This is a genomic window from Leucobacter komagatae, assembly GCF_000834055.1.
In the GTDB taxonomy this organism is placed as follows: Bacteria; Actinomycetota; Actinomycetes; order Actinomycetales; family Microbacteriaceae; genus Leucobacter; species Leucobacter komagatae_A.
The window spans coordinates 172,669-288,011 of sequence record NZ_JXSQ01000002.1; the positions used below are offsets into that span (position 1 = coordinate 172,669).

Consider the following 115,343-nt stretch of genomic DNA (forward strand, 5'->3'; position numbering starts at 1 on the left):
TAGCTCAACACCGAGGTCGGATTCGAGCGCCGCGATCTGGCGGCTGAGGGAGGGCTGCGTGACGTGCAGCCGCTCGGCTGCGCGGGTGAAATGGCTGGTCTGCGCGATTTCTGCGAAACCGCGAAGCTGTTCGAGGTTCATGTTCATAGCCTAACTGCATCGTGATGATGATAACTATTCATTGGAACGATCATTCTCTTTTATCTAACGTAGCTCTCATGACCGCAACAGGCACCCACGAACGTCTCATATCCACCTCCGCACTCGTCATCGGAACCGGTGGCGCAGGCCTCCGGGCAGCCATCGAACTCGCCGAACGCGGCGTGCAGGTACTCGCCGTAGGCAAACGGCGAAAGCACGACGCCCACACAACCCTCGCCGCCGGCGGAATCAACGCCGCGCTCGGCACCATGGACCCGGAGGACAGCTGGCAGCAACACGCAGCAGACACGCTCCGCGAATCGTACTTCCTCGCCGATCCACACATCGTCGAGATCGTCGCGAAGAACGCAGCCCGCGGCATCGAGGACCTCGATCGCTGGGGCATGCCATTCGCGCGGGAAGCCGACGGCAGGATCAGCCAGCGATTCTTCGGCGCCCACCTCTACCGCCGCACCGCCTACGCCGGCGACTACACGGGCCTTGAGATCCAGCGCACGCTGCTGCGGCGCGCTCAGGAGCTGCAGGTTCCCATCAACGACTCGGTCTACATCACACGGCTCCTCGTCGGCGACGGGAAGATCTTCGGAGCATACGGCTTCGACATCGTTGACGGAACCCCGGTCGTGATCCATGCCGACGCCGTCATTCTCGCGGCGGGTGGCCACACCCGAATCTGGCGCAACACCTCGTCCAGGCGCGACGAGAACACCGGCGACTCCTTCCGGCTCGCGGCACTCGCAGGCGCCCGCATCCGCGACGCCGAGCTCGTGCAGTTCCACCCCTCGGGGATCCTCGAACCAGCCGACGCAGCCGGCCTGCTCGTCTCGGAGGCTGCCCGCGGCGAGGGCGGGATCCTGCGCAACGCGCTCGGCGAACGCTTCATGGAGAAGTACGATCCGGAGCGCATGGAACTGTCGACCCGCGACAGGGTCGCGCTCGCGAGCTACACCGAGATCATCGAGGGGCGCGGCACCACGAACGGCGGCGTGTACCTCGACGTCTCCCACCTGCCGCGCGAGCAGATCCTCGAGAAGCTGCCACGGGTCTACCGCAACCTCATTGACCTGCAGATGCTCGACATCACCACAACCCCCATCGAGATCGCGCCGACCGCGCACTACTCGATGGGCGGCGTCTGGGTGAGCGCGGAGGAGCACGCAACGGGCGTCGACGGACTCTACGCCATCGGAGAGGCTGCGAGCGGACTGCACGGGGCGAACCGCCTCGGAGGCAACTCGCTCATCGAGCTGCTCGTGTACGGCCGCCTCACGGGCGGCGACGCTGCCGAGTACATCACCGGCCTCACCACCGTCAACCGCGACCCCGCGGCCGTCGCAGAAGCGCGCGGCGAGATGCAGCAGCTCCTCACGGGCACGGGCGAGGAGAGCCCGCGCCTGCTCCAGCGCCAGCTGCGCAACATCATGACCGAGCACGTCGGCGTCGTGCGCAGCGAGGAGGGCCTCACCGCCGGGCTCGTGAAGCTCAACGAACTTGAGGCGCGCGTGAAGAACCTCACCGCGCATCCCGATATCGCTGGCTTTGACGACCTCGCGCACGCGTTCGATCTCTACGGTTCGATGCTCGCCGCACGCGCAACGATCGAGAGCGCGCTCGCCCGAAAGGAGACCCGCGGCGCACACAACCGCTCCGACTTCCCGGAGCAGAGCGACGAGTACCGCGGCAACATGGTCTGGTCGCCGGGTCTTGGCGTCACGTTCGAGCCGGCCTCTGAAGCGCCGGATTCGTTCCGTGCGCTCGCCGAGCAGCAGATCGACGACTCCCCCGTTGGGAAGCTCGCGGAGTAGCCGGCAGGCGAACGAGCGACAACCGACACTGCTACCGAGCCTGGCGTCGCACCGCCTGGTGCAACGCCAGGCTCGGCGGCGTAACAGCAGCCTTCCGTGATGAACCCGTGTTACGATTTTCTGCATGGAGATGATTGAGGTGGATGGCATCTAGCCACCGCGCTACACCCGACGCTCGCACGCAACGGCCACGCCTGCGTGCTTGGAGCACTTTCCGGTAGCGCACTTCCACTGTTCACCAACGCCCGCACGGCGATCATTGTTGTGCGCGCGCAACAATTTCGGCGCTCTCCGAGCCGCCGATGAAGGAACTCGCTCAATCATGTCTATTTCCCCCTCCATCACGCTCCGCGCACTCAGCTTCGAGTGGCCGGACGGCACCGTCGCGCTCAACAACGTCTCTGGCACGTTCGCGCAGGGCCGCACCGGTCTCGTCGGGCGCAACGGCGCCGGCAAGTCGACGCTCCTGAAACTCATTGCTGGCCAGCTCACACCGACCGCCGGGCGCATCGAAACCCTTGGAGACGTCGGATATCTCCCCCAAACGCTCACCCTCAGCAGCAGCACAACGGTTGCGCAGCTGCTTGGGATCGATACGATCCTCGGCGCGCTGCGCGCGATCGAGGCTGGCGACGTTGACCAGCGCCACTTCGACGCTGTCGGAGACGACTGGGATATCGAAGCCCGAGCGGACGAGGCACTCGGACGCATCGGATTCGGCGCCGCCGACCTTGACCGCCGCGTGAGCGACGTCTCGGGCGGCGAGGCCATGCTCATCGCGATCACCGGGTTGCGGATCCGCCGCACCGCGATCACGCTGCTCGACGAACCAACCAACAACCTTGACCGCGCGACCCGCGCGCAGCTCGCGGGGTTTATCGACGAGTGGCCGGGCACCCTCATCGTTGTGAGCCACGATGTCGAACTCCTCGAGCGCATGGACCACACCACCGAGCTCCACGCGGGCACGCTCACCACCTTTGGCGGACCATACAGCGAGTGGCAGGTGCACCAGGAACAGCAGCAGGCTGCCGCCGAACAGGCGGCTCGTGCGGCGCAGCAAACGCTGAAGGTCGAAAAACGTCAGCGCCAGGAGGCTGAGACAAAGCTAGCGGCGCGTGCGCGCACCGCGAAGAAAACGCAGCGCGACGGCGGCATCCCGAAGATCCTCGCTGGCAAACGCGCAAGCGCCGCGCAGGAATCCGCCGGGTCCATGCGTTCGACCCTCGACGATAAGGTGCAGGCGGCGCAGGCAGCCCTCGACGCCGCAGACGCACGCGTGCGTGACGAGGAACACATTCACCTGACGCTCCCCGACCCCGGGGTGCCGCGCGGCAGGCGGATCGCCGAGTTCCGCGACGGCGACACGACCGTCATCATTCAGGGGCCCGAGCGGGTCGCACTCGTTGGCCCGAACGGCAGCGGAAAGTCGACGCTCATCGCGCAGTTGCTTTCGGGGAGTGAGGCGGACGGTGGCCGTCCCTCTGGCACCCTCGCCACCGAGCTCACCGGTTTCCTGCCGCAACGCCTCGACGGGTTGCGTGAGACCGAAAGCGCGGTCGAGAATGTGCGTGAGGTCGCGCCAAGCACACCGACCGGCACGATCCGCAATCAACTCGCGCGCCTTTTGCTTCGCGGAGACAGCGTCGACAGGCCGGTACGCACGCTCTCGGGCGGCGAGCGATTCCGCGTGTCCCTCGCAAAACTGCTGCTAGCGGATCCGCCAGCACAGCTCCTCATCCTCGACGAGCCGACAAACAACCTCGACATCGCGAGCGTCGAGCAGCTCGCCGAGGCGCTAGACGCATACCGGGGCGCGCTGCTCGTCGTGAGCCACGACTTTGCGTTCCTCGAACGGCTCGGCATCGACGTGGTACTCGAGCTCGACAGTGAGGGGCGTTTGCGTCAGCTGGCAGCACTCGCTGACGTTGCACACTAGTCGGCGTGTACCCCTTGACACGCGCGGGGGTGGGTACGGAACGATGGGTGCATGACGCACACGATCGCCATCGGCTACGAGCAGAACCTCCCATCGGCAGACAGTGACAGCCTCGTCGAGCGAGAAGTCGAGGTCGCGCCGCTTGGCGAACACGATCTCCTCGTTGAGGTCGCCGCCGTCTCGGTGAACCCCGTCGACGTGAAAGTCCGCACCGGTGCGCCCTCCGGCGGGTTCCGTGTGCTCGGATTCGACGCGGCCGGCACGGTCGTTGCCGTCGGCTCGGCCGTCACTCGATTCGCCGAGGGTGACGAGGTGTTCTATGCGGGCGACATCGACCGCGCTGGCTCAAACCAGCGCTACCAGCTCGTTGACGAGCGGATCGTCGGACCAAAGCCTGCCTCGCTCGGCTTCGCCGACGCGGCATCGCTGCCCCTCACCGCGATCACCGCGTGGGAGTCGCTGTTTGATCGCCTTCGGCTCGACGCCGACTCACGGGGGACGCTCCTCGTGGTCGGCGCGACCGGAGGCGTGGGGTCGGTGCTGCTGCAGATCGCTGAGGCGCTCCTGCCAGGTGTGACCGTCATCGCTACGGCCTCCGATGCTGACCGCGCCGAATGGGTCACGGGGCTTGGCGCCGAACACGTCGTGAACCATCGCGACGAGCTCGCAGCGCAGGTGCTCGCCATCGCCCCGGGCGGCGTCGATTGGGTGTTCACTGCGCACTCGGAGGGGCAGGTGGAGGTTTATGCCGAGCTCCTTGCCCCCTTCGGGCATGTTGTCGCCATCGACGACGGGCCACGCGACATCACGCCGCTGAAGCTCAAGAGCATCGCGTGGCACTGGGAGCGGATGTTCACCCGCTCCATGTTCCAAACCGCCGATATGGGCGAGCAGCACGCGCTACTCGGCGCCGTTGCGACGCTCGTAGACGAGGGCAAACTGCGCGCAACGACGACGACGGTGCTGTCGCCCATCTCGGCTGCAACGCTCCGCGACGCACACGCTCGCATCGAGGGCGGAAGCACGGTCGGCAAGATCGTCATCGAGGGCTGGGCGTAGCCGCAGCATCCGACCGCTCGAGAAACCCGAGAAACGCCAGCGCGGCGGGCGATGGGTTGAAGGCGCTCCACGCGAGATACTCGACGCGCGTGGGTCCGTCGGCGAGCTCGACCGCGCGCACGCCAGGCTGGCCGGCGACGAGGCCGCGCGCCATGATCGTGACGACGAGGCCGTTGCGCACGAGCTCAAGCAGAAGTCCAACGTCCATCGCCTCAAACGCGGCGTCCCGACGCACTCCCGCCGCAGCGAAAGCACGGTCGGACTGCGCGCGCCCCGGGGTATCCGCTGGAAAATCAGCGAAGGTCTCCCCCGCGAGATCCGCGAGGCGCACGCCGTCGCGTGGCAGCGTAGCCACCCCCGCCGGGCCGGCAGCGTCCGCCGGCCCGGCGAGCGGATGGCCCTCTGGCACGACCGCGACGAGCCGCTCCCGCGCAAGCACCCGCGTGGCGACGCCGGTTACCCGCACGTCGTCGGGGAATCCGAGGATCGCGGCGTCCATGCGCCCGGCGATGATCTCGGAGACGAATCCGTCGGATCCGCCGCCGCGCAGTCCGATCTGTACGTGGGGGTAGGCGCGGTGGAACTCGGCGAGCGCGCGGGGTACGTCGACGGCGGTGACAGTCGGAATCAGCCCGATGGACAGCGCGCCGCGCACCTCGCCCGCCGCGGCCGCGGCGTCAACCTGTGCGCGCTCAGCAGCGGCGAGGCTTGCGCGGGCGGCGGGGAGAAAGGCCTCGCCAGCAGGGGTGAGTTCGACCCGCCGGCTCGTGCGCGCGAACAGCGAAACCCCAAGCTCGCGCTCGAGCGCCTTCACCTGATGGCTCAGCGCTGACTGCACGACCCGGCAACGCTCGGCAGCCCGGGTAAAGCTTCGCTCCTCGGCGACCGCGACAACGTAACGCATCTGCTGCATCTCCACGCATTCACGATCTCACCTCATGGATTCAATGACAACAATGTGTTGGACTCATTGACACTCGCGGGCCGACGATTGAGTCGTGAATACCTCCCCCTCAGCCCCAGCCTCCGCCACGCCCTCGGGCAGGGCCGGCCTCATCGCCCTCACCGCACTTGCGCCCGCCATCTGGGGCACGACCTACATTGTCACCACCCACCTGCTCCCCGAGGGCCACCCGCTGTTCGCGGCGCTCATGCGATCGCTCCCGGCGGGCGTCATCGCGCTGCTCATCGCGCGCACGCTGCCGCGCGGCTCGTGGTGGTGGAAGAGCCTCGTGCTCGGCACCCTGAACATGGCCGCCTTCTTCCCGCTGCTCTTCCTCTCTGCGCAGCACCTCCCGGGCGGCGTCGCGGCGACCCTCGGGGCAGGCCAACCCATCGTGGTCGCGTTTCTCGCGGTAGCGATCCTCGGAGAGCAGCTCTCGGGTTGGCGGCTCGCGTGGGGCATCGTCGGCGTCGTGGGCGTCGGGCTCGTCGTGCTCGGGCCCGGCGCCGGGTTCTCTCCCGTCGGCATTCTCGCCGGCCTCGCCGGAGCGGTGTCGATGGCATTCGGAGTCGTACTCACCAAGCGCTGGGGCAGGCCCGCTGGCGTCTCAGCGATGGCGCTCGCAGGCTGGCAGCTCACCGCGGCCGGGCTCGTGCTACTCGTGCCGACACTGCTCATTGACGGCACCCCGCAGGGCATCGATGGGAAGGCCATCGCGGGCTACGCGTGGCTCGCCCTCTTCGGCGCGCTCGCAAGCTACACGATCTGGTTCTCGGGTATTCGCCAGCTCCCCGTCACCTCGACGGCGCTACTCGGGCTGCTGTCGCCACTCGTCGCGGCCGCGCTCGGGGTGCTCGTGGTGGGCGAGGCGCTCGCGCCGATCCAGATCGCGGGCTTCGCCGTCGCGCTCGCTGCGATGCTCGCGGGCCAGCTTGCGCCACCGAGGCGGCTGACCCGGTCGGGGTCGGCTCATACTACAAGGGATGCCACTTGACTTTCGCGCCGACTTGCGAAACCCTTGTGTCATGGGATATTCGATTCGGGAGTTTGCCAATTTCCGCGGGATTTCCGAGCAGCGAGCCCGCGAGCTAGCGCGTAAGGGACTCATCCGCGCTCAGAAACAAGCGGGCACCTGGACAATAACCTTCGACGAGTCCACCCCAACGGAGATTCCCCTCAGACGCCCTTTGTCCGCTCAGTCACAAGAAGATCTGCTCCGCTATATCAACACGCTGAGTTTTGATCACGTAGCGGGCCACAGACGAAGCAGGCTCGCGCAAAGAGTTCGAGAGCTGGAGCACTCTAGCGAAAAGGCACGAACCCTGCGCGATTACTTCAGGAATTCGCCCCTCCCAGCAGGCAAGGGCGCTGCTGCGACCATTCGCGCCGCAATGCTATATCAAGACACGCACGTTGAGGGCACCCTCAACCTCAACCCACGCGTGGCGTTGACCTCAACCAGATCGGTTGCCTCCAAGCTACGTAACGCTCGAATACTCGCAGGGCTAAGCGTTACGGACGCGGCTGCATCAGCAGGGTTGCGTCTTGAGGAGTACTGCCAGCTGGAACGGGTGGGGCACATTGGCGACAATAACCTGAAAGCGATACGTGCCCTTGCTGCTGTCGGTGTTCGCCCTGCAAAGATCACGGTGGAATCGGGCTCGAGGCCTGACCTGCAAACACAACTTCAACGCAGTCAGGCTAAGGGTTCACTGCCTGGCGGATTCTCGGCCATCACTGAGAGCAACGCAAGGATTGCAGCCTCCCTCATGTCGGCCAACATGTCCGCGATCACAGACGCCATGGCGTCCTCGTCTCAGGCCACCATCAAGGCCGCCCTAGACACAGCATCACGACCGGCAGTGCAAGCAGCACTTACCTCAATCCAAAAGGTCAACAACACAGCAGACACCCTCAAAACGATTCAAAAAAAGGAAGATCTGACTAATGGCTAGAGACAACCTGCATGCATGGGTATGTGGAGAATATGTGGGTCGGTTTGAGCGCGACTTTGAGCTGGACAGACCGCGATTCATTTACGACGAGAACGCCAACCGGAGCCTGTCGATCGCGCTCCCGCAAAATGGGAACTTCGATGATACTGCCCCACGTCACTATCTCAACGGCCTCCTACCAGACCAACCACGCGCACGACGACAGATCCAAGAGCTGACTCGTGCAGCTTCTCATGAAGCCTGGGAACTATTGACGGCAATCGGAGGTGATCTCTCAGGAGGCGTAGTGCTCCATGCTGACTCGCAGGGCATCTCGCAAGAAACTGCCTTCACTTCTCTGGCCTTAGAAGACCAAGTTGCGGCGCGGATCGCGGACATTAAGCAGACGGGAGAACCTTTTTCAACAGCCGAAGGCAGCCCTCTCCCAAGGTTTTCCCTCGCCGGAGCCCAGGCCAAGTTCGCCCTATCAATTACAGATTCTGGAGAGCTGTTTTGGTCAGATTCCGCAACACCGTCTACACACATAATCAAACCCGAGAGCGCAGCACACTCCGGACTTGAGTTGGTTGAGGCCGCGACTCTCGCCTTGGCTCGTCGCGTCGGAATATTTGCACCAGCCGCGACGCAGTTTTCCTTCCTTGGGGAAACGGCTTTCATGATCCAGCGCTTTGATAGGGCGCCGTCTCCGGGCACCGAAACGGTCGCACGTCTCCATGTCGAAGACATGGCTCAAGCGCTGGGTCCCCAAGCCGCTGACAAATACCAGGTAGATGCCGCGGAAATTGTAGATTTACTTCGACGACACAACGGTGAAGATACTGAAGCGTACGCCTTCTTTGCACAGTATGTATTCAACACGCTCATCGGGAATGCTGACGCCCACGCGAAGAATTACTCCATTATGCACCAGCAAGGTGGCAATGTGACCGTCAGCCCATTGTACGACGCCATCCCAATCGGTTTTTTCCCCGGGTATGATCAGGATTTGTCTATGCCTGTCGCCGACGAGAACCGCGCCGGCGCTGTGCGGCAGGAACATTGGCTAGTAACTGCGAGGGAGATAGGACTCGACGCAGATCACGTGCTCGCGATTCTGCGGGCAACTGCTGAAGGGATTCTCGAACACTTGGATGCAACACTTGGTGAAGTAGAGCACTCACGAGTAACCGTGGAACGGTTGGACTCCCTACGTCGCAACGCTGAGCGGCAGCTTCGCGCCCAATAAGAACATGCGCTGCTTGTAGAGTTGGGGCAAGTTCATCGGTGCAGACTGCTACCCCCGTAGCACCTCTGCCCGCAGCACCTGAATGATCCGGTCGAGGGTGGCTGGCGCGAGCGGCTCGGCGAGGCTGAACCGCACCGCAGTCTGCGCGAGCTCGTCGCTCAGTCCGAGCGCGAGCAGCACGGGCGACGGCTCGGACTTGCCCGCGGCGCACGCCGACCCTGACGAGACCGCGACGCCCGCCGTGTCGAGCGCGACGAGCAGCGATTCGCCGCTCACGCCTGAGATCGTGAACGAAGCGTGGCCGGGGAGCCGCTCGCTCGCGTGGCCGGTGAGCGCGGCGCCCGGAACCTCGGCGAGCAAGCGCGCGATGAGCTCGTCGCGGCTGTCCATGAGCGCGAGCGCGGTGGATCCGATCTGCCCGGTCAAGGCCGCCACCGCTGCGGCGAAGCCCGCGATGCCCGCGACGTTTTCGGTGCCGGATCGCGCCCCGCGTTCCTGGCCGCCGCCGTGAATGATCGGCTCGATCGGCAAGTGAGCGCGCACGATGAGCGCGCCGACACCCTGCGGGCCGCCGAACTTGTGCGACGCGACGGTGAGTGCGTCGACGGAGCGGCCCGGCCACGCCGACGGGTCGGGAGCCGCACCGGGAGGCGCGCCCGATCCGAACGACACCGGCAACGCCGCCGCCGCCTGCACCGCATCCGTGTGCACCGTGACGCCGAGACCGCTGGCACGCGCCGCAAGCTCCCCCAGTGACTGGACCGTGCCGATCTCGCCGTTCGCGAGCCCGACCGAGACGAGCGTGGTGTCGGGGCGGATCGCCTGAGCGGCTGCGCCCTGGTCGACGAGCCCGTCTGCGTCAACCGGAAGCACGGTGAGCTCGAAGCCGAACACCCGCTCGAGGTAGCGGCACGATTCGAGCACCGAGGAGTGTTCGATCGCCGTCGTCACGATGTGCCTGCCGCGCGGGCGCGCGAGTGCGAGCCCGACGATCGCGAGGGAGTTCGCCTCGGTGCCGCCCGAGGTGAAGATCACCTCGCCGGGCGTCGCGCCGACCGCCCGGGCGATGCGTGCGCGTGCGCCCTCGACGAGCTCACGCGCGCGAAACCCGGGAGAGTGCACGCTCGATGCGTTCGCCTGGCCGCCCTCCAAGACCGCGAGCATCGCGGCGCGAGCCTCCGGGCGCAGCGGCGCGGTTGCCGCGGCGTCGAGGTAACCGACGGCAGGAGAGCCTGCGACGCTCATTCCGCGTCGAGCCCGAGGTCGAGCGCTCGCGCGCCGTGGGTGAGCAGGCCGACGGAGATCACGTCGACGCCGGTCTCGGCGATGCCCGCGACGGTGTCGAGGTTCACGCCGCCGCTCGCCTCTGCGATCGCGCGGTCGCCGATCATCGCGACGCCCGCGCGCAGCTCCTCGAGCGTGAAATTGTCGAGCAGCACCCCGGTGGGGTTCGCGGCGAGCACCGGCTCGATCTGATCGAGGCGATCCACCTCGACGATGATGGAGGTCGTGTGGCCCGCGCGCTCCCTGAGGGTCGCGAGCGCCGCGGTCGTCGTCGCCGCATCGACCGCGCCCAGCGCCGCGAGGTGATTATCCTTCACCATGATCGCGTCGGAGAGGCCAAAGCGGTGATTTGATCCACCGCCAGCGGCAACCGCGTGCTTCTCGAGCGCGCGCAGCCCGGGGGTGGTCTTCCGAGTGTCAGCGATGCGGGCCCCCGTGTGGGCGACGAGCGCGACGAACGTCGACGTGAGCGTCGCGATGCCGCTCATGCGTTGGCTGAAGTTCAACGCGACCCTTTCCCCCGTGAGCACGCCGCGGGCCGGGCCCGAGACTCGGGCGAGCACGTCGCCGGCGATGAACGCGGTTCCCTCTGGCACGAGCTCGGTGACGTTGATTCGCTGGTCGACCTGGCGGAACGTCTCTGCGATCAGTGGGCCGCCCGCGAACACACCGGACTCGCGCGCGACGACGCGGGTCGACACTATTGCGTCTTCGGGGATCGCGAGCGTGACGGTAAGGTCGCCCCACGGCGCGTCCTCTGCGAGAGCGCGGGCGACGACGTCGGTGATGATCTGTTGGGTCAGCATGCTGCGGGTTCCTTCGTGAGCGATTCGGCGTTGGTCGGCTGGCCGTCCTGGCGCAGACAGCCGTGGTTCGCACCGTGATCTTGTGGTGTGTGGCGGGGCGAAGGTTCCGAGACAAAGCTGCGGATCGCGAACCCGCGCCGCCTGGCTTGCTGCGCGCTGAGCTCCGGGAAGTCGGTGCGCTGGTGCGCCCCGCGCGACTCTTCGCGCGCGAGCGCCGATGCACAGACGAGTGCCGCGAGCTCGGCGCGTGGCCCGGAAGCCTTGGCGAGCACGCGCGCAGCGGCGGCGAGCCCGTCGGCATCGCGTTCGATGCCGAGGTGAGCCGTGATCGTCTGGTCGACAGGCCGGGTTCGCGAGGCTGCGGCACCTCCGCCTGCGGCACCGAAATGGTCGCCGAGACCGCCGGAGTCGACCGCTCGCATAGGAGCGACGCTTTCGGCATCGCGCGCCAGCTCGGCGAGCGCGGCACCGATCCCCCACCGAGCTGCACCTGCCGCGACGAAACTGGCGGCTGCCGTGCCGGCGCGCTCGCCGAACACGAGGCCCTCGAGCAGCGAGTTCGAGGCCAAGCGGTTCGCGCCGTGCACACCGGTCGACGCAACCTCGCCCGCAACAAACAGGCCTGGCAGTGTGCTGCGCCCGTCGAGGTCGCTCGCGACGCCGCCCATCGTGTAGTGGGCGGCCGGCGCCAACGGAATCGGTTCGTGCGCCCAGTCGAGGCCCGCAGCCGCCACGGCAGCGGAGATGCCGGGGAACATGCGGCCGAGCGCACCCGCGCCGCGATCGCGTTCGATGCCGGTGGCGTCAAGGAACGCGTTGTCGGCGCCGCCACGCAGGGCACGGTGCAGCTCGCGGGCGACGACGTCCCGCGGCGCGAGGTCGCCGAGCGGGTGGCGGCCCTCCATGATGCGCCGGCCCGCGGCGTCACGAAGCACCGCCCCGGCGCCGCGCACCGCCTCCGAGACGAGCTCCCCCGTCGACAGCGCCGTCGGATGGAACTGCACGAACTCGAGGTCCGAGACCAACGCGCCCGCGCGGGCAGCGACAAGGATCCCCTCGCCCAGCGCCCCGACGTGGTTCGTGTTACGCGCGAACATCCCGGCATACCCGCCGGTCGCGACCACGACGGCGTCGGCGCCGCGGTGTTCGAGCATCCCGCCGCCGGATCGGAGCGCCGCACCGATCACCGCCCCCGATCCGACAAGCAGCGATTCCACGCGCGCCGATTCGGTGAGCACAAGCGAGCCAGCGTCAACCGCCGCGAGCACCCGTTCGGCGAGGAAGGCGTGGAGCGCTGCTCCCGTGCGGTCACCACCCGAGTGGAGAATGCGCGGGCGGCCGTGCGCGCCCTCGAGACCGAGGAGGGGACCGCCGTCAGGGCGCCGATCCACCGGGAGCCCCGATGCGAGTAGCCCGCTCACGATCCGGGCGCCATCGGTGACGAGCACGCGGGCGGCTGCTTCGTGGACGAGCCCTGCGCCCGCGGCGAGAGTGTCAGCGAGGTGCGCAGCGACGGTGTCGCCTGGGCCAACGGCGGCGGCGACACCGCCCTGCGCCATCGCGGTGTTGCCACCGGCGAGGGCTCGCTCAGCCGCGGCCTGCGGAGTGGTACTGCCTGAGAGCGCGTCCGCCCCGTCCCGCAGCCTGCCGGGTGTCACGAGCTCGACCTCGGCGCCGCCCGCGACCGCAGCGAGCGCGCACGAGAGGCCAGCGACGCCCGCTCCGATGACGAGGATCACGGCTTCGCCGCAAGCATCCGCTCGAGCGCGATGCGCGAATCGTCTGCGACGCCCGCGTCGACGGTGATCTGGTTCGGCACCTGACCCGCGAGCAATGATTCGAGGGTCCACGCGAGGTATGCGGGGTGGATCCGGTACATCGTCGAGCACGGGCAGACGACCGGGTCGAGGCAGAAGATCGTGAGATCGGGGCGCTGCTGCTGCAGCCGGTTCACGAGGTTGATCTCGGTGCCGATCGCGAGCACCGAGCCGGGAGCTGCGGCCTCCACCTCCTTGCGAATGTACTCAGTCGACCCTGCGCCGTCCGCAGCCTCGACGACGGCAGCGGGGCACTCCGGGTGCACGATCACGCGTGCGCCAGGGAAGTCTGCGCGGGCCTTTTCGATCTGGGCGACGGTGAAGCGCTTGTGCACCGAGCAGAAGCCGTTCCAGAGGATCACCTTCGAGTCGTGAAGCTGCTCGACCGTGTTCCCGCCGAGCGGCAAATGCGGCCGCCAGAGCGGCATGACGTCTTCGGTGATGCCCATCGCCTTCGCGGTGTTGCGGCCAAGGTGCTGGTCGGGGAAAAACACGACGCGCTGGCCGCTCTCGAACGCCCACTCGAGCACCGTCTGCGCGTTCGAGGACGTGCAGACAATGCCGCCGTTGCGCCCGCAGAACGCCTTGATCGCCGCCGAAGAGTTCATGTACGTCACCGGAATGACGGGTTGCAGACCGCCGTCGGACGCCGCCATGCGGCCGCCAGTCCCCAGCACGTCCGTGAGCTCACGCCAGCACGCCTCGACCTGCTCGATCGTCGCCATGTCTGCCATCGAGCAGCCCGCAGCGAGGTTCGGGAGGATCACCGACTGCTCGGGACCCGAGAGAATGTCGGCGGTTTCGGCCATGAAGTGCACGCCGCAGAACACGAACGACACGGCCTCCGGGTGCTGCTTCGCGGCCTGCGCGAGCATAAACGAGTCGCCAACGAAGTCGGCGTACTTCACGATCTCGTCGCGCTGGTAGAAGTGGCCAAGGATCCGCACGCGCTCACCGAGCTCCTCCTTCGCAGCGGTGATCCAGGCGTCAAGCTGCTCGTCGCTCGCGTCGGTGTAGCGCGCAGGAAGGGGGGCCCTGGCGGGGTGCGGATCCGGGAATCTCGTCGCCAACCGAGGCGCCGGGGCCGTAGCCAGGGCTCGTGTCGATCGACCACGGGTCATCGGCAAGTTCGGTGCCGCAGGTCGCGAGCTCACTTCCAGGTGCCGTCGTTGCGCGCAGCGCGATCGGGCGCCGGTGCGGGGGTATCGCCGGGCGGCCAGCCGGCCGCGACGAGGCTGGGCGCGATCCCGGCGCGGCCTGACGCTCGCTGGACTCCGCCGTTTCAATGGCGTCCGCGGCCTCAATGGCCTCGCGGGCAACGGCGCCCCTGATGAGTTCGTGCACGCTGGTCATGAGTTCGTCCTCGTGTTTCGTGGAGTGGTCCCGGAAGGGGCGGAGGGTGCTGGTGAGCCTGAATGGGTGCCTGCACCGGTGCCTGGACGGGAATCTGCGCTGGCATCTGTGCTGGTGCCTGCATGTGCGTCTGTGTCGGCAAGCCGGTAGAGCCTTGCCGGGCGATGCGCGCCACCCTGCTCGAGTCTGCCCGTGTCGATGAGGCCGCCGCGGGCGAGCGCTTGGCGCCGGAAGTTTGCCGGGTCGATACGCTGGCCGAGAACCGCCTCAGTCACCGTTCGCAGCTGACCGATCGTGAACTCCTGGCCGAGGAAACGGTGAGCGACAGCGGCATATTCGGTCTTCGCACGGAGCCGTTCGACCGCGTGGTCGATGATCTCAGCGTGGTCAAAGGCGAGGGGCGGGAGATCGAGAATTGAGAACCAGGCAACGTTCTGCCCCGCTGGCTGCTCAAGCGCGGCCTCGGTCTGCCGTGCACCAACGTCGCCGCCCGTCTGCGAAGACAACGGCGGGAGAGGATCATCCCAGCGGCGCGGCCGCACGGGATCGGTTGCTGCGTGCCCGGCAGACCCTGGATCGGCCGACGCGTGATCTGTTCGCGCAGGTGCTGTTGGAGCAGCGCCAGCGCGCGCAGCATCCGTCGGCGCTGCGGACGGCTCGCCGTCGATTTCGTGCTCACCGTACATCGCCCAGTACGCGATCGTGACGAGCCGCTGGGCTTCAGCGGACCGCTCGACGCCTCCGAAAGAGTAGAGCTGTTCGAGGTGGCCAGGGTCTCGGCCTGCCGCAGCGCGCAGCGTGCGCAGTGCGGTGTCGGTGAGGGTTTCGTCCCACTCCGTTGGGCCGCCGGGCAACGCCCATGCGCCGAGGAATGGAGCGCGGGTGCGGCGCACGAGCGGCAGCCAGATCGTCGGTGCTTCGCTGTGCGAATCGGGCCCGGCCGCCGGCGCCGCCTGGCTTGCTGCGGTGGCTGGGGCTGCGGTGGCTGGGGCTGCGGTGGCTGGCGCAGCAGTGACGGTGGTCTCGCCGTTCGCGGCAGATGCGCCGCGTTCAGCATCGAACGGTGGCCGCAGCGCGAACGCAACGACCGAGACGGCGACTGCGGGCGGCAGGTAGCGCCGCTCGGCGACGCTTGCGCGCTGATAGTGCATCCTGCTCCGATTCATGGGGTGCGGCTGGGGCATGAGCCACGCGTGACCCGCACCCCTCGGGATGACTTATGGTCATGATGACTTTAACTCAGCATACGCTCCATGCCCGCCCTGTCAAATTCGGCAGGGCGGGCGAGCAGCTAGCTACTCGAACCGCGCGGCAACAGCCTCCCCGTGCGCCGGGAGGCCCTCAGCCTTCGCGAACGCGATCGCGTGGGGTGCGACCTCGCGCAGCGCGTCCTCCGAGTAGTCAATGAACTGCACGGGCCGAAGGAACGTGGAGGTGTTCAGCCCCGCAGCGAATCGCGAGGTGCCCGAGGTGGGAAGCACGTGGTTCGATCCGGCACAGTAATCACCGAGCGATACCGGCGACCACGCACCGACGAAGACGGCTCCGGCGTTGCGAACCCGCGACGCCACCTCCCGCGAATTCAGCGTCATGATTTCAAGGTGCTCGGCCCCGTAACGGTCGGAGATCCTCAGTGCGGTGTCGAGATCGTCGACGAGGACGATGCGCGAGTGGTCTGCGCCGAGCGCGACGCGGGCGCGCGCCTCGTTCTGCGTGGCACCAACGCGCGCAGCGAGCTCGGTCTGCACGGCCGCCGCGAGCTGCCCCGAATCGGTCACGAGCACGCTCGCCGCGTTCGGGTCGTGCTCGGCCTGGCTGAGCAGATCGGCCGCAACGGTGGCGGGGTTCGCGCTCGCGTCAGCGATGACCATGATCTCGGTTGGCCCGGCGACGGCATCGATGCCGACATCGCCGCGCACGAGGTTCTTCGCTGAAGCAACGAACACGTTGCCAGGGCCAGTAATCACATCGACACTCTCAAGCGCGGCCCCCGCAACACTCTCGGGCAGCCCGTAGGCGAGCGCGGCGATGGCCTGCGCGCCACCCATCGCGTACACCTCTGTCACCCCGAGAGCGGCGCACGCAGCGAGCACGGAGCTCGCTGGCAGCCCGGTGTCTCGGTTCGGAGGCGAGACCACCGCGAGCGACTCGACACCTGCGACCTGCGCCGGGACAACGTTCATAATCACGCTCGACGCGTACGCCGCGAGACCGCCAGGCGCGTAGAGTCCGACGCGCCGCACAGGGAAATACTCTTGCCGAACCACCGCGCCGGCCGCCACCTCGGTGGACACCGCGGTCGGGAGCTGCGCGCGGTGTCCAGCCGTGACACGCTCGATCGAGATTTGGATAGCCTCACACAGGGCGGCAGGGGCCTCCGCCCATGCCCGCTCGAGCTCCTCGGCCGGCACGCGAAGCGCCGATGGCCGAATGCCGTCAAACCGCTCGGTCGCGTCAAGCACCGCCTCGGTGCCGCGCGTTCGCACGTCGGCGATGATCTCGGCGACAGCCTCGGACGCGCTCGCGACGCTCATTGTTGCGCGCGGGATGGCAAACGATGCCGCCTCGGGGTTTCCGCGAAGGTCGGTGGTCTGCATGATGCTCATGGGTTTCCTTTCAGGGCTGCGCGTGCAGCCAGGTATTCGCCCCCGGCACGAGCATGCCAGGGCAGGTGGCGGGTGTGTGCTGCCCGTATGCTGGGATGAAGCACACGGCGACAGGGATCTTGGAGGCGTATGGATTCGACAGCGGACTCCGCAGGTACCGGGAAGCGTTCCGGGCTGGGAAGAGATCGGCTGCTCGCGGCCGCGTCGCGAGGTGATCTCAGAGTTCGGGGTTGAGGGGCTGCGCGTTCGCAGGCTTGCCGCTGCAGCTGGCGTGTCTCCCCCACTCGTTTCATACCACTACCCCGACCAGGCGACCCTCATCGAGAGCGTCCACAGAGAGCTCGTGCTCGACTACTTCGTGTACCGCGAGTCGGCGGCGAACGCTGCGAGCGGTCCGGTCGAGAAGCTCCGCGCCTGCGCCAGGGCTGGGCTGCCGCCCGCCGTTGACCCTGCGCTCGTCGCTCCGCTCTTCGAGCTGCACGGACTCGCCCGCCGACACAGCAAGCACGCCGAAGCGATGAGCGGTCTGTGGCACAGCGAACACGCTCTCTATCTGGGCATCATTGAGGCCGGCGTGCGCGAGGGAGTCTTTTCGCTCGTGCGATCTGCTTCCGACGTTGCCGGAACCCTCCTCGCGCTCGAAGACGGACTCGCGCTCCACCTCGTCGGAGACAACAACTCGATGAGCGGGGAATGGGCACTCGGAACGCTGTTGCACACCGCCGCGCTCGAGCTTGGCTGCCCAGAGCTCGAGCACAGCAGCCTGCTCCCCTAGCTCGCGTCGACAGTTTCGCTTGGTTCGACGGTTTCGCTGGGGATCGCGCCGACCTCGGTCGTGAGCGTTCCCGGACGGTGTGGGAGGAACATGCCCGCGACAAATGCGAGCACAAGGATCCCGCCCCAAATGAACGCCGGGACAATCCCACCAACGAGGAACGGCAGGTTCCACACGGAGATACCAAGCACGAGCAGAAGGCCGATTCCGCCGAGCACCGCGGAGAGGGTGACCCAGCTCGACGGCGCATCGCTGCCGCGGTGCGCGCGCCCGAAGGCGATCACCGCAACGCTTGTAAGCGTCATCATCCAAATCACGCCCACGGCCCCAGCACCCGAGTACCAGGCGTAGATCTGGGTTACCGGGTCGAGCTGCGCGAGGGCCGAAACGACAACCACAACCGAGGTGATGATGCTCACCCAGAGCGACGCGCGCGACGGGGCGCGGTGCCGCTCGTGCACGGTCGCGAGGCTCGCGGGGAGCACGCCACGCTGGCCGAGGGTGAAGAGGTAGCGGGTGACGATGTTGTGGAACGACAGCATGCAGGCGAACATGCTCGTCACGACGAGCACCTGCACGATATCCGCCGCGATCGGTGCCACGACGTTGCCCGCGAGCTCGATGACGACCTGGTCTGGGGCTTCGTTTGACGCCGCGACAGCGTTGTCGACGCCGAGACCGGCGATCACAAGCCACGCGGAGAAGAAGTAGAGCGCGCCAACGGAGAAGACCGCGATGTACGTTGCGCGCGGGATGGTGCGGTTCGGATCCTTCGCCTCATTGCGGAACACAGCCGTGGCCTCGAACCCGAAGAACCCGAGGAACGCGAAGAGCAGACCGAGCCCGGGTGCGCCGACGAGCGCTTCTGCGGGAATGAGCGGGGTGACCGAGAGCTCGCTACCCGAAAACAGCACGCCAAGGTCGATCGCGAGCACCGCGATCACTTCGAGCACGAGCACGACCCCGAGCACCTTTGCCGAGAGCTCGATATCGCGGTAGCCGAGCAGCCCGACGATGACGAGCATGACCGCGGAGACGATCCACCACGGCGGCGCGAACCCGAACGAGCGGTCGAGCAGGTTCACCGTTTGGACCCCGAGGTAGCAGGTCATCGAGACCGTCAGCAGTACGTAGGAGAGCATCGCGATCGAGGCGGTGCCGAGGCCAGCGCGCCTGCCAAGGCCGCGGTGCACATACGAGTAAAACGCGCCCGCGTCTGGCACGCGCGGCGTCATCCAGGCGTAGCCAACCGAGAACAGCAGCAGGATCGCCGTCGCGACGAGGATCATCGTCGGCGCACCGACCGAGCCGGAAACAGAAATGATGAGCGGGAAGTTGGCTGCGACGACGGTAATTGGTGCGGCAGCCGCAATAACCATAAAGACGATCCCGGACACTCCGAGTCGACGATTTAGCGTGGCACTCAAGGCGCCTCCTTTGTAATGACGAGAACTTGCGGGTTGATCGCGTCAGGCCAGCATCACTGCCGCCATCCGCGCCGACGATGACTGAAGGCCTGGCGAACCGACAGCCTGCCGCCATCGCAACCTATAACTCAGCGGTGAGCGTGTCCCCCGGACCTTCTCATTTCACAATAGGCTGCGGCTTTCAGCATATCCTGAACATTTGTTAAGTCGCGTCCGGGATCGCGGACTGAGCTCGGGGCTGCCGAGGGCAGACCTGGTTGCTTCGGAGGGCCTGCCTCCTCCATAGGCGTGGCTAGGCTTGAGACAGTCAGCACCATTGGAGGCGCACATGATCACCGAAGTACTTGCAAGTGCACCTGGAAGCTATGCGCTCGCGGCGATCGCCGGGGTCGGCGTTGGTCTGTCCCTCAGCGCGCGCTCGACGGCAGCGAGAGTCGGGGCAATGCTCAACATTGTGGCTTTCACGGCGATCGCCGCGACACACCTCACGCACGCGCTCTGGGCTGGCCCAATCTTCGCGCTCGCTTCAGCATTCACCCTCCTCACCCGCGACGTGCATCAGTACGCCAACAGCCCAATGCTGGCGGGCACTCCATACGCGCAGCGTCTTCTGCTGATGCTCGTGCACGGCAAGAAGATCAAGGCGAGCAGCGCGCTCGCGCTGAGTAACGGAGCAACCGCGCAGCAGAGCTAGCGCTGAGCAGCAGATGTCGCGCTGAGCAGCAGAGCAACCGCGCAGCAGAGCTAGCGCTGAGCGGCAGAGCAGCGCCCGACTGCCGAGGAGCTGCCCGCGCCCGACGATCCGCCCGGTCGATGATCCGCACTACCGACGAAAACTGCAATAACTCCGCCCGATCCGCCGCAAAACGTCCTCTCTTCGGCAGATCCAAGAGTTAACGCCGCACCGAATCGAAAGCGCGCGGAAAAGGGCAGCGCAGCGGGAAGACTCGGGCCTTGCCTAGCCCCCAGCACCGCGCAGCAGCCGCTGCAGTCCGCGCACGGCCCGATCACCCTTGCTCCCGAGCGGATTGTCGATGAGCATGTACGTCCAGGTCGACGACGGCCTGCGCACGGCCGCAGCTACTGCCGCGGCCAGGTCGTCAAGGTCGAGCCCCGCGAGGTCAGCGGCCGCGCGGGCATAGACGGCGTCGAAGAACCCGTCGAACTCCTTGAGCGCCTGCAGGTGGAACGCGTCGGTTGGGTTCTCGTCGGCGAGGGCCCGGAGGTGGATCCCGTCGCGCAACTCACTCAACGCTCCAAGGTGGTCGCTCCAGCACTCGTCAAGCCGCCAGAGCACGATGTCGCGGCACGCGCGACCAGCTACTTCCGGCCCGGCGCTCGACACGAGCCGCTCGATGAGTTCGGGATCCGCCGCAGTGACCCCTGCGAGGCTCTCCTCGCCCCCGCCGAGCACCTCCTCGCGGTGCCGGAGCACCTTGCCGCGCTGCTTGGAGAAAGCCTGGCTGTAACTCCAGGTTGCCCGGTGCTGGTCGAGGCGAATCGACTCCGCTATGTCCTGAGACGCGAACGCGATCTCCACAAGTTCGCGCTCACTCGGCTCGGAACCGGCCCGCGCAAGCTTCGCCCGCATGAACTCGGGCGCGTTTTCGGCGACGAGCGCGTCCTCCATCGAGACGTACACCCGCGTGGATCCGGGGTCCCCCTGCCGCCCTGCCCGCCCGAGGAGCTGGGCGTCGAGTCTGCGCGAGGGATACATGCCCGTTGCGAGCACGCGGAGCCCACCGAGAGCGAGCACTTCGAAGCGGCGCTCCCCCACCGGCCCGCCGAGCAGGATGTCGGTGCCACGGCCGGAGAGCTGCGTTGAGATGGTGACGGCCCCGAGGTCGCCCGCGGCCGCGACGATTTCGGCCTCGGCCTCGTCGTTGCGGGCGTTCAGCACGCGGGCGGTGACGCCGAGCTCGGCGAGCGACGCGCTCAGGCGAGCGGCCAGCGCCTCCGATTCCTCGACCGACTGCGTGCCGACGAGCACCGGTCGCCCGCTCGCACCGCACGCGAGCACCTCTGCGGCGACCGCGCGGTCGCGCTCCTCGCGGGTGCGGAACGCCGCCGGCGACTCGTCGACGCGCACGTTCGGGCGGTCGCGATCCACCCTGCCAGTGCGCACGCTGTAGAACTCCTCCAGTTCGGCGGCGACCGCTCGCAGCGTGCCGCTCATGCCGGAAAGCAGCTCGTAGCGGCCGAGGAGCTCCTGCACCGTGACCGTGTCGAGGATCACCCCTGGTCCGGTCGCGGCGAGCCCCTCCTTGGCCTCGACAGCTGCGTGTAGGCCGTCGGGCCAGCGCTGTCGCTTGGCGACGCGGCCGCGGCTCGCGCTCACGAGCTTCACCTCGCCAGCGCGCACGACGTAGTCGACGTCGCGCTCGGCGATCGCGACCGCCATCAGCGCGACGTTAATGCGCGAGAGCGCCTCGCCGTCGCCGCTGTCGTAGAGGTTTGCGATGCCGAGGGCGCGCTCGACGCGCGAGACGCCCGCGTCGGTGAGAAACGCGGTGGATCGCTGCTCGTCAAACTCGAAGTCGGCCCCGGGACGCAGGTCCGCGACGATGCTGATCTCGCGCCTGAAATCTTGTGGATCGTACGGGCTGTTGCCCGCGAGCACGAGCGGCGACACCGCCTCGTCGATCATCACGGCGTCAGCCTCGTCGACGATCGCGACGTCGAACGCCGGCTCCACCCGCCCGCTCGCGTCCGACGCGACCCCGTCGCGGAGCACGTCGTAGCCGACCTCGCTCACAGCCGCGTAGAGCACCTGCGCCCGGTACGCACTGCGGCGCTCGTCGCGGGTCGTATCCTGCCCAATGGCTGCAACCGTGATCCCGAGGGCGTCAAAGAGCGGCCCCATCCAGGCTGCATCGCGCCTGGCGAGGTAGTCGTTGACGGAGAGCACGTGCACCTGCCGGCCGCGGAGCGCGTGGCAGGCCGCGGCGATCGCGCCGACAAGCGTCTTCCCCTCACCGGTGTCCATCTCGACGCCGCGCCCGTCGAGGAGCGCGCCGGCGGCAGTGAGCTGCGGCAGCGTTGGGGTGAGGCCGAGCTCGCTGCTGCAAAGCGCCGCGACGGCGGCCAGCTCACCCGCTGGATCGTCAGCGAGTCGCGCGTACTTCGCGAACGACACCGTCCCCGGCATGCCGGCCATGCGTAGCAGCCACGGCGGGAGGCGCTTCGTGAGCGAGCGGGAGGGGTCAAAAGAAGCCATAGTGCACTGTACCGGGCGGGCATGGTGCGCCGCTCAGGTGGCGGAGCGTTGCGCGTGCGGCGCAATCTGTGGCGACAGCACCGCGACTACGGGCGGCGGCGCGAGAGGAGCACGAGGCCTGTGACGACGCCGACAAGCCCGATCGCACCAGCCATGAGGCCCCCGACCGTCCACCGCACGAACGGGCCGAAGAACCCGCGAAGATCGAAGGGAGGGGCGGTGATCACTTGGACACCCTGCGTCTCGCAGGTGATCGTCACGACGGACGCCCCCTCTGCGGTGACGCGCGCGAAGGAGTGATACCTGGAACCGGCAAAGTGGGTGTTCAGGCCTGCTACCGAGATGCTTTCCAGCCGCACCGGGGTCCCGTTCGTCGCACTCGCGCGGCACACGGAGTGGTCAAGCCGGGCAGCCTCCCGGGCGGGGGCAAGCAGATACACCTGCCCGCCGGCATCGAGCGAGACGACCGCAGAAGGCGAGAGCGGCAACGTATTCTGGATGCCCGCCACCGCCACAGGAACGGTGACTAGGGCCCCAGTGAGAACACCGAGCACTGGCCCGCAGACCGCGAGCACGGCGCCAATAATGAGCGTCGCTATCGCTATCGCACGGGACCGAGTCGCCTGTGGTGGCGCTTGCTGGGGCGAGGGAAACTGCTGAGTGGGCGGATATGGGCCGCCGGGCGGGTAGGCACCGCCTGGCGGGTATGGGCCGCCTGGCGGGTATGGACCGCCTGGCGGGTATGGACCGCCTGGCGGGTAGGAACCACCTGACGGGTAGGAACCGCCTGGCGGAGCTGGTGGCACGTGCTGCGCATACCCGCCCTCGGGCTGCTGCGGGGGCTGCTGCGCTGGCTGTTGCGGTGGCTGGGTCATCGGTGACTCCCTTGGTTCGGCACCCATCCAGAGGCCTGCCCACAGGGTAGGCGCTCCACGGCAACTGTGCAAGAACTGCGAAACAGTTATTTCGGTTGTGCCCCAACACGGACGCGGCAATTCCGACGCGCGGCGATCGCAGGCGCACCGGACTCTCAGCCGAGGATGCCCGCCCGAATCGCGAGCAGCACCGCGCTCGTCCTATCGCGAGCGCCGAGCTTCGCGAGGGTCGATGAGAGGTGATTCTTTACCGTACCCTCAGCGAGAAACAGGGCTTCAGCGATCCGCCGATTTCCGTATCCCTGCGCGACGAGCCCGAGAATCTCCCGCTCGCGCGACGTCAGCGCTGGCGGCTCAGTGGCCGACGCCTCATCAAGCAGGGCGCCTGAGCGCACCGCGCGCAGCACCCGCTCGGTGATTGCAGGCGAAAAGAGCGTCGCTCCCCCGGCGAGCACCTCGACCGCGTGGGTGAGTTGTGCGAGCGTGATGTCTTTGAGTAGGTAGCCGCGGGCGCCGAGCTGGATCGCGCGCACGAGAGCCTCGTCGTCGTCGAAGGTCGTGAGCACGAGGACGGGCACCTGCGAGCCACCCTCCTTGAGCGCGCGCAGCGCCCAGAGCCCGTCAAAACGCGGCATGCGGATGTCGATCAACGCAACGTCGGGGCGCGTGTCTTCGATGAGCGCAACCGCGCCCATGCCGTCTTCCGCCTCGCCAACGACGTCAAACCCCGCGACCGCGAGCAGGCCGCGGATACCCTCGCGCACGAGAGCCTGGTCATCAACGAGCACAACGCGCGTCATACGGCTGGCACCGTTCCGACGACCCTGAAACCGGAGGAGCCGTCGATCTCGAGACTCCCGCCGAGCTCGCCGAACCGCTCACGGAGACCGCTCAGGCCGTTGCCGAGCACCGGGAGCGCAGCACCAACGCCATCGTCGATCGCCTCGAACACCGTACCGCTCGCCTCCGCGGCGATCTCGATACGCAACTCCCTGGCTGACGAGTGCCTCACTGCATTCGTGATTACCTCCTGCGTGGCACGCACGAACGCGGCGCTCACTTGCTCGTCTGCGCGCACTCCGGCCGCGACATTGACGAGCACGCGGATCCCCGGCACAGCGTCCGCGATCCGCCTGAGCGCCCGCTCGAGGTCGGGTGCCTGCACGCGTAGCCGACTCACAGTGGCCCGCACGTCGCGCAGCAGCTCGCGCGCGATCGCGTCCGCCGTGTCGACGTGACGCTGCACGGCTGCGCCCTCGACCTGCCGCGCGGTTTCGAGCTGGAGCGTGAGCGCGGTGAGCTGGTGGCCCAACAGGTCGTGCAGGTCGCGGGAGATCCGCAACCGCTCTGCAGCGCGCGCGGACTCCGCGAGCAGCTCGTTCGACGCACGTAATTCGGTGTTCGCTACGGCGAGCTCTTCCCGGAGCCGCTGCTCCCGCAGGAGCGTCAACGTGCTGAGCAGCGTTGCGAGCTGGATCAGCAGGTAGAAGGTTGCCGCAAGTGCCACCGCCGCGGACGGTGCCAGCGCCGCCGGCACCGCTGGCGGCGCCGGCGAGCTCGGCATCCCGGACGAACTGGACCGCGTAATCTCGAGCGCTGCCGAGAGCGCGACGACGCAGGTGTTCACCATGACGACCAGCAGGCCAACCCAGATCGGCACCACATACGCGCTCATCGCTGCGGTCACGACGAGGAGGATCGGGAGCAGCCCCGGCGACGCGGTGAGCACCATCGCCCACGCTGCGGCGACGCAGACGGAGAACCCGATGAGTTGCATGCATCGCCCGGCGAGCATCACGGTAACCGTCCCAGCGCCGAAGGCAACAAACATCGCTGCCCAGGCCGCCTGCGGCACTCGGAGCCCGCCATAGCCGAGCAGCGCCGGCAGCGCGACACCGCACGCGACAGCGAGCATCACGATGTCTGCCCAGGCTTCCGTCCGTAGCCGCCGCATGCGCCCAAGGGTAGCCGAGAATCAACGGGGCCACCCGTGCCAATCGTCACGGCCCGGAACGACGACCATTGGCACACGGCGCACGCGCGCTGTTTCCGTACCGTTGACACATGCGCGAACCCGACGGAAACCAGCACACCAGGCGCGAACCGGCTATCGACGCACGCGGGCTCGCGAAACGCTTCGGCGATATCGTCGCCGTCGCTGACGTGAGCCTGCGGGTCGAGCAGGGTGAGACGTTCGGTCTCGTTGGTGCGAACGGCGCGGGAAAGACAACGACCGTAGAGCTGCTCGCCGGGCTCCGCCGGGCGGATCACGGTTCGGTTCGCGTGTTCGGCCTCGATCCCGTCGCCGACCGCAAGCGCGTACGCCATCTCCTCGGCGTGCAACAGCAGGAACCCAGGTTGCACGACTCGCTGCGGGTGCGCGAACTCGTGCGGCTCTTCCGGAGCTTCTACCCCAATCCGCGTGCCGCGAGCGAGCTCCTCGAAATGGTCGGCATGCTCGACATGGCCGCCACCCGATTCGATCGCCTGTCTGGCGGGCAGCAGCAGCGGCTGTCGATCGCGCTCGCGCTCGCTGGGCGGCCGCGCGCGCTCATCCTCGACGAGCTCACAACGGGGCTCGACCCCGCCGCCCGCAGGCACATCTGGCAGACCGTCGCCTCCCTCCAAGACGAGGGCGTAGCGATCCTGCTCGTGAGCCACGCAATGGAGGAGATCGATCGCCTGTGCGACAGGGTGGCAGTGGTCGACGAGGGCAGGATAGTCGCGCTGAGCACCCCCAAGGGCCTCGTCGAACAGGCCGGCGCTCAGACGCTTGACGAGGCGTTTCTCATCCTCACCGGAAAAGAACTGGAGCACCCCGAATGAGCACACCGGCAATGAATCCGGCAGACGCACCCAGCGCGGCGGCGCCCAAAGGCCCGGGGCTCCGGGCGCTGTGGGTACTCATGGGGTGCGAGGCCAGGATGGTCATGCGCGACACGTCTGGGCTCATTATTCCGCTCGGGATGCCGCTGCTCATCCTCGTGACAAGCGCCGCCTCGACCGTCGGCGAGACCGTGCGCGACGGCTTCACCGCATTCGACCTCTTCGTGCTCCCGATTGTGTTCGTCACGGTTGTCGCGCTCATCGGCGTGATCAACATGCCGAGCTTCCTCGCGTCCTACCGCAAGACCGGTGTGCTCCTCAGGCTCGGTGCTACACCGGCCTCGCCCATGTTCGTGCTCGTCGCGCACGCGCTCGTGAGCATCGCACAGGCGGCGATCGGCATTGCGCTCGCTTTCGGTGTTGCGCTCGTGTTCTTCGGCGCGAACCCACCGGCGAACCCCGGCGTGGCTCTCGCGATCCTGCTGCTCGTCACCGCCGCCATGTATGGCGTCGGCATGATCATCGCATCGCTCGCCCCAACGCAGAATTCTGCACTCGCAATCGGCTTCGTCGTGTTCCTCGCCTTCGCGGCGATGGGCGGGCTGTTCGGCGGCCGCCAGGCCCTCCCGCCCGCGCTCGCGCCGCTCGCTGACTGGCTCCCCGTCGGGGCAGGCACCGACGCGCTGGGGGCGGCGTGGGCTGGGTCGGCGATCCCACTCGCTGCGCTGCTCGCGCTCGCAGCGACGGTGGCTATCAGCGCGGCCGTGGCCGGACTCTTCTTCCGTTGGGAGTAGCCGAAGCGACGCGGGGGTGGCTTCCCAGCGTCGCGGCCGCGTGGACCACGTCGCGTGTGCCCGCGGCCCCGCGAGCTGTGCGCGCGTACCGGCGGCTGGCGATCGCGCCAGGAACCACAGACCCGCAACTCACAATGACACCCCACGCGATCCCAACGAGAAACGCGAAGAGCCCGAGCTTCTCGGCGCGAACGACAAACGCACTCATCGCGACGACACCCGCACCTACCGCGCCGAGCCCTGCAGCGGCTATCGTCGGCGCGAGCGCCCGGTTCACCGCAACCCAGGCATCGTGCGAGCTCAGCGTGAGCGACGTGCGGTGCCCGAGCAGCCACTGCCGCGGCAGCGTACCCCTGCGAGACGCGGCCGCCCACCAGAGCAACAGCACACCGAAGCCGATGACGCCGTAGCTCCCAGCGAGTTGTCCCCACATCTCCCTCTCCCTTCTGGGTGGCAGGCGGCCTCGGGCTGACGTGACGGGGTGGATCGCGCGGACCACCCACTCTCATTCCATTAGACCACAGCCGTGGCGTACCGTCACTGGTGCACCTCAAGCACGGCTGGCGCGGCTCTGCCGAACCAACCCTGCCGAACCAACCCTGAGACGGCTAGTGCCGGGTGGCTCCCCCAAAGGGGCCCCACCCGGCACTAGCCGTTCGTCGCTGTCAGCTACTCGGGCTGGTCAGCCCCGAGGCCCTCGCCACGCTGCTTGCGCGACCGGAGGGTGAGCAGTACTGCACCGAGGACGAGCAGGGCGCCGCCACCAAGCAGCCACCCAACGGGGAGTCCACCACCCGTGGTCGGGAGCCCCGGCTTACCCGGGACTACCGGGACCGCTGGGAACTCGTTGACCACGGTGAGCGTCGCTGCAGTGCCAGCCGCTACCGTCACCGCGCCAACCGTCGCGTCGCCGGCGTTCGGAGTGATGGACACGGTCGTGCCGCCACCGGTGCCGGTTTCTCGCAGCTCGCACGCAGCGCCGACAGGCAGCTGATCGTAGCTTGCTGAGAGGTCGGTCTGCTTGGACAGCTCCCGATCCGCACCGCCAGGGATGTCGATCTCGGTGGTCTCACCGTCGAGATCGACGGTGCAGGAGAGCTCAACCGTGAAGGTCTTGTCACCGGCAAGGCTTGCGCCAGCACCAATGATTTCCTTCTTCACAGCGATGCTTCCGATGTCGTACGTGTTGACGACCCGCAGCTCGACCGCGTCACCAGCACCAACTTCGATCGGTCCCGTGATCGGCGATCCGGCTGCATCAACAATCTCGCTTGACGTCGCACCGCCTGTCACTGTCTCAGTGAGATCACACTTAGCCCCGACAGGAAGCTCCCCGTAGGTGGCCTCGTAGCCGTTTGCTTCGCTCAGCTCGCGCTCAGCGCCGCCCGGGATCGACACAGCGTCTCCTGGCACACCCTCGGCTCCGCCGGTGGTGCAGGCGAGGCTCACCTCGAAGGTTCCCGTGCTCCACAGCTCAGCACCGGCGCCGGTGATTTCCTTGGAGACGTGCAGGCTGCCCGCATCAAAGGTGTTTACCGCGGTGAACTGCAGCGGAGCCTCAAGGGTTCCGACCTCGATCTTCTCGGCCGACGTGTCTGGGGTGAGGGTGGTGCTTGTCGCACCGCCATCACCGGTCTCAGTCACGCCACACAGTGCGCCGGCAGGAAGCGAGTCAATCCGCTGTACCGTTCCGGCGACAGCCTCGGCCTTCGTGAGTTCGACGGTGCCGTTGTAGACGGTCTGATCCTCGAATGTGCACTCTACGGCGAAGGTGAAGACCGTGCTGTCGGACACGGCTTCTGCACCGGCGCCCGTGAGCTGCTTCTCGATCTCGATCGCACCAAGAGGCATCACGTTCTCGAGCTCGAGCGCAACAGCGTCCGCACCACCTGTGACGGTGAACGTCCACGAGCCATCCTCGTTCTGGGTTGCGTCGCCGCCCGTGAGGGTTGCAACTCCGCCCTTCGCGTCGAGCTCCGTGATCGTGCACTTGGCGCCAACCGGGAGGCCCTCAACGAGCCAGGCGAGACCGCCACCTGCAAGATCCGCCGTAGCAGGGTCAAGTGGGATGTCCTCACCGAGGAACGAGCACTCAGCCGCGACTGGGAAGGTACCGTAATCGATCGCCTCGCCGGCCTCGTTGGTTGCGCCGTCGACGACCTTCGCCACCGTAAAGGAGCCGAGATCGTAGGTGTTCGTCAGTGTCACGAGCGGCACTGGGTCGCTATCGCGGCCGATGGTGACAGGGTCGGTTGCCGATGACGAGGTCTCGCCGTTCAGGCCAGCCTCCTCGAGCACCTTGCACTGTGCACCCCACGGGAACTGCTCCTCGAGGGTCACAGGCTCGCCTGCCGTGACCGTGACGGTAACGGGGTCAAGGACAACGTCCTTACCGAACCCTTCACGATCTGGCACGGTGCACTGCACCTGAACCTCGAACTCGTCCGGCGCAAACTCCGCACCGGGGCCCTCGACGATCTTCTCGATCTGCAGCGGGCCTGAAGCGAGTGCTACGCCAACGCGAAGCCCCTCGGTTGGCAGCGCGCTTGCGCGCCGCACACCATCGGAGCTCACAGTCTCCGCACCAACTGCGACCGAGTTCCAGGCAACCGTGTCCGCGGTCATCTTCGACGACTCAGCGGGGGTACGGGTCTGGAAGGTGTACGCGAGGCGCTCACCCGGCTGCAGCGGCGTCTCCGAGAACTCGAAGACCGTCTTCACGTGGCGGACGCTGGCGGGATCCACGTCGTCGGTGAGGTCCTTCCAGAAATCAACGCACTGCTCCTCGGTCGGCTTGAGGTCTGCGACACACGCTGCCCCCTCCGAGTCCGAGTAGTAGAGCTTCGGCTCAACTTCATCGCGGTAGGCTGCGCCTTCCGCGTCGGTGTCCGTCACCACAGCGAGGCTGTTGTTCACCCATTCGGGCTGCCAATCAGACTTGCGTGGCAGCAGCACGAGCGCGCCCTGATCCCCAACCTTCGGGAGGGAGTCGATCGTGACGACCTTATCCATGGGAAGCGTTCCGGTGTTCTGCAACTCTTCGCGCCAGGTCTCGATGCCGAGCGGCTTCGTGATCGGAACGCAGTTGCCAACGGAGTAACCGTTCGCGGCGTTGCCGAACTGCGGTACGCACTCGGCGCCAGCGTTCGGGTTCGGCACGTCTGCAATGCCAAGCTCCGTATCGTTCGCACGCACGTACTTCTTGCCGCGCAGCGCGCCAGCCTCGGTCGGGTAGACCTCGGTCGTCGTGCCGCACTCCTGCGTCTGGTGCGTCGCGTCGAAGTTACAGCCGTCGAACACGCGATCGTTTGCACTCTTCACCGAGAATGCGTTCGTCACCGAGTGTTCGGCTCCTGCGAGCGATCCGGGACGGAACATCATGTTCACCGTCACCGTATACACTTCCTGCGGGTAAAGGTCCGACGCGAGGAGCGGATTCTCTCCCCTGGGGAACTGGAACTCGACGCCAAACGGTTCGCCGTCGCCGGTCATAGGCTCCTGGCTCTCGTCGAGGTAGACGACCGTAACCTTGCTCGGGTCAACGGTGATCGGGAATCGGCCCTCAGCGTATGGGTTGCTCAGCTCAAAGCTGAAACGCTTCGCCGGGTCCATGTCCGGGTCGAAGACGAGCTGCGGCTTTCCGTCGGCGACGGGGAAGATGTCCCTGACCACGAGGTTCGGGATTCGCCGCTCGCGGTTCTTCTCGAGCCCAGCCTCATCAGAGGGATCCTCGCGTTCCGCCGTGTTCGTGGTCTTCAGCTTGAACGGGATCACCTTGCCTGGAGCCTGCGCTCCAAGCGGTGTCTTCTCAACTGCGACCTGGATTCCGGCAGCAAGGTACGTTACGCGAGCCGTATCCTCGGCGTCGACCTTGAGCGAAACCGGCTCATCCGAGCCTTCCTCGGGGAACTTCACAAAGCTCTCTGCCCGAGCGTCCACGGTGTTGTGGAACTGCCCGCCCGGAGCCATAACCGACTCGCCTGGAGCGCTGGCCGAGGCATCCGAATCCGGAACAGGTTCGGTCGGGTCAGATACCAGGTACGCCCGTCGCTTGACCTCGAGGGCGATCTTCGCCTCGGGGTTCGATGGGTTCTCGAAAGCTACGGAGTTGCCGCTGCCATCGACGCTCGTGTAGGTGAGGCGAATGCCACGCACCTTGTCGTAGTCGGCCGGATCGATTGCCGCGAGCAGCGTAGCCGCTGCGTTCTCGATCTTGCCACCGGTGACCGCCACAGGTGCCGGCGTGCCGAGTACCCAACCATTACCGTCGGGCGTCGTCGTGTCAGGGGCGAAGTCGAGCGCGTTCGCTGGGAGGCTGCCGGTGAAGTCACCGTAGAGCACCTCTGCCTGCACCCGGTTCGCCGGGGCCGGCACTGCGAGCGTGTCATCAGAGAAGCCGATGAACCGGAACGCGTTCCAGAAGCTCTTTGCCGAAGCCTGGCCCTCCGTGCGGTTCAACGCGGAGTCCGTGACAATGAGCTTGTCGGTGCGCGCGGTGCCCGTGGGGCGTGCGGTGAGATCCATGCGGATCGACGACCACTCCTCGTTCACATGCTGTTCCGTTCCAGGCGCCCACTTCACGAGCTGCTGGTCCGGCGTGAACTTCTTCGTTGTCTGCACAGCGAGCTCGAAGGTGTCGAGGCGGATCTGCGCGTCGCCCTCGGTCGACACCGAGTGCTCCTGCTGGAGACCAGCAAGGTCAGTGACCGTCGCTGTTGCCTCGTTCTTCACGGGAGAATCCACGACAGAAACAGGCTTGCTCGGGTCGCTGCGGTGCGTCTTACGCAACTGCAGATCCATCTGCAGCGTGGCCTTCGCGCCCGAGGCGATCCTGCCCTCGTGGCGAAGCTCGACACGCACGACGTCGGCGAGTTCGGCTGGGGTCAGCGCGGTCGCCTGCCCAGGCGTGATGCCGCCGATGCCTGCCGGATCAATGACCGTGCCGTCGCTCTTGGTGAGCACGACGAGCGTCTTGTCCGGGTTGCCCCCGGTCACCGGGTGGGGTGCCGAAACAATCTTGTAGACCGAGAAGATCTCGAATGGATCTGCTCCGCCCTCAGCTGGGTCGACGATCGAGAGCTGGTCTACCTTCTGCTGCGAGGTGTTCGTCGCAGAGATGGTGACGCGGCTCGTCGGGTACGACGACGCGGGGACATCCCCGGGCGGGACGCCGAGCGGTCCGCCGCTCCAGCCCTTCGAAACCGTGACGCCAAGCGGGCGTGGCACGATCGTGATGTCATCATCGTCCTGGTCGGCTTCGATACCGCCGCCGGGCTGCTCGCCGGTGGCGTTACCCCAGTTCTTGAGGAGCCCGTCCTTGCCGTCGACGTTGAAGATCTCGCTTGCGATGACCGCTACGCTCTCGTCGCTGCGCCGCACATCGCGGAGCTCCCACTCGAGATCAACCTTGCGGTCGCGGCCAAGGCTCTTGGTGAGGCCGCTGCCGACTGCTGGCGTGCCCGCACTCTGATCGGAACGCCCGGCCGCGTTCTCCTCGAACACGATCCGCACGGCGGTTGCGTCGCGCTGCTCGTCTGCGGTGAGCGCGATGTCGCTCATCGTCTTCGTGTACGGCAGACCCGTTGCATTCGTCGCAGGAACCCACGCTCCGTTGATCCAGAGATCGATCGCGCTGATCTGGTCCCAGCCCTTAACGAACGCGGTATCGTTCGTGACAGCTTTCACTGCGACAAGGTTGAAGGCCTCGAACGTCGTCTGTGCGACGGGGTCGGATGGCCCTGACCCTGGGGTGCTGCCGAGACGGGTCTCGCCGAGGGTCATCCGCTCGAAGGAGAGGTTCTCGGTGGACCAGTGGAGCCTGGTGGTTGCGTGGTCGCCGGTGCGCTGCACGATCTGGGCAGGGTTACCTGCGCCCTCCCAGCTCTTCCAGAAGAGGTCGTACTCGCCGGGCTTCGGTGCCTTGACCGTGACGGTCTCGCACGCTGGCGCGTCAGTCTCGTCGTTGACGGGGTCTCCGCCCGTGCCGCCGACCGCTGCCGATGAGGCGCAGTTGGCGATGTCGATGGGATCTGATCCTGGCGGCAGCGTTTCCTTGAGCGTCGCGGTGAAGCTCGGGTTCAGGTTGATCTCGCCGGGTTCGTGCGGCTCGAATCCGGGTGCTTCCTTCTCGAATACGAACTGGATGCCCCCGATCTTGTCGAGGATGTCGGCTGGCAGGTCCTTGTTGACCGTACCCTCAAGGCCACTGAAGCCGGGGATGACGAGCCACTCGTTGAGCTCGGTGTCCCAGTAGCGAACGGTGAGCGTCGCGCCGGCAGGCACAACGTCCGTGTTCGTGATTGCCTGCGGCGAGAACGCGTCCCAGAACGCGGAGTCTGCCGGAGCGCTGTCCGGGTCGGACGGGTCGCTGAGCTCGGGATCGCTGACGATGATCGTGTTCGCTGGCGTGTTCGAGCCAGGCTTCACGATGGTCGTCGGGAGCTGAACGAGGACACCCTCGCCCTCGTATCCCCAGATTTCCTCCGGGGTGAGCTTCTTCTCGGTGACAATCTCGAGCTTCTTCTTGCTGAAGCTCACATCGTCCTCTGCCTCGTCCTTCGCAGTTGCAGTGTTCGTTGAGCCCTCGACACCGACGACGTTGGTCACGGTGTCTGCCGGCGCGCCGGTTGCGGGGTCAAACGCCTTGTCGCTCGGCTCGGCAGAGAACTCGATCTCGCTTGAGCTGCCTGGCGCGATGGGCCCGGTGAAGTCGATTTCGAAGTATTTCAGCGAACCGAAGTCTGCTGGGAGTTCGGGGAACGCGCTTCCGTCGCTCAGGGCAACCGCGCTGAGCGTCTGCTCGTCACCGTTCTTGTCGACGTAGACGAGCGTGAGGGTGCCTTCTGTGGCAGCTGCGGGGAACTGCACGTTCGAGGTGAAGCCGGTGAAGTCCAGCTCGGGTGCGAAGGCCCCGGAGGCTGGTTCGCGGATCTTCAGGTTGTTCAGCGTGACCAGGCTTGTGTTGGTCCCGGTGAGCGTAACGGTCGTTTCTAGACCGGCGACGAGCTCGCTTGGGTTGAATGTCTTCTTTGCCTCAACCGTCGGCTTGTCGGTGATGATGGTGTAGTCAGCTGAGTCCTCTGCCGTGGCGCTCTGGTCGCCGAGGGCAACCTCGCTCTCGGCGGTGTTGTTGACTGTCGTCGTATCGACCAGGCCAGCGACGTCGTCGCTCTGCTCGAGGTCGAGGACGAAACCGCCGCCAGCTCCCGCTGGGATCTTGGTTCCGTCTAGTGCGGTGAAGGTGACGCGAATGCCGGTGACATCGCCGGCTGGCGGCGCGTTTGGCATGTCGCTTGCGGAGAGCACCTTGGTTACCCAAGCACCGTCGACGAAGTACTCAACCGTTGCCGAATCTTGCGCGCCCTCAGGGAAGTCGAGCGATTCGAGCGCCGTGATCTTCAGCAGGTCGAACGGGTTAGGGGAAGCCGTCGGGTCGGTGGGGTCGGTAAGCGTGAGCGTGTCTACGCCACCGTTCGACGTGTTCGTGCCGTTGACCGTGAGCTGGGTCTTCGCACCCGGGCTCGCCTCGGCCGAGGTGGGGCTGTACGACTTCTCGACAGTGGTGCTCGGTTTGAACTCCACGTTCGGCGTGACGGTGGCATTGTCGGAGACCTCAGCGGCGTTCTCCGCGTCGGCCACTGCCGTGTTCGTGATCGGCTTGCCGTTTGCCTCTGCTGGCAGATCTTCGCGCAGGCGCACCTGGATCGTGACGATCGCTTCGGTGTTTTCGAGCAAGCCAACCGTGCCGTCACCGAGAGGGTCGATGAACTCTACGGTCACCTGGTTGCCGTCAACCACTGGCGGGTTCGCCGTGGCGTTTGCCACTGAGATGCTGCCAGGGATGATTTCGAACTCTGCGGGGATGAGATCCGAGAGTGTTGCGCCGCGGCAACCGAGATCGGAGATCGATGAACAGCTCAGCTCGATGCTGTACTCCATCGTCTCGCCTGGCTGCAGGGACTCTTTCGAGGCGCTCTTGGTTACTTGCAGCAGCGCGGTATCCTCCGCTGCGACAGCGATCTGTGGTGTTGTCACCGCCATTCCGAGGGCGAGCGCTGCTCCGAGCGCTAACGCGATTCCCCGCGCACCTGACTTCTGTGTCTTGCGAAAGCTTCGCACACCAGTTCCTTACACTCAGTGAAGTGCGCTACGGAACCCCAACGATCCGCGGCGCCTTTTTAGAATATGCGATGCGTTTGCTTTGCGCACCACCGACTTGGAACCGCGTCACCTTTTGTTACACGACTGAGGCATGAGCGCCGCAAGGATATGCGGATCTAGTGGGCGAAGCTCGTGCGCGGTTTCTCGCGTGGCATCGGCGCGGCGAGGTTCTCGAGAAACGCCACTTCCTCCCGAATCGCCGCGAGCAGAAGCTCAGCGAGGTCGCGACTCAAGCCAAGGCGCACCACGATCCGCTGCACGGTGAGCGAGGTCATGCTCTCCGGCATCGGATACGCGGGGACCAGCCAGCCGCGCATCCGAAGCCGATCGGCGAGGTCGTAGAGATCCCAATTCGCGCGCGGCTTCGCGAGCTTCCACGCGAACACGGGAATGGCGTCTCCCCTGCTGATGAGTTCGAACTGACCCATCGCGGCGATGCCACTCGACAGGTAGGTCGCGACGTCGATGGAGTTTTGTTGCACCTTCCGATACCCCTCCCGCCCGAGCCGCAAGAACTGGTAGTACTGCAGCAACACCTGCGCGCCCGGCCGCGAGAAGTTCAGCGCGAGCGTCGGCATGTCTCCCCCGAGATAGCTGACGTGAAAGATCAGGGATTCCGGGCACGCAGCGCGATCGCGCCACACCACCCAGCCGACCCCGGGATACACGAGCCCATACTTATGCCCGGAAGTGCTGATGGAATTCACCCTGGAGACCCGAAAGTCCCACGCGAGGTCTGGCTGACAGAACGGGGCAACCATCGCGCCCGATGCACCGTCGACGTGAATCTTCACATCGAATCCGTGCTTCTCCTGGATCTCGTCGAGCTTCGCGGCGAGAGCGTCAACTGGATCGTAGAGGCCGGTGTAGGTGTGCCCGAGAATTGCGACAACGCCGATCGTATTCTCGTCGACGTATGTATCGAGCTCGTGACCGTCGAGCACCAGGTGGTCGGCCGACACCGGCATGTATCGGGGCTCGACGTCCCAGTAGTTGCAGAACTTCTCCCACACCACTTGCACGCCAGCCGAGAGCACGAGATTAGGGCGCTCAGTCGATAGCCCGGCAGCGCGCCGTCGCTGCTGCCAGAGCCGTTTAAGCGCGAGGCCGCCGAGCATGCACGCCTCTGAAGAACCGACCGTTGACGTGCCAATGGTGTCGCTCACGTCGGGCACGTTCCAAAGGTCCGCGAGAATCCGCCAGCACCTGTCCTCGATCGCCGCCGTCGCAGGGTACTCGTCCTTGTCGATCATGTTCTTGTCCGCGGCTTCCGCGTAGAGCTGCTTCGCGCGGTCATCCATCCAGGTGGAGACGAAGGTGGCGAGGTTGAGCCTGGAGTTACCGTCGAGCATCGCCTCATCGTGCACGAGCTGGTAGGCGGTGTCCTCCGACATCATGTCGTCGGGCAGCTTGAACCGAGGCAGCGACGTTGCCTCGCCCGGGCGAGCAAAGACCGGGTTGATCTCGCGTGTCTCCCACGCGTCCCCCGCAGAGGCGTTCCTGAAGATCTCTGACATGCGCTTCCCCGATTCTCTCTGTGGAACGCCGGCCGCAGCGCCACCATCCGCAGCGAACGTAACACAGCGCTATCGCCCGCACTAGCCTTCCGGGAAACCCGAGCGCACTGGCCCGATCGTTGGGTTGCGCTATGCGGCCGGGGCGGCGCCAGCCTCGCCGAGCAGCTCGCGCAGATCCTCCGCAGTGATGGTCTGCGCGAACAGTTCCTCGTCGTCAATGACGGCCGCAAAGAGCGCGCGCTTGCGCCGCTGCAGGTCGAGCACCTTCTCTTCGATGGTGCCGAGTGCAATCATCCGGATCACGTGCACGGGCTTGTGCTGACCGATCCGGTGCGTCCTGTCGATAGCCTGCGCCTCGCTCGCGGGGTTCCACCACGGGTCGAGAAGAAACACCGTGTCAGCCTCAGTGAGGTTCAATCCGACGCCGCCCGCTTTGAGACTGATGAGGAACACATCAGCCTCCCCAGCGCGAAACGACGCTATGACGCCGTCGCGATTCCGGGTCGAGCCGTCGAGGGTGACGGTGCGAATACCCGCATCGCTCAGTCGATCGCGCGCTCGGTCGAGGAACGATGTGAACTGGCTAAACACCAGTGTGCGTCGACCCTCCTTCGCGAGCGCTGCTGCCTGTTCGGCGAGCGCCTCAAGCTTCGCCGAGGGCAACGCGGCGTACTGTTCGTCGATGAGTGACGCGTCGAGCGCCAGCATGCGAAGGAGCGTGAGCGAGCGGAATACCGTGAAGCGGTTGCGATCCAGGTCCGCGATGAGCCCGAACAGTTTCTGGCGCTCGCGCTGCAAGAACACCTCATAAAGGTCACGGTGCCCGGCGTCGAGTTCGATCTCGAGAATCTGCTCCTGTTTTTCAGGGAGCTCGGCGGCGACGAGCGCTTTGGTGCGCCGCAGCAAGAACGGGCGCAGTCGGCGTCGCAACCGCTCCGTGCGGCGCGCCCGGAGCGCGGCCTGCATTTCAGGGCCGCTCCCGGCACCCGTGCCAACAGATATTCCCGGGGCCGGTCGCTCGATCGTTCGCACGTACTCCTCTTCGAACCGACGCGCTGACGGAAAGAGCCCTGGCGCGACGATGTTGCAGATCGCCTGCAGCTCCCGCAGCGAGTTCTCCATCGGCGTCCCGGTCACAGCGAGCTTCCATGCGACAGGGAGCCGTTCTGCGAGCTCGTTGCCCTGCGAGGCGGCGTTCTTCACAAACTGCGCCTCGTCGAGGATGAGGCCTGCGAGCCCGCGCTCCGGATCCTCCGCGAGGTCGTGATACTCGTCGTAGTCGAGCCGAAAGAGTGCGTAGCTCGTGACGATCACGTCGGCCTCGGCCGCGTCTCGCTGCACCGGTGTGCGTGATGCCCCGGTCGTTGCGGTGCGCACCACCACGCGCAGGTTCGGCGCAAATCTCGCTGCTTCCGCAGCCCAGTTGCTCATCACCGAGGTCGGCGCAACGACGAGAAACGGGCGACGCTCTGGCGCTAACCCGCCGCCCCCGGTTACCGGTTCGCCGCCGGCGCGCGCGTATTCGATGAGGGTGAGACATTGGAGGGTCTTCCCGAGCCCCATATCGTCTGCGAGGATCCCGCCAATACGATTGCGCCACAAAAACGCGAGCCAGGAGAAGCCAGCGTGTTGGTACTCCCGCAGCTCAGCGCGGATGCCCTCGGGGACGGGGACGGGCGCCGGATGCTCTTCGCGGACCTCTCGCACGAGCGTGCGCCACTCGACCGCGGCAACAGATTCGTCTGCGAGGTCTTCAAACTCTGCCCACAGCGCGACCTGGTGCCTGCTGATGCGCAGCCCGGTCTCCCACTCGGCGAGTTGTTGGGCTTCGGCGATCAGATCTGCGAGCGGTGCGAGCGAGGGGTGATCGAGCGACAGGTAAGAGTGGTCGGCGAGCAACAGTTTCTTCTTGCCCTTCGCGAGCGCGCGAAACAGCGGCACGAACGGTACTGTCTGCCCGGCGACCGTGACGAGCACACCGAGATCAAACCAGTCTTCCTTCTCGCTTGGGACGGCAGTGACCTTCAGGTGTGGCGTGCCGCTGAGCTCACGATAATCGGGTATGTCGCCGCTCAGACGCACTTCGATTCCAGGCACTCGCTTGAGCGCTGGGACCACCGCGGTGAGAAACGCTGCGGCCTCTGCGCCACGCAGCTCTGTCGGGCCGGGAAGCGGGGGCTCAAGCCACGCAACCGGGATGAGGTCATCGCCGATGAGTGCATCGGGAAGCAGATCGGCAAGCACGGGCTCCGGGGCGCTCATCGGGCCTGCCGTGTCCCACTCGAGTTCGAGCCTGTGCCCGCTACGCCACGCGGCTGAAAGCACGATGGTGCGCGGCTGCGGCGCCGGCAGCGACACCGTGCCGTCCGTGCTCGCGAGTGTGAACGCTTCCCGGAGTTCCGGTACGCCCTCAGCGAGAAACGCGCTGCGCTCTTTGGCTGGCACCCGAATTGGGGCCCCTGGCTTATCCGCCACAAGTAGCGCAGCCTCTGCTTGGCTCACGCCGGCGGCCACTGGCCCTAGGCGCACGGAGCGGTCACGCCCGCGGCCCGCGAGGTACACACCGTGATTGCCGATGACTCCGCTGCCGACGAGCGGCACTGCTTCGCCGTCGAACTCCACGCGGGGCGTGAGCTCGATGCCGCCGCCTGCGCGTTCGGCCGCGTCAAGATACAGCTCAGCGCCGTGGTGCAGCGTGACCCGCGCATTCTTTCCAGCGGCGACGAGCGCAATGTCGAGCGACTCCGCCTGCGCGAGCAGCGCCCACAACGCTGGACTGAGGAAGTCATCGAGGAACACCCAGTCGGGATCTTGCCCGAACGTGATGGCCTCAGCCGCCCGGTGGAGCGCGTAGAACTGCCTGAACCATCGTTGTTGCGCTGGGTCGAGCCCACGACGCGCACCGTGGTGGCCGATGTTTGCCCAGCTGAGCGAGCTGCGGGCCCAGCCGCGCTCGGTTCGCATCGTTGGGCGTGCGCCGAGACGAAACACGCCGCTGCCGCGTGCGGCCGGCTTCCCTTCGGCGTCGCTTGCCGCGTTCTGGGAGCGCTGGGTGAGCGCGCGCGACATCGGCCCGTTCCAGTGCTCTGCGGATCTCTGTACGAGTTCGCGCAGCTCAAGATGGAGGCCAAGTTGTGCGCCGGGGCCTGGCTCCTGGGTGGTGGCGCTCGCCTGGCTGGCAGGCGCTGCGGGCGAAGGATCGCTGCTGAGCATTGCACCAACACGCTGCCGCCAACCGCTGCCGCCCGAGCTTTCAGCCGCCCGGGGTGATGCGCCGTGAGAGGCCTCCGGCTGTGCCTGAGCACGCCGCGCCGGTGCGGGCCGCGCCAGTGCGGGCCGCGGGGTCGGGGGCAGTTCGCCCGGGGTGTCGGTGTTGCTCATGGTTCCTCTCATCGTAGGAGTTCCCGCCGACATTCGCGTTCGCAGGCGAGAAATCCGGTGGACGCAGGCGTCAAGCGCTCGCCCCCGGGCCACCGGCGCGCCGGGAGTTTGCGTGCCACCCGCGCGCGCAAGCTTGCACACATGTTTAAGCAGGTATATTTGAGGGAAGACGTCTGCGGCCTTTCGGCTACGGCGCTCGGCACCGCCAGCGTTGCAGACACGCCGCACCGCACGCGGCAAGCCAAAGCCAAACGGCGAACGGGCTTGAGAAAGGCCAGATCCGCATGCCCGCTAGTGGGTTCCCCGAAGAAAACGAAAACGTTCCGAGCGCTCCCGGGACCTCCCGGGGCGACCGAGAGACCGCTGCGCGACAGAGCGAGAGCGCACCAGAGTTCGCTGAACTCGCCGACGCGGCGGTGTTCTCTGAGCGCAGCCGGGGCACTGACGCGAAGATCGCCTCCCGCGCTGACGGGGATTCGTTCCGTGCCACCGCGGCGCGCTACTACTCCCTGACGAAGCCGGGCGTGCTCTACGGAAACGTGCTCACCGCCGCCGCCGGTTTCCTGCTCGCTGCTGGCATTGTCCGCCAGTTCGACTGGCTGCTGTTCCTCGCGACGATCCTCGGCACAACGCTGGTGATTGCGGCAGCGTGCGTGCTCAACAACGTGCTGGATCGCGATATCGACGATCGCATGGAGCGCACGAAGAAGCGCGCGACGGTCTCCGGCAGCATCGGCGTGCGCAACGCTGTGATCTTCACCGTGGTGCTCTTCGTTCTTGGCAACGCCATGCTCGTTGCCTGGACGAACTGGCTCGTCGTCGTCACCGGGCTCGCCGGTTTCTTCACTTACGTCGTGCTCTACGGCATGCTCTCAAAGCGCATGAGTGTCCACGGCACCCTCGTCGGGAGCATCTCAGGAGCGGCCCCGATCTTTGCCGGCTACGTCGCGGTCACCGGCGCGGTTGATGCTGCGGCGATCTTCGCCTTTCTCGCGATCTTCTTCTGGCAGATGCCGGAGTTCTACTCCATCGCCGTCTACCGCCGTGACGAGTACGCGCGCGCCGGCGTTCCGGTTATCACCGTGGTGCACGGCATCCCTGCCGCCAAGGTGCAGATCCTCATCTACACGATCGCCTACGTCATTTCCTCGCTCGCGCTCACGTTCCTCGGCTACACGGGCTGGGTGTACGCCATCGTGATGGGCATTGTCGGCGTCTGGTGGATCGTCATCGGCATTCAGGGCTTCCGCGCGAAGGACGACAACGCGTGGGCGCGCCGCATGTTCCGGTTCTCGCTCATCATCATCCTCGCGTACAGTCTGATGATCTCCGTTGGGCCGCTCCTGCCGTAACCCAGGCAGGAAGCGGGCACCGCGTGGTGGCTGCGTGCCCGTTCACAGAGCGGTCGGCGAGCGGTGCGCGAGCTACCCCGCGGGCGTTACACCCGAGGGCAACGTGAGAATCTCGGCGCCAGTCTCGGTGATTGCGATCGTGTGCTCGGAGTGCGCGGTGCGGCATCCGGTAGCGCTTCGCAGCGTCCAACCGTCGTCCGCATCCGTGATGAGCCGGTCGGTGTCTTCCATCACCCATGGCTCGATCGCGAGCAGCAACCCAGGCCGGAGCTTGTAGCCTCTGCCCGGCCGCCCATCGTTTGCGACATGCGGGTCCTGGTGCATCGTTGAGCCGATGCCGTGGCCGCCAAACTCGAGATTGACGAGATAGCCGGCTCCCCTCAGGATCTCACCGATGCAGTGCGAGAGATCACCGAGTTTTACCCCAGGCTTGGCGAGTGCGATTGCCGCGGCGAGAGCGCGTTCTGTCACGGCGATCATCTCCTCGTCGGCCGCGCTTCGTGGCGTACCGACGATGAAGCTGATGGCGGCATCCGCTGCGATACCGTCCTTCATCACCGCGAGATCCAGTGTGAGCAGGTCGCCGTCGGCGAGGGCGTAGTCGCGAGGCATACCGTGGAGCACGGCGTCGTTTACCGCTGTGCACACGTAGTGACCGAACGGGCCGCTGCCGAACGACGGGGCGTAATCGACGTAGCAGGACTGTGCACCGGCAGCGAGAATGAGCTCCTTCGCCCACGCGTCGATCTCCAACAGGTTCGTACCGACGCCGCAACGCCCCTTGAGCGTCTGCAGGATGGTCCCGACGATTCCTCCGGTCACGCGCGCGCGAGCGACCTCGCTTGCGTTCAGGATCTCGATCATGGTGCCCCCAAAAAAAATGCCAATAACAATACCGGTATAACTATACAGGCGTTAGAGTTGAAACCATGGTCAGACTGCCCCTTACGCAAGCAGAGGTCGCACGCGGGGAACGCCTCGGTGCGCTCCTTCGGCGGGCGCGCGGCCCGCGATCGATCCTCGAGGTCGCACTCAGCGCTGGCATCTCACCCGAGACGCTGAGAAAGATCGAATCCGGTAGGGTTGCCACCCCCGCGTTCACCACGATTGCGGCAGTTGCGAACACCCTCGAGCTCTCCCTCGACGAGCTCTGGTCGAGCATTGCGTCCGAGCATCGCCTCGCCCAACTCCACTAGGTGTAGTGTCCGTAGACGTTGTATGACCCGAACCCCGCGACACGAGGTCTCCGAATCGCACGCCTCATCATCGATGACGCCAGCTACATCCACTTCTTTCGCTTGAAGATCACGTGGAGTGTGACCGCGAGACCGACCATCGCCGCGAGTGCGAGCGGGTAGCCGAAACGCCAGTGGAGCTCGGGCATGGCGTCGAAGTTCATGCCGTAGATCGCACCGATGAGCGTAGGCGCGAACAGAATCGCCGCCCAGCCGGAGATCTTCTTCATGTCCTCGTTCTGCCGCTGCGCGACGAGGGTTGCGTTGACGCTGAGGATCTGCGCGAGCGCCTCCCGCAACTCGAGCACCCGTGTCGTCACCCGAGTGAGGTGATCGTCGACGTCTTGCAGGTAGGCGCGCAGCGACTCCTGAATCGCATAGCGCTCGAAACCCCCGCGTAGTGACGCAACGACGTCTTGTAGCGACGTTGTTGCGTGCTGCAGCTCAATGACCTCTTGGCTCAACCGATAGATCCGCTCGGTGACCGCAGAGTCGCCGCTGAACACCTGGGTCTCGATTTGCTCCTGGTCGACTCCGAGGCCGCGCAACACTGGCTGATACCCATCGACGATGGCGTCGAGCAGTCGGTAGAGCACCGCCTCCGGTCCGAGCCCAAGGAGATGGGCATCGTCCAGCAGTGTGAAGTCACCGTGGGCAACTGTGTCCCTGGAATTCTCGTAGAGGCGCCCAATCTCTTGACCGTCTATCCACCGGTCGTCTTGGCAGAGCACCGTGATCGCGTTGGGCCGCATCAGCACGTGGAACTCAGCAAAGTCGACGTCTTCGATGTCGTCGAGGTATCTCGCAGCCCTGACCACAAGAAAGACGACGTCGCCGTATCGTTCGAGCTTCGGACGCTGCCCGGCGTTGCGCAGATCCTCGACGAGCAGCGGGTGCAGCTCCCATGCTGCCGCGATGCTCTCGACGTCGTCGGCACTCGGCCGCGGGAAGACCGTTAGCACCATCCGGTTGGAATCCCCCGACGCAAATGCGAGCGAGTCGGCGACCGAAACGTGCTCCGGTGCCGGCGTGAGCTTGCCATCGATAACGTAGCGCGTCCGAGGTGACACGGTGCGCGGAGCGGAGTCACTCGCGCCTCGCTGTCGGAACATCGCTGCGCGGCGGGCGGAAGGGTGAGCACTTTGGCGATTCGTCACAGCGTTCTCCAAGCTACGGGATGGGGTTACCTCACCCTAGCGAAGGTCCGCTGCGATCAGGGGCCATGCTCGTCCGCAGCCGAAGCGCGAGCGAGTCGATCCGACCACGCTCGCATGTGCGCAACCGCGTCCGCAGGGCCGTGAACGACGAACGGAGCATCGAGCGCGCAGAGCGCAAAGGCGACCCAGTCCAGTGACTCGACAGCAATCTCTACCGTGCACTCCCCCTCGGAGCGAGGATCCACAACGCCATAGTGCGCGATCCGCGCACGCACCTGATCCGCCGGCGCCCACACGGTCGCGCGCACGCGGTAGCGCGCGGGCACAGCCCCGAGCTGGCTCCGCACGAACTCGACGGGGTCTGCAAGGGGCAGGCTCCTCGGGGCGAAGCGTTTCCCCGTTCGGCGCGGCATACTGACGCGATCGATGCGGAACGTGCGCCAGTCGCCCCGCCCGAGATCCCACGCGACGAGGTACAGGCGATGCTCGACGCTCACGACCCGGTGCGGTTGCACGGTCCGCGTCGCGCGCTGCGACCGCTCGCTCTCGTAGCCAAACTCGACAGTGTCGGAGTCGCGGCATGCGAGCGCAATCGTCGTGAGCGCCGACACGTCGGGGATGGTCGCGCCGTTGCTACTGCGTTCCCCCGCAACGTTCACGAGGCTGCCAACGCGCCCGCGGATCCGCGCCGGCAGCACCTGCACCAGCTTTGCCATCGCGCTGATCGCAGCGTCGGCGGACACCGGGTGGCTGCCGGTCGCGACGTCGGCGAGCCCGAGCACCGCGGCGGCGGCCTCGTCCTCGTTGAGCACGAGCGGCGGCAGCACGACGCCAGCGCCGAGCTGATACCCACCGCCAGTGCCGCGGGCGGTGAGCACCGGGTAGCCGAGTTCTCTGAGCGCTTCGACGTCACGGCGGAGCGTCCTGCGGCTCACGCCGAGACGGTGCGCAAGCTCCTGCCCGCCCCAGTGGCGACGGCTGTGGAGGAGTCCGAGCAACTCGAGGATTCGCGTGCTGGTCGACATGCCTCCAGCCTAAGCAGATTGCGGCCACCGAGCGGCCGCATCTGCGTGGAGCCTTGGTGCATCGGCGGAGGCCGCTGGAGTCCTCCCCGATATAACGCACACAGGCAAGCAAAAGGAGCAGGCGTGACACACGCGATCGAAGCAGAACGACTCGTGAAGCGGTTCGGCGAGCAGGTGGTGCTCGACGAGCTGAGCTTCTCCGTCGCCGAGGGGACCGTGCTCGGTGTTCTCGGCCCCAACGGTGCTGGCAAGACAACCGCGGTCAAAGCGGTGACCGGGCTCACCCGTCTCGACAGCGGCCAGGCACGAATCCTCGGCCGCTCGGTGCGCGACGAGTCGGATGCGGTGAAACAACTCACCGGCTTCTCCGGCCAGTTCGCCGCCGTTGACGAGGATCTCACCACCGCGGAAAACCTTGTCCTCGTTGGCCATCTATACGGGCTCTCCCGGCAGGGTGCGCGCAGGCGTGCGGACGAGCTGATTCAGGCATTCGACATGGGTGCGTACGCGCGCAAGCGCGTTGGGCAGCACTCCGGCGGTATGCGGCGACGGGGCTCGACCCGTCAAGCAGGGTGAGCCTGTGGGAGATGATCACGGGTCTTGTCGCAGGCGGGATGACACTGCTGCTCACCACCCAGTACCTCGAGGAGGCCGACTCCCTCGCAGATCGGGTGCTCGTGATTTCGGAGGGCAGGGAGGTCGCGCTTGGCACCCCGGCAGAGCTGAAGGGCCGCCTCGGAGGCGACCGGGTGCGGGTGGACCTCGCCGACCCGCAGCGCGACGGTCGCGCTGCCGTCGCGGCGGTGAGTGGCGCCTTCGCGCGATCCGCACCTGAACTCGACGCCGCAAGCGGCACCCTCACGTTTCGCGCACGGGATGCGGCGCGCGCCCTCGCGCCATGTGTCGGCGCGCTCGGCGACGCTGGCATCACGATCGCGGGAATATCCGTACAGCAGCCAACGCTCGACGACGTGTTCTTCACGCTCACCAGCGGTCACGGCACCACCCGCATAGCGAAGGAGGCGTAGCCATGCCCATCGCAGCAAAGCTTGCGGCGCTCACTCACCGCAACGTGCTCAAGAGCCTACGAAACCCCGACATCGTGATCTTCGCGACCGCGGCCCCGGCGGCGTTCGCACTCCTCTTCGCCTTCGTGTTCGGCAGCGCAATGGAGATGAGCGGCGGCGCGTACCGCGACTTCATCGTCGCTGGAATGCTCGTGCAGACGATCCTGCTCACCTCAACGAACACCGGCATTGGCCTCGCGCTCGACAGCAAGCACGGCATGATGGATCGCTTCCGCTCGCTCCCCGTGAGCCCCGTCTCCGTCGTCACCGCCCGCGTGAACAGCGACCTCCTCGTCAACGTCGTCGTGGTGATCATCCTTGCGCTCGTCGGCCTCGCGATGGGGTGGCGGATCCGCACCGGGCCGCTCGAGGCAGCGGCAGGGTTCGGCCTCCTGCTGCTCTTCGCCTACGCGCTGTCGTGGGTGTCCGCGTGGATCGGGCTGAAGGTCCGCTCACCGGAGGTGCTGTCGAACGTGTCGATGCTCGTCACGCTGCCGCTCGCGTTCGTCTCGACAGCGTTCGTTCCAACCGAGGGAATGCCGCGGCCGATGCGCGCGGCGGCCGAGTGGAACCCAGTCTCCGCCGTGGTCACCGGTGTGCGCAACCTCTTCGGGAACGTGCCGGAGGCCTCCCCGACGAGCGACGTGCTCCCGCTGCAGTACCCGGTGATTGCCGGTCTGCTCGCCATCCTCGCAACGCTCGCGATCTTCGTGCCGCTCGCCGCTCGGTCGTACGTGACGGCACACACCCGGTGAGGCGGCGGCCGCGCTGGGGGCGGTGACAGCCGCGCCGGACGCCCCGTGCTACGTGCTGCGTGCCGTCAACCAGTCGAGGAGCTCAGGCCAGGCCTGCTCCCCCGTGTTCCTTCGAAGCAGGCCGTGGTGGCCGATCCGCGCGACGCCAAGTTCATGCGGCGAATAGGTCTTGCGCTCGACGGGAGCGTTGACAAGGTTGTCAGTGAGCGCATCCACCTGCGCCGGCGACCCCCACGGGTCATCCGTCGCGCCGATCGCCAGCACCGGCTGGCGCACCGCCGCCGCTCGCGACCCGGCCGCCATAGTCGGATCGTCGAAAAAGTAGCGCGGCAGCCGCGTCCACCTCCCCCACTCAAGCATCGCAGCCCCAGGAATATCCTCGCCGAGGCCGAGCCGTTTGCCAGGCATGTAGCCGAGCGTGCGGCTGAGCGGTGGGCCGAGCACGTTGAGGATCACACGCACTTTCATCCGCTCGCTTGCCCGCTCGATCTGCTTCGTCGTGGCGATGTGCGAGGAGACGATGGCGAACCGTTCCAACTGTTCAGCCCCGTAGCCGAGCGTCAACGCGTGGCCGCCAACGCTGTGCCCGATCGCGGTCGCTGGGATGCCTGGAAACCGTTGCGCCACCCATTCGGCGACGGCGGGAACGTCGGTCGCCATCCAATCGCGCATGCGTGTGCGCCTGAACTCGCGCGGGGTCCCCGACTCGCACGTGCCTCGGTAGTCGTAGGTGACAGCCGCCAGTCCCCTGCCCGTGATGAACTCGGCAAGGGCCCGATAGAAGCGGCCGGGCGTCGCGGTTGCCGGGTGCACGGTGACGACGCCGGCTGGCGCCGCGTTGTGCTCCCCGCGCTGCTCCGCGTTTTGCTCACCGGCGGGAAGCCACACTGTGGCGGCGATCACGTCAGCGCCGACTGCGATCGAGACGGGCTCGCTCGTTGCCGCCCCGGCCGCGTTGCCCGCTGCGGAGGGAGTCGGTGCGGGGTTCGTTGCTGCGGAATTGCCAGTCGCGGAGTTCGTTGCTGCGGACGTCGTTGATGCGGACTTCATTGATGCGGAGTGGCTGCGCATGCGAACAATGGTAGGCGGAGCCTCGGAAATACGCGAGCGCTACCCCGCGGTGATCCTGAGGCCGCGACCGTGCGCCAGCGGACAGCCAGTGGCCGTTGAGCCGTGCAGAGTGGAGGAAGACCAAGCCGGTCGCTCCCCCGTCACACAAAGGCGCGCCACGGCCACCGCCACGGGGCGCGCGCTCGGCGATCCACCCCGCACACCTAGGAGCCACTCATGACCACAGTCCTCGTCACCGGCGCAACCGGAACCATCGGCAGGCACTTCGCGCAGCACCTCCTTGCGATGGGCGCGAGCGTACGCTGCCTGACGCGCGACCGTAATCGCGCAGACCTCCCAAGCGGTGTTGAGATCGCCGAGGGCGATCTTCGCGACCCGGGCTCGCTCGGCCCGGCATGTGAGGGTGTCGACGCCGCCCACCTCATCACCTTCGCAGGCGACGACTACGCCCCGATCGAGGACGGCGAGGCGATCGTCTCGAGTCTCGCCCAAGCTGGGGCCACGCGCGTCACGCTGCTCGTCGGCGATTCCGAGGAGTCACCTCTCGAGCGTGCCGCCAAACGCAGCGACCTCGAATGGACCGCACTCATCCCCGTCGAATTCATGGCCAACATGCTCGATTGGGCGGCGGGGGCGAGACTTGGGCGCGTCGAAGAAGGATTCGCCGACGTCCCCAGCACGGTCGTGCACGAATCCGACGTCGCCAGCGTCGCCGCCCACGTCTTGCTGCGCGGCGGCGAACACGAGCAGGCATTGTGGATCACCGGCCCGGAGGCCCTCACCGTCCGCGAGCGGGTCAGGATCATCGCGGAGGCGACGGGTAACCCCCTCACACTCATTGCGTTGAGCGAGGCGGAGGTGCAGCGCCGGTGGCGCGAATACGGGTATTCGGAAGACGACATCAGCTACATGACTGGCGTGAAGACTGAGCCGCCGCTCGCTTCCACGGTTCCGACCGACACCGTGCACCGTGTGACGGGTCGGGCGCCGCACACGTTCAGTGCGTGGGCCGAGGAGCACGTGCGCGAGTTCATGCCCGCCTCACGCGACTAACCCGTACTGCGTTTGCATCGTGCCGATCACCAGCTGGTGCGCCCCACCCTCGCCATCGTTGAGAGCGATTGCCCGTCTGGTGAGAGCTTCGGTTGCAGCCAGATCATCCGCGAGGCCGTCGACGACGAAGCTTCCGTTGGGAAGGATCCGTGATCGCGTGATGGCGAGCGCATCAAATGCCTGGCTCCCAAGCGGGTCCTTCTCGGTGCCTCGCCGGTGCGCCACAGGCATCGTTCCCTCACTCCTGTCCCCGGGCCCGAACCACCCCCCGCAGGTAGCTCGCAACCACGGGCGTAACCGGCGACGAAGTGTCCCCCGCGACCACGCGATGCGCGAGCAGGGCCTCCGCTAGCGCGAGGAGCTCCGCTGCGCGGGCACTCGCATCCTCCACGCCCAGCCCGACGAGGGCCTCTCCAACGACGCTCACGCTCTGCTGCTGCACTGGCGACCTGGAAGAGAGCAAAGCATGCAACGGGTCGCTTCTGTCCAGTTCAAGCAGCAGTGCGTACCGCGTGCGCATTTCGACAGCGCGAGAGGCAAACGTCTCTACGAGCCCCGCTATCGCAGTGGCGAAGTCGTCGACGGTCAGACCGCTCGCGCTCCCGAGCGACGAACGGACGGACCTGGCTGCCTCCTCCGACTCGGCGATTGAGCGTTCTGCGAGCGCCCGAACGATCAGCTCGATCAGCGCGCTCCTCGTCGGGACGTAGTACGAACTCGATCCCTGCGCGAGACCCGCCTCACTGTCAACCGCGCGATGTGTTAGGGCACGCAGGCCGTCGCGGGCAATAATGCGCATGCCCGCGCCGGCAATGATTGTGCGGCGCTCAGGCCCGCTCGCTTCTCGTTTTCCCACAGCACAACTTTACATCCGTAGAGGCTGCGCACATAATGGTCACTACAACTGTAGAAGGAGATGGCATGCGGGTGGGAATCATCGGGGCTGGAATCGGCGGGCTGTGCGCGGCCGTTGGGCTTCACCGGGCCGGAGCCGAGGTAACCGTATTCGAACAGGCGCCGAGCGTGCGCGCTGGCGGTTCGGGCATCTCAGTGTTCGGCAATGGTCTCCGAGCGCTTGACGCGATAGGCGTTGGTGACGTGTTCCGTGAAATCTCCTCGTCGGAGGCGGCGAGATTCACCGGCGGGCAGCGCCGACCGGATGGGGCCTGGCTCAAGACGTTCCCCGCGGATGCCATTACCGAGCTGCGCGTGGTCGATCGAGAACCTCTTCACGAGATCCTCCTCTCGCCGCTGCCAGGCAGCGCCGTACGAACCGAGGCCAAGGTCACCGCTGTCTCCCCCGCCGGCAGCGTTTCCTGGAGCGACGGGAGCGGTGCGCAGCAGAGTGAGGACTTCGACCTGGTGATCGCCGCGGACGGCATCGGCAGTCGCGTGCGGCGATCGTTCCAGAGCGATCCGGGCATCGCCTACTCAGGGTATTCCGCCTGGCGCGGGATCACCCGACACCCGATCGATCTCGACGGTGAGGCGGGCGAGACTTGGGGCACGCGGAAGCGGTTTGGCATCGTGCCACTCAAGGGTGGTTACGTGTATTGGTTTGCTGTCCTCAGCGTCGCCGAGGGGCACCGTTTCGCCGACAATCACGCCGCCCTCAGGGAGCACTTCGGCGGGTGGCATGCGCCCATCGCGGAGCTCATTGAGGCGACGGACGCAGATCGCATCGGGTACCAGCCGATCAGCGACCTTGGCGGGCGCCTTCCCAGCTACACACGTGGCCGCATCGCACTGCTCGGGGACGCGGCTCACGCAATGACGCCTAACCTCGGCCAGGGTGGCGGGCAGGCGATGGAAGACGCAGCGACCATCACAGCCCTCCTCGCGCCGATAGCGGGCTCGCAAGCTGCGCCCGAACGTGCAGTCGCTGACGCCCTCACACGCTACGACAAGCTCCGCGTGAAACGCACACAATCGATCGCGGCGCGCTCGCGCGTCGGCGGCCAGCTGGCCCACGCGCCGGGCAAGGGTCTCACTGGAGCGCGCGATTTGCTACTCAAGGCCACACCGACAGCTGCGCTCAGAAAGCAACTTACGTCGATCCAAGGTTGGCGGCCGCCCAGCTCATAGTCGAAGCGGCCAATGCGGGTCGCTAGCGCGGTCGGACGGTAAGGGTCTGCGCGACTGCACCTATTGGACCGCTCACGTCGTGCAGAATGCTCTGCGTGAGCCCAGCACCTTCGGGACCAAACGTGACCGTCGTATCGACTCCCGTCCACTCCCCCTCTGGCGCGCGGACGAGGTGGGCGGTGAGGTCAAGGTTCGGGAAGAGAACCTCATCGGAAGACACACGGGCAGCAATCCCATTTGCGGCATCAACTAGCGCGAGCGCCGCGGCAGTTGCGCTGACCTGCTCCCCTGCGATGAGGGGAACGTCCGTGCGCATCCAGGCTGTCGCCCGCCCCGGAGTGGCACTCGTTCTGCGCACCTCGAGTGAACTGACAAAGCCACCGGGCCACGCCGACCCGAAGTCCCACTCCGAAACCTCGTGCGGCGGGACGATGCTCGTGAGCGTCGTGCCTGCAATGGTGGATGTGTCGTAGGTGTGGCTCAGCCATGCCCGCGCGATCACCGCGTCGCGACCAGCGTGGGAGACCCGCGCTTCCACAAGCTCAATGGTTCGGCCCGGGCGGAGCGCCGTGATCTCTACATCTACGGCCTCGAGCGGAAGCGTGCCCAAAATATCGCAGGACAGTCGAGTGAGCTGCAGCTCATTCCGCCCTCTGCTGTCACGATCAACCTCGATCGTGTGCGCGATCAGCCCGATGACCGGAGCAATGTGCTGCTCGTTCGGATCCCAGCCGCCTCCAACCAGGTCAGTCGGCCGGAAGCACCCGGGGCCCTCACGAGTGAAGTACGCGTCATTCACTACTGCAGTCTCCTTCTCACACAGCACCCCATCAACTACGAGGCTGACATGGGCGTCGGCAGATCACCCCTCGCACCGTAACACTCCGGCAGCGCGAGAGGCAATGTTCCTCCCTTCCGCCGGTAGTCGCCGTGAATTCGGCACCGCAGCCCGGGGCGGCCGAGAGCGGGCACTCTGGCAATGCGGTCGACGTAGCAGGAGCGCCCCAAGCTGTCGCTCCACGCACTCCCGCTGGGAGCTATCAAGCGCTTGTTTCAGTCGACGACCCGTCCTTGCGGGCTCGGTATTCGCGCATCTTGTGGCGGGCACCGCACACGTTCATGTCACACCACGACCGACTGCGTGAGCGCGAAGAGTCGTAGTAGGCCCAGCGGCACTCTGGCGCCGCGCACACTTTGAGGCGCGCCCCCTCGGCCCCCGAACCCCACGTGAGTAGCGCCAGCGTCGCGGCGCCGGCCATATCTTTTGGGTCGGCTAGTGGAATGAGCTCGAGACTGCCGTCCGCTGCGATCCTTGCACCGCCGACGTGGCGCTGCGCGGCTTCGTTGAATCTTGCGAGCGTTTCGGAGCTTGCCCGGGCACTCAGAAAATCGCGAAGCACCTCACGCTCCTCCCGCAACCGAGGAAGCGCCGACGGGTCTTCGCCCAGTCGGTATCCCCTCGCGGCGAGCCAGCGCGCAGCACTCTCCGCTTCGCGCAATTCATCGGTTCCGTGGAGCAATACGGCGGAATTGCATAGCTCGACAACCACCGCAAGGCGCGATTCGCTGCCTTGGGCAACACCGCTGCCAGCGCTCGCCGCGCTCATGCGATCCGCCACTCGGTGAGCGCCACGAGCAGGGCACCCGGCTGGTCCTCCTGCACGGCATGGCCAGCATCGGGCATCAGGGTCAAACGTGTCTGCAGCGGGAGGGCCGCCAAGAGCTGCCTGGCATAGTCGACGCTGAGCCACGCATCTTCTACACCCCAGATGACGTGGACCGGGATCGTGATGTCTGCCAGCAGCGGCTGGAGTTCTTCGCTGTGCTCTTCTCCGCCCTGTGCGTATTGGCGAACGAAGGCCTCTCTTCCACCCGCTCTCGTCCACTGCGCAAGGTAGGTTCGCAGTGCATCAGCGCGAAGGCCAGTGTGGCTCGCGGAGCGCAGCTTCGCCTCGATCAGGGAGTCCATTGCCCACGGGGGAAGCATCGTGAACACGTCGGGGTGCCCTTGCACGGCCCGGAAGAACTCGCCGTCGCCCCACCCGGTGACCGATGCTGCGTTAATCAGTGTGAGTGCACTGAACTCCACCCCGTGGAGGAGCATCGCGCGCAACGCAACCACGCCGCCAACATCGTGCGCGATCACTGCCGGCGCATGCACTCCCCAATGCGCGAGAAGGGCCGCGAGAATCTCAGTCTGGCGAGTGAGGCTCGTGTCTTCTGCGCGGGACTCTGATTGCCCAAAGCCGAGCATGTCCCAGACGTAGACGGTGTGTCGTTGGGCGAGCGCTGGGACGATATCGCGCCAGATCGTTGACGAGAAGGGCGTGCCGTGCAGCAATACGAGCGGCGGCCCTGCACCGAACGATGCCCAACGAATGAAGCCGTCTCCCGTGTCCCATCGCTCTGGCAGCGCCCACTGAATCGCGTGTGTCTGGGTATCTTGCATACCTGGAGGTTACCACCTATGCAGGTTTGGCGGTAACCTCCTTTGTGTCTCTGGTGACGCCTTCGACTCAGTCCAGCTTGGAAGTGGCTCGCAACTCGTCAAACCCCGCGAACATCTCAATGAGCGGCCCGGGCGACCCCGGAGCAAAGAGCAAGTCGAGACTCTCCGCAGAGTCCGCCGCCGCCTCTGCGGCTCGCGCGAACAGCTCACCCTCGTAGGCCACCAACGCGGCCTCGGTGTCCCCGGGGTAATTCACCAGCGCAGCAGCAAGGAGCGCGCCGTCATACATGGCAAGATTGGCTCCCTCGCCAGCAAATGGGCTCATCACGTGCGCAGCGTCACCAATGAGCGTCACTCCCGGAACGCGCTCCCACGTCACCCCAACGGGCATTGCGTGAATCCTCCGCGGCGTCAGCTCGGCGTCAGCATTCGCGACGAGCCCACGAAGCCCCTCATCCCACCCGGCGAACCGCTCAAGCAGCACTTGCTTCGCCGTGGCGGTGTCAGTGAAATCGATCGAGTCGATCCACGTTTCAGGGACACGGAAGCCGAGGTAGACATGCAGCGTGCCGTCCGTCTCGAGGTGATCGAGAATTCCGGTCTCGTCCCGGAACGCAAACAGCATCCCCGCCCCCATCACGGCCGCCTCGACGGGGTGCAACTCGGCGCCGCGCTCGAGGTTCGCTTCGATAAACGAGATGCCCGTGTAGGCGGGCGCGGCATTGGTGAGCAGAGGGCGAACCTTCGACCAGGCCCCGTCTGCGCCGATGAGCAGATCAGTGGTGATGCGCTCCCCGTCAGCAAACTCCACCTCACGCCTGCCCGGAACGCCAGGGACGTCGCGCACCCGAACCGCCTTCTTGCCCCAGCGCACCGCGTCGTCTGGCAGGGAATCGAGGAGAATATCGCGAAGCTGCCCGCGCTTCACCTCAGGCCGGGACATCTCGCCACGGTCCGCCTCCTCGCGCAGCACGTGGCCGGTGTGATCGAGAATACGCATCGCCTCACCACCGTGATGTATGGCTGCCGCAAATTCATCCCAGAGCCCGGCTGCCCTGATGGCTTTTTGGCCGTTGTAGTCGTGGATGTCGAGCATGCCGCCCTGCACCCTGGCCTCAGGGCCTGATTCAAGATCAAAGACCGCGGAGGCGATGCCGTTGACGTGTAGCACCCTGGCTGCCATGAGGCCCCCGAGGCCTCCTCCGATGATGGCGATTGGAAAGTGAGTGCTCATAGTGCTGTCCTGATGTTCTGGTCGTAGTGCGAATCTCCGCCGGCGATAACCGGCGGGGTTGGTGTTGCTGCAATACCCGCAAGGAGCGCGTGAATCGCCCAGGCAACTCGCTGGGCAGGACTACCCGAGAGCACGGCTTCCATGTGGGCAGCAACATGCGGGGTCTTCTGAGGGTCAACTGACGCGAGGGCCTCGGCTAGCGCAGCCTGCTCCGCAGGCTCGTCGCGCTGGGTGTCCACTTCGGAAGGGGTTGGCGCACTGTGCTCCGCTGCGTTTGCAGTGACGTAGAGCAGGAGGAGATCAACTCCCCAGGCCGCTCGTTCAGGCGCGATCCCACCCTCGAGCAGCAGCCCGAGCACGCGATCGTACAGCCCGAAGGCGTTCGGCCCACTTGGCCTAATGACGAGCGCGGACCGCGCCAACCCCGGGTAGGTGAAAAGCACCTCAGCATAGGAGCCAAGCAACTCTTCCAATCGCTCTGCCCACGAGCCGCTTGGGCCACTCTCCGGAAGAGAGCCTATGAGCTCGTCAAGCACTGCCGAATGGAGCTCGGCGGTGTTCGCAACGTAGACATACAGTGACGCCGGGCCGGTATCCAGCTCCTGCGCGACTCGACGCATGGTCGCCTTTTCCAGCCCCTCCGTTCGCATAATGTCGATGGTTGCCGAGATGATCCACGACCTCGAAAGTGCGGGTTTGGCCGGACGCTCGCGCCGGCTCTGCGTGCCAGATTCCATACCTTCAGAGTAACGAACACGTTCGTTACGAACAAGTTCGCTGTTGTCTTTTCTGGTTTGAGCGCGCTCACCCGGGGCACATGACCACCGGGGCTACGCACAGGGCGTCACTTCCTCTGCAAAGCACCCCTGCGGGTCACACCCGCCACATTGCGGGTCCACCCCGCCGCGAGCCGGCCTCATCGCTGGCCTGGCTCAACTCAAGGATTAGATGTATCCTGCATCTATTGCAGGACGCAACCTTTGGAGGGCAACGATGCCTCACACAGAACGAGTCTCCGCGGTGCGAGCCGATTCGCGGCGGATGGTTCGCGAACTCGGCTTCCTCGACCTCAACCTCGCAGATACGCCGTACCCCCCTTCGGCGGTGCACGCCCTCATCGAGATTGACGGCTCACCCGGCATTACGGCCGCGGAACTCGCAGAGCGGCTACTGCTCGACCGCTCGACCGTCAGCCGGATGCTCCGCAAGATCGCTGATGCAGGCGAAATCCGCGTCGTCACGACCGCCGCGGATAGGCGCCACAAGGCGCTCACGCTCACGCGGGGCGGAATGCGCACGGTCGGAGCGATCCACGCGTACGGCACCACGCAGGTCGCCAACGCGCTCGCTCCGCTGAGCGACGACGAGCGGGCGACCGTGGCGCGAGGCATCACGCTCTACGCCGACGCTCTCGCGAGGAGCAGAAACGAGGGCGCGGCGCGGCCCCAGGCTGCGACCCTCACGATTGACCACTCATTGCGCCCAGGTGACGTCGGCTCGATTGTCTCGCTGCACGCGCGCGAGTACGCGAAGATCGCTAACTTTGGGATCGAGTTCGAGGCCTTGGTCGCTCGCGATATCGCGGCATTCATCGCGCGGGCTGACCCCCTGTCACACATCTGGGTCGCCCGCACTGCAGACGGGAACGTGGCCGGCTCGATCGCAATGGATCTCGCCGCTGGGGCATCCGATGCACACCTTCGGTGGTTCATTCTCTCCCCGGCCTCACGCGGCAGCGGGATCGGCCTGCGGCTGATACGCACGGCGCTCGAGCACGCCGACTCGAACGGGGTCAGCGCGACCCGACTGTGGACGTTCGCCGGCCTCGACGCCGCCCGGTCGCTCTATGAGAGACACGGGTTTACCCTCGCCGCGGAACAGGTAGGGAGCCGATGGGGAGCGACCGTCACAGAACAACAGTTCGTGCGTCACGTGCCCCGCGCCAAGCGCAGAAGCCACCTGACGCAGGCACCTGCCGCGCAGCACAGCGCCGATCGAACGCTCAGCTGCCCGTCAGCCCGCCCAAGAAGGCGTCGGTGTCGCTCGCGATCTCAGCGGACTGCGTGTAGTGAAGGTAGTGCTCACCGGGCAGCGCAACAACCTCGCCCCGATCCACGCTCGCAGCCTGGCCCTCATGCAGCTCCAACCAGCCGGCCACATCGCCATCGTCCTCCGCAACGAAGAGCAGCACGGGAAGACCGGCGGGGAACGTCGCTCCTCTCACGCTTTCGAAGTTCTCAACCGTTCGGTTCATTTCGTCAAGCATGGTGGTTTGGACAGAGTTTCGCGTCGTGAGCAAGCCCAGCTGTTGCTTCGTCTGCGCGTCGTGCGGGAGTTCGGCAAACGGGTCGCCAGCCACCGCATTCAATACCCGGAGAATGCCAAGGCTCCGTAGCTCGGCGAGCCCGCTGGTAGATGTTGGCTCATCCCAACCTGGCTGGCCCGGGACGCTGCTGTCGATGCCGACGAACGCGACGAGCTCGTCCCCGTATGCCTGGCTGTACTCGAGCGCGTAAATCCCCGCGATCGAATGCCCCATGAGCACGTACCGGTCCACCCCGAGATACTGCAGCGCTTCATGCACCTCCCGCGCAATGTTTTCTGCCGTACGCGGCACGGACGTCTGGTCGCTCAGCCCCGTACCAAACGGTTCAACCGCGATCACGCGATGCGATCCCTTGAGCTGCGCGATGAGCGGCTCAAAGTCGAGCCCGGGGGCTGCGGTGCCGAGCCCGGGAAGCAAAACGATCGTCTCTGCCCCCGACCCCGCACTCGCACTCGCCTGAGCCGGCGCGCCGGTGTCAACGACGTTCATCTCGTTCCCGGCAACGGGAATGAGCGTGCCGTACGGGGTGATCGCCGCGAGGTCGGATTTCGTTGCTACCGCGTTGACGACGGTCGTTGTGCCTAGGAGCACGACGGGGAGCGCCACGATAGCGCCGACAATCGACAGGGTGATCTTCAGGGGCTTGCGCATGATGCTCGTTTCTCGGTGGGCCTTGCCGGCCCGGTGCAGTGTTCTTCCATCAAACCGGGTTGTGGGCCACCGAGGTAGTGCCGCGATGTCACCTCGGGCGGTGACATTTGTCACACGAGCATTCGCCCTGAGATGTCGCCCGCAGTACCGCCCGCGCACCCGTGCAAACGCCGGGGCCCGGCAGCGTCTGCTGCCGGGCCCCGCGCCACAATATCTGAGGCTACAACTCCTACGACTCCTGCCGGCGCGCTGACCGCACGACCATCGTGAGGCCGAGCGCGAGCAACCCCAGCGCAAGGATGCCAGTGGTGAGCGACATCGGAGTAAACCCGGTCTCGCTCAACCAGCCGCCTGGCTTCGGATCCTTGACCACTGGCGGGGTGCCACCGTCGCCTGGCGGATCCACCTCTTCGCCCGGGTCTCCCCCGTCACCCGGTGTCTTCTTCCCGTGGTAGAAGGACACATCGGAGGCCGAGAGCTGGTCCCCGCCGAGCGGATTCGCAGCGGTGACCGTCACCGTGTTCGTGTAGTCACCGAGCACCGCCGCGCCACTCTCCGAGAGTGTCACCTCGGCCCCGGCAGCGAGCTGCGGGATCACGGCCCGGAACACCTCGTCACCATTGGGCAGTGTGTCAACGACGAGCACGTCGGCAAGGTCGACGGTGCCCGTGTTGCGCACCGTGTAATCCCACGTTACCTGCGAGCCCACTTCAAGCGTCGGCCCGGGAGCCGAGGTGACACGCTCACCATTGGTGTGCTTGATCACCGTAATCGCCGCGTTCCCCGCCCGGTACCAGGACTCCGCCGACGCGGTCACCTCGTCTGCGGCTTCACCAACGCCCTCCGTTGCTGGTCTCGCGGAGACCGTGGCGACGTTATGGTACTGCCCGACGACCGCCGGCGCCGTTGCCTGGAACTCCCTGGTGTCGCCCGGGGCGAGCTCGCCGCTGTCCTCGGACACGGGCTCGAACTGTCCCGACTCGCCCTGGCCATCTTCGAACGCATCCGACAACTCGACGTCGTCGAGGGGCACGTCACCCGTGTTCGTCACGAGATAGCTCCACGTCACGTCGTCACCGGGGTCGACGATCGCGCCGGGGGCGGCCGCGTACACCTCACCGTTGGTTCGTTTCTCGAGCGCAATCGAGGCGATGCCCTCGGTCATCACCTCGGCCTGGTTCGAGTAGAAGTTTCGCTGGCTTCCCGCATACATGCCCGTCGCAGTAGCCTCGTTGATCCCCAAGTCCCCGCCGCGAGCAGAGTCGGAGAGCGAGGTGACCAGCGTGAGCTCGAAGGCGTCGCTGCTCGCGAGCTGCGGCAGCGAGACCCGGAAGGCTGCGGCCCCCACGGCTTCGCTCGTCCACGTTCCGGTGCTCGCGCTTGTCGCGTCTGTCGAGTACTCGATAACGCCGCCCGCCGGAACGCCCTCAACGGGTGCGGCGAGCCTCGTCGTGACCTCGGAGCCGCGGCCGTCACCGGCTTCTGGGAGCCTGTCGAAGAGCACGAAGTCTGTCACGGCCTCCGGCAAGAGGTTACTTGCGTAGAGCTGCCATTCCGCAGTTGCGCCTGCGGCTACTTGGCTGAGCAGGCCCCAGTCGTCTTGCGCGTCGGCTCGGGTGAGTTTGCCGATAAACAGCCCGCCGCCGGTGATCACCTGGCTGTCGTTGAGTGCCCGTGCAATGCGGTCGCGGTGTGGATCGAAGCCAAATTCGTCCTCGCCGAATTGCGCCTGGTACCAGTTGAATGGCACGTCGGTGAGGTTCGAGTCGAGAACCGTCGCGTACGACGCGACCGGCGCGACCGGGTCTGCTGGATCGAACGCCTGCGGCAGCACGTTCACTGGGATCGTGTAGCGGAGTCCGCGGGTTGCGGCCTCGCGGTCGCTCGGCTCGCCGAGCGGGCGCATCGACGGCAGGTTGTCGAAGGCGAACTCGACGACCTGGCGGCTTCGCCCCTCCGCGTCGACCACGGTGCTCGTCGTCACCGTCACGCCCTCGCCCAGTTTCGGAACGGGGTAGCCCGTCACCGAAACGGTCTCGGTTGCCGGCGTCACCCCGACCTGAGCGTCATAGAAGACTCCCTCTGGTAGGACGACGCGCGCAATCGCGTCCGTGTAGTCGCGCTGCGTGTTCAGGTTCGAGATCCCCATCTCGTAGGATGCGGACTCTCCCACCGTCAGCGTCGCCGGGGCAACGACCTGTGTCACCACAACGATCGCGTCGTTGAACTGGAGGTGCGAGGTGGCAGTATCTCCTGGAAGCTCGGCCCCCGAATCGGTCTCACCCGACACCGTTGCCGTGTTCGGCAGGTATTCCGAGCTGGTGGTGCCGTCTCGCTGGGAAACGTGCAGTGGGACGAACTCACTGTCGATGACAAACTCTGAGCCTGGCGGCACGGGAACAGCCGGTGTTCCCGCTGTCACGCGCCAACCGATGGGCTTCTCCGTTGCCCGCAGGCTGACGACTGCGTGCTGCCCGCCGATCTCTTCCTCGGCATATCCGCTCGAACCCGCGGTCTGGTAGACAACACGGGCTGGCTCACTCGTGCTGAAAGAGGCGCCAGGGACCTTGTGCCAGGCATCGTCGAGCGAGCTGAGGTATTCCACCTCGTACGGCACCGCGGCTGCCTCGAGCACCGCGCTCACGCGAATGTCGGTGTGATAGAGCTCCGCGTGCCCGAAGAATGCTGCATTCTCCTCGCTCTGCCGCGCTGAATCCTCGACCACCATCTTCGTGAGCAGGTCCGAGTCTTCGTCGTTGAGGTACGCGGCCTTCACCTGGTAGAAGGGAATCCAATAGCCGTCGGTGTGCCCGGCGCGAGCATCTCCGCGGCCGTTTGCGTCCTTCGAAATAGCGAGAAACTTCGATTCCCCATCGGCAAGCTCGTTGAGCTTCACGGTGGTCGAAGACTGATCCTCCCAGTTGCCCGAAAAGTCGCGCGCTTCGAGCCTCACGGTGTTGTCGGGCGGCGTGGTGCCGGTGGGAAACACCTCTTTGGGGTAGCGAACGGTGACAGAGATCTTCCGGGTGCTCGGGTCAACGAGCAGACCGGATGGGCCGTACGCGGTGTTCTCTCTGGTCCAGACAACGGTCTGGCCCGTTGCTTCGTCGCCAGTAACCGCCCACTCCCCGAACCCTGGGGAGGTCGCGACGACACGCGCTCCGGCAGGCAGGGTGTCGGTCAACCTGAGCCCCCAGCTCGTGAACTCTCCGGTGACCGCGGTGGTCTCCGGCTCTGACTTCACGTTGAAGAAGAACGTGACGGTGCGGTTTCCGCTGCCAACGACCGCCTCCTGTGACTTCATGGGAAGATACGAGAGTTCGCCGGTCACGCTCGTCGACGCCTCGGCTGCTGGAACAGAACCATCGTTGTTCGGAGTTCCCGTGAGGGTCGCTCCGAATACCGTCGACGAGTCTTTCTCGCGATTGTTGGCCTGGGTGACCGAGAAATCGAATTGCGACATCTGCTCGATGAGCGGCTCGAGCACAAAGGTGACGGCATTCAGCGCTGGATCGTAACTGAACGATTCCACAGGGGACGCAGCCCCGAGCGGCACGTCGTCGAATGCGACGCCTGCCGCAAGCTGCACGGTGAGTTCGACGCCGGCGATCGGGGCCTGCGGGGTCGCTTCGCCCGGTATCTTGACGCGGTAGTTGAAGGACTCTCCCACCGGGACCGACGCGGGTGCCTCGAGGGTGACGCTGTAATCCCCCGGTGCCGCGTGCGCCGCCGAGGTCCCGAGGGCGCCCAGTGCGCTCAGCATGAGCCCCACAACCACGGTCCATGCGAGCGGGCGCCGTGCTGCCCATCGCTTCCGGCTCACCTTGACTCGACTGTCCACTGTGACCTCCCTGCGTAGCCGCCGCTGAGCACCCCGCTCAAGCGGCATGCCATGTCACGAGGTGCCATGGCATGGCAACATAGTAAGTCGCTATCTGATTGCTGGCAATAGGAAAGGTCATGGCAATCTTGCTTGCTGCGAGCCGCCCCCGACGCACCCGTTTCGACGCCCCGCCGCCGCAGTACCGTGAAGCAGCGGCAGATTCACAGCCGAAACCATACCGTACGTACGGTAAAGTTACGGGATGCGAGCCAGCTCCCGAACCGACATCCTTGACGCCGCGATGCGCGTTGTGAACGCCCCGGGTGGGCACGACCTCACCTATGACAGTGTCGCCAGGGAGTCTGGCCTCACCAAAGCCGGGCTGATGTATCACTTCGCGACAAAGGAAGCCCTGATGATCGCCGTCATCGAGCACGTGATAGCGCGGTGGCAACGCGAACTCCTCGCCGAGCTCGAGACGCCCTTCGAGCAGTCCACGCTCGCCGACCGAGTGCGAGCGTTCACAGTCTTCGCCGGATCAGGCGGGGTCACGCCAGGGGAATTCACCGTGTTTGCTGAAGCTGTACGACGCCCAGCTCTCGCAGCCCCGTGGCAGCGAACGATCACCGAGTGGTTTACCTTCGGCAGCGAACCAGCAACCGCCCCACTGATGCTCGCCGCGCTTGCAGCAAACGGGCTCTGGGTAGCCGAGTCGACGGGCATTCTCACTGTCAGCGACGCTCGCCGAGCCGAACTCCTCGAATCCCTAGCGGCGCTGTGCGCCCCCACCCCCTGACCGCCTTGCCACACCGAGGAGCACCGTGTTCACCATCACTCCAGCATCACCAGCAGACATCCCCGAGATAGCCCGTACCCTCGGGGAAGCCTTCACGGGAGACACCACCATCGGACACCTCGTGTCCCCAAGCTCACCCACCCGAGACCTGAGCCGCCTCTTCTCCGCGATGCTGCACGCCGGCGGTCTCAGCAGAGGGCGGGTCGACATCGCGAGGCGGGACGCAGACGGTCGCCTGCTCGGCGCGGCGATGTGGCAGCCACCCGGAGTGGGGGCATCACTCGCAGCCGAGCTTCGAGAACTCCCCCGCTTCCTGCGTGCGCTTGGACCGCAGCGCCTGCTCGCTGCGGCCAGGCTGCAACACGACCTCGACCACCACAGGCCAAGTGAACCGCACTGGTACCTCGCCCAGATAGGGGCCGCAGAGGAAGCTCGGGGAACGGGTGTCGGATCCGCCCTGCTGCAACACCGCCTCAGCACGATTGACGCCGCCGACGAGGCCGCCTACCTCGAATCGTCCAACCCTCGCAACCGCAGACTCTACGAGCGCTTCGGCTTCACACGGGTGATGACGCGCGACGAACACATCGACGCCGACGCCACCCGCATGTGGCGAAACCCACGCTCGAGGGCCTCGGCGTCGCACTAGGTGGCGCGACGCCACCGCTGAACCAGCTCACGGCCTGCGCAGGCGCACATGCACGGACACCAATTGGGCCCGCGCAACGCGTGCACCGCTAGACCGAATGCTCCCGCAGGAACCGCTCGAACGACACCGCTGATATCCCCGTGATGTCGTGCACGGCACCACTCACCTGCGCAAGTTCGCCACTGCGAATCGCGGTGTACGTACTCACCCAGGCATCGAGCTCCCATGCTTGCGCCCCGTAGTGGCCGCGCGAGTCGTAGGCTTCAGCGACACTCTCGTCATGGAAGGAGACAGCGTGGCCACGCACGTCGCTCAGCGTTGCGGCGATCTGCTCAAATGACAGCGCTTCCGGCCCGGTGATGTCGTAGCTCTTCGACGAGTGCTTTTCGGGATCCCCCAATACCTCGACGGCAACCCTGGCGACGTCTTCCCTCGCAACGATTGCGCACGTGCCGTCACCGGCTGGGCCGCGGATGACGCCGTCCGTCCCAACGAGGTGTTCCATGATGTCCATATAGAAGTTGTCCCTGAGGAACGTCCACCCCATGCCAGAACCTCGAATGTGTTCCTCGGTGAAGAAATGATCGCGAGCCAAAGTGAACGTCGCATCAGGCGCCGCACCAACAAACGAGGTGTACACAACATGGCGCACACCCGCGGCGGCTGCGGCGTCGATGAAGGTCCGGTGTTCGTCAAGTCGAGTCTCACTCTCGGCAGCGGAGACCATAAAGAGTGTTGCGACGCCCGAGAGCGCCGCCCGCGCCGCTTGCCCGTCTGCGTAGCTCGCCGCGTGTATCGAGGTTCCGGCGACCTCAGGGGCCTTCGCGGGCGTACGTACGAGCAGTCGATGGGAAAGACCTTTGAGTTCAAGCCCCCGCGAAACGAGACCGCCAACCACGCCGGTGACCCCCGTCACAGCGAGCGTTGCGAGTGCATCCATCATGCTCCTTCACTATCGCTTCGCGCCGAACCCGGCCGGGCCCGCCACGTAGCGCGAACTCTAGCACTGCAGCGCGAGAGGCCGCGGCTGGGCTGCCGTGTTCACGGAGGCAAACCTCGTTGCCTTCAACGCCCCGTCGCTCCCACCCCACTCCCTCAGTGCTGAACCGTCAGGGAAACTCGCGCAGCTCACAGGCGCGCGGCACGCTTGACGTCGACAGCGCCCTTCAGTGAAAGCGAGTGGCGCATGCCCACATTTGGCGCAAATGCCGAAACCCTGCTGGCGAGTCGAGTTCCGCGCCTGGGCGGATCAACTCGCGAGGCAATCCCGGGCTCGGGCGGGCAAGGAAACGCTGATACTGTTCGCAGCATCTCGGCCTAGCATCAACGCAACCATTCGTTTGGAGGCTCGACTTCATGACCCTGAACGCACCGACCGAAGTGACCTTCCAACTTGGCGCCACACAGGGCCGGATCAACCACCGGATCTCGGGACCCTTTCGATCGGGGGCGCCCGACACGAAGTCATTGATTGCATCATGGGGGCGATTGACGACCACGGAAGGCTGTATCTCGGAGCCGACATTCCCGTTCGCCGAAATACACCGGGCTGGACCTGGGTTGTCGCTCACATGATTGAGGGCCACCCGAATGCGCCAGCTGGCGCGACCGTGACGCTCAACGTTGACGCGCAACGACGCACGGCGCTCTCGGTAGGCCATACGGCGTGCGAGCTCGCAACATTCGCAATCAACCGAGCATTGGCCGAGCAGTGGCGCACGGAAGTTCCACTCGACCAGCTCGGCAGCCCGCCTTTCGAATCACTGGCGATCGCGACCTCGCGAATCTTGCCGTACGGAAGCAGAGACGAGTACCGACTCGGCAAATCGCTACGCAAACGGGGGTTTGGTGCCGGGGACCTCTGCGCGAAGCTTGAAGAGATCGAACATCGCGTCGAGACCACGCTCAACGACTGGGCGCTGGAGGATGCGCCGGTCTAGGTTGACACACCAGAACGTGCAATCTCTGCCGTGCGCACGTGGCGATGTGCGTTGAGCGAGCGAGAGCTCGGTGCACCCTGCGGTGGCACGCACGTCGGAAGTACCGGCGCACTTGGCCGCATCCGAGTCGCGCTCAGTCTGTCCCCCGACGAAGAGACCCTGGAGATGTTGGTCGATGTCGAGCAAGCCCAACGCTAAGACCGCAACCGCGCCCCACCCACTGTTCCGTCCGAGGCCTCGCGCGCGAGAAAGGTCTTGTTGGTTTGGCACACATATCGCGAAGATTGATACTCATGGAAACAATGCACCCCGAAGTCTACGAGCAGTGGATCGCGCCCTTTACGGGTGGCGACGTCGTCCGCGAGTCCGCAACATACCGTCTCGCTGTCAACGAGCAGCTCGAGGATGGTGAGCGGGTGCAGATCCTCGTGCGCCCGAACCGCACCTACGTGCTCGTGAGCCCAGAAGTGCGTGACCTGCCCGGAATTGCAGATGCCGGGAACGAGGAGGCGCTCCGAACGGCACTGTCAGCCTCTGGCATCGCGCTCAACGGCCCGGACCACCTGTTCTTCCTCGACGATGCGTCCAAGCAGCGGCTCCAGGAAACCGAGGACCCGGGCCACGTGCGGCGTCTCACCGAGGCTGATGCCGCGGCTTTCGAAGCGTTTCAAGCCGGTGTGTCGGAAGCGGACCTCGATGGCGCCTCTGTCGAGCTCGATCATTGGATGGTGTTCGGGGCCTTTTCGGGCGACACGCTCGTCGCGGCCGGAAGCTCGTACCCGTTTGAAGAGGGCGTTGCCCTCGCCGACATGGGCGTCGTCTCCCACCCTGAGCACCGGGGACACGGGCACGCTCGTAGCGTCATCTACGCACTTGCCCGCGGCGCGCTTGCCGCCCAGCATGAGCCACAGTATCGCTGCCAGATCGACAACATCTCATCAGTGAAGCTCGCCACCCGATCCGGTTTCGCCTCCATCGGCACGTAGGATCTCCCGCTGCCAGAGGCTGGGTAGTCCCTCTCTTCCGCTGGAAACCTGACCGATGGGTGGTGGGTCCGTGGCGCCTACCGCTGGGGGCTCGCCTCACTGGAGTACTCAGTTGCGTGCGTAGTCAGAGTTTCGGCGAGGCGTTCCATAGCTCCAGGCACCAGGGAGTAGTACGCCCAGACTCCGCGTTTCTCGCGGCTCAGCAGCCCGGCTTCCACGAGTACCTTCAGGTGGTGCGAAACCGTTGGTTGCCCTAGTTCCAGCGGTTCTGACAGATCGCAGACGCACGTCTCAGCCGCGGAGTTGGAAGCGACGATGGAGAGGATTCGCAGCCTGCTTGGGTCGGCGAGCGCCTTGAATCGCGCGGCGAGCTCCTCAGCCTCGTGGGCGGGGAGCGGGTTCAGACCCGTGGCCGGGACGCAGCCTGCAGTTCCATTTGCACTGGGATCAGCTCCCAGCCCTTCACCTACCGCGGTAGCCATCGGGTTAGCCATGTTCTAGGTCTCGCTTTCCATCGACCTCGTGGGCGACATTGACAAGCATCGATATCTCCGAGCATACTCAAGATATCGATGTCCGTCGATATTTAGCACTGAGAGACCCTGCGCTGTGACATTACCCACTGACCCCGCGAGTACCGCACCGCTCACGACGAAGCTCTCGACGCTCGACCGATTCCTTCCGATCTGGATCCTGAGCGCAATGGCGCTGGGACTTGGTCTCGGCAAACTCATCCCGGGACTCGACCAGGCGCTTGACACCGTGCGGATCGCAGGCGTCTCGCTCCCGATAGCTGCGGGATTGCTCATCATGATCTACCCGGTGCTTGCGAAAGTCCGCTACAACGAAACGGCCGCTGTGCTGGGCGACACGAAACTCATGATTACCTCGCTCGCCATCAATTGGCTCGTGGCACCGGCCTTCATGTTCGCGCTAGCGTGGGTCTTCCTTGCGGACCTCCCCGAATACCGGACGGGGCTCATCATCGTTGGGCTCGCGCGGTGCATTGCCATGGTGTTCGTTTGGAATGACCTTGCATGCGGGGACAGCGAGGCTGCTGCGGTGCTCGTGGCACTCAACTCGGTATTCCAGGTCATCGCCTTCGGCGCCCTTGGCTGGTTCTACTTGCAGGGCCTTCCGCGCTGGCTGGGTTTGCCGACGACCAGTGCCGAGTTCTCCGCGTGGTCAATCACGCTCTCCGTACTGGTGTTCCTCGGCATCCCCCTCATTGCAGGACTTCTCAGCCGAATCATCGGCGAGAAAGCGAAAGGTCGCACGTGGTACGAAGCGTCGTTCCTCCCGAAGATCGGGCCCGTCGCGCTCTACGGCCTACTGTTCACTATCGTGGTGCTCTTTGCTTTGCAGGGCGACGCAATCGCCGCGCGACCGCTTGACGTGGCTCGTATCGCGCTGCCACTGCTCATCTACTTCGTGGTGGTGTTTGCTGCGAGCATGCTCATCGGGCGATTCCTCAAGCTGGGCTACCCCCGAACCACCACGCTCGCGTTCACCGCGGCCGGAAACAACTTCGAGCTCGCCATCGCCGTAGCCATTGCCACGTTCGGGGTCACCAGCGGCCAGGCGTTGGCCGGCGTCGTCGGCCCACTTATCGAGGTTCCAGTGCTCATAGCCCTGGTGTATGTCGCGCTCTGGTCCCGAAAGTTCTTTACCAGCACCCCGTCCCCTACTACCGCAAAGGCCTCCGTTTGAACGCCACCGTGAAGCCCGCTGTGCTCTTTGTCTGCGTCCACAACGCCGGCCGATCGCAGATGGCGGCAGCATTCCTTTCCCACCTATCAGCTGGGAAGATCGACGTGCGTTCCGCAGGGTCGGCCCCGGCGGACACCGTGAACCCCGTTGCGGTTGCCGCAATGCACGAACTAGGCATCGACATGACGCACGAGGCCCCAAAAATACTCACCGCAGACGCGGTCGAAGAATCAGACGTGGTCATCACGATGGGGTGCGGCGACATCTGCCCCGTTTTCCGCGGCAAGCGCTACGAAGACTGGCAGCTCGACGACCCGGCAGGTTGGGGCTCGATGATGTCAGGCCGATCCGCGACGAACTCGCTACGCGCATCAGTGCGCTCATCGACGAACTGCTCCCCGCCCCATGCGACTTCGCCGCCGAACACGAGGTACCGAGGCGATAAGCCCTGCCTCCCCATCGAACTGTCGGGGCTGGCCTCGGCCGCGGTACACTGCAGGCGACAATGTATTCAGAGGCGACCCATTCCCTGGTCGTCAAAGTGTGGGGGGAATGACAGTGTCGATATCACGATCACGGCGGGCATGGCCAGCGCTTACTGCAGGCGCGGCGATTGTCGCTTCCTTGGTGTTGGCCGGATGCGGATCAGTTTCGGGCTCCCCCGCGAGCGAAACCGCCCCGGAAGCACCTGCCGAGTCTCCCTCCGCTGACGACCGCGACAGTGCGAAGGCGCAGCAAGAGTTCTTCGACAATGCGATCCTCGCGATCCCGATGGTCACAAGCCTCGACCCCACTTCGTCTTGGACGTCAGTCGAGCTCCAGGCGTGGGACGATGCTGACCCGACGGTGAGAGAGACCATCGTTGGCATGGGCCTCGACGCCTGCACCGTTGCCGACGATGCGGCCGACGTATCGGAGCTCAAGGATCCCGCGATGACGTGGCTCGCCGCAAGGTTCCTCTGCGGGGAGCACCGCGAGGCCGCGGACGAGTTCCTGTCGAACGGAGCGAGTATTTCGCCCACTCACTCGATGGCCGACCTGTTCGAATTGGCTGTGGTCAAGGACGACGCCACTGCGACCGACATTCTCGACGCAAACAACGTCTGCCTCGGCGCACTCGCGCTCGCATGGGAAGTGCATGCGGGTTTCACCCCGGATGCGACGTGTTGGCTCATCCGCGTGCAATCGGTCGAGGAAACCGGGGGTGACGCGGAGTACCTCTCGCTCTTCAAGAACGCCGGCGACGCGGAGAACGCAGCCACCGACGCCCGCTTCGGCGAACTCGCCGAAGCTTCAGGCGCGACGCCGAACGCCCTCTCGGAGCTCCTCGACGACGTCGGCTAGCTCCGCCTGATCAGAGCCGACGTTGTCTCCTCAGACGGTTGTGCTGAGCGCCTGAGCGGGAACACCCCAACCAAAGTGCGGCGCAACGCGCCGTGAGAAGAGTTCGAGCGAGCGGAGAATGAACTCGTGCGGGGCGTCAATCGAGTGCACCTGAATTGCGACCTCATCGACGTCACGCAACACGGTATCTTCCGCAAGCGATTCAGCCACTTCTTCCGGCGTGCCGACGTGTGAGTCGCTTCGACGGATGAGCTCCTCGACCGGTGCGGCGGCGTCGATCCCGAAGTGTGCCGCGACGCGACGCAGCCCCAGCTCTGCGAAGCGAAGCGCGTCGGCCCGGTCGTCAGCTACGAACACCGTGCGCGACGCCGTGATGCGGTGGGTCGCCGCAGCTGGCAGCGCGGCGCGGTAGGCATCAACAATGGGCTGCTGAATCTCAGTGAGCGATAGATCCGGCTGTTCCGCGCTTCGCGGCTGGGTTCTGCTCAGCAACAGCCCGTGCCCGTAAGCGCCAGCGCGGGTGCCGCCAGCCACGCTAAACGTCGCCTGCCACACGCGATCGGCGAGCGACCCCGCTGCCGGATAGAGGGAGTTGCCCTCGCCAAGGTCTCCCCCGGTGAGTGCGAGCTGCAAGCGTTCGAGCTTGCGCGCAAACGACTCGGCTTTGTCTGCGAGCTGCTCCCCGAACGGGCTGAAGGAGGTCGGGGTTCCTCCGCTACCAATACCGAGGTCAAAGCGACCGCCGGAGAGGAGGTCGAGCACCACAGCGTCCTCCGCCAGGCGAACGGGGTCTTCGAGCGTGAGGGTGACGATCCCCGTACCGAGCCGAATCTGCGAGGTGCTCGCGGCAACGTGCGCGAGAAACACCGCCGGCGAGGGCAGCCCGCCCTCGGTGCTGCGGAAATGATGCTGCGCCACCCAGGCACGAGCGAACCCGTGCGTCTCCGCGGAGCGGATTTGTTCGGCCGCGAGACGAAACCGCTCGGCCGGGCTTGCGTCGTCGAGCAGCCTGGTGAAGAAAGCAATGTCTGTCATAGTGGCTCCGATCAGTGATGAAGAAGTGTGGGGTCTACGGTGGGGATCGCCTCGAGGAGGCGACGGGTGTACTCGGCCTGTGGCGCTGTGAAGATGCGCTCTGTCGGGCCCGTCTCTTCGACGGCTCCGTGTTGCAGCACCGTCACCGCGTCGGATATCTGCCGTACGACCGCGAGGTCGTGTGAGATGAAGAGGTAGGTGAGGGCGCGCTCGCGCTGCAACTCGTCGAGCAGGTCGAGAATCTGTGCCTGCACCGACACGTCGAGCGCCGAGACCGGTTCGTCGAGCACCACCACCTCCGGTTGCGGGGCGAGCGCCCGGGCAATTGCGACTCGTTGGCGCTGCCCTCCGGAGAGTTCCTCAGGGCGGCGTTCGTGCAGTGTGCTCGGCAGCTGCATGCGGTCGAGCAGCGAGGCCGCGCGTCGCTTCGCCTCACGGCGGTCTGCGATGCCGAAACGGAAGATCGGCTCGGAGACGGTGTCGATGATGGATCGTGAGGGGTTGAGTGATGCGTACGGGCTCTGATAGACGAGCTGCACACGCCGCCGAAACTCGCGTTTCTTCGCCGCTGCGGCGACCGTGCTCGGCTCCATTCCCGCGACCGTGACGCTCCCAGCAGAGGCGTCGTCGAGTCCGGCGACGATGCGCGCGATTGTCGACTTCCCCGAGCCGGACTCCCCCACTATTGAGTGCGTGGTTCCCGGCAACACGTCAAGATCCACGCCGCGCACCGCGAGCACCTCGCGCGCACCGGCGAAGCGTTTTTCGAGGCCGCGGATGCGGATGCCAGCAGCCTGCGCCTCCGAGCCACCCGCCGGCTCCCGTTGCCCGATGGGTGTCCGCGGCTGCGGGGCCCTGAGGGCAGGGGCCGACGCGACAAGCTCCCTCGTGTAGGCGCTCGTCCCGCCGCCCAGAATCGTTGCCGCCGGGCCGGCGTCCTGGACCGTTCCGTGCTGGAGTACGACGATGTGGTTTGCCCGCTCGGCGGCGACCGCGAGGTCGTGTGTGACGAGCAGAATCCCCGTGCCTTCCTCTCTGCGCAGATCATCGAGCAGGTCGAGCACGCGCCGCTGCATCGTGACGTCGAGCGCGCTCGTCGACTCGTCAGCGACGAGGAGGGCGGGCTTCAGCGCGATCGCTCCAGCGATGAGCGCTCGCTGACGCTGGCCGCCAGAGAGCTGGTGGGGGTACGAACGCGCAATGCGTTCGGGATCGCTGAGCCCGACCCTGTGGAGCAGCTCGTGCACTTCCGACGTGAGGTCGTGCCGCCCGCGATGAATGCGGATCGCTTCTGCCACCTGCTTCCCGACGGTCACGAGTGGGTCGAGGGAGGACGTTGGGTCCTGCGGAATCAACCCGATTTCTGTGCCGTGGAGCGCGCGGAGGCGGCGGCGGTTCCAGCCCGTAATGTCGCGCCCGCCAACGGCGACGCTGCCGCGCACCCGCTTCGCCGTTTCCGGCAGCAGGCCGATCGCCGCGAGCGCCGCGGTGGTCTTGCCTGATCCGGTCTCCCCAACGACCGCTACGAGCTCGCCCGGGGCGATGCTCATACTGATGCCGTCAACGGCGCGGACTGCGCTGCGCCGCCCCTGGTACTCGACCGCGAGATCCCGAACTTCCAGTGCGCTCATCGTCTTCCTCCAGCTGCTCGACTAATCTGATTGGCCGACAGCACCACTGTGAGCAGCACGAGACCGGGGAACATCACGACCCACCATGCGGCGCCGAGCAGGTTTCGGCCGTCTGCGATGAGCATGCCCCACTCTGGGTCGGGCGGCTTACGCCGTAGCCGAGAAACCCCAGCGTCGAGAGCGCGAGGATCGCGCCGCCGAATTGCAGTGCGAGGAGCGCGAGCACCGGACGGAGCGAGTTCGGCAGGATGTGGGTGAACAGCACACTCCAGAACGTGCCGCCGCTGCTGTAGGCCGCCTCAACGTACTCGCTGCCACGCACCTGCACGACCTCGCTACGCACGAGCCTCGCGAACGAGGCGATCGAACCAATGCCAACCGCGATCGCGGCGTTCAGGGTGCCAGGCCCGAGCAGCACAACAACCGTCAGCGCAAGCAGGAGGCCTGGTACCGCGAGCAGTACGTCAACGATCCGCATCGCGACGCTGTCAACGATTCCGCTGAAGCTCCCCGCCACTGCCCCGAGCAGCACGCCGACGACCACACCAACGGAGACGGCAAGCGTCGCTCCGAGCAGCGACTCGCGCGCGCCGTAGATCACGCGGGATAGGTGGTCGCGCCCGACGGTGTCGGTGCCGAATGGGTGCGCCAAGCTCGGCGCTTGCAGCCCTGAGACGACGGGGGTGAATGGCGAGTACGGCGCAAACAGTGCCGGGGCGACGGCCCACGCAAGCACTAGGGCGACCACGGCCCACGACAGCACCACGGCAAGGTTGATTCTGCGGCGCACTGGCCGCGAGGTGAAGCTGTTCGCGACAGCGGCGACAGCGGTCATGCGCGTGCCCCCGAGTCCGAGTCGTTGCGCCCAGGAGCCGTGAGCGCGAGTTCCCGCGGCTCCCCCAGAACGGCACCGCGCGCATCCGCGGGGGTTCGCTCGACGTCGCGCGCTGCTGGCGCGTGCGGCTGCCGCGCGACCGTGAGTTCACCGGTGACCGGCACCTTCGCGGCCTTCGGGCCCCGCCGGAGCCGCGGATCGAGCACCGGGTACAGCAGGTCAACAATCAGGTTCACTGTCACAAACACGAACGCCGAGATGAGCACGACGGCCTGAATCACCGGGAGATCCTGCGCAGCGACGGAGTCGTTCACGAGGCGGCCGATGCCGTTGCGCCCGAACACGGTCTCCACGACGACAGAACCCGCGATGAGTTCACCGAAGATCAACCCGCTGATCGTGATGGTCGGCAGGATCGCGTTTCGCGCGGTGTGGCGCGTGACGATCCACCACTGCGTCGCACCCTTCGCTTCAACGACCGACACGAACGGCTTACGCTGCGCCGCATCGAGGCTTCGCCCGAAGACCTGGGCGAGCGGAGCCGAAATGGGGATCGCGAGGGTGGCTACGGGGAGGATGAGCGCCTGTGTCGCGCTTGCGCCGATCATCGGCACCAGGCCGAGCTGGAATGAGAAGAACTGAATGAGCATCAGCCCCAGCCAGAACGCCGGTACCGAGATGAAGATCGACGGCACCGCCTGAATCGCGTTGCGCAGCCAGGCGAAGGGCGCGAACGTTGAGGCGAACGTAATCGCTGCGGCGAGCAGTAGCGCGAATACGAACGCGAGGGAAGCGAGTTGCACCGTCTGCGGCAGCGCCGTAGCAATCCGATCGGCGACCGGCACCGCGTTCGCGATCGAATACCCAAAGTCGCCCTGCAACGAGCCAAGCAGCGCGTGCACAAACTGCACAATCAGCGGCGAATCAACCCGATAGTACTCGCGCAGCACGGCGACCTGCTCGGTCGTCAGCCCAGCATCGGGGCTCTCGAACTTGATCATGATGCCGTCGCCAGGCAGCGCCGACAGCAGGATGAACGTTGCCGTGTATGCCACGAACAGCACGACGGCGGCTTGCCCGATGCGGGGCAGTATCGATTTCATGGGCGAAACTCGCTTCCCTCGGCGCGTGAAACTACTGTGTGAGCCAGGTGTCGTAGAGCGCGACGCGCCCTACGGGTTCCCAGCCGAGGCCGTGCACCGACGCGGCGGTTGCGTACGTCTGGGGCAATTCGTACAGCGGAATCGTCAACGCATTGTCCAGCAGGTACCGCTGCACGGTTGCCGCGGCGTCGAGCCGTTCGTCAGCTGTCGGCAGCGACGCGATCTCCTCCAGCAGCGCGTCAAGCTCCGCGTCGGTCGACGCGAGCGCGTTGCGGGCGGAGGTGCTGTGGAAGTTGCTCTTCAGCACGTCAGGATCGACACGTCCAACGTGCGTGATCGCTACTGGCAGCTGGAGCGGGTCGCGCTGACCCGCCGTCGCGGTCGCCTGGTCGGGGGTCTCGATGTTGAGCTTCACGCCAATCTCTTCCCACTGCTCCGCGATGAGTTCGTCGAGCTGTTGGTTGAGCGGGAACACCGCGCCAACCCAGGTAGTGAGTTCGAGCCGCTCGCCATCCTTCGTCCGAATACCGTCGGCGCCGACTTCCCATCCAGCCTCGTCGAGCAGGCGACGGGCCTCATCGGGTGCGTACTTCAGCTCAGAAGAGAGATCGACATAGCCGGTAGCGCCGTGGCTCAGTGACGAGGTAGCCGGGCGAAAACGTCCCTGATAAATCGAGTCGATGGCGGTCTCGACATCGGTGCCCTTGAGGAGCGCCTGGCGCACGCGAATGTCGGCCAGCAGCGGGTTTCCTGGGCGCAGCGCGAACTGCGGGTTGACGCCGTTGGTTGGCGCGAGATGGACCTCGGCACCGGCGGTCTCGATCACGTCGAAGTCGTAGGCTTGGACACCGCGGATCGCGTGCGCTTGGCCCGATGTGAGCGCGCCCGTACGCACATTGTCTTCCGGGGTAACGACGATCTGGATCGCATCGACGTACGCCCGCCCCTGATGCGCTGACGCCTCGGGCGCCCAATCGTAGTCTTCGCGAACCGCAAGCGTGTACTCCTGCTCTGGCACAGTGTCCGAGACCGTGAAGGGGCCGGTCCCGATGAAGTTTTCGAGCTGGCACTGCTGCTCGTATGGCAGTTCGGCCGTGGCCTTCGCGACGATCGCGGCACCGACGACTGAGGTTGCCTGCAGGAACCCGGGAGCTGGTTCGGAGAAGGTGAAGCGCACGGTGTGGTCGTCGATGACCTCGGAGCCTGCGTAGTTGCTGATGAACTCTTGCGACGCGAGGCCGAGCGCTTCGTCGCCGCCGCCGAAGTGGTCGAAGTTCAGGGCGACCGTCTCAGCATCGAGCGGAGTGCCGTCGGAGAAGGTGACGTCGTCACGGAGCGTGAAGACGTACTCGGTTGCGTCAGCGTTGATGTCCCACTCGGTCGCGAGCCACGGGGTGATCTCTCGGGTCTCTGGATCCTGGTGGGTGAGCTTGTCGCCGATCTGGTTGAGGATCGTTGCCACCGGGTAGAACCCGCCGCCGCCCGCGTAGAAGCACGTCGGCACCTGCGACTCGAGAAAGACCAGCGTCCCGCCCTGCTGCGGGGCTTGCGTCTCCCCTGCTCCCCCTGGCTCTGCCTCGGCGGCGCTTGAGCAGGCAACGAGGGTCGTCGCGAGCGAGACGGTGAGGGCGCCCAGTGCTAGGCGTCGAAGTGGGGGTCGCATGAGTCCTTCTTTCTTAATACTCACTTATGTGAGCCATAACGAAAGAATGCACCATGTCGCGGCGGCCTCGCCACTTTGTTGCGTCGGTGGGCGTCACATCACGTCACATTCGCAAGGAGTACGGGTCGTAGTGCCTCGGCCACGGCACACCCCGCGCCCCAGCAACGCCTCACGCTGCACCCGCTCAGCCAACCAAGCGCTCCCCATGGGATCCCCGGCGCGTGAGCGCCCCGATATGCTGCATGCATGACCGCACACGACGACCTCAGCAACGCCGTCACCCTCGGCGAGCAGGTGTACTGCAGCATCCAGGCTGCCATCGCTGATGGCACCCTCACTCGAGGACAGCGCATCACGGAGCGCGGTCTCGCAGATCTACTCGGCGTGAGCACAACCCCGGTGCGCGAGGCAGTCCGTCAACTAACCCAAGAGGGCATGATTGAGCGCCTCGGGCCACGGAAGCTGCACATTGCGAACCTGAGCCGAACTGCCCTCAACGAGACAGACGAAATTGAAGCCGAACTGCAAGGGCTCATTGCAAAGTTCGCTACGCGCAAAGCCACGGGTGCTGACATCACCAAGCTGTCCGCGTTGATTGATGACGCGGACAACGAATTCGCCTCCCTGAAGCAACGCTTGGACGAAGATGGCGTGGTGGATGAATCGCGCGCGCCGCACCTATTCGATGCACTCCGAGACTTCCACGCTCAGCTCGTCAGCATTGCCGAAAACCCAATCCTCGAACGGCTACTGAACCAAACCGCCGCACTTTCCCCCGAACAACGCGCCACCGCAAGCCAGCTCCGCGACCCGGCGGCCATTAAGGGCATCGAGCTTCGATACCCCGACCACCGCCTCATCCTTGATGCAATCAGATCCGGAGACGCCGAGCGGGCCTATCGCGCAGCACGGGATCACGCGCTTTCCGCGCACGGGGAAATCCGCCGGAGCGCCTAACAACCACTGACACGCATCGCACCCCAGTCGGGCGCGATGCGGAACACTCGCGACCTCGCCAGACACCCTGGCCCTGGCCCTGGCCCTGGCCCTGGCCCTGGCCCTGGCCCTGGCCCTGGCCCTGGCCCTGGCGAGGCTCCCACCCAACCCCAGCATCGCAGCAACACCCTCCACGCGTGGTTCACCCAGCCCCGCGGCTGGGCCTACACCATGGGCTGAGCTGTGCTGTCCGAAGGGGCAGAACGGGCTAGCCAAACCGACCGGGTAGACTTATGCTGTAGCAAAGCATATTTTTGCTGCAGCATCAGACAAGGAGGTCTGCCTACCCATGCCAGAACAAAGGGTACCGATCGCGCGGTTAAACCTTCGAGCAGCGATGCTCGTGGCTCTCGCCATTTTCGCCCAGGAGTCCGTTTGGGCTTTTTATGACGCCCAAGTGCCGGCAAGCATCGCTCAATACACGACGAGCGCAGCCCTCATTGGGCTCCTCATGGGTGTCGACAACGTGGTAGGGATTTTTGTCCAGCCGATGCTGGGCCACCTGTCCGATCGAACTCGGTCGAGATTCGGTCGCCGCATCCCATACCTGGCGATCGGCGCGCCGATAGCCGCGATCCTCTTCGCGCTTATCCCCCACACGACATCCTTCGGTGGACTTATCGCCTGCATTTTCCTGTTCGCGCTCACCGCCAACGGTTATAAGGCGATCACTGAGTCCCTTACGCCTGACTTTCAGCCACCCTCGAAGCGCAGCACCGCCAACGCGATCGCAAAGATAGCCTCGAGCGCCACGATTATCGTGTCCGCACTGATTAGCCTGCTGATTGTCGACCACAACCTACAGCTTGCGTTCGCGATCCCGGCAGTTATGCTGCTCCTCGCCGCTCTCGTCGTCACCTTCACGATTCACGAGGAACGCGCACCGGGATACCTCGCTGCCGCAGCGGAGTCTGCCGCGAAAACCGAGCCAGCGTGGACGCTCAAGCGAATCTTCCGAGAACTCCTGAGCGACAGCGACCGAAGTCGCCTATTCCTGCTTGTCGCGGTGTTCTTTGTCGCCGGAACGTGGGCCGCAATGCGCGCTCAGCTGACCCCATACGCCATGGAGGTGCTCGATCTCTCCCGCGGACAGGCAGGTGCTCTAACTCTCCCTGCCGGGATTGCCTTCATCGTCGCGGCACTTCCCGTCGCCGCACTATCAAACCGATTCGGTCGGCGACGCATGACGCGCGTCGGCTTGGCCGTGTTCATCGCTGGCTGCTTCGTGGCACTCGCGATACCAACGGTGACGATGACTATCGCGGGTGTCGTGATAGCAGCGATGGGATTCTCAACCTTTGCGATTAACGCAGTGGTGATCATGTGGAACCTCGCCCCGTCGCCCAGCGTGGTCGGGATCTACACAGGGCTCTACGCCGTGTCGTACGCGATTGGCTCGTCGCTTGGCCCGGCAATGATCGGTGTCTTTGTAGATTTCACCGACTGGCGGTTCATGTTCCTCGCCGCGGCGATCCTTGCCGCGGTGGGTCTCGTGTGTTTCAGCGCCGTACGTACGGAATCCACTGTGCCTACGCACGGTGACGATACCGTCGCCCGCCCCAGTTCAGAATCACCAACGGAAGGATCCATGACACTATGAAAGAATTTCGCATACTCGCACCTACAGGGGTACTTGGTGCCGGGTTTACTCCCGAGTCTCTCGCGACAGGAGTTGCGCTCTCACCGCATGTGATCGCGTGTGACGCCGGATCAACCGACAGCGGTCCGGCCGCGCTCGGGTCCGGCATACCCAAGCTTTCCGACGCGACCGTCGAGCGAGATCTCCGACTGTTACTTCGGGCGCGCGCTGAGCTGGGCGTGCCCCTCATTATCGGATCGTGCGGAACTAGCGGTCGCGACAGTGGCGTCGACCACCTTGCGGAACTGGCACGCTCCATCGCGGAGGAGGAGCAGATGTCCTTCACGCTTGCCCTGGTCTATTCGGAGCAATCCACCGACACGCTGTCCGAGCTGTGGGACACGGGGGCCATCCACCCCCTTGATCCCCCTGTTCCGCTCGACCGTGACAAGCTGCTTTCGAGCACGGTAGTCGCAATGATGGGGAGCGAACCCATCGAGAACGCGCTGAGCCGCGGAGCCGACGTAGTGCTGGCTGGCCGCGCTAGCGACACGGCGTTGTTCGCCGCCCTGCCACACATGCATGGAGCGGACGCTGGACTTACTTGGCATGCCGCAAAGACCATCGAGTGTGGGGCAGCGTGCGCGGTCCCACCGTCCGCGGACGGTCTGTTCGTGTGGCTTCGCGACGATCATTTTGATGTGCGGGCGCTGCAGCCCGGCACACGTCTGACTGCTCAGTCCGTTGCAGCACACACACTGTACGAGAACATCGATCCATTCAAACTCAAGGAGCCCGGCGGCGTACTCGACACGAGTACCGCAACCTATGAACAGCTCGATGACACCACTGTTCGTGTGCGCGGATCGAAGTTTGAAGCAGCGGATATCTACACCAACAAGCTTGAGGGCGCTCGAGCGCGCGGTTTCCAAACATTCGCAGTGGGGGGCATTCGGGACCGGGCCGTAATTGCTCGCATCGCGCAGCTCATCCCAATGGCACAGGAACACTTCACAGGGAAGATCGAGAGCATGTTTAACTCAGCGGTATCCCCGGACGACGTGGATATTGATTTTACGTTGTACGGGGCGAACGGAGTGCTTGGCGAACGTGAACCGGAACATACCCCGTCCCGTGAGCTTGGAATACTCATCACCGTGACCGCGCACACTCAAGAGATTGCCCATTCGGTTTGCGCCTCTGTCGCCCACGTCGTGTCACACCTCCCCATCCCCGAGTACGACGGTCTCGCGAGCACGGTCGCGTACCCATTTTCTCCACCAGAAACCGACCGTGGGCCGGTCTACGAATTCACCATCAATCACGTTGCTGCCGTGGCTGGTCCGCTCGATCTGTTTCGAACGAAGATTGTGGTGGTTGGAGTATGAGCACCCTCATCGAACTCTGCACACTCGTTCGGTCAAAGAACGCTGGCCCGTTTTGGTTAACATTTGACGTGATGTGCCGCGATCGCGCGGCCTACGATCTCGTCACCAAAGGTGGCGCTCTGAGCGCCCATGCGATCGCGCGACTATACGCCGTGGACTCTGCAACCGTGCAAATCTTCCACCACCCTGCTGCCCTCGCGGTGAAGATTTCCATGCCGCGACCGCGTATCCAAGGCTCAGCAGGCGAAACCGATATGTATGGCGGTCAACAGCAAGCCTTGCTCATTGACCTGGTAATCGAGGCATGACCCGTCCAGGGGCACAGCGTTAGGGCTGCGCCCCTGGACCCACTTCCAGAGCTCGATCGAAAATGGTGAGTACGAGCGCTGCTGAGGTGAGGCCAACAACGATCCACCCAACCGCATGCATTCCCGCGTCGCTCGGCTCGGCACCGAACACTACGCCCACCAGACCCGAAGCCAGAATCGCCCCGAGCTGCACTGCAGTGCGAGAGAGCCCCGATGCCACACCAATCTGTTCCCTTGGCGCTTGCCGGTAGAGCGCGGCCTGATTCGAAATCGAACCGAGCGCTTGTGGGATACCGAACACCGCTAGAGCCGAAACGATCAGCCAGAGCGAACTCGTGGAAGTGAGCTGTGTGATTGCCACTCCGCCGAGCAGCGGCGCGAACGCAGCAACGACGAGCGGCAAGCGCACCTTTCGAGTTCGTGCGACAACCACCGCAGCGATCCCCGCGAGAACTGCCGCAGGCAGCTGGATGAGCCCAGCAGCGTCTGCCGCAAGGCCTACTTCGGCTTGCACCCACTGGCTCGCGGTGTAGACCACAAGGAAAATTGCTGTGTAGACGAGAAAGAGCCTGGCGAAGGTTCGCGCCAGCGGCCCATTTCTCGCAATCATTCTGAGGTCAATGAAGGGGTTGGGAGCGCGACGTTCCCACCAGACAAAGCACCCCGCCGCAGCGAAGCCGATCGGAATCACCCAATACAGGCCTGACGAAAGATCGAGCAAGAAGACGAGTAGCGAGGTAATTGTCACCGCAAACAACGCGATGCCGAGAGGGTCGACCGCTTCCCGAAGCGTGAGTGGTCGCGGCCCAGCAGCAACCCTCGTGGAATCACCGGGTAACCACGCCCACGCGATTGCCAACGCGATGAGCGCAAGCGGGATGTTGACAAGAAAGACGGATTGCCACCCAAAGAACTCGATGAGCACTCCCCCAAGCACTGGCCCAATTGCTGCCGTCACCAGGCTTGAGATCGAGAGGCCTGACAGAAGCGCTTGCGGCGCTTCGAGGTTGTAACGCTGAGATTGGTCACGGATGAGTGTCATTGCCGCGGGGTAAGCGGCTGAGGTACCCAACCCGATGAGCAATCGCGCAATCATCACGCCGGCAAATGTGGGCAGGAGCGTGGGGAGCAGCCCAGAGACCGCGACGATGACAAGACCGCTCAAATAGACTCTCTTGGGGCCGTATGCGTCCGAGAGCTTCCCCATGAGTGGCTGCGCCACCGCACTTACGAGGTAAAGACCGGCCACAAGCCAGACGACCGTAGACGCCGACACATGCACTGCGTCCGCGATGGGCGTAAGCGCGACCGAGATCATCGTGGTGTTGATCGGATTCAGTGCTGGCCCTAGCAGCACGGGGAGAGCAAAGCGCGCATCAAAGCCACGTGCTGGCTGCCACATTCTTCTCACTCTCGGGCATCCTCTGCGAGTGCATCAAGGAGCTCGAGCGCCTTGCGAATCAACGCCCGATCTTGCCGAGCGAATCGAGCGTCGAACAGCACGGCGAGGTCCTGATCGCGAATGAGAGAAATCCGTGTTACTTCCGCCTGCCCTGCGGGCGTCAACGACACGAGTTCTCGTCGCCGGTCCGTCGGGTGAGGGCTCTTGACTACGAAACCTAACCCCAGGAGGTCCGCGACCACGGTGCCCATTGATTGCGGTCGGAGGTTCTCCCGCTTCGCGAGGTCTGCCGTCGTGAGAGAACCCTGCCTGTCAAGCAAGCTCAGCACCGCTTCTTGCGTACGCGAGAGTTCCTGTGCCGCCCCGGACGCTCGAACAAGTCGACGCAGCCGGTCCTGATTCAGCCTGATGTGTTGCGCCAGTTTCAGCGATTCCGGCGACGGCAAGGCTGGAAGCTTGGAAGATGAAGTCATACAGGCTACGATACTTTCCAGCAGAATATAATGCAAGATCACCTTCTATTAATCGGAGACCCTTCGTGCAAAATCCACTCCTCGGCCGCGTGCTCCGCGGCATACACGCCCCCGAAGCGAAGAGCATTAAATACAGAACCCCTTTGGCTAACGTTCCACAAACCATGCGCTTGTGGAGCACTTCCTTCGTTGACGGTTCAGCAATCCCAGACGCCCACGCAGGCGTTGGAGTGGGCCAAAATCTGAGCCCGGCTCTCAGCTGGAGCGGCGTGCCCGAACTCACGCAGGAGCTGCTCCTCGTCATTGAAGACCTCGACGTGCCCCTACCGCGACCCCTCCTGCACACAATTGCTCTTCTCAGCCCAACACCGACGCGCATTTCAGGAGCCGGCTCCGCCGCCTCCGGCAGACTGCTCGAGGGGGAACTTGATACGTCAGACGGTGTCCGCTTTGTCCCGACCCGGTTCAAGCGCACGGGTTACCAGGGCCCGCGACCGCTCCCGGGGCACGGCCCACATCGCTACGATTTCCATTTGTATTCGCTCGATCGAGCGTGTCCACCCGCTCGGACCTGGAGCAACATTTCCACGCTGCTCCAAGGGGTTTCGGGTCACGTCACTGCGTCCGGACACCTGAGGGGAACCATGCAACAAAACTGACACGAGGCCCGCGATGGGGCAAGAAAATCCGAATAAGTTTGAGCAGGGCAATCTGCGTGGACGCAGCGCACTCAGAAGACCGCCCTTCCGGTCCGCCAGGACAGACACTGGCGCACCAGCTCGGCGGCGTTGGAGCCCAGCGATCGCTACAGGGTACGGCCAGTACGTTTCACGCCGATCCCGCGTTCTCCGACAGGCTAACCCCAGCGGGGATCGTTCGGGTCAGGGGAATCCGTGCTGTCACCGTCAGTCATGATCCGTGCGGCACCGATCCACGAATCGAGCTGAGCGCCGCTGAGCACATGCGGAAGCGGCAATCCAAGCAAGGACGGATCCGCCGCGATAGCCAGCGGCTCATTGCTCGCAAAAATCAGCACGTTGCCGAGGGGCCCGTCAGCGTCGAACGGATCCGCGTCGAGCACGACCGCAACATGCGACCAGACGGACCCCAGGGTCGCAGCTTGCCGACGCGCATACTCAAACGGGTGCCCATCGAGCAGGTTCACCACAACAACCCCCGCCGCGGCGGAACGCTCGGCCACCCTTGCGAAGAACTCCTGACTTGCCACGCGGCGATGAATGACAGCCGCATCCCACAGATCCACAATCGTGAACTGCGCCTCCGCCCACTCGGCCGGCACAGCGGTGCGCACGTCAGCCCGCGACCCGCGATCTTCGGCCACATCAGCGGCTACGGCCGCGGTTGAAGCTGGGGCTGCGGGGCCCGCCACGAGTGGTGCGTCAGCGACGGCGCGAGCATCACCGAAGATGACGCGCACGTCACTTCCGGCGGGCAGCGGCAGAGCCTCGAGCATCGACGCGTACAGCTCCGGCTCAAACTCGACCGCGAGTTGCGGCGACCCCGTGCGAGTCGCCGCAACGTAGCGCGCCATGGTGAGTGCTCCCGCACCGAGATGCACCGTGAAGAGCGAGGCTCCCGCGGGAGCAGCAGCATCCAACGCCCTGGCGATATGGCGCGTGTACGGGTAGACCAGCCTCGTAGGGTCAGCCATCGAGACGACAGATTGCGCGATCCCGTCCACACGAAGCTCGAAGCGATCAGATCGCAGTCTCGACCTCGTGAGGGTGGCCGGCCGGTCGTCGAGCGTTGAGGAGAGGTTCCTGCGATTCTTCAGCACGCACACCAGTCTAGATCCGGCGCCCGCGCACCCAAGGCAACGAGTCAAGCAAGGAGCGCTCGCCCTGCAGCGAACTTGATCCCGTCGCGGCCGAAGCCCCGCAGCTCGAATCCCATCCGCCTCCGCGCCACTCCCGCTAACAGACGAGGTAAAGCCCCTGAGGAGAACGAGCGCGCCAGCGGTCGCCGATCGCGATGGCGCTCAACATTGATGGCCTATTCCGTTCAGTAGTCGCCCTGTCCGGGTTTCTGCGAGCAGCGCTTGGACGCCGAGCGCTGACGGCTACACCAAAGCCCACAATAAATTGCCTAAAGGCTGTAGTTTTTAACCTAAGGGATGTAGGTTGGTGGTGTGGCACGCGCAAACCTCACCCCAGAACGCCTGTTTTCGGCCGCCGCCGAACTCGCAGACCTCCACGGCTTTGACTCGGTCACGGCCTCGGCCGTTGCCCGACACTTTGGCGTACAACCGGCGAGCCTGTACTCGCATGTGCGCGATCGCGAAGCACTGCTTGACGGCGTGCAGCGGTTTGCTCTTGGCGAGCTTGGTGAGCGTGTGTCACACGGCATCGCGGGCCGTTCAGGCAGCGAAGCGCTACACGGCTTCGCCTCGGCGAACCGGGAGTACGCCCAAGAACGCCCCGGTGCGTGGCAAGCGCTGCAGCGCACCGCCTCAACCGAGACCGCCACTTCACCCCAGGCACAGCGCGTCAGTGCGCTGACAATCGCCCTGGTGCGGGGATACGGTCTTCACGAATCACAGTATGTACACGCCGCTCGTTTCGTTGGCGCGGCCCTCAATGGTTTCCTCTCCCAATCCCGAGCGGGTGCCTTTGACCATCAAGAAACCGAATTAGCGCAATCATGGCAAGCAATGCTCGAAGCCCTCGACCGCAGCCTGCGCAGTTGGCCAGCAAAGGACGCCGAACAATGAACGAGAATCTCCTACGAACTGATTTGGTACACGGTGCCGCCGAGGTCGGCCCGGGGCGCCATGGCCTCGCGATCCACCGCTTGCCCGCCTGGCTGCGTGGCCAATTCCCTGAACCGCAATTGATGGCCATGGAAGCGCAGCCCTCGGGAGTTCGCCTCGCGTTTGTCAGCGAAGCGGAACACATTTCACTCATCAGTCACCCGAGTCGGGTGGTCTATCTCGGGGTAGATCGGCCCCGCGGGAGCATCGACGTAACGGTAGACGGCCGACTCCACATGCGTGACCCCCTCACCGGCGGCGACCGCTTCGAGATCGACATGCAGCGCGGAGCCCAGCTTTTCGTCGAGGGGACACCGCACATGAGCGAGATCACCATGCCACCCGGCAGGAAACACATTGAGCTCTGGCTGCCACACAACGAAGCGCTCGAGCTCATCGAGTTGCGTGCAAACGCCAAGCTCGAAACATCCGCCAGCGAGGAACGGCAGCCCCGTTGGCTGCACCACGGCAGTTCAATCAGCCAAGGATCAAATGCCCCAGGGCCGACCGACATCTGGCCAGTGAGCGTGGCGCGAACAGCCGGCGTGTGGTTGCAGAACCTTGGGTTTGGCGGCAGCGCGCTGGTGGATCCAATTGTCGCCCGAATGATCCGTGACACCCCTGCTGACTTGATCACGCTCAAACTCGGCATTAACGTCGTCAACCACGACGCCATGCGCTTGCGCGCGTTCGTGCCAGCAGTCCACGGCTTTCTCGACACCATTCGCGATGGCCACCCGGAGACGCCAATCGTATTGATTTCACCAATCTTCTGCGGGATCCACGAAAGCACACCCGGCCCAGGCGGAATTGACCCGTCGAGCTTTGAAACGGGCACGCCGAAGTTTCTCGTCAGCGGTGACCCCGCGGATGTTCCAGCAGGCAAACTCACCCTCGAGGTCATTCGCACGGCACTCGCCTCCATCGTCGAGGCCCGCAAAGCAGATACGCAGTTGCACTACCTTGACGGACTGGAGCTCTTCGGGGCTGCCGATGCCGAAGAGTTCCCGCTCCCCGACAACCTGCACCCCGATGCGGGCGGCCATGCCAGAATCGCCGCTCGATTTGGTGAGCGCGTCTTCGCAGCAGAAGGACTGTTCCCAACAGCGTAACCGGCGCGAGAGCTGGGAATGATTCCCCGCGGTGCGACCACATTGACCCGCCTGTAGCCCCTTCGGGCGTTTCCTTCCCCTGGGAGAAGCTAACGCCCGACGCTACAGGCAGCTCTGTGCTGGTTGCGCACGATCACGACGCGGCAGCGTCTGTGAGCGGATCTTGCACTCCCCCAACGAACGCGCCAGCACTCCTAGGCAGAGCACGGAGGTCTAGCTGCCCGCGGTCAGGGCGCTGGCGGGGCTGCCCAGGATTGACGGCTGCTGGCCTTCAAGGAGGATCTGTCCCCTCAGCCTGAGGCGCCCTCAGCCTGGGGCACCCTCAGCCTGGGGCGCCACCCTTCAGAAGCACAAGCCTGCCCGCGCCTGCGAAGCTAGGGCACTGAGAGCCGTTGACCCCGCGAGCTCAAGCGAGTCCGCGGGGGCTAGCGCTCCTTGAAATACCTGAATAGATGCTTCTCTTTCGTCAACACCGCGGCCAACGCTGCCCCAACGGGGGCCGCTGAAATGCTCACTGCGATGAATCGCGCGGCCGTTGCGGCAAGAGCAGGCTGGTCTTGTGGCAGACCAGCCTGAATAGAAACGAGTGCGACAGCTATTGAAATAGATGCCGCCACAAGCACCCATACCGATGTTTCGATGAGCACTCCGTAAATCTGCCCGGTCTTATTGACTCCTGTATGAAGCGCCGAGGAGAGTTCCAGGCGGCGAACACGGGTCGCCATGTACCCCAGCACGAAGAGTCCGCAAGCGGAAACGAGGGCGTTATATTGGGTGTTTCGTTCAGAGAACTCGACCTCTCCGGCAAAGCTATCTCCAAGTGTGGTGTTGAGTTGTCCGATTGTGGGTGGAGTGTCTTTGGTGTTGGCTTGCGAGTCCAGCGCGGTCCAGAGTAGTGCCGCGGTCTCCGGATTCTCAGGCCACACTTCCGCCCAGCATGCGTCGAATCGACCTTCGAGAGACACAGGATTCAAGGCGGCGTATCCGTATCCGGGCATCCGCCCGTCGTCCGGGTAGTCATAGATCCCTTGGATCGCTTCGGAGCCGGCCGTGGTTACGAGAGTACCCCCTGCGCTAACCGAGAAGGCCTCCGCTACTTGGCGCGATGCGAGAATACCTTCACGGCTGCTCGTTCCCTTGATTTCGAGAATTCGCATGATTCCGGGTGTGGCGTCCTTGGCAGGTATCACGGACTGCGGTGCGGCAGCCGGTCGGATCTGCGTATCGGTGTCGCGGATCGCACCAGCCGCGTTGATACCTGACACTTTGTTGAGGGCCTCACAAGCTTGGGGGTTCACCCCGCCCGGTGCATAAAGAACTTGAACAGCCGCGCCAGAGTCCTGATATTTTTGAGCGGCATCTGTGATGCGGGTGATCGTATTCAACTCCATCCACAGAAGCGCCGACACGATCGCTCCCGCTGCGATCACAAGCGTTAGTGCTTTGCTTGTTCCCGTGATGGTGTTGCGAAGTGCTTCGCTGAGTACAGAGCCGGGTCGCATTTTCCCACGCGTCGGCCGCCGGGCGCTCATGTGTACTCTCCGAGATCTATGACATCGGTGCACGCCTCACGCGTTCGTTGGTCGTGGGTCGCGACGACGACAATTGTGCCGTCATCGGCGATAGCCCCAAGCGTTTGGTTGACTGTCGCAGCAGTACGCGGGTCAAGCTGCGCAGTTGGCTCGTCGACGAGCAGGAGACTCGGCGCAGCTGCGATAGCTCTGGCGAGCATAAGCCGTTGTGCTTCACCGCCGGAAAGCTCTTTGAAGGCTCTATTTGCTGCGTAGGTGAGGTTGAAGCGAGCAAGATACGTTGAGGCGTGTTTTTCTGCGTCTGACCTCTTTTCCCCCTGCGCGAGAAGAGGTAGAGCTACGTGATCTAGCGCCGTTCGCGCTGCCACACCGTGTGGGTTCTGAAAGACCCACCCGATGGCTTCGATCCCTGTGTGCACCACGGTTCCCGAACTAGGCGTAGTCCATCCGGCCAAGATACCGAGCAGGGTCGATTTACCCGACCCGCTTGGTCCGGTCAGTGCGTAGACGTGCCCCGAAACGAGCGTCATCGTCAGGCCAGTAAATAAACTCGGGTGGTTTGCAAAGTGATGTTCGAGGTCGACCATTGCTACCTGCATGGCGTTTCCTCGTCCGGCACGGTCCGCACCGTGGAAGGGTCGGCCCCAGCTTCAACAGTGATGAAGCTTCGTCCGAGTTGTGATCCGACAACGTCAACGGGCACTGCCTGGCCGTCAGCAATGATGCAGCCTTGCCCATCGGCCCACCCATAGATGGCGGACGGAGGAACAGGAATAACCGAGATCGGCTCGGCAAGAGAATAAATACCGCTCATTACGCTCTCTCCTTCCGAACTCACATAGTTGGTATAGGTCGGAGTCGTGATGAGTTCAGCCAGCGCGTCCGTGCTGGTGATCCGCCCTTCATCGTCGATTGGCAGCTGTACCCCGTCCACCGCGAGGACCCGTTCTCCTGGGGCGACGTCGACGGGGGGATTCTTGATCTGCACGCTTCGCAAGGCGACAGGCAATGTCGCGACAACTTGGTCAGGAGCGAGAGCCGACCCCACCTGAGCGTCACATGTTTCGACAACGGCATCGGGAGTGGCGATCCAGAGGATATCCGCTCTGGAAAGCGCACCGTAGTCTGTTTTCCCTCCGCTAGCCTCGACAATCTCTCGGTAGGCATTCCATGTAACCCAGTCGAAATACCCATGGTCAGGAACATCCTTGCCCAAACGACGTAATTCCGCTTGAAGAGAGGCGACATCGTCGCCCTCGGTATCGAAGTCGAGGTTTCGCCACAGTGGACGTTGAGTGGCAAGAGTGAGGACGGGTCGGTCGTCCACGAAAAAACTCGCCGTCCCGGAGCTCAGTGTCGATCCTGGCTCGCACTCAAATCGAGTGACTGTCCCAACAGCCGTTGTAGTCACTGGGCGCTTACTGAGCGTGGCTACGCCAAGCTCTACGTTGCGGCGGTCATCAAAATCCTGCTTGGAGACGTGCAGATCCTCTGCACGTGCCGCAGGGCTTAGGGATACAGGTGTGTTGTCCGGCGCGAGTATGAGACCGATAGAGACGCCTACCGCTGCCACAAGCATCAGGGCGAGCAAGAGTGCGCCAACACTTACTCGGCGGATGCCCTCCCCCTTTCTCATCGCGCTGCGGGGTTCGACTGGCATGCCGCCGACGCCGGGCTGAAGAACGGGTCGTCGGCGGGAAGTGTATTCGCAGTCTGCGCGATGGCCAGGAACTCCTCTTTAGTGAAGCCCGCCGGATAGACTTCCTTTCTCACCAGGCATTGCGCAATGAGCTCCACGAAGTCAGCATTGTCTGGGTTCGTAGCCATCTGGTCATAGAGCGAACCCACAAGATAAGTGGTTCCGATTGAGCACTCTTCAAAGGCTGCTTCAAAACCATCTCCTTCGGTAGATCCTTCCGTCAGATAGCGAACAACTCCAGTTTGCGGATCGGGTTCGGCGATCGAAGGGAATCCGCGACCGCGTAGGCACTGAAGCATTCCATTAACCGCCTCCTGGTAGTCAGCCTCCGATACCCGCCCCGTCTCTAAAGCTCGCCCCAATGCGTCTCGCTCAAAATCGTTGGTGGCTTGCCTCAGGTAGTCCTCGATGACGGCCTTGAACGAGCTGTCGACGGGTGTTTGACGTGACAGCGCATCGCTCGGCGGGGAACTTCCTTCCGGCGCTGTTTCCTGTTGCGTGCAGCCAGTCAGCAAGAGGCCAAGCGCCAGGGCAACCCCGACGACAGCCTTCCTTCTGTTGCGCATCTCATGCTCCTCTCGTGGATTGGTCGCAGCCCACTTCGCGGGCCTTCAAGGCAACCTTGAAGGAGATGCGGTTCGGGCCCGGTCAGGGCTCCGCTGACCGCACCCTGACCGGGCTGAGTTCACCGTGTTTTATGAGGAGACAAGTTCACTGACCGTGCGTATAATCAAAGGTGTACCAACCGAAGGGCGGGCCGCATGCGGATACTGGTCGTAGAAGACGAGGTAGATCTCGCAGCAAGTATCGAGGCCGGCCTCCGGAGTGAAGGCCACCAGGTCCAGACCGTGTTCGACGGCGCTTCAGCACTCCAAGAATTAGAGTCTTCGCGGTTTGATGTCGCGATCCTCGACCGCGACCTGCCAATCGTCCACGGCGACGTGGTTGCCAAGTCGATCGCTTCCACGGGGAGCCCAGTGCGTGTCCTCATGCTGACCGCGGCCAGCGACCTCAGGTCCCGTGTCGGCGGATTGCGCATCGGCGCGGATGACTACTTGGCAAAGCCGTTCGAATACGAGGAACTCCTCGCCCGCCTGGAGGCAATTGGCCGCCGGCTACTCTCAATGCAGCCCCAGTTATGCAGAGGCGATCTGACGCTCGTTACAGCGACTCGGCGCCTGCGCATCGGCACACAAGAGGTGCGGACCACCCCTCTTGAGTATCGAATACTACACGCGCTTCTTTCGGCTGACGGCGGGGTAGTCGGGTTCGGTGAGCTTCTTGAACTCGCTTGGGACGACGGGCTCGAGCGCTCACGCGGAGTGGTCAAAACCGCGATACACAGCTTGCGGCAGAAGATCGGCCCGGAGCGGATCGTCACAGAGTCAGGCCACGGATACAGGATCCCCTGAGATGAAACGCACGCACACTCGACGGTTCAGCTTCCGCACTCGGCTGACTCTCTCCATTGCACTGGCCTTCGCCGCAGCAGGGATAGTGTTGCTTGCTTCTCAGTACGTTGCGATTACCTGGTTGCTCAACCAGAGCATCACCGCGGTGCAATCCGAGGTAGAGGTTAACCTAAGCGAGTCAGACGACGGCCTGGTGGTCATAGACGGAGAGCCCTCTTCTAATGGCGTGACGACGGCACAGCAGACAGAACTGGCCCAGCAGGCAGACGAAATCGCGGACGAGGTCGTGCGGGGGCTCATGCTTGTTTCGGCCGGTATTCTCCTGGCTTTCATCGCGACCTCGGCGATAGTCGCTTCATGGCTTTCGCGTCGCGCAACGCGCAGAATCGCCGAAGTCGCGAGCGCAACTCAGGACATCAGCGAGCGGGACCTCCATCTAAGACTCGACTTACCGGGTCCTCGCGACGAGGTAACTGACCTGGGTGACACCATCGATTCCATGCTGGGTCGACTGGAGTCGGCGTTCGCGAGCCAGGACCGGTTCATTGCGAACGCTTCGCACGAGCTCCGCACTCCCCTGGCTACGACAAGAACCGCTCTGCAAGTCCCCCTTCGCCAGGGCCGGGTTTCGAGTGATCTCCTACCGGACATTGAAAGAGCGTTGAGCGCGAACCAGCGAAGCGAGCAACTAATCCAAGCTCTTCTTACCCTCGCGAGAGGTAGATTCACAAGAGACATCCCAGCCGAAACAGTTTGCCTCGAGGAGGTTGTAAGCAAGGAGCTGGATAACGCTTGCGGTATAGCACCACAAGCCGAGATTCAAATAGAACGCAACATCTGCGCCGTATCGGTGCCCGGCCATCGACAATTGCTCGAACAGGCGGTTAAGAATCTCATCGAGAATGCAATTCTTCACAACGTGAACCGAGGCCAGGTAGCGGTACAGCTACACCAGGTTGGTTCAGAGGCTCGACTCCAGATCGTAAATACGGGCGTCGCCATTGACCCCGAGAAGGTGGCTCAACTCCTTGAGCCCTTCCAGCGTGGCTCGCACACTCGGACTCGTAACGCTACGACTCACCATCAGGGCCTTGGGCTCGGTCTCGCTATCGTTGCCGCAATAGCCGAGGCACACGAGGGGAGTCTCACAGTCACCGCGCTTCGCAGTGGAGGACTCGAAGTTACACTCAACCTACCAGCCCGTGTTAAGAGCCACCCGGAACAGAGAGGCCCATGCCCCGCGTCACAGCGAAGGACATGAGCCTCTAGTGATGGTGATCGTCAACACTCGCGGCGATCACCGAACTGCTGCGGTGGCGCTCACTGGGCTACCCGACGAGAAGCTGACGGTCGCAATGGTTGGTCGCCATCCCTGGGTGGAGCGGTAGTTCGTGCCGTTCACTTTACGAACCACAGAGGCGTATGCCTGATTGTTCACGCCGCCCGGATTGTACGCCTGTGCGTATCCGGCCGAGTTATTTACAGCGACGTACCAGCCCGCGCCGAGAGCAGCGTTCGCCGGCGACACTGCGCCAAGCGTGAGCGCACCTGCCGCAAGCGCGGCTCCGATACCAGCGCCGAATGTCTTCTTCATGATGGACCTCCTTATTCTTCCAGCCAATCCAGGCTGTCGCGGCGACCATTCACCCTGGTGGCGAATGTCATAATCACCGCCACCACCACCCATACGTCCGGTCAGCGAAAATGGGAAGACCAACATTGCGGCATCGTGTTTCGCCAGGCCCCTTTGATTGAGGGCATGAGGAGACTGGTGGCTATTGCGAGTCGCGCGGAAGAATGCCAGGCATGAGCAGGTCCCAAATGGTATCGATTCGAGCGTCCAGATCCGTACGATCCGAGAGCTGATGGGAGACTTCCTGCGTACCGAAGAACGTGGCCACCAAGTGCCAAGCTGTTGCCTCAAGGTCAAGCCCTTCTCGCAACTCCCCCGCACCGTACGCCTGATCCAGATATGCCTTCACCGTGGACATCCACCCCACAAATGGCGTGGGAAGCTCGGTTTCTATGAGAGCAGACTCCCGCATGAGCCGCACTGCTGCGCGAACAGATACGTCGTCACGGTAGGCGCGGGCCACTCGGCGGGATGCCCATTTGAGCGCCGCGATACCTGCGAGGTTCCGTTCAGCGACACCCTCGACGACGGGGCTCCACATTTCAAAGTAGGAGTCGACGATCTCCGCCGCCAACTGCGCCTTCGAAGGAAAGTGAAAGTAGACAGAGCCCTTCGTGAGCCCTAGCGCCTTGGCGACGTCACCAATCGTTGAACCAACGTACCCCTTTGCGTCGAAACCTTCCGCCGCGACGCGCAAGATAGCAGCGCGAGTCGCCTTCTTTTGATCTTGACGCGAAATTGTTGCCACGGCGCCCTCCCCTTTCATCAACCGGTCGTATAGTATGCAAGCATCCTACTAGACCTGCTACTCACGACGGAGAGTGAGCATGTACAGAGCGATCGCCAGTTTCGACCAAAGCATTGACCGCCGCCTAGTGCACCGTTCTTCGGTGGCCGGAGTGTTCCTCACCAGCGTACGGGCACATTTGGAAGACTCTTGGGTATTCGGGGTACAAATCCCGCCCCCACAGGCATCTGCCTCACCCCATCCTCGATCAGTCTCACTGTCACATGGCGCCGAGATACTTTGACAATGCGGCCTAGCGTTGGCTCATACTGGATTCAAAGTACCGCTGGACCACGCTTTCACGATTCAGGAGCTGACATTCAAGTGTGACGGCGCTGCCTTGTTTCCCGATTTCGGCCCATACGAGGCGACAGGAAGAATGACTGTCTTGGATAGCATCGAGCGCCGAGGGAACGTCTCCGGTCTCCGCCTCTCGCTTTCGCTCCACGATGGCCGCGGCCTTATAGCGACTGGCGGAGGTTTTCTCAGATGCATCCCACGCCCGAGCTATGAGGCTATCCGACGCCGCGCTTCCCCTGCACTCGTCATCCGACACGATCGCAATCCCATCCGCCGCATGCGATCCACTCCCTCTGGCGCAGAAGGTCTGCTCGGCTGGAACCACGCTGATCCATTCACGGTCGATCACAAGACCGACCATCTACCGGGGATGTAGATAATGGCCGGCATGATCTGTGCGGCCGAGTCGACAACGGGTCACGCTGCACAAGGGCTACAGATTCGCTTTGTGAAATTCACAGAGTTCTCACCCACTCCGCGATTCCGGGCAACGCTACCGCAGGACCGAGAATTCGCCTTTTCCGTAAGTCAAGCTGGAATCACGACCACCGAAGGAACAGTCTATGTCGGTTAGGCCTTCGGCAGTGGTTGTGGGCGGCACAGGGTTCATTGGCTCGCAAGTCTCGGCCGCGTTCGTCGAACTTGGTTATGGCGTACGAAGAGTATCTCGGCACGAGAAGGCACCGAACTCGGTTATTGCCGACATCTCGAAGGACTATCAAATTCTTGTGTCGGCGCTCCGCGGAGCAAATGCAGTCGTACACGCCGCCTCATACGTCGGCACGGACATCGCGAAGAGCCGCGAAGTAAATGTGCTTGGGACGATAAATCTCATCCGAGCATGTCAGGAAACCGGTATCAAGAATTTGGTGTATGTGGGTACCACGGCGGTATACGGGCCAGGGCCACATCGGTACGCTTCCCCAAGCACGAATCCCAACCCAAGGTCTGCCGCAAGCCGCGATCGGTGGCTTCTGGGTCGACTCGGCTTGTTTCTTCTCCACACGAAGGGGATCCCACCTTCAGCGCGCACCTCCTTCACGTCGATCATCGAAGTCACCGAACTCGGTCGCCTGATAGCAGGCCTTGCCGCACAAAGCAGAGACTCGAGAGTGAAAACGCTGTCTGGCATGGTGTGCGTCCGGTGCCCATATCCACTGTGACGCTCTGCTCGCTGGCGCTCGACGCGATCGGCGCGACAGCACGGCCGGTCACCGAGAAGACTGCCATCTGGGAGGAAGGGGCAGCTGCGGGCACGACAACACACCAGCTTGACTACGTGTTCGGTAACCGGACTTATGACCCGCTCGATATTTGGGAGCGAAGCACTGCGCACTCACAGTCGCGCGTAGCACTAAGTGACGCACAGCGGACATAGTATCGGGGCGGCCTCAATACGTCGAACTGATGCACAGATTGCTGACAGTCCGACATGACCTACAGCTTGGTTTCCAGTCCCGGTCGCTAGCTTCAGGCGGAATTCAACTGTCTTGAGAGGGCGAAATCGAAGTCCGCGGGCGTTTGGTAGCCCAACGATGAATGCCTTCGTTTGCGATTGCAGAAGACCTCAATGTACTCGAATATCGCGTTCGCGAGCTCGATCCGTGTTCTCCATTTCTTCCGGTTGAGCAGCTCTATTTGCATCAATGACCAGAACGATTCCATCATCGCGTTATCGAGCGCATCACCGACCGTACCGAACGAAGGCAGAAGGCCTGCAGAGCGGATCTTCTGGATGAATGCCAACGAGGTGAACTGGACTCCATGATCGGCGTGGACGATACCCCCTGGAGCCGGTTTTCGTACTCGGAGCGCCATGTCGAGCGCATTTACCACGAGCGTTGAATCCCGCTTAGAATCGATCGGCCAACCTACGATCTTCCGGCTACGCGCGTCAAGTACTGCCGCACAGAAAACCTTTCCTTCCCCCGTGGGCTGCTCAGTGATGTCCGTCACCTAGAGCTCGTTTGGTGTAAGTCGGTGGAATTCTCGGTGCACGAGATCATGAGCGGTAGCCACGCCTTTCAGTCGTTTCATTCGCGTAGGACCGGGGAGCCCGTACATCGCACCCTTCCTCATCAGCACCGAGATCAGCCGACTCGAACACGGGATCTCCATGCCGATGGTGAGTTCGTCATGGATGCGACGGTATCCGTACGTTCCGCGGGAGGCCGTGTGGATTTCACGGATCAGACCACTGAGCCTCAGCCTGCCTGGTTTCGTAGCGCTCGTGGGACGTTCCGATATCGGAAGTAGCCCCTGCTGGGAGACTCCCAGGAGCCGACGCAGGTCTCTACAGGTGCCCCGGTGTCGACGAGACGGTCGATCACCCGGTGCACCCTTGGGGGCGAAGTGTTCCGCCTTCGCCAACCATCTCGAGGCGAGTTTCACGATGTTGACCTCTTGTTCGAGCTGCCTGATCCAGCCTCGTGCTGCCCGCAGCTCCGCGTCCTCGCTGGAGGAATTACCGGGCCTGCGACCATTATCGACGTCTACCAGACGTCGCCAGTAATGCAGCGTGACCTCGTAGATGCCGAGATCGGCGGCGATTGTTTGGCCTATCGGCCTTCGCGGGCGAATTCGATCGCGCGTGCCCGGAATTCTGGCGGGCAAGGGCGTGGCATGTTGGTGAGCTTTTCATGAAGGCTTCCGACTAGCTACCCCGGGTGGAAACCAAATTGAAGGTCAGGTCAGAACGTCACCCAATCGTGCGTCAGCCCCTTCCAGAAGCGCTGTTGCGTAGCGGTCAAGCTCGGTGTTGGGTTCGAAGTAGTGGCCTTCGGTGATCGCAGTGGAGCGTGTCCCCGGTAGTCGGAAGCAGCTTGCACACTCGCCTCGCGCGCGATCACAGTTGCCCCGGTCCTGTTATGGAAGAGTGTCGCGTCCACAGAAGGGACGGCTGGGCTACTAGCCATGTCTGGATAGCCGCAGCGGCGAACGGGGCAATGAGGATGCGGCGCACGGCGCTCCCTCGCCCAACGGGGTCAGTGCGTTCCGCGCGGGGCCCTCCGCGCTCTCAGTCGTCGCTGCCGTCGCCAGCCGGTGCCCGTAGCAGTTCTTGGCTCAGCCAGGGGGCAATCTCCCGCTTTCCAGCGGGAGAGAAATGGACCCGGTCGTCCAGGTAACGGTCCTCGCCTTCCTCTGTTTGGGTACCGCATTCCTTGTCATTGCAGAGGTGCCCCTGGATATCCAGGAGCTCAATTCCGGGGTGCTCCCCCAGCACCGCCGTCACGATCTGGTTGAAGGCCACCGCCTGCTCCGGAGACAGTATGCCGTTATGCAGTCGAGCGTTGGCCAGCATTACCCTCGTTCCAGGCACCGCGGTCACCTCGATAGCTTCCTCCAGCGCGCTCCGGTATCGGTCTGCAAATACCGGGTCGGTGAGATCCGTCCAAGCCCCGTCAATCTCCTGTTCAACGGCATCCCATGCGGTGTGCACCACGATTACGCTGGGCCGGGTCGACCGGATTTCCTCCCGCCATCGCTCCTGCCAAGGTAGGCAACCTTGGGGAGAGAGCTGCTCAATGCCCGCGCGCGTGCGCTGCGCGCCGCTGCCCGATATACCGCAGCCGGGGATGCCTCCGTCCGTCACCGTAAAGACCTCAGACGCGTTCCGAGACAGGGCTGATGCGAGGTCGTTCGCGAGCGAGTCCCCCAGGGTCAGCACCCGGGTCTCCCCGTGTCCCTCCGGGGTCCGCTGTACCAGCTCCGGAACTACCAGCACCCCGGCGGTCACAGCCACCATCAGTCCCGTGAACAGCGCCGTTCCTCGGCGCGCCCAGTGGCGGAGCCGAATCGGTTCTCCAACCAGGTGGTGGAGACCGCTCGCTAATCCCAGCGAGAGTGGTATCCCCAGAATGGCAATATCCGCCGGTGAAACGGTGGGATCCACGGCCTGAATTGTCCAGTACACGGGCAGGTGCACCAGGAACAGGGTGTACGAAACTTTACCCGTCTCCACGAGCAGAGGCCACGCAAACAGGCGACTGACCAGATTGCGTCGGCTCGTGAGCGTGAGCACCAGGATACCGCCCAGCAGCGCCACCGCGGTGAAGCCGAAGCGATACAACCAGGGTTCCTCGTAGGACGTCGCCCGCACAGACAGGATGACAATGCTGGCCAACACCGTCAGGGAGAGCGTACTCATGAGCACCCACGTGATGCCGCGACCCCAGACCGCCGCAGTGCCGGTTCGGGAGCGCTGACCGGATTTGCCAGTGTGCTGCAGGAACAGATAGCTGATCGCCGCCACAGCCGCACCGACGAGAAGTCCGACCGTGTGGGTGTCGGTGCCGAGGTACATCCGGTCCGCGTTTGTACCGTCAAAGCGGAGCGCTGGTTGCGCGGCGGCAACGATCGCTCCCGTTCCCGCAACGAGCAGCACGAGCAGAGCGCTAATGGGTGAGTGCTGCCATCGGAGCCCGCCACTCCCCCGTCGCGACAGCGTGCGTCCGAGCAGCAGGACGCCGAGCAGCAGGACGGGCCAGACCAGATAGAACTGCTCGGTAATCGCGAGCGACCACATGTGCCCCAGCGGGTTGAGCGCACCGAACCCATCCCAGTACTGCTGTCCCGCGGCAATCTGTTCCCAGTTCGTCAGGTAGACGAGAGAGGCGAGTGCCTGCTCCCCAAACCGAGCAAGTTCCGCCCTGCTCCCCCAGGTATACACCGCGATGAGGGTGCCCCCGAGGGTCAGCGCGAGCAATGGGAGAAGCCGCTTCGCTCTTCTGGCGTAAAAACGGCCGAGATGGACAATCCCATCGCGGTGGTACTCGCGCAGCATTGTCAGCGTGATCAGAAACCCAGAGAGGAGGAAGAACAGGTCCACGCCGAACAACCCGTTGCTGTACAGGCCGGTGTGAAACAGCAACACGCTCAGAATGGCCACCGCGCGCATCCCGTCCACCGCGGGATAGTAGGAGGGTGGGAGGAGCAGGGGCTCATGGTCCGGTTGAGTTCGGTGCGCCCCATGCATCTGTCCCGAGCGGCGGCGACTTGGGGGTCGCTCCGCCCGAGTCGCCACCCCAGGAGCGCCGCCAGTCTCGTCTGAGTCACCCGAGTTGTCTGAGCTGCCAGGGCTGCTCGAACGCTTCGGGCGCTCCGGCGGGATCGGACGGGATCCGTGCGCTCCCCCCGCGACAGTTACGGGGCTCTCCTCGGTGATCGGTCCCGGGTTGAGCGCTGACAGAGGCTCCCCGAACAGTGCCTCGAGCTCACTCAGCCCGGTCTCCCAACGCCCGTCGCGCTGGGCATTCGTCGCCCGTGCGGTCACTGGGCATCCCCGCCTACGGCGCCATCGACGGCAGCATCCGACGCGCTCGGAAGGAGGCCCTCGTCCACGCGCTGCGTTTTCTCCCAGCCGTGCTGGCCCTTCAGTATCCGCGCGAGCGCGCTCCACACCGCGGCGAAGGCAAGATAATTGATCAACGGAAAACAGTGCGCGTGCAGCAGAGAGACCCAGAACTCTCGCTGCTCGTCCCGCTGGTAGTACACCCACGCGCTCACAAAAACGGGGCCGAGCGTCATCACGTACCAGATCACAACGCCAATCAGCAGGGTCAGCGAGCTCGTGACAAATGCAAAGAATGCTCCCCCGTCGACGATCATCCCGACAATTGCCCAGTGAAACAGGATCGACCACGGCAGGATCGTGACCCAAGGGGTCAAGATGTAAGCGGACAACTCCAGCGCGCGCTTATGCGTCAGTCGTTGGTCGTTCCAGATCTCCGGAAGTCGCGAGGCCATTGCCATGTGTCCCTGGAACCAACGTCGCCGTTGGCGGAACAACGCGGAAATTGTCTCCACGCCTTGTTGCTCTACCGCGGCGTGCGGTGTACTCGACAGCTCCCAACCGACGAGGGCTAGGGTCACGGCCAGGTCAAGGTCCTCAGTCAGTGATTTCGACCATGGCTTCTCTCCGGCGTCGTTCAGCGCAGACAACCGGCTGAACTGACCGTTTCCTCCAAGCGAAACGGTTCCGGTTTGCACGCGTCCGAGCTGGGTGACCGCGGTGGTTGACCAGAAATGAAAGTCTTGGTATCGGGTGAGGAAGGAGTCCCGGTTCCGAATCCGGACGGCGAGTTGGATCGCGCCTACGCTCTCCTCATCGAAAAGGGGCAGAATGTGAGACATCGCGCCATCGGAGAGACGCCCATCAGCATCCATCACCGCGACCAGCACCCGGTCCACGTCCTGCCCTCGTGCGGCGACCAGCTTCCGAACCATCCGCACCGCGTCGTTGAGCGCTTCGCCCTTCCCGATCCTGGCGTTAGGGAATGTTCGTGCGAGGACCAGCAGGCTGCTGCCGCCGTACTCACGGGCCACCTCCGCAGTCCGGTCGTCGGAGGCGTCGTCGATCACGATCGTGGTGGCATTTGAGGAGCCAGCGAGCGCCCGCGCCGTTGCCCCGATAACCCGCTCCTCGTTCAGGCACGGAATTAGGAAATAGGTGTGAAAGGTCCCCGGTTCGTCCCGGAAAGGTTCTTCGTAGCGCGCTTCACGCATCGTAGAAAGCGTCGCCCCTGAACGTTTAATAGTCCGCAACCCGGCAAAAAACAACACCCAGAGATACGCAAATGAGACGCAGATCACGACGGTTGCCGTGGTAGCAAGAAAAACAATCATGGGAGGGGTTCCTTGGTGTATTGGGCGAGGAGAGCGAGGCAGCGACGCGGGGTCGGCTATATCGGCCCGGTATTCAAGCTAAGTCTCAGCGGGGCGCTGTACGCGGCGCTCGCGCAGGGATGCGCCCCGGTGCGCTGAGCGTGCGTGCCCTTGCCTGGCGTCGTACGTACCCCGGCCCCGCCGCGTGCGTGGCACCAGACTGCCCCTCCTTTGGAGAAGCACGCGACACTGGGAAGCACGGAGCACCGCAGCCGCGGGCCGGTCGCGGTGAGGCGATCGACCCGCGGCTGCGGTGCGAGGTGAGAATTGGGAGATCAGGGCGTGAAAATCCCCAACCGACTAGCCCTCGGACTTCCGATTCCGACGCAGCCCCAGAGCCGCCCCTGCCGCGAGCAGCAGACCGTACCCACCGGCGATCGCGGGATCCAGAACGGGAGTATCCTCGCCGTTGCCCTCCGCGACGGCGAGGAATTCCCCGCCAGAGATGCTGGTGGTGACCCCCTCGACGGTGTTATCGACGGTGAGGTGCAGCGGGCCCTCGGGAAGCTTCGGAACGGTGCCGGACCAATTGCCGGCCTCATCGGCCTCGCCCTCATAGAGGACGTTGCCATTTCCGTCCTTGAGCACCACCGTAGAACCTGGTGTGGCGGTGCCGGTGAACTCCTGGTTTTCCGTCGAGATTTCGCTACCTGCCGAAGGAGTCAGCAGGGCGAACTCGTACGCCGGGTCGGCGACCTCGTAGCCAAAGTCTTCCCCGCGCTCCCCTCCGTAGCTCGGGTAGTAGGACCCCGATTCTGTCGGCGCGGTGAGTGACCAGGAACCGTCCGGTTCCACCGTGGACTCACTAACCTTGGACCCGTCAGCGGCATGCAGTGAGACGACCTCCCCGGGAGTTCCGGTTCCGGTGATCGCTTCGTCACCCTTCGCCGGCGTGTTCAGAGAGTTCGGGTAGTCCTTCGCCACGGTGAACGAACCCAGACTCACCGTGTGCGTCTCACCCCGCAGCGTCATCTGCGCGGTGAGGCTCAGAGCGCCCACCGGAAGATCATCGGCTGTCACCGACCAAGTGCCACTGGCTGGGATCTTTCCGCTGGCAAGGATCACATTCCGGCCGTCCCGCAGCGTGTATTCCGCCCCGGGAGTGCCCGTTCCGGTGAACGTCTGGTTCAACTCGGAGAGGGTACTGCCGGCCTTCGGCGTCAACAGCTCGAATGTCAGAACTGGGTCGGCCTCAGTGTAGGTGAAGTTGTCCCCACGCGTCCCGTTATACGTCGGGTAGTACGTACCAGTCGAGGTCGGAGCCTTGAGCGACCATGAGCCGTCCGCAGCAACCTTCGCCTCACTGATATTGGTGCCAGAAGCACTCAGAATCGCCACGGTCTCCCCCGGAATCCCGGTGCCCGTGATCGTCGTCGCACCCTTAGCAGGAGTATTCAGCGAGTTCTTGTGATCCTTCAACACCGTGAAGTTACCCACTTCGTAGGACTGGGTTGCCCCATTCAGCGTCATCAGCACAGTGAGCTTCAGACCCCCCACAGGCAGCGGGCCAGCAGTCGCAGACCAGTTCCCGTTCGCGGAGACCGTGCCCCGGGCCAAGACGACGTTGCGGCTGTCACGCAGACTGTAGACCGCACCGGGGGTACCCCGTCCGGTGAACGTCTGATCCGTCTCGGAGATATCACTGCCCACCTTCGGCGTCAGATACTCGAATGTCAGAACTGGGTCGGTCTCAGTGTAGGTGAAGTTGTCCCCACGCGTCCCGTTATACGTCGGGTAGTACGTACCAGTCGAGGTCGGAGCCTTGAGCGACCATGAGCCGTCCGCAGCAACCTTCGCCTCACTGATCTTGGTGCCAGAAGCACTCAGAATCGCCACGGTCTCGCCCGGAATCCCGGTGCCCGTGATCGTCGTCGCACCCTTAGCAGGAGTATTCAGCGAGTTCTTGTACGCCGCCCGCACTGTGAAGGTCCCGCCATCGATCGACGAGGTCTTCCCATCAATCGTGTTCAACATCGTCAGCTTCAGCGATCCCTCCGGTAGCGAAGCAACCTTCGCGTACCAGTTCCCGTTCGACGCAACCGTGCCGCGGTGAAGCACCGTGCCCGATGCGTTCGTCAGCTCATAAGTTGAGCCGGGCTCACCCGTGCCCGCGAACACCTGATCCTTCGCGTTCAGAGTGCTCCCCTTCGACGGGGTCTCCAATACAAACGCCGCATCCGCAGCCGTATAGGTGAAGTTGTCACCACGCGTCCCGTTATACGTCGGGTAGTACGTCCCAGTCGAGGTCGGAGCCTTGAGCGACCATGAGCCGTCCGCAGCAACCTTCGCCTCACTGACCTTGGTGCCAGAAGCACTCAGAATCGCCACGGTCTCCCCCGGAATCCCGGTGCCCGTGATCGTCGTCGCACCCTTGGCAGGAGTATTCAGCGAGTTCTTATGATCCTTCAACACCGTGAACTGACCACCGTCAACCGTCTTCACGGCGCCATCGATCGTGTTGACCACCGTGAGCTTCAGCGTGCCCTCGGCCAACCCAGTCAGCGTCGCCGACCATGACCCGTTCGCCGCAACCGTCCCGCTATGCAACTGCGTTCCCGCGGCATTCTTCAGGACATAGGTCGACCCGGGCGTTCCCGTTCCGGAGAACGCCTGGCTCTTCGGGGACAGATCACTGCCAACTGCCGGAGACGCCACCACAAACGCCACGTCCGCAGCCGTATAGGTGAAGTTGTCACCACGCGTCCCGTTATACGTCGGGTAGTACGTCCCAGTCGAGGTCGGAGCCTTGAGCGACCAGTCACCGTCCACGGTCGCCCTGACCTCGCTGATTTTGGTGCCGTCCTGGGCATAGACGATCACGGTTGCATACGGGTTCGCCGTTCCCGTGATCGTTGTCGCCCCCTTGGCGGGGGTGTTCAGCGAATTCTTGTAGACCTTGACCACATTGAACCACGCGGGGGTCAGCGTGTAGCTCTTATTGTTGACATAGTTGACCACGTTTATGCGGATAATACCCAGGGCCATTTTCGGGACTTTTGCCGACCATGTGCCATCGGGCCCCACCGTGCCCTCGTAGAGCACGAGTTCTTCGATGGTCTTGAGAACGAGCTTGGCACCCGGATATCCGGTGCCGGTAAAGACCTGGTTCTCCGAGGCCACATTGGTATTGATAGCCGGGCTCGTGAACGACATTTTGACAACGGGGTCCTCGAAGGGAGTGCCCCCGCGTCCGGCTCCCGCCGAGTTTCGGGGTAGCCGAAATCTCGGAGCTCTGCTCCTGCTTCGAGTGCAGCGGCCCCGCTTCCTCCGCGAGAAATGCCGCGTAAACCGCGCCACCTCCCACCGCGGTAAGCGCACCGATCGTGACAACCACGGTCAGGCCCTTCCAAACTTTCTGCATGTGCATGCCTTTCTAATCTGGGCCCGACTGTGCGGCCTAGCCCGGTTCTGTGGTCCTGATGAATCAGGCTGGAACAATTAATGTGAGGGCGCGTCTCACTGAGGCCTATCCGGCTGAGCGCTGGCGCATAACGATGCGGAAGAACAGCAGCAGCACGCCGGTCAGCCCCAGCAGCATGAAGGCGGTCCCAAACGGACCGTGAACCCAGCCGAATGCAGCGTGTCCGCCGTTGCCCCAGGCGTGGCAAATCGCAAGCAGACGGAGCTGATTCAAGAGGATCATCGCCGACATCCCGATCACGGTGGCTCCGAGCACTCGAAGCAGGTTGGTACGCGGGCTGAGCGAGAGCGCGGCGGCGAGAAACGCCACCGGCCCCAGGTACAGCGCGATCGCGCACTGGATGGTCACTCGGGCCACCAACCACTCCTCACCAAAGGTGAATCCGATCGCTGGACTCCCCGCACTGGTGACGAACATCGTGTCCTCCGCAAAGAAACGGTCGAGGATCAGCGTGGCCAGGCGGGCCTCCCAGACACGAATCGTGGACTCCCGCATTAGGACGAGCACGCCCATGGCAGCGAAAAGCAGCGCGCAGCTCAAGTGCAGCGCTCGACCAAGATACGGAAGCTTTCCACCCCGTGCAGTGCGGTGTTCCGCGGCCGACGTCTGCCTATCAGTGCCCGGCTGCGCCGCCTGGCTCTGTTCGACGATATCCTCGCCACCGAACAGAGTCTCCTGACGAACAGTGGGGGCCATCAGGAGAGGAACCTGGACCTGTCTCCCCGCACAGCGGGTGAAGCGGGGAACTGCGCAAAGAATCTCCGGCTCCGCGCCTCGCGGAACAGCAGCAGTCCACCCAGGGCCACGCACATCACTGTGAGGGTGATGCCGATGGTGAGCCAGGTGGCCGTACCGCCTGTTGCGGCGAGCACGGCACCTCCGACGACACCAAGTCCGAGCGGGGGTAGTTGATACATCTGTGCTGGTCCAATCCTGGGGAAGCGTTGTGGGGATATCCCCAACGTAGGCAGTGGATTCGCCGCGTCCGCGGTCCTCCCCTGCTAGGAAGTGTCCCTTCCGAAGAAAGTCGGCGCTTTGCTTGCTGGGATACGTAGCGGGATTCGTCAGCTACGTACCACCAATCAGGGGAGATTTCCCGTTCCTGGCGGTTTCGCGCACTAGCATGAGAGCAGCACACAAGGGGGCCGCACCAATGAATACTCGAGCATCATCGATTCAGCGCTCGGTCGATGCGGTGCGCGCCGGGCTCCCGATCGACGTCGCCGGGGTGCGCTACAGCGGACGAACGTCGTATCTCGCCGAGGTCGGTGACCGGCTATCCGAGGACGGCTGGAGGGTCGTGTGGGTGCGGGGGAATGCGTCACTGTCTGGGACCCCCTTCGGCACGTTACAGGCCTCCGGATTCCTCGCTCAGAGTGGCCTTGGGCAGCTGCGCCCCTCCCTGCCAGATGCCGTGGACGCTCTGGCCGCCGCTGCGCCCTCATCGCAGAGCGTGCTGCTCATCGATGACTGGGACGACCTTGACGAAGCTTCCTGGGGAGCCATCCTCGCGCTTCGGCAACGCTCAGACTCGGGAATTGTGCTCTCCCGGGTCCTGGGGAGAGCGCCTCGACTGAGCTCGCAGGGTGGGTACCCGGCTAAACCCGGGAACGCACTCGTGGCGCGAATCCCCGCGCTGACGTTTCGGGAGATGCGGGCGGAGCTGGAGCGACGGCTGGGCGGCCCGATCGACCAGACGACACTCACCCAGCTGTTTGCGAAAGCCGGCGAGCTCATTGGGGTGGCCTGCCAGCTTGTTGAGGTGGCTCGCCTCACGGGTCGGCTCGTCAGGGTTGAGGGGCTCTGGGTCTCCGAGGGAGACCTGTGGAGCCCCGAGCTGATCGGGGTCGCCGAGCCGTGGCTCGAGTTTCTCAGCTCAGAGCAGAGGGATGCCCATGAAATGCTCGCGCTCGCTGGGATCTGCGAACTGGAGACCGTGCGCCGCTTTGCGGACTGGTCGACTTTGGAGTCCTTGGAGGCTGCGGAGCTGGTCCGGGTTTACTCCGCGGGCAGCAGAGTACTCGTCACTGCGCAACCACCGCTGCTGGTTGAGTACTACCGTCACCGCCCGAGTGCCATGCGAGCGATTCGGCTCACGGAGAGTTTGCGGAGCAAGCTGGGTGCGGAGCCGGAAACGCTCCCCCCGTTTTCCACGCTCGGCGATCCGCTCTTCGGGGACTTGGTTCCCGGCGGGGCTGGGCAGACCCGCCGGCAGGCGGCGGTCATCAGCCGTCTCGTGTATGAGCAGAACCGGACCCGTGCGCTGGTGGCTCGCGCGGGTTGGCAGCGTTCCCCGAGCGCAGCGAGCACAACCAGCTACGCACAGGCGCTCATCGTGAGCGGTGCAGATTCCTCGGAGATCGAGGCGGTCCTGGGCACTGACCTCCCCGGCGGGCAGGACCGTGTGGACACGGTGTGGTTAATCCGACTTCGCGCGGAGTGGCAAGCATTTGCCCGGCGTGATCTGGACGGGGCGCTTCGGCTGCTGGACGAGATCCCAGAGGCCTGGGCTCCCCTGCACCGGATGGCCGAAGTGTGGTCTGTATCGCTGCAGCACACCCTGTGCTCGGTTCCGGAGGACTTCTCGCGCGCGCTCGATGTGGACGGGGAGCTGCCGGATTCACTGCGGATCAGCCTGCTCCGTGTGCGGACCAACCTCTTCACGACCCTAGGTCGTTTCGATTCCGCCCGCGAGGCGATGGACGGCGCAGAGCGCTATTCCCAGGAGGAGCTGGGGTTCAGCATTGACTCGCTCCGTGGTGTGGTGCTTCTGGGTCTTGGCCACAGCGAGCAGGCGATGACCTGGTCCCGACGGGGCTACGAGGAGGCGCTGACCGCACTCGATATTCAGGCCATACGCGGGCATGCAGCGGCGCTCGTGTATGCCCTCGAGGCCGATGGGCGCTACGCGGAAGCCGAGGCAATTCTGGCGGTTGCGCTCCCTCTGAATAGCGCCCCCCGCACTCTGGAGGTCACGGCAACCGAGGTCGCGCTGCACGGCTGCGCAGGTCTGATCGCCGCGCGCCGCGGCCGCAGGGAGGAAGCTGTTCGTCACGCCGCGGTGGCCGAGAGCTTGGGATTGCCTGACATTCCGGTGCTCCACGACTGCGTACCTCTGCTACGAGCCCAGCTGCTGATCGGGGAAAACCGCATTCCTGAAGCCAGGGAGCTGCTCTGGCGGCGGGGGCAGGACCTGTTCGCGCGCGGCTACCGGTTCCCCGGGATCCTACTCCTACTGTCCGCACTCGAAATCACCCCGGATCCGAGGCAACTCCGCGAGGTGACCCGACTCGCTGAGATGCTCGACGGGGAATTTGTGCACGCATACCTCGCCGCCGTGACCCTGCAGCATGACGGGGAGCAGCGTTCCGGTGAGCTCGTCGAGGTCGCGGAGCGCTTGGTCCGCTCTGGGCGGACCGGACTCGCCCTATCGCTCCTCCAACGCAGCAGCTCGGACAGCGATCCCGCAGGCGCGGCGCTCAGGGAACGGCTCGCCACCGTGATCTTGTCACGGGCACCCGAGCGGGTCTACGAGACCGCCCGGGTGAATCCCAGACACACCACCCTGACCAGCAGGGAGGGCGAGGTCGCCCGCCTGATCGCCCAGGGGCTCGGCAACGCCGAGATCGCTGAGCTCCTGGTGCTGAGCGTCCGTACTGTGGAGACGCACGTCCATCGCATTATGCGCAAGCTGAATTGCGGGACACGGCAGCAGGTAAAAGCGCTGATTCTCGGCCTGGGCTAGTTCATCGGGGCAGCACTTTTCGCTGGCTCTCGCCTGCCTCAGGGCGCGAGGTGGCTGGCGGACACTGCCGCGACTGCCCGCTCCGGTGTCGCGCCAGCGGCCAGCGCCAGACAGAGTTCCGCGATGCGTTCGCTTGCGCGACCGTCCCCGTATGGGGACGCGATCCGACGGAGCCAGCGTTCACGGTGCCGATCCGCCAGGGCCGCCAGTGCCTCCGCCAACAGATCGGCCTCCGGAGGCACCAATCTGGCAAATCCCGTCTCGATTGACTCCGGCCGTTCGGTGCTGCGCCGCACTACCAGCAGCGGTTTCTTGAGGACGGTGCACTCCTCTTGGAGTCCGCCCGAATCTGAGAGCAGCAGCCGAGCGCCGCGTGCGCTCTCGAGGAACTCCGCGTGCGAGACCGAGGGAACCATGTCTAGTCGCGTTGCTCGTTCCGCCAGCCCGAATCGGGTGATGGCCGCCCGGGTGCGAGGGTGTGCCACCAGGCGAACCCCAAATCCTCGATCGCTCAGCGCAACGAGTGCGTCCAGGATGCGGCCGAGCGCTGCAGCCGAATCGGTGTTCTCAGGGCGGTGAATCGTCGCGAGCACATCCGGGGCGGCTTCTGCCGCGGCCAGGCGAACCTCACGGCCCGAGTCAAGACCCGCGAGTGACTCCCGGGTCGACTCCACAATCGTGTTCCCAGTTACCAGCACGCGCGCCGGGTTGACCCCCTCGGCGCGGAGGTTCTGCGCGTTGTGCTCTGTCGCGGCACAGTGCACATCGGCGATCACACCCGTGACCAAACGGTTTACCTCCTCCGGCATGGCTCGGTCGTGGGACCGCAGGCCTGCCTCTACGTGGACCACGGGGATCCCGGCGTAGTGCGCTGCCTGAGCCCCGGCAGACACCGAGTTCGTGTCACCCTGCACGACAACCACCGCGGGCGGCCGCTCAGCAAACTCGGCTGAGAGGGCGGCCAGCGCCGTCGCAATCTGTGCGCCCCGGCTCGCTCCTCCCACACCAGAGATGAGCACGTGCGGGCTGGGCAGCCGGAGCTGGGCAAAAACCCGCGCGGACAGTTCCGCGTCGTAGTGCTGACCGGTGTGGATGAGCCGCGCCCGGGCCCCGAGTGCTCGGATCACCGGGGCGAGCTTGATGATTTCGGGGCGCGTTCCGAATACCAGGGCGACGTCTCCCCCGCCAAGGTGTTCCGCGCTCGCCGGGAGCGGCGTGGGCATCGTGCTGAGCGTCGGGATGGGGTGGTCGGGAGGCAAAAGGATTTGCGCGGGCATCTTGTCAACCTGTTCTATGCGTGTTTTGCGTTGGTGTTGGGCGGCGGGGTCACTCGGAGAGCACATTGGAGACGTCCGCTCGGTTTCGCGCGCCTGTCTTGCGCAGGATGCGGTGTACGTGGGTTTCCACGGTGCGAATGCTGAGCACCAGGGTGTCAGCGATCTCCCGGTTGCTGCGCCCCGCTCCGAGGAGCAGGGCAACATCGTTCTCTCGCTCCGTGAGCTGCACCTGAGTTCGAAAGCGCACCGATCGGTAAGGGCCATCCGTGAGCGTTCGTTCGAACGCTCTGCGGTGTCCGGCCAGCACTGGGTCTCCACCGTCCGGGAATGCGTCCACGTCCCAGCTGTTCGCCCGGTCGTAGAGGTGCAGGGCGAGTCCGCTCAGCCCAGCGTTGCGCAGTTGCGCGGCGATCGCGGGAACCTCACTGGCCGAGCGCAGTTCCAGAGCTGCCAGCGCGGCCAGGACCGGCCGCGCCACGGCGACATCTGTCTCGGATAGACGGGCGACAAGTGCGTCGTTCCGAGAGACGCAAGGGGCAATCTCAACTGAGCTGAGCATGTGGAAGATCGCGGAGAAGCGCGCCCCCCGCCCCCAAAGAGCCTCGGCCGCGTCCCAGAGGGCGTCCGCCGCCGCCTGGGACCGGTTTTGGTGCACTGTCTGAGTTGCCTTCGCCCACGCCCGCCCCTGCATGGGGAGGGCGCCCTCCGGGAGCCGAGCCTGGCGCATCGTGGCGAGATGCCCCTCCGCCCGGTCCGGGTGCCCCATCCGGAACGAGAGAGCCGCAGCCACGCTCTCCAGCATGAAGCCGGCGGTGCTTGCCCCGAGGAATCGTGGAGTGCCTCCGAGCGCGAACACCGAGGCCAGGAGCCGTTCCAGGGCTTCGAGTCGGCCGTCTCCCAACAGGCAGAGGGCGAGAACCGCGGCGTGGGTTCGCTCGCGGTCGGCAGAGAGAGCTGCTCTGGCCTGGTCCAACCCGTCCCGGGCCCAACGCTCCGCAGCCTTTGCATCCCCGAGACCGATAGCGGCCACCGCGTCGAGCGCCTCGAGTTCCGCATCGACGCCATCGGCGCCCTCACCGCTGGGCAGGGAGCGGGCGAATTCGTTTCTCGCCAGTCCCAGGCGGCCTGTGACCACGAAGAGAAGTATCCTGCCGCGCCGCAGCACATCACGCACCCCTGCGGGAAGCGCGCCATCATCCGCCAGCGTGCGCTCAGCGTCCGCAGGTACCCCCTCAAAACGAATCCGGAGCACCGCAGCGGTGGCTGCGGTCGCCCGCGCCCACGGGCCATGGACTGCGCCGACCGTCTCCAGTTCTGACAGGGCTTCCGTAAGGTCCCCGGACGTGGTGACGCGCCACTCGGCCCGGAGCATCACAAGCTTCGCGGTGTCCTCGGCGTTGCTCCCCCGACCCGCGTGCAGCAGCACGGCCTCAATCTGGGCGGCTGGAGCGTCCGCACTCGCCAGCGCTCTCGCGAAGCGAATCGCGGACCCAGCATCCTGCTGAAGCTCCCAGGCCGCGCCAGCGCTTCTGGCGCGGTTCCGCTCCTGTTCCTGAACCAATCGGGCATGCACCAGGTTGTGTTCCGAGGACGTCGGCCACCTCGCCGACTGATCACGCGCGAGCAAGGCGCGACCACGGTCCGGGGCTCCGGTTCGGCGGGCGATGCGTTCCTGCAACCGAAGCCGTCGCACGGTAAACGGCTGCTGGCGAAAGTACTCACCCAGTAGCGGGGGGAACACGGTGATGAGCCGCTGTTGATCGGATGTGGCGACGCGGAGCAAGCCCCGCTGTTCGAGACGCTCGATGTTGTCCCAGCCAATGAGCGCTGCCAGAGCATCGCCATCCGCCGTTTCCGCGAGGGAGAGGGTCTCTGCGGCCTCGCGGAGTCCCGAGGGCAGCGGAGTCAGCAGAGTGTCGATAACTCCGCGGAGGGAGGGATCCCAGAGGTCCCCGGTAACGGTCCACACACCGCCCGCCTCGCTGAGCCGTCCGTTCTCCATGGCTGCGTCGACGATTCGCAAGGCAAGTCCGATGATGCCGCCGGACTTGACGAGGATGCGTGCTGTGGTCCCGGGGTCGACGGCGCCGCCGAGGCGGTCGCTCAACACGAGCCGAAGATCCTCAAAGTCCAGTCCCGCAAGCTCGAGAGTGACCGCCGGCTGTGAGGAGGGGGATGCGCCCCCTCCTCGCCGCCGCGGAGCGCGCCCGATCTGCGCGATGCCCCGCACGATCGGCGTCCCGTGCATGCTACGCAGCCCGTCAATTACCGACCAGGAGGCCGCATCGACCCAGTCGCTCTGGTCGATGATCACGACGGAGCGCTGCTGCGAGGTGCCGAGTACCTCTTCGATACTCTGCCCCAGCGTCGGCACGCTGCCGTGGGAGAAACGAAACCCGGAGACAAACAAACTCCCGTAGGGGGTGTCCCGCAGCGCGGCGACTCCCCGCAGCCGGATTGTCCGCCAGCCTTGCTCCTCGGCTCGGTGCGCCAGCTCCTGCAAAAATCTGCTGGTTCCGATGCCGCGGGATCCGAGCAGATCGAGGCTGCGTCCCGTGTGCAGCACGGCGCAGGCGCGCCGCAGCTCCGGTTCGCGGCCCCGAAGGATTTGGGACGGTCTGAGCATGGGCGTCTCCTAATCGCTGTGGCAGGTCGTGAATACGGTGGGCGCCCGTCTGGGGCCGACTCCGGGTGTGCCCCGGTGAGAACCACCCAGAAGCTTGCGTGGAGTCAGCCATCACCAGCTGGGATGGGTGGAGCTCTCGGGTCGTGCCTTTGAGCGACCGCGGCGCGAGATGTGAATTACAGAGGACATCGCCTCGCCACGGTGTGACCTGGGCGGTGCCCCCTCCCTCTCCCAGTGTGGGCCTGGAAAGCCAGGGGCGGTCCTGCCACGGGACGAAGCCGAGTCTTGAGCGCAGATCTGCGTACTCCGGGCCTCGTGTGTCCATGGTGCGAACCAACACCGTACGTAGTGACTCGGCCGCACCCTGATCACGCACCCCGAGTCATACCCCGGGTCGCAGCCAGCACGGCGACCGAGCGAATCACGAAGCAACTCGGCGGCATTGGCGGCTACGGGTCTTAGGACAAAACGTTTCGATGGGATCCTGGTCTAACCGGACCACCATGCGTTAGACCAAAGAACGTTGTGCCCCGGCACCCTGAATTGTGCCCAAACAACAATCACGACCCGCAGCGAAGTACGCAACAACACCCGCGTGAACAACGGGAGAACCGCGGCGGAAACGCACCGTAGGAGTTGCAGAGGCTACCTCGCGTCACACAACCCTTGTCGACGGCATATACAACGGGTCTTGGTGCACCCTCAGCAGCGTCACCGACCCCCTCTAATTCCTCTCCTGAGAATGATGCGACACAGAACTCCGTGCAGCCTTGGCAAGCTCTCCTGTCCCGCATCCATGACCCGTCCGCAGGCATAGGGGACGACGGGCAGGGGCCAGGTCAGCGCCTCATGAAGGGTGTGGCCCGCTACAGCTAAAACGTGACTTGATGACGCCGAAGGGCGCTGGCTGCGAACCGGATGGGCCGGACGGGCATGACGCGCCCGGACCTTTGCACACCTTTTGGCCGATAACCCGGAACGCGTAACCCGCCGTTTCCGTGAGCGTCCCCCGTAGACCAGGAAAGCCCTGCCGAAGCGGGGCTTTCCTGGTCTACGGGGGATCTGAGGGGAATCGAACCCCTAACCCCTGGACGTTTCTGTTCCCCTCGCTATTTCGACGGATCTCGAAGTTCTTCGAGAAAACTCCACATCAGAAGCCGAATACAAGAAATGAGGATTTCCTCACTTCGAGCCTATTCGGCTGATTTCGATGCGCCTAGAGCAATATCGAGCTCGCCAAGGGCAATGCTTATGCGCGCTAGGACGGCACAACGCGACGACGCGAGACGGTGTTGACAACGCCATACTCGCCAGAACCCGAATTCCAATCCATCAGCGAGTCCGGGGAACATCGGGAAGCTGGAATCGGGGCAGAGCGCCGCCGTCGCCACACCCCATCTGCCTCGAGGATGTCCCGATGCGCGATAAGGGTGACCACGAGCGAACGCGGCCCATCACACGCTCTGAACTGCCCGTTTGTTCCTGCGACGCTCGAGAAGAAGCAACACCCCCAGCACAAGAAGTGTCACGGCCGCCACACTCGGGGCACTCAACGGCACACCACCAGTACCCGCAAGTCCACCCGTGCCCGTGTGCGTTCCCGGCGAGACTGGAGTCGAGCCCGACGGGACTGCGGGATCAGACGGCAGGACCGGCCTGCTCTCGTCATCGCCCTGCACCTCAATCTTCACAGACGCTGACACGTCACCGACCCGGGCGGTAATCACGTGCGGGCTCGCCGTGGGGAACCTTACGGTCATGCCGTCGACAATGTCAGTCTCGACGTCACTCGTCAGCATCACGTCAGCCGCATCGATCTCCACCGGATTCTGCGCAGCGTCAACGCCCGTCACGGTGAACTCGAGTGTCCCGCCCCGGGCAACCGTCAGCGCCGACGGGGCCACAGAGAGCTCCGCGATCGGCCCTGCGCCAACATTCACCAGCACTGACGCGGTCGCTCCGTCAAACGCACCCGTGAGCGTACGCGCGCCCGCCGCACCCACCAGCACGGTCGACCCCTTCACCACATCGCCAGGATCCGACGACTCCAGGGTCATTTCGTTGGTCACATCGACTGTTCCCCCAAAGGGGGCGTTAGCAGCAGCACGTACGTCGATTGTGTCGCCCGATGCTGGGGAGTTCGACGATGGGGTGAGTGACAGCGTCCGCTTCTCCCACATCGCATACACCGTTACCTCGGCATCCGACGCAATCGATGACAGCAGGGTGCTCGCGCTCACCCGAGTCCCTGAGCCGTCGGCCGCAGTGTTCCACTCGCGGATCACCGCACCGCTCGCCGAGGGGACAGGCAGTTTCCCCAGCGTGGTCCCGTTATTCGGACGAGTTTCGACGGCGCCCGCGCCGTCTCGGTTCGGGTTCCACGTTACCTCGTAGGCAGTGACCTTCCACCCCGCATATAGCGTCATGTCTGAGGTCACCTCACCAGTCATGTCATACGGAATCTGAGCCTCCGGGTCCGCAAACCAACCAGTAAAGGCGTACCTGTCCCGCGACGGAGTCGCGGGCACCGGGACCGGGTTTCCGTGCGTCACGGTTGCGGTAGGTGTCGCGGGGCTGCCGGGGCGAGCATCGAAGGTGACCGTGTATTCCTGAAGCGCCCGCCCCTCGGCCTTCGCTGTGGAGGGTTCAGTGTCGGTGCGTGACAGCGTCACCGTCACCATCGAGGCCTGGTTCGGGGCAAGCCCGGTCACGGTCACGACCCCCTCAGAAATAGACACTTCACCGTTGTCCGTGACAGCGGTGAACTCCGTGTTCTCGTGAGCCAGAGATTCGTAATCGCTGATCCGGGCCGTCCAGCCACCGGCAGTCGCTACCACGTCACTGATTTCAAACCTGACTGCAGGCTTCTTCGCAGAGGAAGCTGTGAAGTGGGTCACGCCTTCGGCCTCCCCGTTCCGGGCGGAGAAAACGCGGACCGTTACTTCACGATTTGGAGCGAGTCCCGAGACGCGCAGCGTGTTAACGGAGAGCGAGGCCATACCAGCCTCTGGTTGTTCCACCCGGTACGAGGCCCAAGCATCGTAGTTGGTAATTTGGGCGATGAATCCGTCCGGGGAGGTCCGCGTCACTAAGAGCTCCGGGATGCTGCTTGGCGCTCTCAGCGCGTACGCAGAGGCGGTAGTTGTCCCCGGTTTCCAGCCGGGACGGGATGCCGTTACGGTGACACTTGCCAGGCCGGCTGGCGGAATACCCGCAACGGTAACTGTGTCGCCGACCAGCTCCGCAGTTGGTGTCCCTGGAAAGGGTGAGGACGCTTCCAGGCCGTAGCTCAGCTCCGGATCAAAGTTCGTGATCTTGACAGTGAATCCGTCCGCGGTCGAAACCGGAGAGGAAAGGACGGGGTGGACGGGCTCAAATCCCGCGGACCCTTGCCTCGTCGCGGAACCGTCAAAGTGGCCCGCCTTCGATGCCGTGACTTGAACCTCGGCCTTGGCCCCGACTGCGAGCCCGGTCACGGTTACCGTATTCCCTTCCAGTTCCGCCTCCCCCTGAGTGGTCGACACGCTGTATCGAGCTTCGGGATCAACGCTGCTGAGCTCCAATGTGAAACCGTCAGCGGTTCCCACGGACTGACCGAGGCTTACTCCCACGGCGGTCAGTGGCAAGGTGCCCGCAAATGTCCTAACGCTCGGCATGCTATGGCCAATTTCATTCACCGCGGTGACTTGCACGAACACCGGTTTTCCGTGAAGCTGCGCGTAACCTGTTTGCGCTACGGGAATGACTCCTGCCGAACCGGCTTTTGTGACAACGCCCGGCCAAATGGTTGGACCCGCGTGCTCATCGATGTAGATGGGGTGTATTACGTACTCAAGCACCGGGGAGTCCACTGGGTCCTTCGGTTCTGTCCAGGAGACTTGAATTTCGTTCCCCACTAGGACCGCTTCCACGTTGCTCGGGGGGTCTGGTACGAGTCTCGGCTGCACGAGGAGCCGGGTGGATTCCGCGGATTTCACGTCACCCGGCAGAACACGTTGAAGACTCGCCCAGTATTTTTGATGCAGAGTCAACCCCGAAAACGTGCAAGCGTCGGAGTGGGCTGGCCTCTCACACGTCTTCACGATTTCGCCACCGGTTTCAGCGTTCCATAGGTTTACAACGACTTTGCCTTCCACTCCAGGGTCACCGCTGCCGAAGAACCAAGCCACTTTCGCGAGATTACCTTCCGCCTCAACTTGGCCGAACCGCGGAACCTGAGGAGGCTCAATAGCCGCCGAAGCAGCAGCGCCTGCGTCGTCACCGCTCGAGGCATTGAAGCTGCCTGCCCGTTCGTTCACACCAGGTGCTTCAAGCTCACCGTCATCACCGACGGGATGCGCAGGCCCCTCGGTACCCGGGACCCGCGTATCAGTTGCGGATCCCTCGGTACCCGGGACCTGCGCATCAGTTGTGGATCCCTGTTCCGGAGCAGTTTCGGAACCCGATCCATCCCCCTGCGGGTCAGCTTCGGCCCCCGATCCATCCCTCTCCGGAGCGACTTCGGGCGCCTCCTCCTGCGGCTGCTGAGGTGCCTCAGGCTCGGCCTGGGCGACGATGGCCGGAGGCGTTGCCTCCCCCTCGTCGGCAATCGCGGGTGCGGCGGCACTCAGCAGTGCTGCAACAACGAGCGCCATGCTCACCTGTAGTTTCAAGCTACGCAACATTAGTTGGCTCCAGTCTTCGAGTGTGATGATTCGCTGCCCGGGGCACCCGAGTGGGTCGCGCCTGCGGTGGAGGTATTCATGATGACCGCGTCCAGTGCCCCGCTCCACCCGACTCGGGCGGTCACCTCAGCCTTGTCTTCGGTCCGCCCCGCCTCCACGAGCGGAACTTCGTGTTCGAGCGCGTTGTGCACTCACCCGTGCCCGCCGTTACTCACGAACACATCCGTGAGCGGCAGGAGCTTATCGAGCGGAAGGTACGACGTGACGCGGACATTCGCGAGCAACGGCGACGGCAGCGTATCGACCGGACGACCTCCCGTGGACACAACCACTAGTACGTCTTCGTTCACAAGCCCAGCGATCGCGGGTTCGATGAGCTGCGCGTAGTCGCGGTTTGCCACGGTCCCCTGGCTCACGTGCACCACGGGGCGACTCCCCTCAAGTTCGCCCCACCAATCAGGGAGCTCGCCCGTAGACGGGACGGTGCGCGAAACCGGGCCCACGAAGTGGACGCTCTCCGGAAGGTTGGAGCGCGGGTATTCGAACCCCGGCACGGAGAACTGCATGATCGCATCGGCGTTTTCTTGCCCACTCATAAAGAAACCCTCGAGAGGTTCACCCGTCGCCCTCAGCATGAGTTACTCGGCCTCCTTCT

At 64.7% G+C, this 115,343-nt stretch carries 89 protein-coding genes and 4 pseudogenes (1 of these 93 running past the window's edge); 37 read left to right on the forward strand and 56 right to left on the reverse strand.

Annotated elements, in window-relative coordinates; all coding sequences use genetic code 11:
- Positions 1–141, reverse strand: partial view of a LysR family transcriptional regulator gene (locus SD72_RS02470; protein ID WP_042542943.1) — the 5' portion only. 813 nt of this gene lie to the left of the window's left edge; 141 of the gene's 954 nt are visible here — the first part of the coding sequence; the start codon lies at positions 139–141; its stop codon lies beyond the left edge, outside the window.
- Positions 142–218: 77 nt separating this feature from the next.
- Between SD72_RS02470 and SD72_RS02475 the strand changes: the two genes are divergently transcribed.
- From SD72_RS02475 to SD72_RS02485, 3 genes are all read left to right on the forward strand, one after another.
- Positions 219–1,967, forward strand: a complete 1,749-nt coding sequence (locus SD72_RS02475; protein WP_042542836.1) for an FAD-binding protein — start codon at positions 219–221, stop codon at positions 1,965–1,967.
- Between the two features lie 322 nt (positions 1,968–2,289).
- Complete coding sequence (locus SD72_RS02480) at positions 2,290–3,906, forward strand: ABC-F family ATP-binding cassette domain-containing protein (RefSeq protein ID WP_042542837.1); 1,617 nt, start codon at positions 2,290–2,292, stop codon at positions 3,904–3,906.
- A gap of 51 nt (positions 3,907–3,957) precedes the next feature.
- Entirely contained in the window at positions 3,958–4,965 is a 1,008-nt protein-coding gene (locus SD72_RS02485; RefSeq protein ID WP_042542838.1) for a zinc-binding alcohol dehydrogenase family protein, read from the forward strand.
- Here the strand turns inward: SD72_RS02485 and SD72_RS02490 are convergent.
- A complete protein-coding gene (locus tag SD72_RS02490; RefSeq protein ID WP_232299615.1) occupies positions 4,946–5,878 on the reverse strand; it encodes a LysR family transcriptional regulator in 933 nt (310 codons plus the stop codon). The two genes, SD72_RS02485 and SD72_RS02490, sit on opposite strands and share 20 nt — an antisense overlap.
- Positions 5,879–5,963: 85 nt before the next feature.
- Here SD72_RS02490 and SD72_RS02495 point away from each other — a divergent pair, with 85 nt between their 5' ends.
- Genes SD72_RS02495 through SD72_RS02500 form a run of 3 tightly spaced genes read left to right on the forward strand, consistent with a single transcriptional unit; the run spans position 5,964 to position 9,088 of the window.
- Entirely contained in the window at positions 5,964–6,902 is a 939-nt protein-coding gene (locus tag SD72_RS02495; RefSeq protein WP_042542840.1) for an EamA family transporter, read from the forward strand.
- Between the two features lie 31 nt (positions 6,903–6,933).
- Entirely contained in the window at positions 6,934–7,863 is a 930-nt protein-coding gene (locus SD72_RS17630; protein ID WP_157000415.1) for a hypothetical protein, read from the forward strand.
- Positions 7,856–9,088, forward strand: coding sequence for a HipA domain-containing protein (locus SD72_RS02500; RefSeq protein WP_084766696.1), 1,233 nt, complete (start codon positions 7,856–7,858; stop codon positions 9,086–9,088). Before SD72_RS17630 ends, SD72_RS02500 begins: the two co-directional genes overlap by 8 nt.
- Positions 9,089–9,136: 48 nt before the next feature.
- On the opposite strand, the gene SD72_RS02505 is transcribed toward SD72_RS02500, so the two are convergent.
- From SD72_RS02505 to hisD, 6 genes and pseudogenes are all read right to left on the reverse strand, one after another.
- Positions 9,137–10,333 (reverse strand): cysteine desulfurase family protein, encoded by a 1,197-nt coding sequence (locus SD72_RS02505; RefSeq protein WP_042542842.1) that lies wholly within the window; start codon positions 10,331–10,333, stop codon positions 9,137–9,139.
- On the reverse strand, positions 10,330–11,178 hold the full coding sequence (gene nadC, locus SD72_RS02510) for a carboxylating nicotinate-nucleotide diphosphorylase (RefSeq protein WP_042542843.1): 849 nt from the start codon (positions 11,176–11,178) through the stop codon (positions 10,330–10,332). Before nadC ends, SD72_RS02505 begins: the two co-directional genes overlap by 4 nt.
- Positions 11,172–12,917, reverse strand: a complete 1,746-nt coding sequence (locus tag SD72_RS02515; RefSeq protein ID WP_084766697.1) for an L-aspartate oxidase — start codon at positions 12,915–12,917, stop codon at positions 11,172–11,174. The genes nadC and SD72_RS02515 overlap by 7 nt, the downstream gene beginning before the upstream one ends.
- Positions 12,914–14,348 (reverse strand): annotated as a pseudogene (gene nadA, locus SD72_RS02520) (quinolinate synthase NadA). Before nadA ends, SD72_RS02515 begins: the two are co-directional and overlap by 4 nt.
- Positions 14,345–15,514 (reverse strand): NUDIX hydrolase, encoded by a 1,170-nt coding sequence (locus SD72_RS02525; RefSeq protein WP_198141825.1) that lies wholly within the window; start codon positions 15,512–15,514, stop codon positions 14,345–14,347. Before SD72_RS02525 ends, nadA begins: the two are co-directional and overlap by 4 nt.
- 129 nt (positions 15,515–15,643) lie before the next feature.
- On the reverse strand, positions 15,644–16,954 hold the full coding sequence (hisD, locus tag SD72_RS02530) for a histidinol dehydrogenase (protein ID WP_198141826.1): 1,311 nt from the start codon (positions 16,952–16,954) through the stop codon (positions 15,644–15,646).
- Between the two features lie 211 nt (positions 16,955–17,165).
- Between hisD and SD72_RS17860 the strand changes: the two genes are divergently transcribed.
- The gene (locus SD72_RS17860; protein ID WP_052492398.1) at positions 17,166–17,729 is read left to right on the forward strand and encodes a TetR/AcrR family transcriptional regulator; all 564 of its coding nucleotides are present in this window, start codon (positions 17,166–17,168) and stop codon (positions 17,727–17,729) included.
- Here SD72_RS17860 and SD72_RS02540 read toward each other — a convergent pair.
- Positions 17,726–19,156 (reverse strand): APC family permease, encoded by a 1,431-nt coding sequence (locus tag SD72_RS02540; protein WP_157000417.1) that lies wholly within the window; start codon positions 19,154–19,156, stop codon positions 17,726–17,728. The two genes, SD72_RS17860 and SD72_RS02540, sit on opposite strands and share 4 nt — an antisense overlap.
- A gap of 328 nt (positions 19,157–19,484) precedes the next feature.
- Between SD72_RS02540 and SD72_RS02545 the strand changes: the two genes are divergently transcribed.
- The gene (locus tag SD72_RS02545; protein ID WP_042542844.1) at positions 19,485–19,850 is read left to right on the forward strand and encodes a hypothetical protein; all 366 of its coding nucleotides are present in this window, start codon (positions 19,485–19,487) and stop codon (positions 19,848–19,850) included.
- A gap of 264 nt (positions 19,851–20,114) precedes the next feature.
- Here the strand turns inward: SD72_RS02545 and secA2 are convergent, their stop codons facing one another.
- The 4 genes from secA2 to SD72_RS02565 form a co-directional block, all read right to left on the reverse strand.
- Positions 20,115–22,373 carry an accessory Sec system translocase SecA2 gene (gene secA2 / locus SD72_RS02550; protein WP_084766699.1) on the reverse strand — a complete coding sequence of 753 codons (2,259 nt, stop codon included), beginning with the start codon at positions 22,371–22,373 and terminating at the stop codon, positions 20,115–20,117.
- An 86-nt stretch (positions 22,374–22,459) separates the two neighbouring features.
- On the reverse strand, positions 22,460–23,248 hold the full coding sequence (locus tag SD72_RS17635) for a hypothetical protein (protein ID WP_157000418.1): 789 nt from the start codon (positions 23,246–23,248) through the stop codon (positions 22,460–22,462).
- 155 nt (positions 23,249–23,403) lie between these two features.
- Positions 23,404–24,048 carry a response regulator gene (locus SD72_RS02560; RefSeq protein ID WP_042542846.1) on the reverse strand — a complete coding sequence of 215 codons (645 nt, stop codon included), beginning with the start codon at positions 24,046–24,048 and terminating at the stop codon, positions 23,404–23,406.
- Positions 24,045–25,202 carry a sensor histidine kinase gene (locus SD72_RS02565; protein ID WP_052492400.1) on the reverse strand — a complete coding sequence of 386 codons (1,158 nt, stop codon included), beginning with the start codon at positions 25,200–25,202 and terminating at the stop codon, positions 24,045–24,047. The genes SD72_RS02560 and SD72_RS02565 overlap by 4 nt, the downstream gene beginning before the upstream one ends.
- 110 nt (positions 25,203–25,312) lie before the next feature.
- On the opposite strand from SD72_RS02565, the gene SD72_RS02570 reads away from it, so the two are divergent.
- The gene (locus SD72_RS02570) at positions 25,313–26,074 is read left to right on the forward strand and encodes an ABC transporter ATP-binding protein (protein WP_042542848.1); all 762 of its coding nucleotides are present in this window, start codon (positions 25,313–25,315) and stop codon (positions 26,072–26,074) included.
- Entirely contained in the window at positions 26,071–26,868 is a 798-nt protein-coding gene (locus SD72_RS02575) for an ABC transporter permease (RefSeq protein WP_042542849.1), read from the forward strand. The genes SD72_RS02570 and SD72_RS02575 overlap by 4 nt, the downstream gene beginning before the upstream one ends.
- Here the strand turns inward: SD72_RS02575 and SD72_RS02580 are convergent.
- From SD72_RS02580 to SD72_RS02595, 4 genes are all read right to left on the reverse strand, one after another.
- The gene (locus SD72_RS02580) at positions 26,828–27,301 is read right to left on the reverse strand and encodes a hypothetical protein (protein WP_042542850.1); all 474 of its coding nucleotides are present in this window, start codon (positions 27,299–27,301) and stop codon (positions 26,828–26,830) included. The two genes, SD72_RS02575 and SD72_RS02580, sit on opposite strands and share 41 nt — an antisense overlap.
- 236 nt (positions 27,302–27,537) lie before the next feature.
- Positions 27,538–34,986, reverse strand: coding sequence for a DUF5979 domain-containing protein (locus SD72_RS02585; RefSeq protein ID WP_042542851.1), 7,449 nt, complete (start codon positions 34,984–34,986; stop codon positions 27,538–27,540).
- Between the two features lie 158 nt (positions 34,987–35,144).
- The gene (locus tag SD72_RS02590) at positions 35,145–36,545 is read right to left on the reverse strand and encodes a glutamate decarboxylase (RefSeq protein WP_084766700.1); all 1,401 of its coding nucleotides are present in this window, start codon (positions 36,543–36,545) and stop codon (positions 35,145–35,147) included.
- A gap of 129 nt (positions 36,546–36,674) precedes the next feature.
- Positions 36,675–39,926, reverse strand: coding sequence for a DEAD/DEAH box helicase (locus SD72_RS02595; protein ID WP_052492402.1), 3,252 nt, complete (start codon positions 39,924–39,926; stop codon positions 36,675–36,677).
- Between the two features lie 284 nt (positions 39,927–40,210).
- Here SD72_RS02595 and cyoE point away from each other — a divergent pair, with 284 nt between their 5' ends.
- The gene (cyoE, locus tag SD72_RS02600; protein WP_052492403.1) at positions 40,211–41,278 is read left to right on the forward strand and encodes a heme o synthase; all 1,068 of its coding nucleotides are present in this window, start codon (positions 40,211–40,213) and stop codon (positions 41,276–41,278) included.
- Positions 41,279–41,350: 72 nt separating this feature from the next.
- On the opposite strand, the gene map is transcribed toward cyoE, so the two are convergent.
- Positions 41,351–42,142: a type I methionyl aminopeptidase gene (map, locus tag SD72_RS02605; protein ID WP_042542852.1), complete on the reverse strand. Its 792-nt coding sequence runs from the start codon at positions 42,140–42,142 to the stop codon at positions 41,351–41,353.
- Positions 42,143–42,207: 65 nt separating this feature from the next.
- Here map and SD72_RS02610 point away from each other — a divergent pair, with 65 nt between their 5' ends.
- A complete protein-coding gene (locus tag SD72_RS02610) occupies positions 42,208–42,474 on the forward strand; it encodes a helix-turn-helix domain-containing protein (protein WP_042542853.1) in 267 nt (88 codons plus the stop codon).
- Positions 42,475–42,557: 83 nt separating this feature from the next.
- On the opposite strand, the gene SD72_RS02615 is transcribed toward SD72_RS02610, so the two are convergent.
- Positions 42,558–43,583 (reverse strand): magnesium and cobalt transport protein CorA, encoded by a 1,026-nt coding sequence (locus SD72_RS02615; RefSeq protein ID WP_232299616.1) that lies wholly within the window; start codon positions 43,581–43,583, stop codon positions 42,558–42,560.
- Between the two features lie 143 nt (positions 43,584–43,726).
- Positions 43,727–44,695, reverse strand: a complete 969-nt coding sequence (locus tag SD72_RS02620; RefSeq protein WP_042542854.1) for a helix-turn-helix transcriptional regulator — start codon at positions 44,693–44,695, stop codon at positions 43,727–43,729.
- Between the two features lie 123 nt (positions 44,696–44,818).
- Here SD72_RS02620 and SD72_RS17865 point away from each other — a divergent pair, with 123 nt between their 5' ends.
- Genes SD72_RS17865 through SD72_RS02630 form a run of 3 tightly spaced genes read left to right on the forward strand, consistent with a single transcriptional unit; the run spans position 44,819 to position 46,517 of the window.
- Positions 44,819–45,271: an ATP-binding cassette domain-containing protein gene (locus tag SD72_RS17865; protein ID WP_052492404.1), complete on the forward strand. Its 453-nt coding sequence runs from the start codon at positions 44,819–44,821 to the stop codon at positions 45,269–45,271.
- A gap of 11 nt (positions 45,272–45,282) precedes the next feature.
- Positions 45,283–45,723, forward strand: a complete 441-nt coding sequence (locus tag SD72_RS17870) for a DUF4162 domain-containing protein (RefSeq protein ID WP_052492405.1) — start codon at positions 45,283–45,285, stop codon at positions 45,721–45,723.
- Between the two features lie 2 nt (positions 45,724–45,725).
- A complete protein-coding gene (locus tag SD72_RS02630) occupies positions 45,726–46,517 on the forward strand; it encodes an ABC transporter permease (RefSeq protein WP_042542855.1) in 792 nt (263 codons plus the stop codon).
- 48 nt (positions 46,518–46,565) lie between these two features.
- On the opposite strand, the gene SD72_RS02635 is transcribed toward SD72_RS02630, so the two are convergent.
- Positions 46,566–47,588, reverse strand: a complete 1,023-nt coding sequence (locus SD72_RS02635; RefSeq protein ID WP_232299617.1) for an alpha/beta hydrolase family protein — start codon at positions 47,586–47,588, stop codon at positions 46,566–46,568.
- A gap of 216 nt (positions 47,589–47,804) precedes the next feature.
- On the opposite strand from SD72_RS02635, the gene SD72_RS02640 reads away from it, so the two are divergent.
- The gene (locus SD72_RS02640; protein WP_042542856.1) at positions 47,805–48,641 is read left to right on the forward strand and encodes an SDR family oxidoreductase; all 837 of its coding nucleotides are present in this window, start codon (positions 47,805–47,807) and stop codon (positions 48,639–48,641) included.
- On the opposite strand, the gene SD72_RS02645 is transcribed toward SD72_RS02640, so the two are convergent.
- Both SD72_RS02645 and SD72_RS02650 read right to left on the reverse strand, forming a co-directional pair.
- Positions 48,630–48,866, reverse strand: a complete 237-nt coding sequence (locus SD72_RS02645; protein WP_042542857.1) for a hypothetical protein — start codon at positions 48,864–48,866, stop codon at positions 48,630–48,632. The genes SD72_RS02640 and SD72_RS02645 overlap by 12 nt on opposite strands.
- 13 nt (positions 48,867–48,879) lie before the next feature.
- Positions 48,880–49,497: a TetR/AcrR family transcriptional regulator gene (locus SD72_RS02650; RefSeq protein WP_052492406.1), complete on the reverse strand. Its 618-nt coding sequence runs from the start codon at positions 49,495–49,497 to the stop codon at positions 48,880–48,882.
- 65 nt (positions 49,498–49,562) lie between these two features.
- Here SD72_RS02650 and SD72_RS02655 point away from each other — a divergent pair, with 65 nt between their 5' ends.
- Positions 49,563–50,726, forward strand: a complete 1,164-nt coding sequence (locus SD72_RS02655; protein WP_042542858.1) for an FAD-dependent monooxygenase — start codon at positions 49,563–49,565, stop codon at positions 50,724–50,726.
- Positions 50,727–50,748: 22 nt separating this feature from the next.
- Here the strand turns inward: SD72_RS02655 and SD72_RS02660 are convergent, their stop codons facing one another.
- The 5 genes from SD72_RS02660 to SD72_RS02680 all read right to left on the reverse strand — a co-directional run bounded on the left by SD72_RS02660 (position 50,749) and on the right by SD72_RS02680 (position 55,146).
- Positions 50,749–51,525, reverse strand: coding sequence for an acyl-CoA thioesterase domain-containing protein (locus SD72_RS02660; protein WP_042542859.1), 777 nt, complete (start codon positions 51,523–51,525; stop codon positions 50,749–50,751).
- Positions 51,526–51,766: 241 nt separating this feature from the next.
- Positions 51,767–52,333: a CGNR zinc finger domain-containing protein gene (locus tag SD72_RS17875; RefSeq protein WP_042542860.1), complete on the reverse strand. Its 567-nt coding sequence runs from the start codon at positions 52,331–52,333 to the stop codon at positions 51,767–51,769.
- Positions 52,330–53,175, reverse strand: a complete 846-nt coding sequence (locus SD72_RS02670) for an alpha/beta fold hydrolase (protein ID WP_042542861.1) — start codon at positions 53,173–53,175, stop codon at positions 52,330–52,332. Before SD72_RS02670 ends, SD72_RS17875 begins: the two co-directional genes overlap by 4 nt.
- Positions 53,176–53,242: 67 nt before the next feature.
- Positions 53,243–54,409 carry an FAD-dependent oxidoreductase gene (locus tag SD72_RS02675; protein WP_042542862.1) on the reverse strand — a complete coding sequence of 389 codons (1,167 nt, stop codon included), beginning with the start codon at positions 54,407–54,409 and terminating at the stop codon, positions 53,243–53,245.
- Complete coding sequence (locus SD72_RS02680; RefSeq protein WP_042542863.1) at positions 54,406–55,146, reverse strand: TetR/AcrR family transcriptional regulator; 741 nt, start codon at positions 55,144–55,146, stop codon at positions 54,406–54,408. Before SD72_RS02680 ends, SD72_RS02675 begins: the two co-directional genes overlap by 4 nt.
- 304 nt (positions 55,147–55,450) lie before the next feature.
- Between SD72_RS02680 and SD72_RS18635 the strand changes: the two are divergent.
- A pseudogene (locus SD72_RS18635) lies at positions 55,451–56,227 on the forward strand (bifunctional helix-turn-helix transcriptional regulator/GNAT family N-acetyltransferase); the annotation flags it as partial.
- A gap of 184 nt (positions 56,228–56,411) precedes the next feature.
- Here the strand turns inward: SD72_RS18635 and SD72_RS18145 are convergent.
- Positions 56,412–57,386 carry an alpha/beta fold hydrolase gene (locus SD72_RS18145; protein WP_042542865.1) on the reverse strand — a complete coding sequence of 325 codons (975 nt, stop codon included), beginning with the start codon at positions 57,384–57,386 and terminating at the stop codon, positions 56,412–56,414.
- Between the two features lie 229 nt (positions 57,387–57,615).
- The gene (locus SD72_RS02695) at positions 57,616–61,227 is read right to left on the reverse strand and encodes a DUF7507 domain-containing protein (RefSeq protein ID WP_042542866.1); all 3,612 of its coding nucleotides are present in this window, start codon (positions 61,225–61,227) and stop codon (positions 57,616–57,618) included.
- Between the two features lie 244 nt (positions 61,228–61,471).
- Here SD72_RS02695 and SD72_RS02700 point away from each other — a divergent pair, with 244 nt between their 5' ends.
- Together SD72_RS02700 and SD72_RS02705 are read left to right on the forward strand one after the other, a co-directional pair.
- Positions 61,472–62,005 carry a TetR/AcrR family transcriptional regulator gene (locus tag SD72_RS02700; protein WP_052492407.1) on the forward strand — a complete coding sequence of 178 codons (534 nt, stop codon included), beginning with the start codon at positions 61,472–61,474 and terminating at the stop codon, positions 62,003–62,005.
- 25 nt (positions 62,006–62,030) lie between these two features.
- Positions 62,031–62,654 (forward strand): GNAT family N-acetyltransferase, encoded by a 624-nt coding sequence (locus SD72_RS02705; protein WP_042542867.1) that lies wholly within the window; start codon positions 62,031–62,033, stop codon positions 62,652–62,654.
- 88 nt (positions 62,655–62,742) lie between these two features.
- Here SD72_RS02705 and SD72_RS02710 read toward each other — a convergent pair whose 3' ends face one another.
- Positions 62,743–63,597, reverse strand: a complete 855-nt coding sequence (locus SD72_RS02710) for an NmrA family NAD(P)-binding protein (RefSeq protein WP_157000420.1) — start codon at positions 63,595–63,597, stop codon at positions 62,743–62,745.
- A 535-nt stretch (positions 63,598–64,132) separates the two neighbouring features.
- Between SD72_RS02710 and SD72_RS16755 the strand changes: the two genes are divergently transcribed.
- Together SD72_RS16755 and SD72_RS16760 are read left to right on the forward strand one after the other, a co-directional pair.
- Complete coding sequence (locus SD72_RS16755; RefSeq protein WP_052492408.1) at positions 64,133–64,594, forward strand: hypothetical protein; 462 nt, start codon at positions 64,133–64,135, stop codon at positions 64,592–64,594.
- Between the two features lie 293 nt (positions 64,595–64,887).
- On the forward strand, positions 64,888–65,580 hold the full coding sequence (locus tag SD72_RS16760; protein ID WP_157000421.1) for a GNAT family N-acetyltransferase: 693 nt from the start codon (positions 64,888–64,890) through the stop codon (positions 65,578–65,580).
- 77 nt (positions 65,581–65,657) lie between these two features.
- On the opposite strand, the gene SD72_RS02725 is transcribed toward SD72_RS16760, so the two are convergent.
- A complete protein-coding gene (locus SD72_RS02725) occupies positions 65,658–66,062 on the reverse strand; it encodes an ArsR/SmtB family transcription factor (protein ID WP_157000422.1) in 405 nt (134 codons plus the stop codon).
- A 127-nt stretch (positions 66,063–66,189) separates the two neighbouring features.
- Here SD72_RS02725 and arsB point away from each other — a divergent pair, with 127 nt between their 5' ends.
- From arsB to SD72_RS02740, 3 genes and pseudogenes are all read left to right on the forward strand, one after another.
- On the forward strand, positions 66,190–67,290 hold the full coding sequence (gene arsB / locus SD72_RS02730) for an ACR3 family arsenite efflux transporter (RefSeq protein WP_042542869.1): 1,101 nt from the start codon (positions 66,190–66,192) through the stop codon (positions 67,288–67,290).
- A 59-nt stretch (positions 67,291–67,349) separates the two neighbouring features.
- A pseudogene (locus tag SD72_RS02735) lies at positions 67,350–67,735 on the forward strand (arsenate reductase/protein-tyrosine-phosphatase family protein).
- Between the two features lie 113 nt (positions 67,736–67,848).
- Positions 67,849–68,634, forward strand: a complete 786-nt coding sequence (locus SD72_RS02740) for a hypothetical protein (RefSeq protein WP_232299618.1) — start codon at positions 67,849–67,851, stop codon at positions 68,632–68,634.
- A gap of 30 nt (positions 68,635–68,664) precedes the next feature.
- Here SD72_RS02740 and SD72_RS02745 read toward each other — a convergent pair whose 3' ends face one another.
- The 5 genes from SD72_RS02745 to SD72_RS02765 all read right to left on the reverse strand — a co-directional run bounded on the left by SD72_RS02745 (position 68,665) and on the right by SD72_RS02765 (position 74,901).
- Positions 68,665–69,669 (reverse strand): putative FMN-dependent luciferase-like monooxygenase, encoded by a 1,005-nt coding sequence (locus SD72_RS02745; protein ID WP_042542870.1) that lies wholly within the window; start codon positions 69,667–69,669, stop codon positions 68,665–68,667.
- 11 nt (positions 69,670–69,680) lie between these two features.
- On the reverse strand, positions 69,681–71,300 hold the full coding sequence (locus SD72_RS02750; protein ID WP_042542871.1) for a dipeptide ABC transporter ATP-binding protein: 1,620 nt from the start codon (positions 71,298–71,300) through the stop codon (positions 69,681–69,683).
- Between the two features lie 73 nt (positions 71,301–71,373).
- A complete protein-coding gene (locus SD72_RS02755) occupies positions 71,374–72,135 on the reverse strand; it encodes an ABC transporter permease (RefSeq protein ID WP_232299619.1) in 762 nt (253 codons plus the stop codon).
- Positions 72,132–73,238, reverse strand: a complete 1,107-nt coding sequence (locus SD72_RS02760; protein WP_084766702.1) for an ABC transporter permease — start codon at positions 73,236–73,238, stop codon at positions 72,132–72,134. Before SD72_RS02760 ends, SD72_RS02755 begins: the two co-directional genes overlap by 4 nt.
- A gap of 31 nt (positions 73,239–73,269) precedes the next feature.
- A complete protein-coding gene (locus SD72_RS02765; RefSeq protein WP_042542872.1) occupies positions 73,270–74,901 on the reverse strand; it encodes a TIGR04028 family ABC transporter substrate-binding protein in 1,632 nt (543 codons plus the stop codon).
- A gap of 246 nt (positions 74,902–75,147) precedes the next feature.
- Here SD72_RS02765 and SD72_RS02770 point away from each other — a divergent pair, with 246 nt between their 5' ends.
- From SD72_RS02770 to SD72_RS02785, 4 genes are all read left to right on the forward strand, one after another.
- Positions 75,148–75,858 carry a GntR family transcriptional regulator gene (locus tag SD72_RS02770; protein WP_052492410.1) on the forward strand — a complete coding sequence of 237 codons (711 nt, stop codon included), beginning with the start codon at positions 75,148–75,150 and terminating at the stop codon, positions 75,856–75,858.
- A gap of 328 nt (positions 75,859–76,186) precedes the next feature.
- Positions 76,187–77,497 carry an MFS transporter gene (locus tag SD72_RS02775; protein ID WP_084766704.1) on the forward strand — a complete coding sequence of 437 codons (1,311 nt, stop codon included), beginning with the start codon at positions 76,187–76,189 and terminating at the stop codon, positions 77,495–77,497.
- Positions 77,494–78,864 (forward strand): acyclic terpene utilization AtuA family protein, encoded by a 1,371-nt coding sequence (locus tag SD72_RS02780; RefSeq protein WP_042542873.1) that lies wholly within the window; start codon positions 77,494–77,496, stop codon positions 78,862–78,864. Before SD72_RS02775 ends, SD72_RS02780 begins: the two co-directional genes overlap by 4 nt.
- Positions 78,861–79,172 (forward strand): DUF4387 domain-containing protein, encoded by a 312-nt coding sequence (locus SD72_RS02785; protein ID WP_042542874.1) that lies wholly within the window; start codon positions 78,861–78,863, stop codon positions 79,170–79,172. The genes SD72_RS02780 and SD72_RS02785 overlap by 4 nt, the downstream gene beginning before the upstream one ends.
- A gap of 19 nt (positions 79,173–79,191) precedes the next feature.
- Here the strand turns inward: SD72_RS02785 and SD72_RS02790 are convergent, their stop codons facing one another.
- Both SD72_RS02790 and SD72_RS17275 read right to left on the reverse strand, forming a co-directional pair.
- The gene (locus tag SD72_RS02790) at positions 79,192–80,574 is read right to left on the reverse strand and encodes an MFS transporter (RefSeq protein ID WP_052492411.1); all 1,383 of its coding nucleotides are present in this window, start codon (positions 80,572–80,574) and stop codon (positions 79,192–79,194) included.
- Positions 80,575–80,579: 5 nt separating this feature from the next.
- Positions 80,580–81,083, reverse strand: coding sequence for a MarR family winged helix-turn-helix transcriptional regulator (locus SD72_RS17275; RefSeq protein WP_198141829.1), 504 nt, complete (start codon positions 81,081–81,083; stop codon positions 80,580–80,582).
- Between the two features lie 128 nt (positions 81,084–81,211).
- Between SD72_RS17275 and SD72_RS18640 the strand changes: the two genes are divergently transcribed.
- A complete protein-coding gene (locus SD72_RS18640) occupies positions 81,212–81,706 on the forward strand; it encodes a YbhB/YbcL family Raf kinase inhibitor-like protein (protein ID WP_420038409.1) in 495 nt (164 codons plus the stop codon).
- Positions 81,707–81,903: 197 nt separating this feature from the next.
- On the opposite strand, the gene SD72_RS02800 is transcribed toward SD72_RS18640, so the two are convergent.
- Positions 81,904–82,845: a spermidine synthase gene (locus tag SD72_RS02800; RefSeq protein WP_157000423.1), complete on the reverse strand. Its 942-nt coding sequence runs from the start codon at positions 82,843–82,845 to the stop codon at positions 81,904–81,906.
- A 351-nt stretch (positions 82,846–83,196) separates the two neighbouring features.
- On the opposite strand from SD72_RS02800, the gene SD72_RS02805 reads away from it, so the two are divergent.
- The gene (locus tag SD72_RS02805; RefSeq protein ID WP_042542876.1) at positions 83,197–83,778 is read left to right on the forward strand and encodes a TetR/AcrR family transcriptional regulator; all 582 of its coding nucleotides are present in this window, start codon (positions 83,197–83,199) and stop codon (positions 83,776–83,778) included.
- The gene (locus SD72_RS02810; protein WP_042542877.1) at positions 83,775–84,929 is read left to right on the forward strand and encodes a GDSL-type esterase/lipase family protein; all 1,155 of its coding nucleotides are present in this window, start codon (positions 83,775–83,777) and stop codon (positions 84,927–84,929) included. The genes SD72_RS02805 and SD72_RS02810 overlap by 4 nt, the downstream gene beginning before the upstream one ends.
- A gap of 425 nt (positions 84,930–85,354) precedes the next feature.
- Here SD72_RS02810 and SD72_RS16765 read toward each other — a convergent pair whose 3' ends face one another.
- The 4 genes from SD72_RS16765 to SD72_RS02830 all read right to left on the reverse strand — a co-directional run bounded on the left by SD72_RS16765 (position 85,355) and on the right by SD72_RS02830 (position 88,726).
- The gene (locus tag SD72_RS16765; RefSeq protein WP_157000424.1) at positions 85,355–86,461 is read right to left on the reverse strand and encodes a hypothetical protein; all 1,107 of its coding nucleotides are present in this window, start codon (positions 86,459–86,461) and stop codon (positions 85,355–85,357) included.
- A complete protein-coding gene (locus SD72_RS02820; RefSeq protein ID WP_042542879.1) occupies positions 86,458–87,060 on the reverse strand; it encodes an ABC transporter ATP-binding protein in 603 nt (200 codons plus the stop codon). The genes SD72_RS16765 and SD72_RS02820 overlap by 4 nt, the downstream gene beginning before the upstream one ends.
- Positions 87,051–87,788 carry a hypothetical protein gene (locus SD72_RS02825; protein ID WP_157000425.1) on the reverse strand — a complete coding sequence of 246 codons (738 nt, stop codon included), beginning with the start codon at positions 87,786–87,788 and terminating at the stop codon, positions 87,051–87,053. Before SD72_RS02825 ends, SD72_RS02820 begins: the two co-directional genes overlap by 10 nt.
- 305 nt (positions 87,789–88,093) lie before the next feature.
- Positions 88,094–88,726: a hypothetical protein gene (locus SD72_RS02830; RefSeq protein WP_042542881.1), complete on the reverse strand. Its 633-nt coding sequence runs from the start codon at positions 88,724–88,726 to the stop codon at positions 88,094–88,096.
- A gap of 195 nt (positions 88,727–88,921) precedes the next feature.
- Here SD72_RS02830 and SD72_RS02835 point away from each other — a divergent pair, with 195 nt between their 5' ends.
- Positions 88,922–89,572 carry a response regulator transcription factor gene (locus SD72_RS02835; protein WP_042542882.1) on the forward strand — a complete coding sequence of 217 codons (651 nt, stop codon included), beginning with the start codon at positions 88,922–88,924 and terminating at the stop codon, positions 89,570–89,572.
- Position 89,573: 1 nt separating this feature from the next.
- Positions 89,574–90,833 carry a sensor histidine kinase gene (locus SD72_RS02840; protein WP_052492415.1) on the forward strand — a complete coding sequence of 420 codons (1,260 nt, stop codon included), beginning with the start codon at positions 89,574–89,576 and terminating at the stop codon, positions 90,831–90,833.
- A 36-nt stretch (positions 90,834–90,869) separates the two neighbouring features.
- Here the strand turns inward: SD72_RS02840 and SD72_RS02845 are convergent, their stop codons facing one another.
- Together SD72_RS02845 and SD72_RS02850 are read right to left on the reverse strand one after the other, a co-directional pair.
- On the reverse strand, positions 90,870–91,166 hold the full coding sequence (locus SD72_RS02845) for a hypothetical protein (protein WP_042542883.1): 297 nt from the start codon (positions 91,164–91,166) through the stop codon (positions 90,870–90,872).
- Between the two features lie 181 nt (positions 91,167–91,347).
- Positions 91,348–91,953 (reverse strand): ScbR family autoregulator-binding transcription factor, encoded by a 606-nt coding sequence (locus SD72_RS02850; RefSeq protein WP_198141831.1) that lies wholly within the window; start codon positions 91,951–91,953, stop codon positions 91,348–91,350.
- 902 nt (positions 91,954–92,855) lie between these two features.
- On the opposite strand from SD72_RS02850, the gene SD72_RS18645 reads away from it, so the two are divergent.
- The gene (locus tag SD72_RS18645; protein ID WP_084766706.1) at positions 92,856–93,455 is read left to right on the forward strand and encodes an NAD-dependent epimerase/dehydratase family protein; all 600 of its coding nucleotides are present in this window, start codon (positions 92,856–92,858) and stop codon (positions 93,453–93,455) included.
- A complete protein-coding gene (locus tag SD72_RS02860; RefSeq protein WP_042542886.1) occupies positions 93,437–93,670 on the forward strand; it encodes a hypothetical protein in 234 nt (77 codons plus the stop codon). The genes SD72_RS18645 and SD72_RS02860 overlap by 19 nt, the downstream gene beginning before the upstream one ends.
- A 92-nt stretch (positions 93,671–93,762) precedes the next feature.
- Here the strand turns inward: SD72_RS02860 and SD72_RS02865 are convergent.
- The 6 genes and pseudogenes from SD72_RS02865 to SD72_RS17640 form a co-directional block, all read right to left on the reverse strand.
- Positions 93,763–94,916 (reverse strand): annotated as a pseudogene (locus SD72_RS02865) (IS3 family transposase).
- Between the two features lie 392 nt (positions 94,917–95,308).
- Positions 95,309–97,198 carry a DUF459 domain-containing protein gene (locus tag SD72_RS02870; protein ID WP_052492416.1) on the reverse strand — a complete coding sequence of 630 codons (1,890 nt, stop codon included), beginning with the start codon at positions 97,196–97,198 and terminating at the stop codon, positions 95,309–95,311.
- A gap of 362 nt (positions 97,199–97,560) precedes the next feature.
- A complete protein-coding gene (locus tag SD72_RS02875; RefSeq protein ID WP_042542888.1) occupies positions 97,561–98,916 on the reverse strand; it encodes a glycosyltransferase family 2 protein in 1,356 nt (451 codons plus the stop codon).
- A 339-nt stretch (positions 98,917–99,255) separates the two neighbouring features.
- Complete coding sequence (locus SD72_RS02880) at positions 99,256–102,108, reverse strand: Ig-like domain-containing protein (RefSeq protein ID WP_042542889.1); 2,853 nt, start codon at positions 102,106–102,108, stop codon at positions 99,256–99,258.
- 313 nt (positions 102,109–102,421) lie between these two features.
- The gene (xrtR, locus tag SD72_RS02885) at positions 102,422–103,072 is read right to left on the reverse strand and encodes an exosortase R (RefSeq protein ID WP_042542890.1); all 651 of its coding nucleotides are present in this window, start codon (positions 103,070–103,072) and stop codon (positions 102,422–102,424) included.
- The gene (locus tag SD72_RS17640; protein ID WP_157000427.1) at positions 103,072–103,293 is read right to left on the reverse strand and encodes a hypothetical protein; all 222 of its coding nucleotides are present in this window, start codon (positions 103,291–103,293) and stop codon (positions 103,072–103,074) included. Before SD72_RS17640 ends, xrtR begins: the two co-directional genes overlap by 1 nt.
- Before the next feature lie 236 nt (positions 103,294–103,529).
- On the opposite strand from SD72_RS17640, the gene SD72_RS18150 reads away from it, so the two are divergent.
- Positions 103,530–106,121, forward strand: coding sequence for a helix-turn-helix transcriptional regulator (locus SD72_RS18150; protein WP_232299620.1), 2,592 nt, complete (start codon positions 103,530–103,532; stop codon positions 106,119–106,121).
- 38 nt (positions 106,122–106,159) lie between these two features.
- Here the strand turns inward: SD72_RS18150 and wecB are convergent, their stop codons facing one another.
- The 4 genes from wecB to SD72_RS16775 all read right to left on the reverse strand — a co-directional run bounded on the left by wecB (position 106,160) and on the right by SD72_RS16775 (position 115,284).
- Positions 106,160–107,398 carry a non-hydrolyzing UDP-N-acetylglucosamine 2-epimerase gene (wecB, locus tag SD72_RS02895; RefSeq protein ID WP_232299621.1) on the reverse strand — a complete coding sequence of 413 codons (1,239 nt, stop codon included), beginning with the start codon at positions 107,396–107,398 and terminating at the stop codon, positions 106,160–106,162.
- Between the two features lie 49 nt (positions 107,399–107,447).
- Positions 107,448–110,024, reverse strand: coding sequence for a LuxR family transcriptional regulator (locus SD72_RS02900; RefSeq protein ID WP_042542892.1), 2,577 nt, complete (start codon positions 110,022–110,024; stop codon positions 107,448–107,450).
- Positions 110,025–111,478: 1,454 nt separating this feature from the next.
- Positions 111,479–113,548 (reverse strand): InlB B-repeat-containing protein, encoded by a 2,070-nt coding sequence (locus tag SD72_RS02905; RefSeq protein WP_198141832.1) that lies wholly within the window; start codon positions 113,546–113,548, stop codon positions 111,479–111,481.
- Positions 113,549–114,879: 1,331 nt separating this feature from the next.
- Positions 114,880–115,284, reverse strand: coding sequence for a glycosyltransferase (locus SD72_RS16775; RefSeq protein ID WP_157000429.1), 405 nt, complete (start codon positions 115,282–115,284; stop codon positions 114,880–114,882).
- Between the last annotated feature and the right edge of the window lie 59 nt (positions 115,285–115,343).

Bases quoted from the DNA above. Each gene is read 5' to 3' on its own strand.
- SD72_RS02475 (WP_042542836.1), top strand. From the start codon at position 219: ATGACCGCAACAGGCACCCACGAACGTCTCATATCCACCTCCGCACTC.
- SD72_RS02480 (WP_042542837.1), top strand. From the start codon at position 2,290: ATGTCTATTTCCCCCTCCATCACGCTCCGCGCACTCAGCTTCGAGTGG.
- SD72_RS02485 (WP_042542838.1), top strand. From the start codon at position 3,958: ATGACGCACACGATCGCCATCGGCTACGAGCAGAACCTCCCATCGGCA.
- SD72_RS02490 (WP_232299615.1), bottom strand. From the start codon at position 5,878: ATGCAGCAGATGCGTTACGTTGTCGCGGTCGCCGAGGAGCGAAGCTTT.
- SD72_RS17630 (WP_157000415.1), top strand. From the start codon at position 6,934: ATGGGATATTCGATTCGGGAGTTTGCCAATTTCCGCGGGATTTCCGAG.
- SD72_RS02500 (WP_084766696.1), top strand. From the start codon at position 7,856: ATGGCTAGAGACAACCTGCATGCATGGGTATGTGGAGAATATGTGGGT.
- SD72_RS02505 (WP_042542842.1), bottom strand. From the start codon at position 10,333: ATGAGCGTCGCAGGCTCTCCTGCCGTCGGTTACCTCGACGCCGCGGCA.
- nadC (WP_042542843.1), bottom strand. From the start codon at position 11,178: ATGCTGACCCAACAGATCATCACCGACGTCGTCGCCCGCGCTCTCGCA.
- SD72_RS02525 (WP_198141825.1), bottom strand. From the start codon at position 15,514: ATGAATCGGAGCAGGATGCACTATCAGCGCGCAAGCGTCGCCGAGCGG.
- hisD (WP_198141826.1), bottom strand. From the start codon at position 16,954: ATGAGCATCATGCAGACCACCGACCTTCGCGGAAACCCCGAGGCGGCA.
- SD72_RS02545 (WP_042542844.1), top strand. From the start codon at position 19,485: ATGATCACCGAAGTACTTGCAAGTGCACCTGGAAGCTATGCGCTCGCG.
- secA2 (WP_084766699.1), bottom strand. From the start codon at position 22,373: ATGGCTTCTTTTGACCCCTCCCGCTCGCTCACGAAGCGCCTCCCGCCG.
- SD72_RS17635 (WP_157000418.1), bottom strand. From the start codon at position 23,248: ATGACCCAGCCACCGCAACAGCCAGCGCAGCAGCCCCCGCAGCAGCCC.
- SD72_RS02560 (WP_042542846.1), bottom strand. From the start codon at position 24,048: ATGACGCGCGTTGTGCTCGTTGATGACCAGGCTCTCGTGCGCGAGGGT.
- SD72_RS02565 (WP_052492400.1), bottom strand. From the start codon at position 25,202: ATGCGGCGGCTACGGACGGAAGCCTGGGCAGACATCGTGATGCTCGCT.
- SD72_RS02570 (WP_042542848.1), top strand. From the start codon at position 25,313: ATGCGCGAACCCGACGGAAACCAGCACACCAGGCGCGAACCGGCTATC.
- SD72_RS02575 (WP_042542849.1), top strand. From the start codon at position 26,071: ATGAGCACACCGGCAATGAATCCGGCAGACGCACCCAGCGCGGCGGCG.
- SD72_RS02580 (WP_042542850.1), bottom strand. From the start codon at position 27,301: ATGTGGGGACAACTCGCTGGGAGCTACGGCGTCATCGGCTTCGGTGTG.
- SD72_RS02590 (WP_084766700.1), bottom strand. From the start codon at position 36,545: ATGTCAGAGATCTTCAGGAACGCCTCTGCGGGGGACGCGTGGGAGACA.
- SD72_RS02595 (WP_052492402.1), bottom strand. From the start codon at position 39,926: ATGAGCAACACCGACACCCCGGGCGAACTGCCCCCGACCCCGCGGCCC.
- cyoE (WP_052492403.1), top strand. From the start codon at position 40,211: ATGCCCGCTAGTGGGTTCCCCGAAGAAAACGAAAACGTTCCGAGCGCT.
- map (WP_042542852.1), bottom strand. From the start codon at position 42,142: ATGATCGAGATCCTGAACGCAAGCGAGGTCGCTCGCGCGCGCGTGACC.
- SD72_RS02610 (WP_042542853.1), top strand. From the start codon at position 42,208: ATGGTCAGACTGCCCCTTACGCAAGCAGAGGTCGCACGCGGGGAACGC.
- SD72_RS02620 (WP_042542854.1), bottom strand. From the start codon at position 44,695: ATGTCGACCAGCACGCGAATCCTCGAGTTGCTCGGACTCCTCCACAGC.
- SD72_RS17870 (WP_052492405.1), top strand. From the start codon at position 45,283: ATGATCACGGGTCTTGTCGCAGGCGGGATGACACTGCTGCTCACCACC.
- SD72_RS02630 (WP_042542855.1), top strand. From the start codon at position 45,726: ATGCCCATCGCAGCAAAGCTTGCGGCGCTCACTCACCGCAACGTGCTC.
- SD72_RS02635 (WP_232299617.1), bottom strand. From the start codon at position 47,588: ATGCGCAGCCACTCCGCATCAATGAAGTCCGCATCAACGACGTCCGCA.
- SD72_RS02640 (WP_042542856.1), top strand. From the start codon at position 47,805: ATGACCACAGTCCTCGTCACCGGCGCAACCGGAACCATCGGCAGGCAC.
- SD72_RS02655 (WP_042542858.1), top strand. From the start codon at position 49,563: ATGCGGGTGGGAATCATCGGGGCTGGAATCGGCGGGCTGTGCGCGGCC.
- SD72_RS17875 (WP_042542860.1), bottom strand. From the start codon at position 52,333: ATGAGCGCGGCGAGCGCTGGCAGCGGTGTTGCCCAAGGCAGCGAATCG.
- SD72_RS02670 (WP_042542861.1), bottom strand. From the start codon at position 53,175: ATGCAAGATACCCAGACACACGCGATTCAGTGGGCGCTGCCAGAGCGA.
- SD72_RS02675 (WP_042542862.1), bottom strand. From the start codon at position 54,409: ATGAGCACTCACTTTCCAATCGCCATCATCGGAGGAGGCCTCGGGGGC.
- SD72_RS02680 (WP_042542863.1), bottom strand. From the start codon at position 55,146: ATGGAATCTGGCACGCAGAGCCGGCGCGAGCGTCCGGCCAAACCCGCA.
- SD72_RS18145 (WP_042542865.1), bottom strand. From the start codon at position 57,386: ATGCGCAAGCCCCTGAAGATCACCCTGTCGATTGTCGGCGCTATCGTG.
- SD72_RS02700 (WP_052492407.1), top strand. From the start codon at position 61,472: ATGCGAGCCAGCTCCCGAACCGACATCCTTGACGCCGCGATGCGCGTT.
- SD72_RS02710 (WP_157000420.1), bottom strand. From the start codon at position 63,597: ATGATGGATGCACTCGCAACGCTCGCTGTGACGGGGGTCACCGGCGTG.
- SD72_RS16755 (WP_052492408.1), top strand. From the start codon at position 64,133: ATGGGGGCGATTGACGACCACGGAAGGCTGTATCTCGGAGCCGACATT.
- SD72_RS16760 (WP_157000421.1), top strand. From the start codon at position 64,888: ATGGAAACAATGCACCCCGAAGTCTACGAGCAGTGGATCGCGCCCTTT.
- SD72_RS02725 (WP_157000422.1), bottom strand. From the start codon at position 66,062: ATGGCTACCGCGGTAGGTGAAGGGCTGGGAGCTGATCCCAGTGCAAAT.
- SD72_RS02745 (WP_042542870.1), bottom strand. From the start codon at position 69,669: ATGACAGACATTGCTTTCTTCACCAGGCTGCTCGACGACGCAAGCCCG.
- SD72_RS02750 (WP_042542871.1), bottom strand. From the start codon at position 71,300: ATGAGCGCACTGGAAGTTCGGGATCTCGCGGTCGAGTACCAGGGGCGG.
- SD72_RS02755 (WP_232299619.1), bottom strand. From the start codon at position 72,135: ATGACCGCTGTCGCCGCTGTCGCGAACAGCTTCACCTCGCGGCCAGTG.
- SD72_RS02760 (WP_084766702.1), bottom strand. From the start codon at position 73,238: ATGAAATCGATACTGCCCCGCATCGGGCAAGCCGCCGTCGTGCTGTTC.
- SD72_RS02765 (WP_042542872.1), bottom strand. From the start codon at position 74,901: ATGCGACCCCCACTTCGACGCCTAGCACTGGGCGCCCTCACCGTCTCG.
- SD72_RS02770 (WP_052492410.1), top strand. From the start codon at position 75,148: ATGACCGCACACGACGACCTCAGCAACGCCGTCACCCTCGGCGAGCAG.
- SD72_RS02775 (WP_084766704.1), top strand. From the start codon at position 76,187: ATGCCAGAACAAAGGGTACCGATCGCGCGGTTAAACCTTCGAGCAGCG.
- SD72_RS02780 (WP_042542873.1), top strand. From the start codon at position 77,494: ATGAAAGAATTTCGCATACTCGCACCTACAGGGGTACTTGGTGCCGGG.
- SD72_RS02785 (WP_042542874.1), top strand. From the start codon at position 78,861: ATGAGCACCCTCATCGAACTCTGCACACTCGTTCGGTCAAAGAACGCT.
- SD72_RS02790 (WP_052492411.1), bottom strand. From the start codon at position 80,574: ATGTGGCAGCCAGCACGTGGCTTTGATGCGCGCTTTGCTCTCCCCGTG.
- SD72_RS18640 (WP_420038409.1), top strand. From the start codon at position 81,212: ATGCGCTTGTGGAGCACTTCCTTCGTTGACGGTTCAGCAATCCCAGAC.
- SD72_RS02810 (WP_042542877.1), top strand. From the start codon at position 83,775: ATGAACGAGAATCTCCTACGAACTGATTTGGTACACGGTGCCGCCGAG.
- SD72_RS16765 (WP_157000424.1), bottom strand. From the start codon at position 86,461: ATGAGCGCCCGGCGGCCGACGCGTGGGAAAATGCGACCCGGCTCTGTA.
- SD72_RS02820 (WP_042542879.1), bottom strand. From the start codon at position 87,060: ATGCAGGTAGCAATGGTCGACCTCGAACATCACTTTGCAAACCACCCG.
- SD72_RS02830 (WP_042542881.1), bottom strand. From the start codon at position 88,726: ATGCGCAACAGAAGGAAGGCTGTCGTCGGGGTTGCCCTGGCGCTTGGC.
- SD72_RS02835 (WP_042542882.1), top strand. From the start codon at position 88,922: ATGCGGATACTGGTCGTAGAAGACGAGGTAGATCTCGCAGCAAGTATC.
- SD72_RS02840 (WP_052492415.1), top strand. From the start codon at position 89,574: ATGAAACGCACGCACACTCGACGGTTCAGCTTCCGCACTCGGCTGACT.
- SD72_RS02845 (WP_042542883.1), bottom strand. From the start codon at position 91,166: ATGAAGAAGACATTCGGCGCTGGTATCGGAGCCGCGCTTGCGGCAGGT.
- SD72_RS18645 (WP_084766706.1), top strand. From the start codon at position 92,856: ATGTCGGTTAGGCCTTCGGCAGTGGTTGTGGGCGGCACAGGGTTCATT.
- SD72_RS02875 (WP_042542888.1), bottom strand. From the start codon at position 98,916: ATGATTGTTTTTCTTGCTACCACGGCAACCGTCGTGATCTGCGTCTCA.
- SD72_RS02880 (WP_042542889.1), bottom strand. From the start codon at position 102,108: ATGTCGTTCACGAGCCCGGCTATCAATACCAATGTGGCCTCGGAGAAC.
- xrtR (WP_042542890.1), bottom strand. From the start codon at position 103,072: ATGGCCCCCACTGTTCGTCAGGAGACTCTGTTCGGTGGCGAGGATATC.
- SD72_RS17640 (WP_157000427.1), bottom strand. From the start codon at position 103,293: ATGTATCAACTACCCCCGCTCGGACTTGGTGTCGTCGGAGGTGCCGTG.
- SD72_RS18150 (WP_232299620.1), top strand. From the start codon at position 103,530: ATGAATACTCGAGCATCATCGATTCAGCGCTCGGTCGATGCGGTGCGC.
- wecB (WP_232299621.1), bottom strand. From the start codon at position 107,398: ATGCCCGCGCAAATCCTTTTGCCTCCCGACCACCCCATCCCGACGCTC.
- SD72_RS02900 (WP_042542892.1), bottom strand. From the start codon at position 110,024: ATGCTCAGACCGTCCCAAATCCTTCGGGGCCGCGAACCGGAGCTGCGG.
- SD72_RS16775 (WP_157000429.1), bottom strand. From the start codon at position 115,284: ATGAGTGGGCAAGAAAACGCCGATGCGATCATGCAGTTCTCCGTGCCG.